General features: G+C 43.1%; 131 protein-coding genes, 1 tRNA gene, 2 pseudogenes and 1 riboswitch (2 of these 135 cut by a window edge). Of the genes and pseudogenes, 26 read left to right on the forward strand and 108 right to left on the reverse strand.

Going from position 1 to position 113,209, the window contains the following annotated elements; genetic code table 11:
* The 7 genes from spoIIIAB to AAHT65_RS19650 all read right to left on the reverse strand — a co-directional run.
* Positions 1–360, reverse strand: the 5' portion of a protein-coding gene (gene spoIIIAB / locus AAHT65_RS19620) for a stage III sporulation protein SpoIIIAB (protein WP_063638534.1). The gene continues 156 nt to the left of window position 1, outside the view; the window shows 360 of its 516 coding nt (coding positions 1–360); the start codon lies at positions 358–360; its stop codon lies beyond the left edge, outside the window.
* Complete coding sequence (gene spoIIIAA / locus AAHT65_RS19625) at positions 354–1,277, reverse strand: stage III sporulation protein AA (RefSeq protein ID WP_003325460.1); 924 nt, start codon at positions 1,275–1,277, stop codon at positions 354–356. The genes spoIIIAB and spoIIIAA overlap by 7 nt, the downstream gene beginning before the upstream one ends.
* Positions 1,278–1,355: 78 nt before the next feature.
* Positions 1,356–1,637 (reverse strand): YqhV family protein, encoded by a 282-nt coding sequence (locus tag AAHT65_RS19630; RefSeq protein WP_003325459.1) that lies wholly within the window; start codon positions 1,635–1,637, stop codon positions 1,356–1,358.
* Positions 1,638–1,832: 195 nt separating this feature from the next.
* On the reverse strand, positions 1,833–2,390 hold the full coding sequence (gene efp / locus AAHT65_RS19635) for an elongation factor P (protein ID WP_003325458.1): 558 nt from the start codon (positions 2,388–2,390) through the stop codon (positions 1,833–1,835).
* Between the two features lie 24 nt (positions 2,391–2,414).
* Positions 2,415–3,476: a M24 family metallopeptidase gene (locus AAHT65_RS19640; RefSeq protein ID WP_094232406.1), complete on the reverse strand. Its 1,062-nt coding sequence runs from the start codon at positions 3,474–3,476 to the stop codon at positions 2,415–2,417.
* Between the two features lie 3 nt (positions 3,477–3,479).
* On the reverse strand, positions 3,480–3,920 hold the full coding sequence (gene aroQ / locus AAHT65_RS19645) for a type II 3-dehydroquinate dehydratase (protein ID WP_003325456.1): 441 nt from the start codon (positions 3,918–3,920) through the stop codon (positions 3,480–3,482).
* Positions 3,921–4,007: 87 nt separating this feature from the next.
* Positions 4,008–4,535, reverse strand: a complete 528-nt coding sequence (locus AAHT65_RS19650) for a YqhR family membrane protein (protein ID WP_088117561.1) — start codon at positions 4,533–4,535, stop codon at positions 4,008–4,010.
* Between the two features lie 230 nt (positions 4,536–4,765).
* Here AAHT65_RS19650 and AAHT65_RS19655 point away from each other — a divergent pair, with 230 nt between their 5' ends.
* Together AAHT65_RS19655 and AAHT65_RS19660 are read left to right on the forward strand one after the other, a co-directional pair.
* The gene (locus AAHT65_RS19655) at positions 4,766–5,722 is read left to right on the forward strand and encodes a DUF1385 domain-containing protein (RefSeq protein WP_010789189.1); all 957 of its coding nucleotides are present in this window, start codon (positions 4,766–4,768) and stop codon (positions 5,720–5,722) included.
* 38 nt (positions 5,723–5,760) lie between these two features.
* On the forward strand, positions 5,761–6,156 hold the full coding sequence (locus AAHT65_RS19660; RefSeq protein ID WP_010789190.1) for an SA1362 family protein: 396 nt from the start codon (positions 5,761–5,763) through the stop codon (positions 6,154–6,156).
* Here the strand turns inward: AAHT65_RS19660 and AAHT65_RS19665 are convergent.
* From AAHT65_RS19665 to AAHT65_RS19675, 3 genes are all read right to left on the reverse strand, one after another.
* Entirely contained in the window at positions 6,153–7,028 is an 876-nt protein-coding gene (locus AAHT65_RS19665; RefSeq protein ID WP_106271006.1) for a patatin-like phospholipase family protein, read from the reverse strand. The two genes, AAHT65_RS19660 and AAHT65_RS19665, sit on opposite strands and share 4 nt — an antisense overlap.
* Before the next feature lie 122 nt (positions 7,029–7,150).
* Entirely contained in the window at positions 7,151–7,579 is a 429-nt protein-coding gene (gene mntR / locus AAHT65_RS19670; RefSeq protein WP_003325451.1) for a transcriptional regulator MntR, read from the reverse strand.
* A 100-nt stretch (positions 7,580–7,679) separates the two neighbouring features.
* Positions 7,680–8,516: a lipoate--protein ligase family protein gene (locus AAHT65_RS19675; protein WP_003325449.1), complete on the reverse strand. Its 837-nt coding sequence runs from the start codon at positions 8,514–8,516 to the stop codon at positions 7,680–7,682.
* A 190-nt stretch (positions 8,517–8,706) separates the two neighbouring features.
* Between AAHT65_RS19675 and AAHT65_RS19680 the strand changes: the two genes are divergently transcribed.
* Positions 8,707–9,087: a rhodanese-like domain-containing protein gene (locus AAHT65_RS19680; protein WP_003325448.1), complete on the forward strand. Its 381-nt coding sequence runs from the start codon at positions 8,707–8,709 to the stop codon at positions 9,085–9,087.
* Between the two features lie 54 nt (positions 9,088–9,141).
* Here the strand turns inward: AAHT65_RS19680 and gcvPB are convergent, their stop codons facing one another.
* From gcvPB to gcvT, 3 genes are read right to left on the reverse strand one after another with little or no spacing between them, the layout of a single operon-like run.
* Positions 9,142–10,617 carry an aminomethyl-transferring glycine dehydrogenase subunit GcvPB gene (gene gcvPB / locus AAHT65_RS19685; RefSeq protein WP_343310694.1) on the reverse strand — a complete coding sequence of 492 codons (1,476 nt, stop codon included), beginning with the start codon at positions 10,615–10,617 and terminating at the stop codon, positions 9,142–9,144.
* Positions 10,610–11,956, reverse strand: coding sequence for an aminomethyl-transferring glycine dehydrogenase subunit GcvPA (gene gcvPA, locus AAHT65_RS19690; RefSeq protein ID WP_343310695.1), 1,347 nt, complete (start codon positions 11,954–11,956; stop codon positions 10,610–10,612). Before gcvPA ends, gcvPB begins: the two co-directional genes overlap by 8 nt.
* Before the next feature lie 22 nt (positions 11,957–11,978).
* Positions 11,979–13,073, reverse strand: coding sequence for a glycine cleavage system aminomethyltransferase GcvT (gcvT, locus tag AAHT65_RS19695; protein WP_343310696.1), 1,095 nt, complete (start codon positions 13,071–13,073; stop codon positions 11,979–11,981).
* Between the two features lie 185 nt (positions 13,074–13,258).
* Positions 13,259–13,359: riboswitch (glycine riboswitch) on the reverse strand.
* Positions 13,360–13,533: 174 nt separating this feature from the next.
* Here gcvT and AAHT65_RS19700 point away from each other — a divergent pair.
* From AAHT65_RS19700 to sinR, 4 genes are all read left to right on the forward strand, one after another.
* Positions 13,534–15,204: a DEAD/DEAH box helicase gene (locus AAHT65_RS19700; protein ID WP_343310697.1), complete on the forward strand. Its 1,671-nt coding sequence runs from the start codon at positions 13,534–13,536 to the stop codon at positions 15,202–15,204.
* 20 nt (positions 15,205–15,224) lie between these two features.
* Positions 15,225–16,019 (forward strand): YqhG family protein, encoded by a 795-nt coding sequence (locus AAHT65_RS19705; RefSeq protein WP_094232411.1) that lies wholly within the window; start codon positions 15,225–15,227, stop codon positions 16,017–16,019.
* A 189-nt stretch (positions 16,020–16,208) separates the two neighbouring features.
* Positions 16,209–16,382, forward strand: coding sequence for an anti-repressor SinI (gene sinI / locus AAHT65_RS19710; RefSeq protein WP_094232412.1), 174 nt, complete (start codon positions 16,209–16,211; stop codon positions 16,380–16,382).
* A gap of 33 nt (positions 16,383–16,415) precedes the next feature.
* Positions 16,416–16,751: a transcriptional regulator SinR gene (sinR, locus tag AAHT65_RS19715; protein ID WP_003153104.1), complete on the forward strand. Its 336-nt coding sequence runs from the start codon at positions 16,416–16,418 to the stop codon at positions 16,749–16,751.
* A gap of 193 nt (positions 16,752–16,944) precedes the next feature.
* On the opposite strand, the gene tasA is transcribed toward sinR, so the two are convergent.
* The 3 genes from tasA to tapA form a co-directional block, all read right to left on the reverse strand.
* Entirely contained in the window at positions 16,945–17,727 is a 783-nt protein-coding gene (gene tasA, locus AAHT65_RS19720; RefSeq protein WP_063638541.1) for a biofilm matrix protein TasA, read from the reverse strand.
* Between the two features lie 63 nt (positions 17,728–17,790).
* The gene (sipW, locus tag AAHT65_RS19725) at positions 17,791–18,363 is read right to left on the reverse strand and encodes a signal peptidase I SipW (protein ID WP_010789195.1); all 573 of its coding nucleotides are present in this window, start codon (positions 18,361–18,363) and stop codon (positions 17,791–17,793) included.
* Positions 18,347–19,048: an amyloid fiber anchoring/assembly protein TapA gene (tapA, locus tag AAHT65_RS19730; RefSeq protein WP_343310698.1), complete on the reverse strand. Its 702-nt coding sequence runs from the start codon at positions 19,046–19,048 to the stop codon at positions 18,347–18,349. The genes sipW and tapA overlap by 17 nt, the downstream gene beginning before the upstream one ends.
* 261 nt (positions 19,049–19,309) lie before the next feature.
* On the opposite strand from tapA, the gene AAHT65_RS19735 reads away from it, so the two are divergent.
* Positions 19,310–19,633: a DUF3889 domain-containing protein gene (locus AAHT65_RS19735; protein WP_106271001.1), complete on the forward strand. Its 324-nt coding sequence runs from the start codon at positions 19,310–19,312 to the stop codon at positions 19,631–19,633.
* A 46-nt stretch (positions 19,634–19,679) separates the two neighbouring features.
* On the opposite strand, the gene AAHT65_RS19740 is transcribed toward AAHT65_RS19735, so the two are convergent.
* The 9 genes from AAHT65_RS19740 to AAHT65_RS19780 form a co-directional block, all read right to left on the reverse strand.
* Positions 19,680–19,859 carry a YqzE family protein gene (locus tag AAHT65_RS19740; RefSeq protein ID WP_003325435.1) on the reverse strand — a complete coding sequence of 60 codons (180 nt, stop codon included), beginning with the start codon at positions 19,857–19,859 and terminating at the stop codon, positions 19,680–19,682.
* A 69-nt stretch (positions 19,860–19,928) separates the two neighbouring features.
* The gene (gene comGG / locus AAHT65_RS19745) at positions 19,929–20,303 is read right to left on the reverse strand and encodes a competence type IV pilus minor pilin ComGG (RefSeq protein WP_106270999.1); all 375 of its coding nucleotides are present in this window, start codon (positions 20,301–20,303) and stop codon (positions 19,929–19,931) included.
* The gene (gene comGF, locus AAHT65_RS19750; RefSeq protein WP_274379311.1) at positions 20,304–20,810 is read right to left on the reverse strand and encodes a competence type IV pilus minor pilin ComGF; all 507 of its coding nucleotides are present in this window, start codon (positions 20,808–20,810) and stop codon (positions 20,304–20,306) included.
* On the reverse strand, positions 20,713–21,060 hold the full coding sequence (gene comGE / locus AAHT65_RS19755) for a competence type IV pilus minor pilin ComGE (RefSeq protein ID WP_003325432.1): 348 nt from the start codon (positions 21,058–21,060) through the stop codon (positions 20,713–20,715). The genes comGF and comGE overlap by 98 nt, the downstream gene beginning before the upstream one ends.
* The gene (gene comGD, locus AAHT65_RS19760) at positions 21,044–21,484 is read right to left on the reverse strand and encodes a competence type IV pilus minor pilin ComGD (RefSeq protein WP_343310699.1); all 441 of its coding nucleotides are present in this window, start codon (positions 21,482–21,484) and stop codon (positions 21,044–21,046) included. Before comGD ends, comGE begins: the two co-directional genes overlap by 17 nt.
* The gene (comGC, locus tag AAHT65_RS19765; protein ID WP_003325429.1) at positions 21,474–21,773 is read right to left on the reverse strand and encodes a competence type IV pilus major pilin ComGC; all 300 of its coding nucleotides are present in this window, start codon (positions 21,771–21,773) and stop codon (positions 21,474–21,476) included. Before comGC ends, comGD begins: the two co-directional genes overlap by 11 nt.
* 14 nt (positions 21,774–21,787) lie before the next feature.
* Entirely contained in the window at positions 21,788–22,825 is a 1,038-nt protein-coding gene (comGB, locus tag AAHT65_RS19770) for a competence type IV pilus assembly protein ComGB (protein WP_106270998.1), read from the reverse strand.
* Positions 22,812–23,882 (reverse strand): competence type IV pilus ATPase ComGA, encoded by a 1,071-nt coding sequence (comGA, locus tag AAHT65_RS19775; protein WP_088117573.1) that lies wholly within the window; start codon positions 23,880–23,882, stop codon positions 22,812–22,814. The genes comGB and comGA overlap by 14 nt, the downstream gene beginning before the upstream one ends.
* A gap of 379 nt (positions 23,883–24,261) precedes the next feature.
* Positions 24,262–25,215: a magnesium transporter CorA family protein gene (locus AAHT65_RS19780; RefSeq protein WP_088117575.1), complete on the reverse strand. Its 954-nt coding sequence runs from the start codon at positions 25,213–25,215 to the stop codon at positions 24,262–24,264.
* A 121-nt stretch (positions 25,216–25,336) separates the two neighbouring features.
* Between AAHT65_RS19780 and AAHT65_RS19785 the strand changes: the two are divergent.
* Positions 25,337–26,685 (forward strand): annotated as a pseudogene (locus AAHT65_RS19785) (hemolysin family protein).
* 66 nt (positions 26,686–26,751) lie between these two features.
* On the opposite strand, the gene AAHT65_RS19790 reads toward AAHT65_RS19785, so the two are convergent.
* The gene (locus AAHT65_RS19790; protein WP_088117577.1) at positions 26,752–27,603 is read right to left on the reverse strand and encodes an STAS domain-containing protein; all 852 of its coding nucleotides are present in this window, start codon (positions 27,601–27,603) and stop codon (positions 26,752–26,754) included.
* Between the two features lie 132 nt (positions 27,604–27,735).
* On the opposite strand from AAHT65_RS19790, the gene AAHT65_RS19795 reads away from it, so the two are divergent.
* Positions 27,736–27,806: transfer RNA gene (locus AAHT65_RS19795), tRNA-Gln, on the forward strand.
* Positions 27,807–27,869: 63 nt separating this feature from the next.
* On the opposite strand, the gene AAHT65_RS19800 is transcribed toward AAHT65_RS19795, so the two are convergent.
* Positions 27,870–28,250, reverse strand: coding sequence for a Spx/MgsR family RNA polymerase-binding regulatory protein (locus AAHT65_RS19800; RefSeq protein WP_003325422.1), 381 nt, complete (start codon positions 28,248–28,250; stop codon positions 27,870–27,872).
* Between the two features lie 236 nt (positions 28,251–28,486).
* On the opposite strand from AAHT65_RS19800, the gene AAHT65_RS19805 reads away from it, so the two are divergent.
* Positions 28,487–28,732, forward strand: coding sequence for a DUF2626 domain-containing protein (locus AAHT65_RS19805; protein ID WP_003325421.1), 246 nt, complete (start codon positions 28,487–28,489; stop codon positions 28,730–28,732).
* Between the two features lie 39 nt (positions 28,733–28,771).
* Here AAHT65_RS19805 and AAHT65_RS19810 read toward each other — a convergent pair whose 3' ends face one another.
* Entirely contained in the window at positions 28,772–29,410 is a 639-nt protein-coding gene (locus AAHT65_RS19810) for an MBL fold metallo-hydrolase (protein ID WP_343310701.1), read from the reverse strand.
* 152 nt (positions 29,411–29,562) lie between these two features.
* Here AAHT65_RS19810 and AAHT65_RS19815 point away from each other — a divergent pair, with 152 nt between their 5' ends.
* On the forward strand, positions 29,563–29,736 hold the full coding sequence (locus AAHT65_RS19815; protein WP_003325419.1) for a DUF2759 domain-containing protein: 174 nt from the start codon (positions 29,563–29,565) through the stop codon (positions 29,734–29,736).
* A gap of 30 nt (positions 29,737–29,766) precedes the next feature.
* Here the strand turns inward: AAHT65_RS19815 and AAHT65_RS19820 are convergent, their stop codons facing one another.
* The 12 genes from AAHT65_RS19820 to AAHT65_RS19875 all read right to left on the reverse strand — a co-directional run bounded on the left by AAHT65_RS19820 (position 29,767) and on the right by AAHT65_RS19875 (position 40,031).
* Positions 29,767–30,081 carry an MTH1187 family thiamine-binding protein gene (locus AAHT65_RS19820; protein WP_003325417.1) on the reverse strand — a complete coding sequence of 105 codons (315 nt, stop codon included), beginning with the start codon at positions 30,079–30,081 and terminating at the stop codon, positions 29,767–29,769.
* Between the two features lie 6 nt (positions 30,082–30,087).
* Positions 30,088–31,143 carry a hypothetical protein gene (locus tag AAHT65_RS19825; RefSeq protein WP_343310702.1) on the reverse strand — a complete coding sequence of 352 codons (1,056 nt, stop codon included), beginning with the start codon at positions 31,141–31,143 and terminating at the stop codon, positions 30,088–30,090.
* A gap of 67 nt (positions 31,144–31,210) precedes the next feature.
* On the reverse strand, positions 31,211–32,341 hold the full coding sequence (locus tag AAHT65_RS19830; RefSeq protein WP_343310703.1) for a M14 family metallocarboxypeptidase: 1,131 nt from the start codon (positions 32,339–32,341) through the stop codon (positions 31,211–31,213).
* Positions 32,342–32,425: 84 nt separating this feature from the next.
* On the reverse strand, positions 32,426–34,342 hold the full coding sequence (locus AAHT65_RS19835; protein WP_268371640.1) for an LTA synthase family protein: 1,917 nt from the start codon (positions 34,340–34,342) through the stop codon (positions 32,426–32,428).
* 111 nt (positions 34,343–34,453) lie between these two features.
* Positions 34,454–35,419 carry a glucose kinase GlcK gene (glcK, locus tag AAHT65_RS19840; RefSeq protein WP_010789210.1) on the reverse strand — a complete coding sequence of 322 codons (966 nt, stop codon included), beginning with the start codon at positions 35,417–35,419 and terminating at the stop codon, positions 34,454–34,456.
* 26 nt (positions 35,420–35,445) lie between these two features.
* Entirely contained in the window at positions 35,446–35,649 is a 204-nt protein-coding gene (locus AAHT65_RS19845) for a YqgQ family protein (protein WP_343310704.1), read from the reverse strand.
* 143 nt (positions 35,650–35,792) lie between these two features.
* Positions 35,793–37,328, reverse strand: a complete 1,536-nt coding sequence (locus AAHT65_RS19850; RefSeq protein WP_343310705.1) for a rhomboid family intramembrane serine protease — start codon at positions 37,326–37,328, stop codon at positions 35,793–35,795.
* Positions 37,329–37,418: 90 nt separating this feature from the next.
* Positions 37,419–37,592, reverse strand: a complete 174-nt coding sequence (locus AAHT65_RS19855; protein ID WP_003325409.1) for a hypothetical protein — start codon at positions 37,590–37,592, stop codon at positions 37,419–37,421.
* A 65-nt stretch (positions 37,593–37,657) separates the two neighbouring features.
* Positions 37,658–38,221, reverse strand: coding sequence for a 5-formyltetrahydrofolate cyclo-ligase (locus AAHT65_RS19860; RefSeq protein WP_343310706.1), 564 nt, complete (start codon positions 38,219–38,221; stop codon positions 37,658–37,660).
* Positions 38,222–38,271: 50 nt separating this feature from the next.
* Positions 38,272–38,421 (reverse strand): 50S ribosomal protein L33, encoded by a 150-nt coding sequence (gene rpmG / locus AAHT65_RS19865; protein ID WP_003153056.1) that lies wholly within the window; start codon positions 38,419–38,421, stop codon positions 38,272–38,274.
* Positions 38,422–38,505: 84 nt separating this feature from the next.
* Positions 38,506–39,633 carry a glycosyltransferase family 4 protein gene (locus tag AAHT65_RS19870; RefSeq protein WP_343310707.1) on the reverse strand — a complete coding sequence of 376 codons (1,128 nt, stop codon included), beginning with the start codon at positions 39,631–39,633 and terminating at the stop codon, positions 38,506–38,508.
* A complete protein-coding gene (locus tag AAHT65_RS19875) occupies positions 39,630–40,031 on the reverse strand; it encodes a hypothetical protein (RefSeq protein WP_233529567.1) in 402 nt (133 codons plus the stop codon). The genes AAHT65_RS19870 and AAHT65_RS19875 overlap by 4 nt, the downstream gene beginning before the upstream one ends.
* Positions 40,032–40,280: 249 nt before the next feature.
* Here AAHT65_RS19875 and AAHT65_RS19880 point away from each other — a divergent pair, with 249 nt between their 5' ends.
* Entirely contained in the window at positions 40,281–40,634 is a 354-nt protein-coding gene (locus tag AAHT65_RS19880) for a hypothetical protein (protein ID WP_003325404.1), read from the forward strand.
* A complete protein-coding gene (locus AAHT65_RS19885; RefSeq protein WP_010789216.1) occupies positions 40,631–41,095 on the forward strand; it encodes an endolytic transglycosylase MltG in 465 nt (154 codons plus the stop codon). The genes AAHT65_RS19880 and AAHT65_RS19885 overlap by 4 nt, the downstream gene beginning before the upstream one ends.
* A gap of 174 nt (positions 41,096–41,269) precedes the next feature.
* On the opposite strand, the gene pstB (AAHT65_RS19890) is transcribed toward AAHT65_RS19885, so the two are convergent.
* The 9 genes from pstB (AAHT65_RS19890) to AAHT65_RS19930 all read right to left on the reverse strand — a co-directional run bounded on the left by pstB (AAHT65_RS19890) (position 41,270) and on the right by AAHT65_RS19930 (position 50,766).
* Positions 41,270–42,052, reverse strand: coding sequence for a phosphate ABC transporter ATP-binding protein PstB (gene pstB / locus AAHT65_RS19890; RefSeq protein WP_343310708.1), 783 nt, complete (start codon positions 42,050–42,052; stop codon positions 41,270–41,272).
* Positions 42,053–42,062: 10 nt separating this feature from the next.
* Positions 42,063–42,869, reverse strand: a complete 807-nt coding sequence (pstB, locus tag AAHT65_RS19895) for a phosphate ABC transporter ATP-binding protein PstB (RefSeq protein WP_343310709.1) — start codon at positions 42,867–42,869, stop codon at positions 42,063–42,065.
* A gap of 18 nt (positions 42,870–42,887) precedes the next feature.
* Positions 42,888–43,772, reverse strand: a complete 885-nt coding sequence (pstA, locus tag AAHT65_RS19900; RefSeq protein ID WP_010789219.1) for a phosphate ABC transporter permease PstA — start codon at positions 43,770–43,772, stop codon at positions 42,888–42,890.
* On the reverse strand, positions 43,772–44,701 hold the full coding sequence (gene pstC, locus AAHT65_RS19905; protein ID WP_004429534.1) for a phosphate ABC transporter permease subunit PstC: 930 nt from the start codon (positions 44,699–44,701) through the stop codon (positions 43,772–43,774). The genes pstA and pstC overlap by 1 nt, the downstream gene beginning before the upstream one ends.
* A gap of 68 nt (positions 44,702–44,769) precedes the next feature.
* Entirely contained in the window at positions 44,770–45,672 is a 903-nt protein-coding gene (locus AAHT65_RS19910; protein ID WP_088117587.1) for a phosphate ABC transporter substrate-binding protein, read from the reverse strand.
* 154 nt (positions 45,673–45,826) lie between these two features.
* Positions 45,827–47,971 carry a penicillin-binding protein 2A gene (pbpA, locus tag AAHT65_RS19915; protein ID WP_343310710.1) on the reverse strand — a complete coding sequence of 715 codons (2,145 nt, stop codon included), beginning with the start codon at positions 47,969–47,971 and terminating at the stop codon, positions 45,827–45,829.
* Between the two features lie 113 nt (positions 47,972–48,084).
* Entirely contained in the window at positions 48,085–49,377 is a 1,293-nt protein-coding gene (locus AAHT65_RS19920) for an MFS transporter (RefSeq protein ID WP_004429531.1), read from the reverse strand.
* Positions 49,378–49,495: 118 nt separating this feature from the next.
* Complete coding sequence (gene sodA, locus AAHT65_RS19925) at positions 49,496–50,104, reverse strand: superoxide dismutase SodA (RefSeq protein ID WP_061669984.1); 609 nt, start codon at positions 50,102–50,104, stop codon at positions 49,496–49,498.
* A 179-nt stretch (positions 50,105–50,283) separates the two neighbouring features.
* Positions 50,284–50,766: a DUF456 domain-containing protein gene (locus tag AAHT65_RS19930; RefSeq protein ID WP_004429529.1), complete on the reverse strand. Its 483-nt coding sequence runs from the start codon at positions 50,764–50,766 to the stop codon at positions 50,284–50,286.
* 180 nt (positions 50,767–50,946) lie between these two features.
* On the opposite strand from AAHT65_RS19930, the gene AAHT65_RS19935 reads away from it, so the two are divergent.
* From AAHT65_RS19935 to ispG, 3 genes are all read left to right on the forward strand, one after another.
* Positions 50,947–51,708, forward strand: a complete 762-nt coding sequence (locus AAHT65_RS19935; RefSeq protein ID WP_004429528.1) for a DUF1189 domain-containing protein — start codon at positions 50,947–50,949, stop codon at positions 51,706–51,708.
* Positions 51,709–51,803: 95 nt separating this feature from the next.
* Positions 51,804–52,106, forward strand: coding sequence for a LysM peptidoglycan-binding domain-containing protein (locus tag AAHT65_RS19940; RefSeq protein WP_088117589.1), 303 nt, complete (start codon positions 51,804–51,806; stop codon positions 52,104–52,106).
* A 133-nt stretch (positions 52,107–52,239) separates the two neighbouring features.
* The gene (gene ispG, locus AAHT65_RS19945; RefSeq protein ID WP_170316254.1) at positions 52,240–53,343 is read left to right on the forward strand and encodes a flavodoxin-dependent (E)-4-hydroxy-3-methylbut-2-enyl-diphosphate synthase; all 1,104 of its coding nucleotides are present in this window, start codon (positions 52,240–52,242) and stop codon (positions 53,341–53,343) included.
* A 38-nt stretch (positions 53,344–53,381) separates the two neighbouring features.
* Here the strand turns inward: ispG and AAHT65_RS19950 are convergent, their stop codons facing one another.
* Positions 53,382–53,762 carry a DUF308 domain-containing protein gene (locus AAHT65_RS19950; protein ID WP_087941812.1) on the reverse strand — a complete coding sequence of 127 codons (381 nt, stop codon included), beginning with the start codon at positions 53,760–53,762 and terminating at the stop codon, positions 53,382–53,384.
* Positions 53,763–53,894: 132 nt separating this feature from the next.
* Here AAHT65_RS19950 and AAHT65_RS19955 point away from each other — a divergent pair, with 132 nt between their 5' ends.
* A complete protein-coding gene (locus tag AAHT65_RS19955; protein ID WP_088117590.1) occupies positions 53,895–54,476 on the forward strand; it encodes a hypothetical protein in 582 nt (193 codons plus the stop codon).
* A 54-nt stretch (positions 54,477–54,530) separates the two neighbouring features.
* On the opposite strand, the gene AAHT65_RS19960 is transcribed toward AAHT65_RS19955, so the two are convergent.
* Both AAHT65_RS19960 and AAHT65_RS19965 read right to left on the reverse strand, forming a co-directional pair.
* The gene (locus AAHT65_RS19960; protein ID WP_004429523.1) at positions 54,531–54,968 is read right to left on the reverse strand and encodes a Fur family transcriptional regulator; all 438 of its coding nucleotides are present in this window, start codon (positions 54,966–54,968) and stop codon (positions 54,531–54,533) included.
* Between the two features lie 153 nt (positions 54,969–55,121).
* On the reverse strand, positions 55,122–56,003 hold the full coding sequence (locus tag AAHT65_RS19965; protein WP_088117591.1) for a YitT family protein: 882 nt from the start codon (positions 56,001–56,003) through the stop codon (positions 55,122–55,124).
* Positions 56,004–56,119: 116 nt separating this feature from the next.
* Here AAHT65_RS19965 and AAHT65_RS19970 point away from each other — a divergent pair, with 116 nt between their 5' ends.
* A complete protein-coding gene (locus AAHT65_RS19970) occupies positions 56,120–56,374 on the forward strand; it encodes a DUF2624 domain-containing protein (protein ID WP_004429521.1) in 255 nt (84 codons plus the stop codon).
* A 27-nt stretch (positions 56,375–56,401) separates the two neighbouring features.
* On the opposite strand, the gene AAHT65_RS19975 is transcribed toward AAHT65_RS19970, so the two are convergent.
* On the reverse strand, positions 56,402–57,295 hold the full coding sequence (locus AAHT65_RS19975) for a deoxyribonuclease IV (protein WP_004429520.1): 894 nt from the start codon (positions 57,293–57,295) through the stop codon (positions 56,402–56,404).
* 9 nt (positions 57,296–57,304) lie between these two features.
* Positions 57,305–58,621, reverse strand: coding sequence for a DEAD/DEAH box helicase (locus AAHT65_RS19980; RefSeq protein WP_035175206.1), 1,317 nt, complete (start codon positions 58,619–58,621; stop codon positions 57,305–57,307).
* A 172-nt stretch (positions 58,622–58,793) separates the two neighbouring features.
* Here AAHT65_RS19980 and vrrA point away from each other — a divergent pair, with 172 nt between their 5' ends.
* Both vrrA and AAHT65_RS19990 read left to right on the forward strand, forming a co-directional pair.
* Positions 58,794–59,471: a VrrA/YqfQ family protein gene (vrrA, locus tag AAHT65_RS19985; RefSeq protein ID WP_088117592.1), complete on the forward strand. Its 678-nt coding sequence runs from the start codon at positions 58,794–58,796 to the stop codon at positions 59,469–59,471.
* Positions 59,472–59,595: 124 nt separating this feature from the next.
* Positions 59,596–60,540, forward strand: a complete 945-nt coding sequence (locus AAHT65_RS19990; RefSeq protein WP_004429516.1) for a 4-hydroxy-3-methylbut-2-enyl diphosphate reductase — start codon at positions 59,596–59,598, stop codon at positions 60,538–60,540.
* 21 nt (positions 60,541–60,561) lie between these two features.
* Here the strand turns inward: AAHT65_RS19990 and AAHT65_RS19995 are convergent, their stop codons facing one another.
* The 25 genes and pseudogenes from AAHT65_RS19995 to rpsU form a co-directional block, all read right to left on the reverse strand.
* Positions 60,562–61,683, reverse strand: coding sequence for a Nif3-like dinuclear metal center hexameric protein (locus AAHT65_RS19995; protein WP_088117593.1), 1,122 nt, complete (start codon positions 61,681–61,683; stop codon positions 60,562–60,564).
* A complete protein-coding gene (gene trmK / locus AAHT65_RS20000) occupies positions 61,676–62,326 on the reverse strand; it encodes a tRNA (adenine(22)-N(1))-methyltransferase TrmK (protein WP_231104906.1) in 651 nt (216 codons plus the stop codon). The genes AAHT65_RS19995 and trmK overlap by 8 nt, the downstream gene beginning before the upstream one ends.
* Before the next feature lie 538 nt (positions 62,327–62,864).
* On the reverse strand, positions 62,865–63,227 hold the full coding sequence (gene cccA, locus AAHT65_RS20005) for a cytochrome c550 (RefSeq protein ID WP_004429509.1): 363 nt from the start codon (positions 63,225–63,227) through the stop codon (positions 62,865–62,867).
* 324 nt (positions 63,228–63,551) lie between these two features.
* Positions 63,552–64,673, reverse strand: a complete 1,122-nt coding sequence (gene rpoD, locus AAHT65_RS20010) for an RNA polymerase sigma factor RpoD (RefSeq protein ID WP_004429506.1) — start codon at positions 64,671–64,673, stop codon at positions 63,552–63,554.
* A gap of 200 nt (positions 64,674–64,873) precedes the next feature.
* Positions 64,874–66,685: a DNA primase gene (gene dnaG / locus AAHT65_RS20015; protein ID WP_088117594.1), complete on the reverse strand. Its 1,812-nt coding sequence runs from the start codon at positions 66,683–66,685 to the stop codon at positions 64,874–64,876.
* Between the two features lie 34 nt (positions 66,686–66,719).
* A complete protein-coding gene (locus AAHT65_RS20020) occupies positions 66,720–67,214 on the reverse strand; it encodes a YaiI/YqxD family protein (RefSeq protein ID WP_004429502.1) in 495 nt (164 codons plus the stop codon).
* Between the two features lie 255 nt (positions 67,215–67,469).
* Positions 67,470–68,282 carry a pyruvate, water dikinase regulatory protein gene (locus tag AAHT65_RS20025; RefSeq protein WP_004429498.1) on the reverse strand — a complete coding sequence of 271 codons (813 nt, stop codon included), beginning with the start codon at positions 68,280–68,282 and terminating at the stop codon, positions 67,470–67,472.
* A gap of 25 nt (positions 68,283–68,307) precedes the next feature.
* Complete coding sequence (gene ccpN, locus AAHT65_RS20030) at positions 68,308–68,946, reverse strand: transcriptional regulator CcpN (protein ID WP_034718267.1); 639 nt, start codon at positions 68,944–68,946, stop codon at positions 68,308–68,310.
* A gap of 147 nt (positions 68,947–69,093) precedes the next feature.
* Positions 69,094–71,133, reverse strand: a complete 2,040-nt coding sequence (gene glyS, locus AAHT65_RS20035; protein ID WP_343310714.1) for a glycine--tRNA ligase subunit beta — start codon at positions 71,131–71,133, stop codon at positions 69,094–69,096.
* The gene (gene glyQ, locus AAHT65_RS20040; RefSeq protein WP_010789234.1) at positions 71,126–72,013 is read right to left on the reverse strand and encodes a glycine--tRNA ligase subunit alpha; all 888 of its coding nucleotides are present in this window, start codon (positions 72,011–72,013) and stop codon (positions 71,126–71,128) included. The genes glyS and glyQ overlap by 8 nt, the downstream gene beginning before the upstream one ends.
* A gap of 298 nt (positions 72,014–72,311) precedes the next feature.
* Entirely contained in the window at positions 72,312–73,079 is a 768-nt protein-coding gene (recO, locus tag AAHT65_RS20045; RefSeq protein ID WP_216413438.1) for a DNA repair protein RecO, read from the reverse strand.
* 36 nt (positions 73,080–73,115) lie between these two features.
* Positions 73,116–73,259 carry a YqzL family protein gene (locus tag AAHT65_RS20050; RefSeq protein WP_004429487.1) on the reverse strand — a complete coding sequence of 48 codons (144 nt, stop codon included), beginning with the start codon at positions 73,257–73,259 and terminating at the stop codon, positions 73,116–73,118.
* Between the two features lie 156 nt (positions 73,260–73,415).
* On the reverse strand, positions 73,416–74,321 hold the full coding sequence (gene era / locus AAHT65_RS20055) for a GTPase Era (protein ID WP_004429485.1): 906 nt from the start codon (positions 74,319–74,321) through the stop codon (positions 73,416–73,418).
* Positions 74,302–74,712: a cytidine deaminase gene (locus tag AAHT65_RS20060; protein ID WP_010789236.1), complete on the reverse strand. Its 411-nt coding sequence runs from the start codon at positions 74,710–74,712 to the stop codon at positions 74,302–74,304. The genes era and AAHT65_RS20060 overlap by 20 nt, the downstream gene beginning before the upstream one ends.
* Before the next feature lie 113 nt (positions 74,713–74,825).
* The gene (locus tag AAHT65_RS20065) at positions 74,826–75,203 is read right to left on the reverse strand and encodes a diacylglycerol kinase family protein (RefSeq protein WP_004429481.1); all 378 of its coding nucleotides are present in this window, start codon (positions 75,201–75,203) and stop codon (positions 74,826–74,828) included.
* Entirely contained in the window at positions 75,184–75,657 is a 474-nt protein-coding gene (ybeY, locus tag AAHT65_RS20070; protein WP_010789237.1) for an rRNA maturation RNase YbeY, read from the reverse strand. The genes AAHT65_RS20065 and ybeY overlap by 20 nt, the downstream gene beginning before the upstream one ends.
* Positions 75,658–77,793, reverse strand: coding sequence for an HD family phosphohydrolase (locus AAHT65_RS20075; RefSeq protein WP_343310716.1), 2,136 nt, complete (start codon positions 77,791–77,793; stop codon positions 75,658–75,660).
* Positions 77,794–77,875: 82 nt separating this feature from the next.
* A complete protein-coding gene (locus AAHT65_RS20080) occupies positions 77,876–78,835 on the reverse strand; it encodes a PhoH family protein (protein WP_004429475.1) in 960 nt (319 codons plus the stop codon).
* Positions 78,799–80,029, reverse strand: a pseudogene (gene yqfD, locus AAHT65_RS20085) (sporulation protein YqfD). Before yqfD ends, AAHT65_RS20080 begins: the two are co-directional and overlap by 37 nt.
* Positions 80,030–80,047: 18 nt before the next feature.
* Positions 80,048–80,329, reverse strand: a complete 282-nt coding sequence (gene yqfC, locus AAHT65_RS20090; RefSeq protein WP_004429468.1) for a sporulation protein YqfC — start codon at positions 80,327–80,329, stop codon at positions 80,048–80,050.
* Positions 80,330–80,385: 56 nt separating this feature from the next.
* A complete protein-coding gene (locus tag AAHT65_RS20095; protein WP_343310717.1) occupies positions 80,386–80,820 on the reverse strand; it encodes a hypothetical protein in 435 nt (144 codons plus the stop codon).
* Between the two features lie 27 nt (positions 80,821–80,847).
* Entirely contained in the window at positions 80,848–81,843 is a 996-nt protein-coding gene (gene floA / locus AAHT65_RS20100; RefSeq protein WP_004429464.1) for a flotillin-like protein FloA, read from the reverse strand.
* 24 nt (positions 81,844–81,867) lie between these two features.
* Entirely contained in the window at positions 81,868–83,160 is a 1,293-nt protein-coding gene (locus AAHT65_RS20105; RefSeq protein ID WP_343311564.1) for a nodulation protein NfeD, read from the reverse strand.
* A gap of 156 nt (positions 83,161–83,316) precedes the next feature.
* Entirely contained in the window at positions 83,317–83,763 is a 447-nt protein-coding gene (locus AAHT65_RS20110) for a GatB/YqeY domain-containing protein (protein ID WP_004429460.1), read from the reverse strand.
* A gap of 14 nt (positions 83,764–83,777) precedes the next feature.
* The gene (gene rpsU, locus AAHT65_RS20115; RefSeq protein WP_003152957.1) at positions 83,778–83,951 is read right to left on the reverse strand and encodes a 30S ribosomal protein S21; all 174 of its coding nucleotides are present in this window, start codon (positions 83,949–83,951) and stop codon (positions 83,778–83,780) included.
* 176 nt (positions 83,952–84,127) lie between these two features.
* Between rpsU and AAHT65_RS20120 the strand changes: the two genes are divergently transcribed.
* Entirely contained in the window at positions 84,128–85,054 is a 927-nt protein-coding gene (locus AAHT65_RS20120) for a Na/Pi symporter (RefSeq protein WP_343310718.1), read from the forward strand.
* A gap of 53 nt (positions 85,055–85,107) precedes the next feature.
* On the opposite strand, the gene mtaB is transcribed toward AAHT65_RS20120, so the two are convergent.
* From mtaB to gpr, 12 genes are all read right to left on the reverse strand, one after another.
* Complete coding sequence (gene mtaB / locus AAHT65_RS20125) at positions 85,108–86,463, reverse strand: tRNA (N(6)-L-threonylcarbamoyladenosine(37)-C(2))-methylthiotransferase MtaB (RefSeq protein WP_343310719.1); 1,356 nt, start codon at positions 86,461–86,463, stop codon at positions 85,108–85,110.
* Positions 86,463–87,233 (reverse strand): 16S rRNA (uracil(1498)-N(3))-methyltransferase, encoded by a 771-nt coding sequence (locus AAHT65_RS20130; protein ID WP_326083442.1) that lies wholly within the window; start codon positions 87,231–87,233, stop codon positions 86,463–86,465. Before AAHT65_RS20130 ends, mtaB begins: the two co-directional genes overlap by 1 nt.
* A gap of 22 nt (positions 87,234–87,255) precedes the next feature.
* Positions 87,256–88,191, reverse strand: a complete 936-nt coding sequence (gene prmA / locus AAHT65_RS20135; RefSeq protein WP_004429453.1) for a 50S ribosomal protein L11 methyltransferase — start codon at positions 88,189–88,191, stop codon at positions 87,256–87,258.
* Positions 88,192–88,215: 24 nt separating this feature from the next.
* Positions 88,216–89,346, reverse strand: coding sequence for a molecular chaperone DnaJ (dnaJ, locus tag AAHT65_RS20140; RefSeq protein WP_010789247.1), 1,131 nt, complete (start codon positions 89,344–89,346; stop codon positions 88,216–88,218).
* A 196-nt stretch (positions 89,347–89,542) separates the two neighbouring features.
* A complete protein-coding gene (gene dnaK / locus AAHT65_RS20145; protein WP_010789248.1) occupies positions 89,543–91,384 on the reverse strand; it encodes a molecular chaperone DnaK in 1,842 nt (613 codons plus the stop codon).
* Positions 91,385–91,407: 23 nt separating this feature from the next.
* A complete protein-coding gene (grpE, locus tag AAHT65_RS20150; RefSeq protein ID WP_343310720.1) occupies positions 91,408–91,971 on the reverse strand; it encodes a nucleotide exchange factor GrpE in 564 nt (187 codons plus the stop codon).
* Between the two features lie 72 nt (positions 91,972–92,043).
* A complete protein-coding gene (gene hrcA, locus AAHT65_RS20155) occupies positions 92,044–93,075 on the reverse strand; it encodes a heat-inducible transcriptional repressor HrcA (protein WP_004429439.1) in 1,032 nt (343 codons plus the stop codon).
* 80 nt (positions 93,076–93,155) lie between these two features.
* The gene (gene hemW / locus AAHT65_RS20160) at positions 93,156–94,295 is read right to left on the reverse strand and encodes a radical SAM family heme chaperone HemW (protein WP_106046765.1); all 1,140 of its coding nucleotides are present in this window, start codon (positions 94,293–94,295) and stop codon (positions 93,156–93,158) included.
* A gap of 56 nt (positions 94,296–94,351) precedes the next feature.
* The gene (gene lepA / locus AAHT65_RS20165; protein WP_106270959.1) at positions 94,352–96,187 is read right to left on the reverse strand and encodes a translation elongation factor 4; all 1,836 of its coding nucleotides are present in this window, start codon (positions 96,185–96,187) and stop codon (positions 94,352–94,354) included.
* Between the two features lie 133 nt (positions 96,188–96,320).
* On the reverse strand, positions 96,321–96,659 hold the full coding sequence (locus AAHT65_RS20170) for a YqxA family protein (RefSeq protein ID WP_004429433.1): 339 nt from the start codon (positions 96,657–96,659) through the stop codon (positions 96,321–96,323).
* Positions 96,660–96,677: 18 nt separating this feature from the next.
* On the reverse strand, positions 96,678–97,886 hold the full coding sequence (gene spoIIP / locus AAHT65_RS20175) for a stage II sporulation protein P (RefSeq protein WP_010789251.1): 1,209 nt from the start codon (positions 97,884–97,886) through the stop codon (positions 96,678–96,680).
* Positions 97,887–97,952: 66 nt separating this feature from the next.
* Positions 97,953–99,056 (reverse strand): GPR endopeptidase, encoded by a 1,104-nt coding sequence (gene gpr / locus AAHT65_RS20180; protein WP_327853718.1) that lies wholly within the window; start codon positions 99,054–99,056, stop codon positions 97,953–97,955.
* A gap of 204 nt (positions 99,057–99,260) precedes the next feature.
* Between gpr and rpsT the strand changes: the two genes are divergently transcribed.
* Positions 99,261–99,527: a 30S ribosomal protein S20 gene (gene rpsT, locus AAHT65_RS20185; protein ID WP_003325396.1), complete on the forward strand. Its 267-nt coding sequence runs from the start codon at positions 99,261–99,263 to the stop codon at positions 99,525–99,527.
* A gap of 14 nt (positions 99,528–99,541) precedes the next feature.
* On the opposite strand, the gene holA is transcribed toward rpsT, so the two are convergent.
* Complete coding sequence (gene holA, locus AAHT65_RS20190) at positions 99,542–100,585, reverse strand: DNA polymerase III subunit delta (RefSeq protein WP_010789253.1); 1,044 nt, start codon at positions 100,583–100,585, stop codon at positions 99,542–99,544.
* Positions 100,586–100,624: 39 nt separating this feature from the next.
* Positions 100,625–100,774 (reverse strand): hypothetical protein, encoded by a 150-nt coding sequence (locus AAHT65_RS20195; RefSeq protein WP_181279838.1) that lies wholly within the window; start codon positions 100,772–100,774, stop codon positions 100,625–100,627.
* Between the two features lie 40 nt (positions 100,775–100,814).
* Between AAHT65_RS20195 and AAHT65_RS20200 the strand changes: the two genes are divergently transcribed.
* The gene (locus AAHT65_RS20200) at positions 100,815–100,949 is read left to right on the forward strand and encodes a YqzM family protein (RefSeq protein ID WP_064505211.1); all 135 of its coding nucleotides are present in this window, start codon (positions 100,815–100,817) and stop codon (positions 100,947–100,949) included.
* Between the two features lie 40 nt (positions 100,950–100,989).
* Here the strand turns inward: AAHT65_RS20200 and AAHT65_RS20205 are convergent, their stop codons facing one another.
* The 3 genes from AAHT65_RS20205 to AAHT65_RS20215 all read right to left on the reverse strand — a co-directional run bounded on the left by AAHT65_RS20205 (position 100,990) and on the right by AAHT65_RS20215 (position 104,590).
* Positions 100,990–103,323: a DNA internalization-related competence protein ComEC/Rec2 gene (locus tag AAHT65_RS20205; RefSeq protein WP_343310721.1), complete on the reverse strand. Its 2,334-nt coding sequence runs from the start codon at positions 103,321–103,323 to the stop codon at positions 100,990–100,992.
* Between the two features lie 6 nt (positions 103,324–103,329).
* Positions 103,330–103,899 (reverse strand): ComE operon protein 2, encoded by a 570-nt coding sequence (locus tag AAHT65_RS20210; RefSeq protein WP_003325392.1) that lies wholly within the window; start codon positions 103,897–103,899, stop codon positions 103,330–103,332.
* A 67-nt stretch (positions 103,900–103,966) separates the two neighbouring features.
* Positions 103,967–104,590 (reverse strand): helix-hairpin-helix domain-containing protein, encoded by a 624-nt coding sequence (locus AAHT65_RS20215; protein ID WP_343310722.1) that lies wholly within the window; start codon positions 104,588–104,590, stop codon positions 103,967–103,969.
* Positions 104,591–104,673: 83 nt separating this feature from the next.
* On the opposite strand from AAHT65_RS20215, the gene comER reads away from it, so the two are divergent.
* Positions 104,674–105,492: a late competence protein ComER gene (gene comER / locus AAHT65_RS20220; RefSeq protein WP_343310723.1), complete on the forward strand. Its 819-nt coding sequence runs from the start codon at positions 104,674–104,676 to the stop codon at positions 105,490–105,492.
* Between the two features lie 69 nt (positions 105,493–105,561).
* Here comER and AAHT65_RS20225 read toward each other — a convergent pair whose 3' ends face one another.
* The 8 genes from AAHT65_RS20225 to AAHT65_RS20260 are packed head-to-tail and all read right to left on the reverse strand — an operon-like array spanning position 105,562 to position 110,572.
* Entirely contained in the window at positions 105,562–106,302 is a 741-nt protein-coding gene (locus AAHT65_RS20225) for a class I SAM-dependent methyltransferase (RefSeq protein ID WP_003325388.1), read from the reverse strand.
* Complete coding sequence (gene rsfS, locus AAHT65_RS20230; protein WP_003325387.1) at positions 106,299–106,655, reverse strand: ribosome silencing factor; 357 nt, start codon at positions 106,653–106,655, stop codon at positions 106,299–106,301. The genes AAHT65_RS20225 and rsfS overlap by 4 nt, the downstream gene beginning before the upstream one ends.
* Positions 106,656–106,671: 16 nt before the next feature.
* Complete coding sequence (gene yqeK, locus AAHT65_RS20235) at positions 106,672–107,232, reverse strand: bis(5'-nucleosyl)-tetraphosphatase (symmetrical) YqeK (RefSeq protein ID WP_088117608.1); 561 nt, start codon at positions 107,230–107,232, stop codon at positions 106,672–106,674.
* The gene (locus AAHT65_RS20240; protein WP_003325385.1) at positions 107,222–107,791 is read right to left on the reverse strand and encodes a nicotinate-nucleotide adenylyltransferase; all 570 of its coding nucleotides are present in this window, start codon (positions 107,789–107,791) and stop codon (positions 107,222–107,224) included. Before AAHT65_RS20240 ends, yqeK begins: the two co-directional genes overlap by 11 nt.
* A gap of 11 nt (positions 107,792–107,802) precedes the next feature.
* Positions 107,803–108,093 carry a ribosome assembly RNA-binding protein YhbY gene (gene yhbY / locus AAHT65_RS20245; RefSeq protein WP_003325384.1) on the reverse strand — a complete coding sequence of 97 codons (291 nt, stop codon included), beginning with the start codon at positions 108,091–108,093 and terminating at the stop codon, positions 107,803–107,805.
* Positions 108,087–108,929, reverse strand: coding sequence for a shikimate dehydrogenase (gene aroE, locus AAHT65_RS20250; RefSeq protein WP_061572764.1), 843 nt, complete (start codon positions 108,927–108,929; stop codon positions 108,087–108,089). Before aroE ends, yhbY begins: the two co-directional genes overlap by 7 nt.
* A gap of 20 nt (positions 108,930–108,949) precedes the next feature.
* Complete coding sequence (yqeH, locus tag AAHT65_RS20255; RefSeq protein ID WP_010789261.1) at positions 108,950–110,050, reverse strand: ribosome biogenesis GTPase YqeH; 1,101 nt, start codon at positions 110,048–110,050, stop codon at positions 108,950–108,952.
* Positions 110,051–110,053: 3 nt separating this feature from the next.
* Positions 110,054–110,572, reverse strand: a complete 519-nt coding sequence (locus AAHT65_RS20260; protein ID WP_003325381.1) for a YqeG family HAD IIIA-type phosphatase — start codon at positions 110,570–110,572, stop codon at positions 110,054–110,056.
* A gap of 363 nt (positions 110,573–110,935) precedes the next feature.
* Here AAHT65_RS20260 and AAHT65_RS20265 point away from each other — a divergent pair, with 363 nt between their 5' ends.
* Positions 110,936–111,076, forward strand: coding sequence for a sporulation histidine kinase inhibitor Sda (locus AAHT65_RS20265; RefSeq protein WP_003325380.1), 141 nt, complete (start codon positions 110,936–110,938; stop codon positions 111,074–111,076).
* A 139-nt stretch (positions 111,077–111,215) separates the two neighbouring features.
* Here the strand turns inward: AAHT65_RS20265 and AAHT65_RS20270 are convergent, their stop codons facing one another.
* From AAHT65_RS20270 to AAHT65_RS20285, 4 genes are all read right to left on the reverse strand, one after another.
* On the reverse strand, positions 111,216–111,347 hold the full coding sequence (locus AAHT65_RS20270; protein WP_343310724.1) for a hypothetical protein: 132 nt from the start codon (positions 111,345–111,347) through the stop codon (positions 111,216–111,218).
* Positions 111,348–111,421: 74 nt separating this feature from the next.
* Positions 111,422–112,156 (reverse strand): SGNH/GDSL hydrolase family protein, encoded by a 735-nt coding sequence (locus tag AAHT65_RS20275; protein WP_343310725.1) that lies wholly within the window; start codon positions 112,154–112,156, stop codon positions 111,422–111,424.
* Between the two features lie 77 nt (positions 112,157–112,233).
* Positions 112,234–112,971, reverse strand: a complete 738-nt coding sequence (locus AAHT65_RS20280; RefSeq protein ID WP_343310726.1) for a polysaccharide deacetylase family protein — start codon at positions 112,969–112,971, stop codon at positions 112,234–112,236.
* Between the two features lie 126 nt (positions 112,972–113,097).
* On the reverse strand, positions 113,098–113,209 hold the end of the coding sequence (locus AAHT65_RS20285; protein WP_343310727.1) for an SAM-dependent methyltransferase. 347 nt of this gene lie beyond the right edge of the window; the window shows 112 of its 459 coding nt (coding positions 348–459); its start codon lies off the right edge, out of view; its stop codon occupies positions 113,098–113,100.

The raw sequence follows: 113,209 nt of genomic DNA on the forward strand, positions 1-113,209 counted from the left end.
CAGCCCGAGCGTCTCCCCAAATTGCTTCAGGACATCATATTCGCTTTTTTTCATAGACATGGTGTTCCAGACTTTCTTTAAACTTTGCTCCCAAGCGGTTTTTGCTGAATCACTTCCTCTATCCAGCTGTTTGCTGAAGGAGTCGAATAAACATGAAACGGGCTTGGCAAGCTGCTTTGCGATTTGCTGTGAGGCTGTATGAAGCGGTGTGTGCCCGTACATGATTTCAGCCTCGAGTGATTGCAGGGCTGCCCGGAGCTGGCGGATTTGCCGCGGTCTTTCCGTATAAATCTTCGCTGCTTCAAAACCTGTCCATGTCGTCGCCGCCAGTATCAAAACAGCGCCTAACAGCTTCAGCATGACTTTACACCCCGGCTCGGCGAAAGCGCCTTTCCGTCTCTGTCGTACATCTGGTTTACCGTGCCTGGCCCCTTGCGCCTTGATAGTTCAACATAACGGTCGAACGCCTTTTCCTCCCATAACAGCTTCAGCGACGGCCTTTTCATTAAGTCTGATATCGTCCAGCCATGAGCGGACACAATAACGGAAACACCGGCATGTAGCGCTTCCAAGATGGCCTCTGAATCTTCCATTCTGCCGATTTCATCAACAATGATAACCTCGGGACTCATCGAACGAATCATCATCATAAGTCCTTCCGCTTTCGGACACGCGTCCAATACGTCGATTCGCTGACCGAATTGATGCTGGGGTATGCCGCGCAGACAGCCGGCAATTTCTGAACGTTCATCAACAATGCCGGTCTTTTTTGCCGGAATTTTATTTATGCCGCTGCTTGAAAGTCTGGCAAGATCCCGCAGAAGCGTCGTTTTTCCTGTTTGCGGGGGACCGATGATCAGCGTGTTCAGCCAATTCTCTTTAAAAAGAAACGGCACTAATTCATTCGCGATATGAAGCTTTTGCCGGGCAATCCGTATGTTAAAGGACGCGATGTCACGAAGCCCCTTTACACTGCCGTTTTCTACGATAACTCTTCCTGCCAGTCCGACTCTGTGGCCGCCTCTGATGGTTACATATCCTTTCTTAAGCTCTTCTTCCAGCGTATACATGCTGTAATTGCTCAGCCGGCTTAAGATAAGATGCGCGTCTTCTGCGGTGCATATATAGGACAGAAAGAGAGGTTGTCCGCTTCTGATCAGTTCTACTGGACGTTCTGTCCGGATTCTGATTTCCTCTATTTGCAGCCGTTCATGTTCCGGAATGCCGGAAAGGGCATTTCTCATGGATTCAGGGAGAACCTCTGCAATTTCATTCAAAAGAGCCTCCTCCTTTTTCACCGATTGGCTTCTTTAAAAATGTATGACAAGAGGCAGACTTTATGACAAGTCCTCATGCTATTTATGGACACCAGCCAAAATGAACACAACGCCGATAAAGATAAAAATCAGCTTGGCATACGAAAGCTGCCCCGCAATTTGGTAGATCCCGACGGTCATTGTAATGATAAAGATTAATGGCCCGACAATCGCAAGGATACTGTTGACCACAACCGCCTTTCTGACATCGTTTGTCACCAGCATCACAATGGCCGCCGTCAGTTCAATTAATGAAGATAAAACTCTTAAACCAGCCATTGTTAAAACAGTAGAATTGATTTGACCAAGAAAGAATCTCATAGCAATCTCTTAACCTCCCGCTTTTTTTATACTATATGCTCTATCTCAAGGAAGTAGTCTTGGTATCTTCGTATAAAAGAAAGATTCGGTTTTGCGCATAAAAAAAGCCGGTTCCTTAAAGGGAGCCGGTCTTAAAGAGTTCTTTATGACAAAAAAGCCTGCCCCTTAATCAGGAGCAGGCTTTCTGCTTTCGTCCTACGCTCTTGACACGTAAGATCCGTCTGTTGTGTTGACAACAAGCGTATCGCCTTCGTTCACAAAGAACGGTACGTTTACAACAAGTCCTGTCTCTGTTTTGGCAGGCTTTGTTCCGCCTGAAGCTGTATCGCCCTTAATTCCGGGTTCTGTTTCCACAACTTTCAGCTCAACCGTGTTCGGAAGCTCAATTCCGAGTGTTTCAGTTTCATACATCATGATATGTACAGACATGTTTTCGAGTAAATATTTTAATTCATATTCAATTTGAGAAGCGCTCAGCTCAAGCTGTTCGTATGAACTTGTGTCCATAAATACGTGCTGGTCTCCATTTGCGTATAAGTATTGCATTGTTTTCGTTTCAATTTGCGCCTTGGCTACTTTTTCACCTGCGCGGAATGTTTTTTCCTGAATAGCGCCGGTACGCAGGTTGCGCAGTTTAGAACGGACAAATGCCGCGCCTTTTCCCGGTTTCACGTGCTGGAAATCAACGACGCGCCAAATGCCGCCGTCCACTTCGATTGTTAATCCTGTACGAAAATCGTTAACTGAAATCATGTTCAAGTCCTCCTATATATCCAATCACAAAATAATTAATTCTTTAGGGGAATGGGTGATCGTCCGGCATCCGTTCTCTGTAATGACAATGTCATCTTCGATTCTGACGCCGCCCGTTTCCGGTATGTAAATGCCAGGCTCAACCGTGACAATCATGCCAGGCTCAAGAACAGCCGAAGACCTTGCAGATAAACCCGGTGACTCGTGAACTTCCATGCCGAGCCCATGCCCTGTCGAATGGCCAAAATACTGGCCGTAGCCTTTTGCAGTAATATGATCCCTTGTCAATGCATCTGCCTCTTTGCCCGTCATGCCCGGCTTGATGTGCTGAACGCCAAGCGCCTGGGCGTCGAATACAACCTGGTAGATGTCTTTCAGTTTATCGCTCGGCTCGCCTACCGCAATGGTGCGTGTAATATCAGAACAGTATCCTTTATAATAAGCGCCGAAATCAAGCGTGACAAAATCTCCGCTTTCGATCAATTTTTCACTCGCCACTCCGTGAGGAAGGCTTGACCGAAGGCCCGACGCGACAATCATATCAAAAGAAGAGCTGTCAGCCCCCTGGCTTCTCATAAAGAATTCAAGCTCATTGGCAACAGATATTTCGGATATGCCGGGTTTGATAAACGTTAAGATATGATGAAAAGCATCATCTGCAATCTTCGCAGCTTCCTCTAATATCTTAATCTCTTCATCAGACTTAATCAAGCGCAACTTTTCCACCGATTCCGCAACCGGCACTAATTCCGCGCCGTTCACAACCGCATGGTATGACGCATATGTCCCGTACGTCATGCTGTTTTGTTCAAAACCAAGCTTTGCAATGCCAAAATCATTAATCGTATCAGCAGCAGTCTGAATCAAACTTCCGCCGTGTTCAATGATTTCAAATCCCTTTACTTGGGCTTTAGCCTGTTCCGTATACCGAAAATCGGTAATAAACGCCGCGCGTTCTTCCGATATGACGGCAAGCCCGGCTGATCCCGTAAAGCCCGTCATATACTGTAAATTCGTTCCGCTGGTTATAAGCAGTCCGTCAATCCCCAGCTGTTTGAAAAGATTGCGTAATTTCTCCAGTTTCATATCTCATTCTCCCCCTTGCTGATTCAATAGATAACGAACGGCAAGCTTATAGCCTTCAAATCCAAGGCCGATAATCCGGCCTTTCACTGCAGGAGCGATAACTGATTGATGCCTGAATTCCTCTCTGGCGTATAAATTAGATAAGTGCACTTCAATAACAGGAAGGCTGATGCTCGAAACAGCATCTCTGATCGCGTAGCTGTAATGGCTGAGAGCACCCGGATTCAGCACTATACCGTCATATTGGCCTTCTGCTTCGTGAATGGCATCAATCAAATCACCTTCATGATTCGATTGAAAAAAAGTAAGCTGAATCTGTACGGCTTCAGCAAATTGAAACAGACCCGTCTCCAAATCCGTTAATGTGTCATTTCCGAATACAGCCGGCTCGCGTTTTCCCAGCCGATTCACATTCGGCCCGTTCAATATTAAATAATGAGCCACATGTACCTCTCCTTCCGTTATGTTCTAAAAGCGATGAAAATGTTCACTTCTCGTGAACATTTTACCATACCGGAAAGGGATTATACACTATTCTCTCGGTGAGCCGAGCGCACGCGCGAGCTTATCGGAATTCAGTTCATTGTACTCAAACGAAATAGAATATCCGACAAACATGCCGTAAAGCAAATACAGACAAAACGTAGTCACCACCGTATCCGACTTCAGCTCGGTTACGCCGCGGACATCGGGAAAAATCGGATTAAAAACGAAAAAGACAAGCAGCCACAAAAGTGCCCCATAAATTAAACCAGGCCACATCGTTTTAAAACGTTTAAAGCAAACAAAATAAAGAAATGCCGCGCCGATTGATATCACGCCAATCAAAATAATGCTGACCCATGTGCCTAAAGCCTGCTTCTTCCATTCTCCAAGCACAAACGGCTGCAGCAGCATATTGGGACTGATTTCCGAAAAATGAAACAGATAAAAAAGATAACCGACTAAACTCCATAAAATTCCGCCTGTAAAACCTGTTCCGACAATCCGCCCGGTGATGGAAACAGGAAGGTCCTGCTGATTTTGCTCTGCTTCTTCATGATGTTCTGTTTTCGTCATAACGGCACCTCCACTTACAGTGTGCCCCAAAAATAAAATGTCAATTAAAAAAGCTTACACATTTTAAAATGAAAGAGTAAATCGTCTGATTTTGGGTATACTGTCTGTAGAATTAGCTTTTCGCTATGACAAATTTTAAGCTTGTCAATCTAGAGGTTTACAGCTGTTTCCTGTACAATAGAGTGAAAGGAAATGGTTAGTAATCCTAAAGAAATAGGCAGGTTGATGATATGTCAAAACAAAAGAATCCCCCCGCATATGGAGGGCAGGCAGTTGTAGAAGGCGTGATGTTTGGCGGAAAACGAAATTACGTAACAGCCATCAGAAGAAATGACGGAAGCATTGATTTTTTTAAGCTTCCCAGAAAAGCCGATACAAAGCTCGCTGCGTTTAAAAAGATTCCTTTTTTAAGAGGCATCTTGGCTATTATCGAAGCCAGCGCAAACGGAACGAAACATTTGAATTTTTCAAGTGAACGCTATGAGCTTGACCCTGCTGATGATGAAACACTCGAGAAAGAAGAAAAAAAGGGATCAGGATTGTCTATGTTTTTCAGCATTGCGGCAATCGGCGTCTTATCGTTCTTGTTTAGCAAATTTGTATTTACATTGGTTCCTGTATTCTTGGCTGAACTGACAAGGCCGGTATTTTCATCGGACACAGCGCAGATTGCAGTTGAAAGCCTGTTTAAACTCATTCTGCTGCTGAGCTACATTTACTTTTTGTCCATGACGCCGCTGATTAAAAGAGTTTTTCAATATCATGGAGCAGAACATAAGGTCATAAACTGTTATGAACAGAATTTGCCAATTACAGTTGAAAATGTCCAGAAACAGTCCCGGCTCCATTATCGCTGCGGCTCAAGCTTTATCTTATTTACAATTATTGTCGGCATGTTTGTATACTTACTTGTTCCGACAGATCCGCTTTGGGTGCGTATTTTAGACCGAGTAGCGTTAATCCCCGTCGTACTGGGCATATCCTTTGAAGTACTGCAGCTGACGAACAAAGTACGGCATATTCCCGGACTGAAGGTTCTCGGTTATCCCGGTCTTTGGCTTCAGCTTTTAACGACGAAAGAACCTAAGGATGACCAGGTCGAAGTTGCGATAGAAAGCTTCAATGAGCTTCTTAGAATGGAAGAGATCTCTGCTGAAAACCGGCAGCCTTCTCACGTTGTCATTTAAATCCGTTACCCTGCTATTATTTTCGGAGGTGGACAGTTATGAATCATCGTGTACAACCTATTATTGCTGTAATCATTGCGCTGGGCGCATTTGGTTTCCTCTATGCTTTGGTAACCAATCCCGGAGAAATGGTAAAAATGGCGATCACCGTCATCCTTGCGGGTATCATTATTTATTTTATTGTCCGATATGTAATGAATCGAAGTGCGGGACGAGAAGGAGCTTCCTTCAAAAAAGCGGCCAAACAATCGCGGCGCCGATTTAAGGACCAAAAAGCGAAACATCGCGCAGGCCATAAGAACCGAGTGAGCCATTTACGAAGTGTTCCAAGCGACAGCAAACCAAAGCCGATGATTCTCAAGAAAAAAAGCCAGACTCAGCTCACCGTCATAGAAGGGAAAAAAAATAAAAAGAAAAACAGAGCCCTTTTTTAATAGGTCCACTGCTTTAAAAACAGCTCTGTCCGGCTTTTTCCTAGCTCAATCAGGGCTAGTTTTTTTTGTGGGGTCAAATGGAAATCCGTCGCCATTACATGATCAACCGGGAGAAAAATGATATTTTGTTCATACCGGGTGGCAATATGCCTTGCATCATGTGCGTCTTTCATTGTTTCAAACAAAGCGCCGAACAGCTCAAAAGCGTTCCGGATTGATTTTTTCGGCCGTTCCTTTTCATGGGGCGCGAGCGTGACTCCAATGACAGGACGCTTTCGCTCTTTGGAAAAAAGCCAGATGGGAAAATTGCTTAAAACGCCTCCGTCAACGACAGTGCTTGTGCCGCCGTCGCATTTTAATTTAATCGGTTCAAAAAAATATGGGATGCTACAGCTCATTCGCACTGCCCTTGCGACCGGAAACAGCTCCGGATTTAGGCCGTAGCGGCCAAGATCATCTGGAAGCACAATCATTGTTCCGTTTGTCAGATCAGATGCGATTAAACGCAGCGAGCCTTTCTTCAGATCCCCGAACACTCTGACGCCTTTCGCTCTCAGCTGATCCGCAATCCATTTTTCTAACGTATCTCCTTTATATAAACCAAGCCGCCAATAGATTGACACCCATTGCAGCATTTTTAAAGGCAAAAATGAATACCTTTGATCTAATAATTGCTCTCCGTCTACCTCATTAATCAGAGCATTAATTTCCTTACTTGTATAACCGGAAGCGATGAAAGCAGCAATAATGGCGCCCGCGCTTGTACCGGCAAGCCTTTCAAATCGAAAGCCTTTTTCCTCAAGCGCTTCATAAGCACCGGCCAGCGCTATACCTTTTATTCCCCCGCCTGAAAATACGCCGTCAATGTACATCTCTGCCCTCTCCCTCCATCCCAAGGTCTATTACTATTTTAAGAAGAAGCTTGAAAAAATAGACCAAAGAATGGATTGAGGCGCTCACATAAAAAAGGCAGCCCCTTAGCGGGACCGCCCTTTTACTGATTATGATTCTCTGTTTTCTTTTGTACGGATTTCAGTTCTTTTTTACGGACATCATCTTCTTCAAAATATTGAACAAGGTCGCCGATACGATCAATGCTGTTCCAGCTTAAATGATGTTCAATGCCTTCAACATCGTTATATATTTTCTCTTCATCAACACCAATGATTCTTAAAAATTGCTCAAGCAATTCATGTCTGTATACTAGCCGTTTGCCTATTTTTTTCCCTTTAGGCGTTAACACGAGACCTCGATATTTTTCATAAATTAAATACTCGTCTTTATCTAGTTTTTGAACCATTTTCGTTACAGAGGAGGGGTGGACTGCCAATGCTTCCGCGATATCAGAAACTCTTGCATATCCTTTTTCTTCAATCAGCATATAGATCTGTTCAATATAATCTTCCATACTTGGTGTTGTCATCAAAACCCTCCCAAAAAGCACCTTAGCTTAATACATCATTACAAGTTTACACTAATGAACTTGAAAAAACAAGGATGCCCGGGCTTATTCAAAAGTCTTTTTACCGCTTGTAGTTCCACTGATCTGATGCATATTTCGTTTCCGCCAGTTCGTTGACAAACTCAAGCTCTTTTTCAGACAGCTCATACGGCTCCAGATGAATATCAAGGCCCGTTTCAAATCCGGCCTTAAAGGCTTTACGTGCGTCATCCATTGTCACCGGATTTGACGCTAATTCATTAATCGCCACTGCTTTATTTTTAAAATTACGCTGCATCCGCTCTCTGACCCTGTCATTCGGATACAAAAACAGATCAAACAGCTTATCTTCATCCAGATCAAGCAAAATGGAGCCGTGCTGAAGGATGACTCCTTTTTGCCTTGTTTGCGCGCTGCCGGCCACCTTACGTCCCTCGACGACAAGCTCATACCAAGACGGCGCATCAAAGCAGACGGATGAGCGCGGATTTTTTAAGCTTTCTTTTTCTTTTTCCGTTCTCGGAATGGCAAAGTACGCATCAAGCCCGAGATTTCTGAAACCTTGCAGAATTCCTTCTGAAATCACCCGATAGGCCTCAGTTACTGTTGCCGGCATTTCAGGATGATCTTCTGACACAATGACGCTGTATGTCAATTCCTTATCATGCAGCACCCCTCTGCCGCCGGTCGGTCGTCTGACAAACCCAAGGTTATATTTATGTACCGCTTCAAAATTAATTTCCTTTTTAATATTTTGAAAATAACCGACAGAAAGCGTCGCCGGATTCCAGCCGTAAAAACGAATCACCGGAGGTATTTTTTTTTCGCTGTGCCAATATAAAAGCGCTTCATCAAGCGCCATATTAAAGGCCGGACTTGCATTCCCTGAATCAATAAAACGCCAAGTTTCTTTTTCCATCTCTAAACCCTTCTTTACCGTTTTGATAGAATCAGTTTATCAAACCGCTGTGAAAATGAAAAATATTTCGTTTCATTAAGGATGACAATCCCCCCGTGCTTTACTATAATAGTATTTGTCGAAAACGTTCTGTTACGCCCTCTTTACATAAGATGGTTTTGATTTTATAAGCTAAAGGAGTAGAATCGCATTGTCTAACATGATTGTTCTGATTATTTTTGCTGCGTTTATCGTCTATATGGTGATTTCTTATATTTATCAGCAGCGTATTATGAAAACACTTACCGAGGAAGAGTTCCGCGCCGGTTATCGAAAAGCGCAGCTGATTGATGTGCGTGAGCCGAATGAATTTGAAGGCGGCCATATTTTAGGCGCCAGAAATATTCCGCTTTCCCAGCTGAAGCAAAGAAAAAGCGAAATCCGTCCGGACAAGCCCGTCTATCTTTACTGCCAAAACAATGTCCGCAGCGGGCGTGCTGCTCAAACACTCCGCAAAAACGGCTGCAAGGAAATTTACAATTTAAAAGGCGGCTTTAAAAAATGGGGCGGAAAAATTAAATCAAAGAACTAATAAAGAAAAAGCTGTCCGCTAAACGGACAGCTTTTTTTGTTGGGCAGCAAGTTTTTAAACGCCTATACCCGTTTTATGTTCGTACCGAAGAACCGGCTTTCTGGCAGCCTTCGTTTCGTCCATTCTTTTCACAACCGTTGTGTGCGGCGCCTCTTGAACAACTTCCGGGTGTTCTTCCGCTTCTTGGGCAATTTGGATCATCGCCTCGATAAAAGCGTCAAGCGTTTCTTTGGACTCCGTCTCGGTCGGTTCGATCATGATGCATTCCTCGACATTAAGCGGAAAATAGATTGTCGGCGGATGATAGCCGAAATCCAGTAAACGTTTCGCAATGTCAAGCGTCCGGACGCCCAGCTTTTTCTGGCGTTTGCCCGACAACACAAATTCATGCTTACAATGGCGGTCAAACGGCAGGTCGTAATAAGGCGCGAGCTTTCTCATCATATAATTAGCATTTAGCACAGCGTTCTCCGTCACGGCCTCTAAACCGTCAGGACCCATGGAGCGGATATATGTATACGCTCTGACATTGATGCCGAAATTTCCATAGTAAGGCTTAACCCTTCCGATGCTAAACGGACGGTCAGCATCAAAGGTGAAGCGCCCGTCTTTTTTAATCAAAACCGGCTTTGGCAAATAAGGAATCAGCTCTTTTTTGACACCGACCGGCCCTGATCCGGGACCTCCTCCGCCATGCGGGCCTGTAAAGGTTTTGTGCAAATTGAGATGGACAACATCAAATCCCATGTCTCCAGGTCTGGCCTTGCTCAAAACGGCATTTAAATTCGCACCGTCATAATAAAGCTTTCCTCCGGCTTGATGGACAATTTCCGCCATTTCCACGATTTGCTCCTCAAACAACCCGAGAGTGTTGGGATTGGTCAGCATCAGTGCAGCCGTTTCTTCATTCACCGCTCTTTTCAGATCTTCTAAGTCTACCAGCCCGTTTTCATTAGATTTTACAGTTATGGTTTCAAACCCAGCCACTGTCGCGGAAGCAGGATTTGTTCCGTGGGCGGAATCAGGAATGATAACCTTTGTCCGCTGCTTATCACCGCGCGCTTCATGATACGCGCGGATCATCATCAATCCGGTCCATTCTCCGTGAGCCCCTGCAGCAGGCTGAAGAGTGACGGCATCCATTCCGGTAATTTCTTCCAGATGCTCACTTAAATCATATAAAAGCTCAAGTGCACCCTGCACGGTGTCTTCATCCTGAAGAGGATGAATGGCAGCGAAACCGGGAATGCGGGCGATTTTTTCATTTATTTTCGGATTGTACTTCATCGTACAGGAACCGAGCGGATAAAAACCGGAGTCCACTCCGTGATTACGTCTGGAAAGCGCTGTATAATGGCGCATGATATCGAGCTCGGAAACCTCGGGAAGGTTGGGTTCCTCTTTCCTGATATAGCCGTCTGACAGCAGAGTATCCATATCTGCTTCCGGCACATCGAGTTCCGCAAGACTGTAGCCGATCCGGCCATCTCTTGAAAGCTCAAAAATAAGCGCCTGGTCTTTGTTATTCATGGCGATCCCCCAATTCCGCAATAAGTGCATCAATTTCTTCTTTCGTTCTCAGCTCAGTCACGGCGATCAGCATATGATGTGTAAGCTCCGGATATGAAAGGCCTAAATCATAGCCGCCAATGATCCCCTTATCAAGCAAGCGTTTATTCACAGCTTTAACGGAGTCTTCAAGCTTGACGACAAATTCGTTGAATATCGGCCCGTCAAACACGACGGAAAGGCCGGCTCGTTTGGCCTGCTGCTTTGCATAATTCGCTTTTTGGATGTTCTGCCGGGCGATTTCTTTTACGCCGGCTTTTCCCAATGCGGTCATCGCCACAGAAGCTGCAAGCGCGTTTAATGCTTGATTCGAACAAATATTTGATGTCGCTTTATCGCGGCGGATGTGCTGTTCCCTCGCTTGAAGGGTGAGGACGAATCCTCTTTTTCCGTTTTCATCCTCCGTTTGGCCGACAAGACGGCCCGGCATCTTTCTCATTAATTTTTTAGTGACCGCAAAGAAACCGCAGTGCGGTCCTCCATAAGCCGCCGGTATGCCAAACGGCTGCGCATCCCCGACCACAATATCAGCAAAAAACGCGCCTGGAGGAGTCAGAAGTCCGAGAGCAAGCGGATTGGATGACACAATAAACATGCTGTTGCCTTTATGGGCAATCGGTTCTATCTCTTTTAAAGGCTCTATTCTTCCGAAAAAATTCGGATACTGGACGATAACGGCAGCCGTTTCATCACAAACGGCTTCATTTAAGGCGTCAAGATCTGTCACGCCATTTACCGCAGGGACTTCCACCACTTCAATATACTGGCCTTTCGCGTATGTTTTCAGCACTTCCCTCGACTCCGGATGAACCGAGGCGGAAACGACGATTTTTTTCTTTTTCGTATGCCCGGAAGCGAGCATGGCTGCTTCAGCTAAAGCGGTCCCGCCGTCATACATGGAGGAATTGCTGATATCCATGCCAGTCAATTCGCAAATCATCGTCTGGAATTCAAAGATCGCTTGAAGCTCCCCTTGAGAAATCTCCGGCTGATAAGGGGTATATGCCGTATAGAATTCAGATCTTGAAATAACATGATCCACAATCACAGGCTGATAATGATCATAAACGCCTGCTCCCAAAAAAGATGCATAGGTTCCGGCATCACGGTTTTTAGCGGCGAGCTTCGTGAGCTCTTTCGTTAGCTCTGTTTCCGATTTAGATTGTTTAATCTGATAGTCCTGTTTATATCTCACGCTGTCCGGAATGTCAGCAAACAGCTCATCTGTACTGCTCACGCCAATGGCGGCCAGCATTTCTTTTTTATCCTGTTCTGTCGCGGGCAAATAACGATGCTTCATATCATTGCTCCTTTCCGAGTGCTTATTTTTTTCGTTTATAAAATGGGGTTTTGACCACTTGTGCTTTTACGAGTTTATTCCGAATCTCCACTTCCACAATACTCCCAATCTCACTGGCTTCCCGTTTCATCAGCGCAAGGCCGATATTTTTTTTCAGTGTCGGCGACTGTGTGCCGGTTGTAACTGTTCCGACTGGTGTTCCGTTTTGCATGACAGCGTAACCGTGTCTCGGGATGCCCTTTTCGATCATCTCCAAACCGACGAGCTTTCGATCCGCGCCATTTTCTTTTTGTTCGCTCAATACTGATTTCCCGTAAAAATCAGAATCCTTTGTATGTTTTACAGCAAAACCGATTCCCGCTTCGATCGGTGTAATATCCTTAGTAAGCTCCTGCCCGTACAATGGCAGCTTCGCCTCAAACCTGAGTGTATCTCGCGCCCCAAGTCCGCACGGAATCAGTCCCTGACCCTCTCCCGCCTCTATGATTTGTTTCCACAAGCTCACCGCATCTTCATTCCGGCAATACAGCTCAAAGCCGTCTTCTCCGGTATATCCGGTTCTCGAAATAAGCGCTTTGCACCCGCCGATTTCAGCGTCGTTTAGAAATGTAAAAGGCTTAAGAGCTGATACATCACATGCAGTCAGCTTTTTCATAACAGTTTCTGCTTCAGGCCCTTGCACAGCCAAAAGAGACAGCTGATCTGAAAGGTTTTCGATATGTACATCACCTTCTGCGTGTTCCTTCAGCCAATTGATATCTTTTTCTATATTAGAAGCATTGATGACAAGGAGGTAATGGCTGTCTGCTTTTTGATAGATGAGCAGATCATCAACCGTCCCGCCATCGGGATAGCACATTGCCGTATATTGCGCGCAGCCCGGCTCAAGCTTTGACACGTCATTTGTCATCAGCTTTTGCAAAAAGGACAGACTGTCTTTTCCGGTCAATTTCACTTCTCCCATATGGGATACATCAAACAGTCCCGCTTTTGTCCGGACAGCCTCATGCTCTTTTTTGATAGAAGAAAATTGAACAGGCAGCTCCCATCCCCCGAAATCAATCGTCTTCCCGCCGTATTCTTTATACACATCATATAAAGGTGTTCTTTTCAACATACACTTCCCCCTCTTCTCATTTGACCAAAATGGGTGCGGCTAAAAACCATATAAAAAAGGACAGAGAAACACCTCATTCGAAAATGAAGGTTCTCTGTCCTGGCACCTGAAAGTTTACTTTGCGATTTAGGCAAAGACGTCCCCTTTGGTGGTTTGCATGTGTACACAAACACTCTCCAGAGTTGCGTCGAGCAAGAGTTCTTTTGCCTGAGAGATTCACTCCGCAGTTTGCTCCTTCGGCGCCTGAATCCCAAGTTTACGGTCAGGTCTCTCCCCTTGCTGTCATTCGCTCATATTTACCAATTTTTATGGACATACTAAAACAATATCTTAAGGTAAAACTCTTACCCATATCCTAACACTCACCATACATATTGGGCAATAAAAAATAATGGGTAGCAATGGTATGTATTTTTATAAAAGAGAATCATGAGCCAGCAGAAAGGCGGTTGACATACAGATGGATGCAGAAATACATTATGATGCACGATGGCCTGAAGAATTCTCAGAACGTCTCAAAGCAGACGGGCCTTGGTCAAACTGGGAGCTTTACAAACTGTCAGCAGAAATCCAGGAAAAACTTGCAATTCCTGAGTTCGAAGGCTTGCGGGCCCCTTTATACCTACCTTCCTTTACTCCGCTTCCCCACCAGCTGGAAGTGGCGCAAAAGGTCGTCGAAAAAATGAACGGCAAAGCCATTTTAGCGGATGAAGTCGGTTTGGGAAAAACAGTGGAAGCGGGTCTGATTTTAAAAGAGTATATGATTCGCGGTCTGGCCAAAAAAATTCTTATTTTGGTGCCGGCTTCACTTGTATCACAGTGGGTGAAAGAGCTGCAAGAAAAATTTTTAATCCCTGCAGTTGAACAGAAAAAGAGCTACGTCTGGGAGCAATGCGACATCGTCGTTTCCTCCATCGATACGGCTAAGCGCTCGCCCCATCGTGAAATTGTGCTTTCTATTCCATATGATCTCGTTATTATTGACGAAGCACACAAACTGAAAAACAGCAAAACGAAAAACTATGAATTCGTTCGGTATCTCGTTAAAAAATATTGTCTGCTTTTGACGGCGACACCCATCCAGAACCGCATTGAAGAAATTTTCAATTTGGTGTCTTTATTAAAACCGGGCCATTTAGGTAACGAAAACCATTTTCATGACGTTTTTTCGAAAAAGAATTCAGGCATCGATGCTCATGACCATTTAAAGAGCCTGGTCAATAAAGTCATGATCCGCAACAGACGGCAAGACACCGGACTGACCTGGACAAAGCGCTATGTGGAAACGGTGCCGATTACGTTCTCTCCGACAGAGCAGGCGCTATATGATGAGATCACACGGCTGAAGGAAGACAGGCAGCAGGCCGCCAGCATGTTCTCTATAATGACCCTGCAGCGGGAGTGCTGTTCAAGCAGGGAAGCCGTCTACATGACGCTCAAAAAAATGCTTGATCAAAGAGAAAAACAAGCGCCCGCCATCAGTGAAGATACAATTTCAGTTTTAATGGACCGCATTAATGAAGTGACGCAAAACTCAAAAGCGATTCAGGTTGTTGACCTCATTAAAAAAATAGATGATAAGGTCATCATTTTTACGGAATACCGGGCGACACAAATTTACCTGCAATGGTTTCTCCAGCAAAACGGAATCAGTTCTGTGCCGTTTCGGGGCGGATTTAAACGCGGGAAAAAAGATTGGATGAAGGATCTTTTCCGCGGCAAAGTACAAGTGCTGATTGCTACAGAAGCCGGCGGTGAAGGGATCAACCTGCAATTTTGCAACAATATCATTAACTATGACCTGCCTTGGAATCCGATGCGGCTTGAGCAGAGAATCGGCAGAATACACCGGCTTGGGCAGGAGCGTGACGTGCATATTTACAATATGGCGACAAAGCATACGGTTGAAGAGCATATTTTAAAGCTGCTTTATGAAAAAATTCATTTGTTTGAAAAGGTAGTCGGTGAACTTGATGATATTTTAACTAAAATTCAAGTTGCCAATTTCGAAGAACATCTGCATGATATTTTGTTTCATTCGGCAACAGATGAAGAAATCAAGATCAAAATGGAAAATTTGACGTCCTTCCTCTCGTACGAACAGCAGCCGGCTGAAAAAAGAGGATCATAGCCTGTAAGGAGGTTTTACAAGTGAAACAGCAAGAGGTTCACCAATTTTTACTTCGTTTCTTTCAAGCAAACAGCTGCCCTATCATCGATCAGGGACTGGGCCATATGACCGTGCAGCTGACAGTTGAGATGGACAAACAGATTATGAATAGGCCTTTTTACTGGCACTGGCGTGAAAAAACAGGCGGCGAACCAAACCCGATGAAAATCACCTTTATAACCGATAAGGATGCCGCTCCCGAAGACCTTGACGGAGAGTTTATTTATTTCGGGGCACCGCGTCTCTTTGAAATCTTTAAGGCAGTTAAACAAAATGGGAGATTTATCAGGATGTATGAGAAAATTGAATCAGCCGGAGCCAAAATCCCGCTCCAGCCTTGGCTTGGCTTAAACGTGATGATTTCATACCAGTCCGACATGAAAAAGGATAAGCTATTGTCACTCGGTCTTCATCTCGTCTCTGGAAAAATGGTTGAAGATTTTCAGCGCAAGCTTACAACACATTCGCTTGCCTCACAAATATCTGATTATTGTTTTACAATGTCGCCTATGATTAAACCGGAAAGCGGGCTTAAACGCATGGAGCACTATATTACACAAGCAGCTTTACAAGAACCTTCCGATTGGGCAGAAGCATCCGTCAAAAGGTGGAAAAATGATTTACAATTGCTTGATCAATTTTACGAAGATACTGAAGAAAAGCCTGAAGAATATCATTTGGAAAAACAGGCATTGCAAACCTTGTATAAGCCTAAAATACTAGTGCACATCGAAAACGGAGGATTATTTTTTCTGCAAAATAATATTCCAAGCTAACTTTTTGACATTCGACATCGTTCTCGTTTTTTTTGGAAAAGTTATATTATAATAAAAGTATACTGGAAAATAATTCTGGCGCTTCACATGACGAAAAAAAACTTCCAGAGAGATGTAATAGCATATCAGTTATGGTCATGGCCGGACTGGCTGAAATACATAAACAAGTATTTTAGGAGGAGAAAATGCATGAAAAATGCAAAAAAAGAGTTTTTAGAATTAGATCAAGAATGGGTTGAATTAATGAAAAGAGCCAGAGAAGCAAATATCAACCCGGAGGAGATACGCAAATATTTAAATTTGCATAAAAAGTCTGCTCGTCCTGTCCCAGCCACCAGAAGTCATACCATAAATCCTTTCTGAATGTGCTATAATATCACAAGGAAGGTGATGACATTGATTGGCCAGCGTATTAAACAATACCGAAAAGAAAAAGGCTACTCACTATCAGAACTAGCTGAAAAAGCTGGGGTAGCGAAGTCTTATTTAAGCTCAATAGAACGAAATTTACAAACAAACCCCTCCATTCAATTTCTCGAAAAAGTCTCCGCTGTTCTGGACGTCTCGGTTCATACACTACTTGATGAAAAACATGAAACCGAATACGATGGTCAATTAGATAGTGAATGGGAGAAATTAGTTCGCGATGCTATGACATCCGGGGTTTCAAAAAAACAATTTCGTGAATTTTTAGATTATCAAAAATGGAGAAAAGCGCAAAAAGAGGAGTAGTGCCGCCATTGGGGTGCGCATACTCCTCTTTTACCTTACTATAAAAGTGCGTGGCAGCATCATCTGCAATCAAAAAAAAAACGATACAGCAGTCTTCTAAGACTGCTGTATCATCGCCGGACGATTAGGACCGCCCATGCTTCGACACTTCTGCAACGCACCTGAGCTTGGCTCAGGCCGCGCTTCATTTTTCTTATTTGTCCTCACTATGTGCTTTTTCATTTTCTTTAATGTATCCGTCTTTATCTGTGTGGTCTTTTTTAATCGTCAGCCCGTTCCACTGAGTGGCTTCAAAAGAGAAATTAAGCTGAATCGAGTTGCCTTGATATTTGTTTTGGACCATTTGTCCGTTTGCGTCTTTCGCATTGTCATTTTTAAATTCAATCACCATTTGCACTTGGTCGTAGTCGACCGGTGTTTTTGGCACCCCGTCATATTCCGGAGCTGTTTTTCCGTTAATTGTCGCAACGTTAATTTTACCGCTTTCACTTAAGAACTTTGAGTCAATCAGCTGGCCAATTTTTTCAGCAGCTGTTTTGTCCTGCTTAGCAGACATTAAGTATAAATCTTTTAAGTTGGCTGCTTTGAGAATAATATTTTTCGGATAGCCATTGCCGCCCTCTTTCCCGACTGTCAGCAAGGTGATTTGGAATTGGCTGAGAAAATCTTCCGGAGAATCATTGTCTCCTTTTGCTGTATTAAAACCGCTGTAATTTAGCGCCATCAGCACTTCTTTAATCGCCAAGGTGCCGTTATTTCTGAATTCGAAATCTTTCGTTAATTTATCACCCGGTTTTAGATTGGACAAGCTGACATTTGCGGAATTTTCTTTTGCTGACAGATCAAGTGTTCCAGACGCAAAAGTGGCTTCCGTTGTTTTAATATCGTTGAACGCCGCCCATGTTCCGCCTCCGACTAATGCAAGCCCAAGCGCAGCTGAGGCAACTCCTAAACTCAATTTCTTTTTCATACCCATGTGTAAACTCCCCTTATCAATTAATTTTGTTTATCGAAACCTGTCGCCAGGTTGCAACTGATATTAAGTAGACATTGTGCGGTCCTTCGCATCTGTCTCCAAAGCTTTTGTCTTTCTCTCAATGTCGCGGATCGCGCTGCTGATCGTCATAAATGAGTAAATTAATAGCATAATCCCGGGAACGATTAACAAGACCGCCGTGCCAATCGGCTGGCTGGCAAAATGAATGACATACCCCGCATAAGGCAGGTTAAAGCCGGTATACTTCGCCAATACATTTTGTTCCGATACAAGCGATGAATCAGAAGCCGCGTTATTGTCACCTTTTGTTTCAAATAATAAGTGCCCGCCTTGTTTTGTAATGTTGACGATTCTGTGAGTGACAGCTGTCTCTTCATCCTGCATAAAAGTAATGACATCATTTTTTTGGAGAGCTTTCACATCTGTCATTTCTTTTACCAAAATTAAAGATCCCGTCTTAAATTCCGGTTCCATTGAACCCGAGAGCACTGATTTCAACGTGTAGCCAAACACCGCCGGCTCTCCGCCCGATGATCGTGTTGAAATCACAATCAGTGTTAACACAATAATTAACGTGAAAATTATGACGTAAAGAATATTACTGATCAGTTTCATCGGCTTTTTCATCATCTTCCCCGCTTTCTTTCTCAACTGGTTCACCCGTTTTGCTTTCGTTTTGTTTTTCATCGGACTTCTGAATCTCTGTTTTCGCCGGTGCTGCAGTCGGTTTTTCTGTGCATTTGGCTACGGTCATAGGCTCCGACCACTCGAACTTTTCATCCTGCGCGGGATAACCATCGGGTTTGTATACCTTAAACGCATAAACACCAGGTTTCATCGCACGTTTGGATTCAATCTTATAAAGAGAATCACTTGCCTTATCTGTGATACTGCCTCTTTCAATGATGTTGCCGTCTCGCAAAGGCTTATTTGCATCTGCTATTTTATGAAGCTCCCATTTCCATCGGGATGTCGTAAGTTCATTTCCTCTGTTTTCAAATTCTGCGAAAAGAATAAGCGGTGAACAAACGCTCCCTTTTGTCTCGGTTTGGTTTTTCAAATGCAAATCACTCTTATCCCAACGTTCATCATAGTTGCAGTTTTCATCTGTATATTGAAAATCCTCACACGTTTGAACAGAAAAACTGACATTTTTCACATCATGAAAAGCGGAGCTGGTATCACCGGTAAACTGTAAGCATATCGCTGCTGACAGGCTGAAAATCAACGAAAACTGAAAAAGCAGCAGGACTTTCCGTCTCGGTTTCGCCCATTTTTGAGTTCGAGACAATCGAAGCATAGATAACCTCCTGTGAAACACTGTAACTTGATGATCGTTCTCTTTAAAGAACCGCACAAATAGAGTATAATCAAGGATTATAATAATTAAAAATGCCAAAATTGGTCATTTCGTTCGTTTAAAAGAATGTTTTCCTTCAATTACAGTGTTTTCCTTCAAATTACTCACCTTTTTGAAATTTTTTCTAAATAACACATGAGAAAATGAGGAGCATAACTGAAAATCAATTGGGAATAATAAGAATTAAAGGGGTGGATTTCCATGATAAAGCAATGCCTAATATGTCTTTCTTTTTTTAGTTTTACAACCGTTGCAGCTCAAGCGGAAGAGACCGCATTTTCTTCTGCCCATCAAACACCGAAGTGGGAGGAGTTTGCTGTGAAGGAAGCAAAAAAAAGATATCCTCTCGCACAAGTGTTGTTTAAACAAAAGGTATGGGACCGAAAAAGAAAAGATGAAGCCGTCAAACAATACCATCTGACACTGAGAGAAGGGGCGAAAGAATTCGGAGTATTTGTTACTATTTCATTCGAACCGCAGAGCAAAAAGGTCAATAAAATTGTAATAGTCGAAGAATATCAATAAGGCCCTCCGTTATACGGCAGGACCTTTTTTCGTTGAAAATGCTCAATTATTTTTTGCGTTTCAGCCAAAGTTTTACGCCATAAGGCACTATTCCAAACCAATGCTGGGTTGCCGGTACTTTTCTTTCTTTTCGAACCTCTTTTAATTCTTTTCGTTCAACCTTTGGTGTATCCATATATTTTACGAATTGTTCGGTCATGTATTTCACATAATCATTTGTTTTCAAGTGACCACCTCATACGCCTTTATTATGAAGTGTTGTCTCAGCTGCTGCTTTTTATACGTTTCTTCCCATTTATTCTTCCCAATGAATAACTTTTTTTTGTTTCAAATCAAATATGAACCGGGCGGTCATTTCCGAGCCTGAATTCGTGACAGATTTTACATTGATCTCTTTTTGCTCTTTTTTTGATGTGCTTTGAATTTGATAAGACACCAGCCCATATTCAAATTGCCGTGAGCCTTTTAGTCCTTGACGGCCCTCAAGTATATGACGAATGGATAGAAGTGCGCCATTTTGCAGTAAATTTTCCCTGATGTAAAATTCTTTGGTCTCCTTTTCAAATGTTTTACGGGTGATATATTCCGACGATGTATAACCGACAACGAGCAAAATAACAGCTGCTGCAAAAAGCACAGCAGGATAAATAAAGCCTTTCGACCGTGACATTTATCCTCCTTTCAATGATGTATAAATAGGAAAAGAGGTTTTGTACTCTTTATGGTCTTCGCTTGTTACGCTCAAGATCAGCATGCCGTTTTTTATATCAGCTTTCAATGTGTTAATATGCTGAAGAATCGGGACATGCCCTTTACCGTCCACTCTTTTCCTGATCATTTTATGATATTTTTCAAAAAGAATCTCTCGGCCTGAACCATTCCTGCACAGCACACCGCCGCCCTTATCAGTCAGCTGCACACTCTCAGCCTGCTTACATTCATTCATCATTTGCTCAACGGAAATGATCCATTCCTCCTGCTTGACTCCCTCCCCCTCCAGTTGACGGGATAAAAACTGATAAAAGATCATGGCTAAAGAGCCTGATATGAGCAGATAAACTGACAGTGAAAATAAAACGTTAAGAAGGGTATAACCAGTCTGTCCGAAGAATGCTGAGACAAAAGGGCTCGTCCTTCGGGCTGACCGCTTCCATACATACTTTTTGATTGTCGCCATCCTCCTCCCACCTGACCTTATAGGTTTGGTTCAGCCTTTTTATTGTCTCTGATTTTCCGTACTCTCCAGAAAGCATGTATGTACTGATGCTTTCGTGAAGAAGCTGATAACCGGTTTCCTGAATGGCTGTCTCTTTTTCATCTGATATCAGTCTGGCCCACATAGGAAGAATCATCACTGTAATCAATACCCAAGTGCTTAAAGCCGAGACTGTTTCAATTGTTGAGAAGCCTTTATTTTCTTTCCACATTGACTTTTCCGCTCCCTAAGTAGACAGTCATTTCATATGTGAGGCGATCTGTTTTCAGCCTGATTTTCCCGCCCAAATTCGGATTTCCTTTTTCATTAAAATCAAGACGGTCGGCCAATGTTGCACATTCAATGAAAATCCAATCCTCATAGGTTCGTTCAACGATACTAGCCCCCATAATGATCTGGTACTTATGTTCCTTGGACAAAAACACGATACGCACCCGCTCATGCTTAGAAATTGCAGTCTGCTGAGCGAGGAGAATGTCACTTTCAAGCCTGGCAACAGTTTGGCGGGCAGATGTATTTTTATATACGGGAGGTATGACTGTAAAAACACAAATCAGCATAACGGATGCCAGACATAAAACGAGCAAGCTTTCTAAAAGAGTAAACCCTTTCTCATCGCCTATATTAATTTTCAACCTTCACTTCTCCGCCAGTGACAATAATTTGTTTGCCGTTCGGGCATGTTACATTCTTTTTCACATACCCCTCAGACTGAAGATCACCAAGACTCGGCGTTTTCCCGTCATGATCGAGTTCGAATGCTGTTATCTGTGCCTTCACCATATTTTGCAGACCTTCACAGCCCTTTTTCTGAATGCTTTGATTGTGCTTTGTTACGTTCGGAATGGTAATCAAGAGCAAAATGGAAATGATGAATAGGACAATCAGCATCTCGATCAGCGTAAACCCCTTTTCATTATTCAAACAAAACACCCCTTCTACAATTGATTCATCATCTGATACATAGGCATAAGCATCGACAAATACACAATTAAAATCATTCCGGCAACAATACCGTAGATGACGGGCTGAAGGATTCCCGTCCATTTTTCAACCTTTCGCTCCAGCCGCTCCATTAAAAACTGGCTGTAGGTGAATAGTTCACGATGCAGCTGCCCGCTTAATTGGCCGTGCAGCACCACTTCACAAAAGTCATTTTCATAGCATGGGTGTTTATACAGAGCTCTATCTATGGACTCTCCAGCCCTTAATTGGTTAATGATTTGTTCTGCCTCCTGACGGTAAAAAGGGAGGAACGATTGCTCTTTAAAGGCCTTAAGGCTGTCGTAAATAGACAGTCCAGACTTTAATAGGCTGCTGAGCTGCAAAGAAAAAAAGTAGCTGTTAAATAAAATGACAAGTCTTCCGAGTATGGGTATCCGTACAAAAAAGAGCATTTTGTCTGCCGGGGACTTCTTCTTAAATCCAAACCAGTAATAGAGCGCCGCTCCGAGAGCAAGCAAGACAAAACCAATCACTGCATAATGAACGTGCTGAAAAAAAGCGAATATAACAGCGGTTGTGCGTGAGGTTTCCATATTCATGGACTGATAAACTCCTGAAAATTGCGGGATGATGACAGCTTGCAGGATATAAAACATCACAAAGACAGTGAAGATCAGGAAAATCGGATAACGGATGACTTTTTTCAGCTGATTGGCCTGTGTTAATTTCCTTTCCAACAGCCCACCGCTTTGCCTCATAGCAACGGACAATTCTCCATGCATTTCTGCTAAATAACAAATGCTGACGGCTTCCTTGTGGAAAGCCAAAGCCTGCAAAACCTGATAGAATGGTTCCCCCTCTCGTAAACGATTTACAGCAGCAGACATTTCCGTACGCTGACGCTTATTCATTTGCAGTTCCATTAACCGCAATCCATCCAGAAGATTGTATCCGTTTTCTGTCATGTCACCGAGTCTGTTTAGCAAATTAGCTTGATCGTTTATCGGCCAGCTTTTTTTAATCCTCTTCATGATAAACCCACCGGTCGTAATTATTCGTCGTTAGATAACCAAGCGCGATTCCTTTTCTGATAATCTGCCGTAAGGTTCGGTACTGATAATTGGCCCGTTCTCCTCTAGCTTCTTGTATACATTGCTGAAGATTTTTCCCGTAAAGAAGCTCATAAATGGTCGCTCGCCTTACATCACGTGTAATCCGGCAATAAACAGAGGAACAGCCGTTTTCACAAAATGGACAGGTTAAGTCGACTAATCGCTGGGCTGCTATCGCAATCGCTGTTTGCTCTATTTCATTCATATTTACTCCGAATTCAAGCAGTCTGTAAATGGCGCCCTTGGCATCTCTTGTGTGCAGGCTTGTTAATACCAAATGGCCTGTCATAGCAGCCCGCACGGCGATTTTTGCTGTTTCAGCATCCCTGATTTCCCCCAGAACAATCATGTCTGGATCATGGCGCAAAATCGCCTTCAGGCCCGCTGAGTACGTAATGCCGGCTTTTTCATTCACCTGTACCTGCAAGACATCCTGATCTCTAGTTTCCACAGGATCTTCGAGAGTGATAATATTTCGGTTGAAATGCTTTTTTGCATATTGAACCAGTGAATATAGGGTGGTAGATTTCCCTGAGCCAGTCGGACCGGTAAAAATAATGAGGCCATGGGAGTGCTTTAAAAAGGATAGCAGCGTGGCGCCTGTCTTTGGGAACAGGGACAGTCTTTCGATCGCAGGAATATTATGCTGAGGCAAAACTCTGATCACGAGGCTTTCATCATTAATCGTAGGAAGTGTCGACATTCTGAGATAAACTGTCCCTTTTTTAAGCTTTAAAGAAAGTGAACCACTTTGCGGCTTCCGCCTTTCTCCTATATCCATGGCTGACAGAAATTTAAAATGGGAAATGAGCCGAACGCACTCTTCCTTTTTCATTGTCCGCTTCTTCAGCAACGCATGGTCAATCCGAAAATGGATCAAAGCATCTTGCTCCCTTGGTACAATGTGAATATCCGAGGCCTTCACGGAATATGCCTCTTCAATTAATGTCCTGCTAGTTTTTTCTATCGGATCCAATGAAATTTCCCTCCTTTCACATTGAATTGTATGTAAACGAATAGATATCTTCAAAAGTGCAAAATTGATTTTTCTCAATACAAACAGGCTTAAATAAGGATTTTGGGCAGGTAAAACAGGATAATCTTCCTTTCAAGAAGCTGGATTGCCATTCATAACCCTATTTTAAATATCAGTGAACAAAAAAAGGGCAGGCCTTCATAGAAGACCTGCCCGTAAATCCCAATAATATTTTTGCAAGGGAGTTTGGCGTCCAAACTTTTGGCTCCCGCACCCCGGATAAGCTTTTTTCTTTTGTACGTTATTTCCACCATGGCGAAGTTTCGTCCCATTTCACTCGGATAGAAAGTCAATGCTAGAGGTGTTCCGTCCTTCAACTTCACTTACGGGATTGCTTCTTCCGAAAGTATTTCTTCTCCCGATCTTTCAGCATATCTCCTGTCCAGCCTTTCTTCCTTAAGTAAACATAGATCAATAACGTAGAAATCAGAATTAAGATGATAGAAAAAACATAGCCATACTTCAAATTCAGTTCTGGCATTACCTCAAAGTTCATCCCCCAAAGCGCGCCGAGAGCGGTCATTGGCGTAAAGAGAGTCGTAAAAATAGTCAGTGCCTTAACGATCTCATTTCCTCTTTGAGAGGTGATGACTTCTTCTGAATGCATGAGATTGCTAAGTTCCCCCTCGAATTCGCTGACATATGTAAAACCTCTGTCTATTTTATGATGCGTTCTTTGATAATCTTTTTTCTGGTCATTTTTCGGCATAAATGCTTCTTTTAAAGCCATTTCAATTTTCTTCACACTCAGTATCTGGCCTTTCCAAATCATCAGTTCGTGCCGAAGCCTGTGAACGCGATTTACAATGCTTTTGCTGTTGTCCGCATATATTTGCCACTTCAATTTTCTCAGTTTTACCTCAAACTCATCTAAGCCGATTAAATACGCATTCATCAATTCTCCAAGCAAAATGAAAAATCCTTCAAACGCATTGTCTGCTCTTTTCATTTGCTGAATCACATGTTCTTTTTTGATCCCTTCAAGAACTGAGAAATCAAAGTTTATCGTGAAAAAATATTGTCTGGTGATATAAAAATGAAAAACTGTATGGTCTTTTTCTTGTTCAAGCCCTTGGTCGTAAATGAAAGAACCGTACACCGCTTCATTATCGAGCTCATTTGTATCTATTCGCAAGAAATTGATGTGATGTTCATTTTCGAACCACTTTTCACATTGCGGCCAATGAGAGAAATGAATCAGTTCCTTCCCTTGCTTTTTTTCCTGAGGGCCTAATTGGTACCAAAACCAATCCTCTCCCGAATGAATCTTCATCACTTTGTCCTCCAAATTCTTATTTAACTCTTTATTTGCCAAAAGTCATACATCTTAAACTTCATGAGAGGTTTCGCTATATGTTTTATGAACATAACGCGGTGGTATTGAATGTTAGAAGATGATCGGAAAAGGGAGGTGTACGCCTTCCTTAGTGAAGGCAGTCCATTGGAATATACTAAATTGATAGCAGTAGCCGTTTTAATCATGGTAACCGCATTTTTTGTTGCCATAGAATTTTCTATTGTAAAAGTAAGACGCTCCAGAATTGACCAATATGTTGCAAAAGAAATAAAAGGCGCAAAAGCAGCAAAACATGTCATCACGCATCTTGATGAATATTTGTCTGCCTGCCAATTAGGAATTACAGTAACAGCTTTGGGGCTTGGGTGGCTCGGAGAACCAACAGTTCAAACTCTGCTTCATCCCCTCTTCTTGAAATTGGGGCTCCATGAGTCTTTGACACATTTCCTATCACTTGTGATTGCATTTTTATTAGTCACTTATCTGAATGTCGTCATTGGAGAATTGGCACCGAAAAGCTTCGCTATTCAGAAAGCAGAGAGCATTACCCTGATGTTTGCAAAACCAATGATTTGGTTTTATAAAATCATGTTTCCGTTTATCTGGGTGCTCAATCAATCAGCCCGATTGATTACCGGCATGTTCGGTTTAAAGCCGGCCTCGGAAACTGAATTGGCTTATACAGAAGAAGAGCTAAGAGTTCTGTTGGCTGAAAGCTATAAAAGCGGAGAGATTAAAAAAAGCGAGTTAAAGTACATGAACAATATTTTCACATTTGATAAGCGTATGGCCAAAGAAATAATGGTGCCAAGAAATGAAATGGTCAGCTTGCCAATAGATGACGAGTCTGTAGAAAGCCTTCAGGAAATCATCAAGCAAACCAAATACACACGCTACCCTGTAGTAAAAGAAGACAAGGACCATGTCATCGGTGTGATGAATATAAAAGAAGTGCTGTTCTCTCTATTGTCAGAGCGGTTTTCATTTACAAAAGAACAGTTGGACCCGTTTATCCAGCCAGTCATACATGTGATCGAAACCATTCCCATTTATCAATTATTAATCAAAATGCAAAAAGAACGCACTCATATGGCAATACTGATAGATGAATATGGAGGTACATCGGGATTGGTGACCGTTGAAGATATTGTTGAGGAAATCGTCGGAGAAATCCGTGACGAATTTGACGCAGATGAAATCCCTCATATTCGCGAATTGGACAAAAATCATTATATGCTGAACGCAAAAGTATTAGTCAGCCAAGTAAATGATCTGCTGGGAACCGATTTATCAGATGAAGAAGTTGATACAATCGGCGGCTGGTTTCTCACCCAGGATATTGACGCTTCACCTGAAAGTGTGATCGAATATGACGGTTATGCCTTTAAAGTGAAAGACATTGACAGCCACCATATTTTATTTATAGAAGTTAAAAAGGCTGAATAGCATACTGCTGTTCAGTCTTTCTCTCCCCTCTCTTCGCTCATAAAAAAACACCCCCAATGAGAGTGCTCAAGATTCATGAATTTTAAAGCCTCTTTTGGATAAAGCTTTCACGAGACTTCTTTCTGTTTTCACATTTGAAAAGTCAATCCCAAGTTTAACAACTGTTTGGGCTATTTCAGGCCTGATGCCAGATATGATGGTCTCAATACCGAGAAGCTTAGTGCTGTCGATGACTTTAAAAATTTGATACGCCACCATTGTATCAACGATGGGCACACCTGAAATATCCAAAAATAAATAAGACAGACGCAATGCTGAACATTGCTCTAGAACGGATTCTAAAATCGTTCTCGCCCGATAAGTATCAATTTCACCGACAAGCGGGAGTATTCCGATTCCATCTGAAATCGGCATAATCGGAGCGCTTAATTCATTAATCATCTCTTTTTGCGCGTTTAGCTGAATGATCGTAACCTGATGATATTCTTCTGTAAACACTTCTATGATCTCATCAATTGTGTGATTCAGTCTTTCACTCCAATCAAACACATCCTGCTTTGCAATCTCTTGGGAACAAGTCTCGCTAAACGCCTGCACCCTGCTCCACACGATTCCCCTGAAAATCTTAAACTGGCCGACACTTTCAAACACAGGCACTTCATGAACCGCGCGATCTCTGGCAAACTGGAGCGCCCATTTGTTAAGCTCCTCTCCCGCTTCCTCTTTTCCTGTAAGAGCTTTTGCAACAATAGAAATTAATGCCTCATGCTGCTCCCTTTCTTTCAATTCAGTTTCCGACTCTCTGTCAGCAGCATAATGTAAGGTGTCTTTTGGCGCCCTCTTCTGCAGCCATTGATATGTTATTTCGTTTGCATGCTCTGTTAAATATTGATATAGAGCCACATTGGTCTTTTCCATTGGGTACCTCCTGTAATTGGTCCATCTATTTCCTTCCTTGAAAACTGATTCTGCAAAAATCAGGAACACAACTTTTTTAGTCCATTATGTATACGGTGCGTTTCTTTGCACATACTATTCATACCAACTCGATGGGCTATAGCCAAGTGGTAAGGCAATGGACTTTGACTCCGTGATCGTTGGTTCGAACCCAGCTAGCCCAGTTTCACAACCTGAAAAAACGAAGATAAGCTGAACAATTCACTCAGCGGATCTTCGTTTTTTCATCATGATACGGATTGATGAACCGTTTTCTTTTTAGTCAGTTTCAAAAGTTCTCCCGGATTATAGCCGATAACGAGTTTTCTGTTGTCAACAAGGATAGGGCGGCGCAAAAGCTTTGGTTTTTCGATTAACAGGTCCAGCACTTCATTGACTGTCATCTCTTCAATATTTAAGTTCAGCTCTTTAAAAGTTTGGCTTCTCGTTGCCAGAATCTCGTCAATGCCTTCTGTCGTAAGGGACAAAATGTACTTTAACTCTTCCATTGTCGGTGTTTCTCTGAATAGGTGACGTTCGTTGAAATCAATCTGATGAGCTTTTAACCAATGTTTTGTTTTTCTGCAAGACGTGCAGCTTGGGTACGAATAAAATGTTAGTTCTTCCATGTGTAGTTCCTCCTCCGATTATAACCATCTCTTTGTAGAATATGTACCCCGATCTTTTTTGTATTAAACACATTTTCTACATATTTTTTCAGGATTCTTTTGAAAAGATGAACATATAATGAAAACGCAATCAAAGGAATTTATTCCATCTTAATTATAATAATGAAAATGTTTACATTTGAGCTTATAATCCATTATAATAACAATCAGATAGACTCTCGGGAGGGGATAAAAAAATGAATCGCATGTTCCGGGTGTTAGGATTTTGGACGGGAATTTTCGCAGTGATGTTTTATTTGGGGGACATGAAAGACGCATCTCTTTTATTTTTTGGGCAAACTGTACTTTTCGTGTTTTTATCGTATTTGAATTTAACAGAACGCATGTATATTTATATTTTTGGCGCTTACTTAACAATTTTCTTTGCCGGATTTACATACTACTCGATCTTTATCATGGTTCCCGGCGGCGGAGGGCATTAACATGCAAAAAGAGACAAACCAAAACGGTTTGTCTCTTTTTTATAATGAAAAGCCATTTAAAAACGGATTTTGGTCCTGCTCCGTCTGCACATCTGTTTCCGGTCCGTGGCCGCTTAATACCAATGTGTGTTCTGGGAGCGTAAGTAACTTTTCATGAATGGACGTAAGAAGGGTTTCTTGGTCACCGCCACGCAAATCGGTTCGTCCGATGCCTCCTTGGAATAAAACATCTCCTGAGATGACCAGATCTGCATCTCTCACGTAGTAAGAAACGCTTCCCGGCGAATGCCCCGGTGTAAAAAGCGTTTCCAAATGAAAAGGTCCGATATTCAGCTCACCGTCATCTTCTATTAAATGATCAGCAGGCTTTGCAGTGACTTCGATTCCTCTCAAAAGTCCAGATCCGTTTAATGAAGAATCCGTCAGCCATTCCTTTTCCTTTTGATGAAGGTAGACAGGAATGTTCCATTTATCTCTTACATCATCAAGCGCTCCGATATGGTCAAAATGGGCATGGGTAAGTAAAATCGCCAATGGCTTAAGGCCTTTTTCTTTTATGTATTGGTTGATTTTATCCCCTTCGCCTCCCGGATCAAAAATCAGACATGACTGATCCTCACTGATTAAAAAATAAGCATTGGCCTGAATAGGCCCTACAGGCATACGTCTCCACTTCACATGATCCACCTCTTTCCTTTCTGCTCTATTATGAAGGTTTTTCAAAAAAGATTCAAACAAACAATAAGGAAACTCTATCGACAAACACAATGAAAACGGTTAAAATAAAACTGGAAAGAATTGCAGGTTTCAATGACAAAGGGGGCTGCATAATGTTACTGATGGTGATTTTTGGCCTTGTCACACTTTTTGCTGTTTGGGGAGTTCTGCGTTCTGTAAGAAATAAAAATATACTCGGTTTTCTGTTTGCCGGAGCAACCCTGTTTGTTTTTGGCTGGTTTACAGTCATGACGGTCATCAACAGCGGTTATCCGACAGTACACTAATGCCCGTATCCATCGGATACAGGCATTTTTTTATTGATTCAGATGTTTATTGACACTTATGATTTTGCTTTCAAGCGTCGTCTCTTTGTCGCGTCTGTCGTCTATACGGATGTTCGTCGCCACTCTGTGAAGCCCTTTTTGGAATGGCGCTTCGTGTATGGCCTGAATGACCGTAAATAGGTCGCTGAGTTCGCCTTCGATTAGGGTATTCATCGGGGTTAGCTGATATTTGATTTTCCCCTCCGCTTTGTAGCCCTCCAAAATCTTTTGCACATCCGCCACATACCCGCTGACGCTTGGGGTTTCTGTTCCGATCGGAATAATGGTTACATCTGCAATTGCCATAGTTACTTAATCTCCTTTCACATTCTCTGTTATGATAGGTTCAACTTTGTGAGTCTTTAACGATATTATACGGTCAAATTGATAGCCGTATAAAGCGAATTGTCCGTTTGGAGAAATTTGAATCGGCTCCATTTCAGCCGAATCGAGAATGTCCTTTTTCTTTTTTGACTCCAGGTCAACTTCGATGAGCTTATACGCACTGCCGCTTTGTATGAACGTATAAAACAGCCTGCCTGATTCGTCATAATCGTATTCCATCGGACTGAGGCTTGAATACTTCGTCTGAAGCGGAAGCTCATATGTGACAGATGAATCGGCTCCCGGCCACTGGAAAATAAATGTTCCATTTTCGTCTGAAGCCGATTTGACAGCAAAGCGCATATTTTGAAATGAATCAATGGCCAGAACATCATCAAGCTGTTTTTTTTCGCGCTTCGTATTCAAGTCGTACGTATATAAAGGACCGGAATCATTGTTTTTTCCATTCTTTATATACTCAAACGTATCAGCAGAAGTCCAATGAATAAAAGGGACCTGTATCGGACTTTCTTTTGAGTGTCCTTTTTTTGCGTCCACTACATATGTATCAAAGTCCCAATCCTGCGTGAATACCGTAACCATTATTTGATATGGGTTATATTGATTCCAGGCGGCTTCCAGCTCATATGTTTCATAATTTTTATCATACAGCTTCTTCCCGTTCTGATCCAGCAGAACAATTGCCGTCCGTTGACTGTGTGTGATTTGCAAGAGAATCATATGCCTATTCTCATTTATTTGCACATCCACCATTTGGCCTTCTGTCTCATACAGCTTTTGAGCCTTGCCTTTAAATAGATCATATGCAAAAAGCTCGCTTTTCGTCGGATCGGATGCTGTGTAAAGGATAGTATGGTCATTCAGCCATCCTTCCACCTCATCAGCTTTGCCGTTTTTCAGCGGAATGATGTCTTTTTCTGTTTTGTCCGATGCCGATGCTTGCTTTTGCTGCTGATGAGATGGTTCACATGCCGATAAACTAAACATTAAAGCTGACAGCAGAATAAAATAAACAAATCTCATCAGCCTTCCCCTCCGATCATATTTATTGTCCCATATTTGGTACGGGAGAAAAAAGAAAAAGTTTCAATTATTCATGAAAAAATAACGACCGCCATAAGATCCCGTTTGTCACTTCATAAATGTCCGGAAACTGGTAAAACGGCAAAGGATTTTTTCCCTTTCCCAGCTCTACCGTATAGCCCTCTTTAAAATAATGATGGATAAACCAGTCTCTGTATCCGGCATAGCTGTCGATATCCCGTATCCCTTTATAACAGTTTCCGCTCAGAACTTCGAAATCCTTTACCACACGCGCTGATTCTTCTGGCTCAAGTCCTTTGTATCCCCAGTATATTTCTTCGCCCTGAGTATGGAGCGCAATCAGTCTGTCTGGCGGATGATCTGTTATAAGACGCTGCATCGCCATTGCTTCAGGCTCTGTTAACGGAGCGGTGCCAGGGAAATCACGGAAGCTTGGCTCTTTCGGTTTTCGATGTTTTTCAATTTCCCATAGCGAAGGAAATTGTTTATTTAAATCAACACCGTTAATGTTCGCCTTCCACTCATTAAAATGAGTCCGATGTTCGTTTAATGTATTTAAAAAATCCTGCCTTTCCCCTGCAAATCCGGAACCATGCAAAACCAAATCAACACCGTCAGGATTGACAAGAGGCACGACAGAGAGAGACGTTTGACTGAAAAGTTTGAGAGGAGAAAATTCAAAAAAAGGCTGGTTTTCACACAAAGCCATACAGTACTCTTTAAACCACTTTAATAAAACTGATGTGGTAATCCACTCATTCGCATGAAAAGATGCGTTCATATGCACCTTTTTGGGGGCATTTTCCGCTCCGACACTAAGTTCATACAGCGGCCTTCCCAATACTGAGCGGCCTATTGAACGATATGTGACAAACGGAAACACATCAATGATTTTTTCGATTTCTTCTTCTGCTGCCTGAAAATCATAGGCCTTTTCTTCCCGAAGCCATTCGTTCGCAGGCTGTATAGATTGACACGTATCTAAAAATCGCTTCAGCTCCTGAATGGTTTCAATTGGTGCGTCACTGCCTTCTCCAATCCAAATCCCCGGACAAAACAGCTCCGTTTTTCCGGCTCTTTGATTTGCACTGATCAGCAGTGCTTCGTCTATTGTTAATTCTTTCGCTAATATAGCCAAATTTTGTTTGATTTCAGGTTTTACGCGGATAGATGCCATTTTCATCCCCCTTTTTTGTTACTATATGACTGCGGATTTCAAAAAAGAAAGCCTTCCGTTCAAAAGGAACGAAAGGCTTTCTTTTTATGATGCCTGATCAAGTGTTTCTTTTTCTTTCTTTTCTGACGAATCGTCCAACCTGTCTTGATCATAAAATCTTAACAAATCGCCGTATATAATTTGATCTGAGAACGAAAGCTCCTGCTTAGCTTTATCCGCAAACGGCTCACAGGTTTGGTCTTCTTTCACAGGTTTGCCGGTTGATTTGTCATAGCAGACTCCATCTGTGTACACAACCCGATCTGTAATAAAGCTCCCGTCCCGAAGCACGGTAAAGTCAAGCTTCTTATCAGAAAGCAGGTCATTTCCGAATTGGATCTGTTCTTTTGTATCAACGCCTAAAAGGTTCATAAGCGTAGGCCGGATATCAATTTGCCCGCCGACTTTTTCTATGGTTTTCGGCTGTTGATCTGTAATACCCGGAATGTGAACAACAAACGGCACTTTTTGAAGCTGTACCTCTTCAAACGGCGTGACTTCTTTTCCTAGAAATTGCTCCATCGCTTCATTATGGTTTTCGGAAATGCCATAATGGTCACCGTATAAAACAATCATCGAGTTTTCATACAGCCCATCTTCTTTCAGCTTTTCAATAAACCGTTTTAATGCCTCATCCTGATAACGCACTGTCGGAAAATATTTATTAAGCGTTTGGCTGTTTGAATCAAATTCCTCGATCATTTTATCTTCTTCATCAAGCTCAAAAGGAAAGTGGTTCGTCAGGGTAATGAGCTTCGAATAAAACGGCTGGGGCAGGGTTCTTAATAATTCCGAAGACTGTTCAAAGAATTCTTTATCCTTTAAACCCCAGCCGACTGAATTTTTATCTGTTACGTCATATGAATCAACATCTAAAAATTTGTCATATCCAAACGATTGATACATTAAATCCCGATTCCAAAAGCTTTTGTTATTCGCATGCAAAACAGCCGAATAGTAGCCCCGTTTCTTTAAAATTTCCGGGGCAGCCGTATATTCATTTCCCGCGTTTGTAAAGAACACCGCTCCCCTTCCAAGGGGATAAAGCGAATTATCAACGATAAATTCAGAATCCGATGTTTTTCCTTGTCCGGTCTGATGATAAAAATTGTTAAAATTGAAACTTTCTTTTATAAAATCATTGAGAAAAGGCGTTATTTCCTGCCCGTTCACTTTTTCATTGATTACAAAACTTTGGGTCGATTCCAAAGATACGAGTATGACGTTCCTGCCTTTAGCGGCACCAAACAGACTTTTGTTCGTATCTTTAGCGTTAGCGTTTACATAGTTTTCAATTTCAGTCAGATTGTTGCTGTCAGCCAAGGCTCTCTGCGCCGATTGCTTTGATTGAAGCACACCGTCATAAATATGGAAATTAAAAAGACTGATATTTTTGACCAGCATTTCTCTGTCAAATGAACGTGTCAATAGCTGAGGTCTTTCTGCTTCTGACAAACCTAAATTAAAAAAATAAACAGAAGCTACAAACAAAAAATAAGCCGCACGTTCTTTTTTTGTGGTGACGTTGTTTGTTTGAAAAGTTTTCTGACGTGTATAAAGCCAAATTAAAACCGCAATGTCGACCGCCAAAAGGATATCTGTCGGTTCCAGCAAGGTGCTGATGCTGCTTCCCAAATCACCCATATTGCTCGTTTGGAAAAGAACAGGAATTGTTAGAAAATCATTGTAGAATCGGTAAAAAACCATATTGGCCAGCAAAACAAATGTCACCACACAGCTCATTGCAATTATGTAGCGGTTTCTGTTTTTGCCTTTTAGAAATAAGCCAAACCCAAAAATCAGCAGCAAAAAGCTCAATGGGTTGATAAATAAAATAAATTCCTGTGCAAAATTTTCGATTTTGATGTTAAAACTGGTTTTATAAACGGCATACGTTTTCAGCCACATCAACAAAATGGCAATCAGCATAAATGAAATTTTCGAAAAAAAACTTTTCCGCATTTCAACCTCCTATGCAGCACCCTAATAAAATTAATCAGAACATTGTGATTTCAATACACTAAACCATATCTTAACGTGCATATCACAAAAAATCAATACAGCGTTTACCTTTTAACCATTTTGATGGGTCAGCCACTCATTTTTGGCAATCCATGCTCCGCCAATGACTCCGGCATCATTGCCAAGAGCCGCGATTGAAATGTCAGCCGCTTTGCCCGCACGCGGAAATGCATATTGGCGGAACGCTGTTTCGACTTTTGATCTTAATATTTCTCCCGCCTTGGAAACGCCTCCGCCAAGAACGATTTTTGACGGATTGAGTGAGCTTGCCAAATTTCCAAGCACAAGGCCGAGATAATTAGCGACCTCATCAACGACTTCAAGTGCAGCTGCATCATTGTCATTTGCTGCTTCAAACACATCGCGCGCTGATAAATCTTTCTGTTCTGCAAGGCGCGTCGCCTGCTTAGCCTCTGCAATTTTCCCCTTTGCAATTCTTACGATTCCGGTCGCCGACGCAATCGTTTCGATACAGCCCGTTTTACCGCAATTGCAAGGCGCTCCGCCTTCAGGAATACAGCATATATGGCCGATTTCTCCGCCGGCTCCGTTTTTCCCGTGAACGATCTCCCCGTTAGCGATAATGCCTCCGCCTACGCCGGTGCCAAGCGTCACAAGAATCACATCCTTCGCTCCGTCGCCGGCGCCCTTCCACATTTCACCCAGCGCGGCAATATTGGCATCGTTTTCAATAACGGCGGGAATACCCGTTTCCGCCTCTAAATGATTCTTCAGCGGGTAATTTTTCCACCCTAGGTTCACGGTTTCATAAACCGTGCCCGTCATCATGTCTACAGGGCCGGGCGCCCCCATTCCAATGTACTTTACAATATGCTTCGGTTTGCTTACTTCCTCTAATTTGCTGTCAATCGCTTTTGCAATCGTAACTGTGATTGTATCTCCCGTTTTGTCGGTCGGGACCTCCCATTTATGCTGAATTTCTCCATACATATTAATAAACGCAAGCTTAATTGTAGTTCCTCCTAAATCAATGCCCGCAAACCATACCTCGTCCATTTCTCATCACCTTTACCTTTACATATCTATTTCTTTTGCTGTTTTGTCTGTTCCAATTCCCTTTGAAGGACACCGGCCGCTTGTATCCATTGCTTCCTCTCAATGACATGGGACAGATACATTTCCTTCAGTTCGTCCATCATAAATTCAATTTCCAGCTCTCTGTTCCCAAAATAAACAACATGGCCAAACTTCTTTAAGAGCTGCTGTACATCATATAATGTATTCATATTCCTCACCATTCTCTATCTTGACTATAATTAGCGTATTCATAAACAACCTGTCCGTCAAGCAAAAAACGCCCGGCACAATGCCCGGCGTTTTTTCTATGAAAATTCAGCTTATAACATCAGGGAGTCCTTTCGCCCCTGTTTTATTCTTTTCTTTCAATTTGTTCCTGAAGCTCTTTGTAGCTTTGCTCATTCGGCTTCAGCTTCACCGCAGTTTTAATGGCCGTTTCTGCCTTTGCCCATTCATTTTTCTCCGCATACAGAAGCGCCAGATTATAATAAGACGTATCGTCTTCAGGTTCTTTATCAATGGCCCTCTCAAGCAATGCAGCAGCTGTGTCATATTCGCCAATTTGCATATCTGAAACAGCCAGAATCCTTAGGAGGTCGGCTGAGGCACCCTCCTGCTGAGCCTCTCCGCTCAGCAATTCGGACACTTCTTCATATTGGCCTTCTTGATACAGCCTGCCTGCCTGCTGCACCAATGCCGTTTGCTGATGAGCTGGTGAATGGACGCCGTAATAAAGAAAACCTCCGCCCAGCGCAACAAGCAGCACCGCTGAGACGATTCTTTTGGCCCGCGCTGAAATGTTTGGTAATCCTAAAGCTCCCGCCGCCAGAAAACCGCCGATTAATCCGCCAATATGACCGGAGTTATCAATATTTGAAACAGCAAATCCAAAGCCCAGATTTATAATAATAATCACAATGATATTGGTGCCAATTGTTTTTAAAAACAATTTCCGGTTGGAAACAGCTAAATAAAGCAGTGCTCCCAAACAGCCGAAAATCGCTCCCGAAGCACCGGCGGAAGGATATGGACTGAACACAAAGCTGGCAATGGATCCAGTTACACCAGCCAGTAAATAAATCAAAAGAAATCTGCCTGATCCGTATATTTTTTCGACGGCAGTTCCTATCGACCATAAAGCAAAGGTATTAAAGGCTAAATGCGCCAGTCCGATATGAAGGACGATCGGCGTAACAAGCCTCCACCATTCTCCTGCTGCAATCAGACTGTTTTCCTTTGCGCCAAAAGCAACTAGCGTTTCAGTATTGGTGCTGCCTCCATTGATTTCAAGCAAGAAAAACATAATCAACTGCAGTGCGATAAAAATATAGGTGAAAAACGGTTTTCCGTTTTGAAAAAATGCCGCTTCCTTTTTTCTTCGTTCTTCTTTTTTCTTCAATAAAGAAATAAAGCTCTCCTTTACGCCTTGCACGTCATCATACGAAATATCATCTTCTCTCAAACGCCTGAGGGCCGCAAGATCTATTTGCAGGGAGGCTTCGGTTCTCTGAATACCTTGGTCAAGCTCCGCCGTATGGATAAGCGCTGATTCGACTGATGCCTTACCTTTTTTATAAGGCTCGCCGATAGCTTCTTCCCAGTCATCCACAGGCGCTTCAGCAGAAAACAGAAGGTTCAGCACCTTGATGCTTCGCTTGTTAAGAGAAATTCTCACCTGTTCGATCCGTTCGGCTTGCATATTCGCGTCCCTTACGATTTCCTGATGAAAATCGACGTTCTTTCTATGCAGGCGAACCATGTCATAAGGAGACTTGCCCGGCGCTTCCAGCCAGATTTCATCTGAATAATCCGAGGACGGAATGAATTCATAGCCGCTTCTCAGCAGGGTGTCCGCTGTTTTCCAATATGTATAATCTAACAAATACATCTTTTACCGCTCCAATTGTTTTTCTTTATTATAACAGGTAGCGAATCGATCTCATACTGAAAGGAAAAATCCCGCAGGAAACGGGATTTTTTAAAAGGCTTGCTGGATAAATTTGTTGCGGATAAACGGAATTTTTAAAAAGAAGTGTATAAAGGACTGCCTGATTCTTGGCTGTCCGAGAACCGTATTCATCACTCTGTAGCGGTTTTGGTAAAACAGCACGGCAGAAACGGTGCATATCGAAAAGATAATCAATTTTTTCATATGATCCCTCCTACCAGTATCGTTTGTTATTTCTTCGTAATTATTCTTTTAGGAGGGATGATTTTTCATGAAAAACAATCCACAATTTTGTTATCCGTTATTAGTTTTTTCACGGGGATATCATGAGGCATGCGAGGAATGCTAGCAACAAGCTGGCACGATAGGAGGAGTGAAACCGTGCTTCCATTATAACCTTCCAAATAACGGTCGTAATAGCCTCCGCCATAGCCGATCCTGTAGCCGTCATGGTCAAAGCAAACGCCGGGGACAATCATTACATCTATGTCAGAGCTCTTAACTTCGGCGGTTTTTTCTGTAATAGGCTCCTGCAGGCCAACGTAAACCGTCTCAAGCTGATCACCGTCTTTATATGTACGAAACTGCATTTCGCGGGTGTCAGGAAAGCACTTAGGAATACAGACTTGTTTTCCTTCCTCCCAAGCCTGCTGAATTAACGGCCCGGTCGGAATTTCCTGGCCTCTGGAGATGGTAACCGCAATCGTCTGAGCTTCTTGCCATTCTTGTAAAGAAAATAATCGTTGATGAATAATCGCTGATTTTTGAAGCCATTCTATGTCTGATACGGCCGACAGTTGTTCTTTCACAGCTTTTCTTAATTTTGTTTTCAAATGAAATCCCTCCCTGTGGGCAAAGAAAAAACAGCAGGAAAATCCTGCTGTTATTTTGTTTCACGGTGTAACGTAGATTTTTTATCACGTGGGCAATATTTTTTAAATTCAACGCGATCTGGATTGTTGCGTTTGTTCTTTTTAGAAATATAGTTACGCTCACCACATTCTGTGCAAGCCAAAGTAATATTAACGCGCATTATTTTCCCTCCAAACTCAATATCATTTACTTATTCAGACTTATACATAATACCACTATAATGGACGGAAAGCTAGGATGTTTTTTAATGAAATGCTGATTTATTGAGCATTTGTTCATAAAGTGTAAGATATGCACGCTTGATATAAGCCGGATGATGCAGCCTAACAATATGATCCCTGCCTTTTTCTTTCACTCGGCTGAGCCTTTTGCGGTCAATCAGCAAGCCGTTTATCGTCTCAGCAGCTTCTGTCTCTTGGGTAAAGTCTGCAACAAAAGCAGTTTTGTTATGGTGCGCGTAATCAAGCCATCCTCCCTTGTTGGAAACAACCGTCGGCACGCCGCGCTCCATACTTTCTTGCGCGGCCAAACCAAAAGGTTCATACAAGCTCGGAAAAACAGCAAGTTCGCACCGGGACAGCCATCCCTGCTTTTCTGCTTGGCTTAAAAAAGGCAAAAATACAACGGATTGTTTCAGCCCTAAGGTCTCAGCCTGCTTAGTATAAGAAGCAAGAGACGGTCCTTCGCCTGCCAGCACCAGCTTGAGTCCGGGATGGCGCTTTTTCAGCAGGCTGAACACTTGTATCAAATGGTGAAACCCCTTTTCCGGTACAAATCTCCCGAAGGAAAACAAGTACGGTTTGTTGATCGTTTTCACTCTGGAGGAGCTGATGTGTTCCTGTGTAATAGGGCTTGGAATGACAATTGCTTTTTTGCCTGCTCCGTACGCTCTTTCTAAGAATGATTTCATAAAAGTGCTCAGAAGGATGATCCGGTCAGAGGCTTCAATCAGAATACACTCTGTCAATTGTCTGTATGGATGAGGCGTTTGTTGGACAACTTGTTTTCGGCTGCTTTCAAGCCCATGTATTGTGGTCAGCAGCGGGATATTAAGCTTGTTTTTTAAATAGCGGGCTGCAGGAGCCGTGATGTCATCGTGTGCATGGATAAGATCATATCGCCATTTGCCGTCCATCACATGTTTAATCATTTGTGCATTTACATCCGCCATCGCGCTTTCAAAGTCAGCATAAGAGAGGAAATTCGTTGAAACGGGCAAATGTATATGTATCGGAGAAGTATGACATCCGTCAGGTGCGCAAACATATAGTTCTGCGTGCGGCTCAATAAGCGGTATCAAACGGCTGAGGTGGACACCTAGTCCGCTTTTGGGATGGCTTGGATTTTCGGATGAAAGGATCAGGATCTTCACAGTCTCTTGTCCTCAGTCGGATAAGAGGTATATGCAGAAAATTGTTCTGACCAATTCCCGCAAGGCTCAAATCGGCTGAAACCCTTCACCTGTTTTACTTCGTTTTCTTTCATAAATACAGGTGGTGTCTCCGCCCATTTGAGGCAGACATTCAGCGAATTATACACTCTGAATTCGGCCCTGTACTCTGCATCCCCGGCTGCCGGATGAAACTTCAGTTCTCCTTTATAAAGATTGGTATGCGCCTTATAGACAAACTTCTCGTTGCCTTTGGTCATCAAGAGGCTGATTTCTTTCACCATATCTTGTGCATCCTCAAAAAGCACCGCTTCTGTGCGCTGCAATATGCCGGCGGGAAAATTCCATTTTACAATTAAGGTTTGAGAATGTTGTATCATAATGTCGAAGCTGTCCCTATAAAAAAGGTCAGTGTTTCGAATAGTATGGGAAACTGGGTGTTTATCCATTTGCTTTTAACAGTCTCCTTCCCCTGGTATTTCTCACTGATCCTATTAAACCATTACATCTGGTGTAAACAAAGAAAGATTTCTCGACAAAATATCCGTTTTTTTCACGAATTCCTTTAGTATATAGCTATTTTATGGTATAAAAAAGAAGGGTAAAATAAGAATAGAAGGTGATGAAACGTGGAAATCGCTATTATTGCGTTGTTTATCGTCAGTATAGCGCTAATTGCATTCTCATATTCTCAGAGAGATCCAATGAAGGATGTAGAACAAGAGGTTGAGACTCTTCAGCTTTCCGCTATGCAGGAAATTTATAAATTGAAAAAGAAAATGACTGTGCTTGAAGAAGAATTGCTGGAAACAAATCTTGTCATCCGCAAATCTAAGCACAGCGGCATCAATCAAAAAATCGCTAAGCAAATTCTATCTAAATATAATAACGGCATGTCCGTGGAAGCTATTGCAAAAGCGGAGCATGTTTCAGTAGAAGATGTGAATCATATTATTAAGGATAACGAGAGGGTGCTCGTATGACAAAACGGGGCATTCAAGCATTTGCCGGCGGCATTATTTTGGCGACTGCCGTTCTTGCCGGTGTTTTCTATTTGACCGATGAAGACCAAGCCGCCGCTGTTAAAAATGAAAAATCAGTGAGCGAACAGGATGTCAGCGCTTATCTTGACTCTAAAAAAATGGTCTCAGTCGACCGTGATGAATATCAAAAGCTGTTGGATTCCAAAGAGAAATCATTAAGTGATGACAGCAATGCAGATACAGAAAAAAATAAAAATAAAACGTATAAACTTACCATCAAAGACGGCATGAGCACTGCGGATGTTTCGGACATTCTTGAAAAAGAGGGCCTCATTTCCTCAGCGCAGGATTTTAATGATTATGTCATTGACGCAGGCTACCATAAAGAAATCCGAGCCGGTGATTTTAAGTTAAAGCAGGGCATGAGCTTCAAAAAAATTGTTAAAACTTTGACACGCTGATAAACAGCCTGTTTCAGCTTGCCGGCAGCGTCCATTTCTGGATACTGCCGGCAAGCTTTTTTTGATTTTAGGACATTTTAAAGCCGCTGAGGTTTACCTGCATTTTCTGCATACAAAAGAGGCTCTGAGTGATCTCTCCGAGCCTCCGCAGGCTAAAACAGCCCTTTTTGAGGGTTATCCAAACTTCCCTGTAATATAATCCTTCGTTCTTTTATCATTTGGATGTGAAAACATCTTTACCGTATCATCGCACTCAACAAGCTCTCCCATGTAAAAGAATGCGGTTTGATCAGAAACTCTGGCTGCCTGCTGCATGTTATGCGTGACAATAACGATAGTGTATTTTCCCTTCAACTGCAGGATAAGCTCCTCAATTTTTCTTGTTGAAATCGGATCAAGCGCTGACGTCGGTTCATCCATCAGTAAGATATCGGGATTTGTGGCAAGCGCTCTGGCGATGCAGAGACGCTGCTGCTGGCCTCCGGATAATGCAAGCGCCTGATGATGCAGACGGTCTTTCACTTCATCCCATAACGCAACATCTTTTAACGATTTTTCTACCGTTTCTTGAAGCTTCTTTTTGTTTTTCATACCATGAATTCTCGGTCCGTAAGCCACATTATCAAAGATGGATTGCGGAAACGGATTGCCTTTTTGAAAGACCATGCCGATATTTTTTCTTAACTCTACGACATCCACTTTCTGCTGCAAAAGATTACTGCCATTATAGATCATGACGCCGGTCATTCTTACGTTCGGCGTCATACGGATCATTAAATTCAATGTCTTGATAAACGTAGATTTTCCGCAGCCGGATGGGCCGATGATCGCCGTGACCTCATGTTTATTCATTTTCATATGAATATCTTTTAAGGCCTGATGTTCTCCGTACCATAAGTTCATCCCGTTGATTTCAAAAACTTCCGATTTCTTCACAGCCTCTGTAGCAATACTCATCGGTGCCCTCCTAACCGAATTTCCCGTTAATATAATCCTCTGTCTTTTGGTGCTTCGGACTTGTAAAAATTTGTTCTGTCTGTCCATATTCTACGAGGTCTCCGTTTAAAAAGAATGCCGTTCGATCGGAAACCCTCAGTGCTTGCTGCATATTGTGTGTCACGATGACAATTGAATATTCTTTTTTCAATTCAGTGATCAGCTCTTCAATTTTCCCATTTGAAATAGGATCAAGGGCTGAAGCCGGTTCATCTAACAGCAGGACGGCAGGTTTCATTGCGAGCGTTCTCGCGATGCACAGCCGCTGCTGCTGGCCCCCTGATAAAGACAGGGCCGAGGAGTGAAGACGGTCCTTTACTTCATCCCAAAGCGCCGCTTTCGTTAAGCTTTCTTCGACAATCTCATCAAGCACTGCTTTTCTCCGTTCTCCGGCATATTTTAAGGCATGTGTCATATTGTGATAGATAGATTTCGGAAAAGGGTTCGGCTTTTGAAAGACCATTCCGATCTCTCTTCTAAGATTGACGACATTAATCTTGCTGTCTAAAATATTTAATCCTTCATACAAAATTTCTCCTTCATTTCTTGCTGAGGGGATTAAATCGTTCATACGATTAATGTTTCTGAGAAAGGTTGACTTGCCGCATCCGGACGGACCGATCAGAGCTGTCACAGCGTTCTTTTCAATATCCATGTTAACATGATAAACCGCCTGCTTTTCTCCGTAAAAAATAGATAGATCCCTCATCTCGAGTACATGCTGCCGCCGAACAGAAATGGGCTGCTCCATTTTTTCCTTTTCCATTAGGTTGATCATCTCAAATCGCCCTCTCCTCTAGTTTGCCGTAAGCTTTTTATAAATAAATGATCCGAGCCATCTTGCCGCCAGGTTGAAAAACAGGACAGAAATAACCAGCACTGCTGACCCTCCGTTAGCGATCGCTTCAGCATCTGGGATGATCCCTTGGGTGTTCACATTCCAAATATGCACTGCAAGCGTTTCAGCCGGTCTGAAAATATTGAAAGGCGATGTTTCTGAAAATGGATTCCATTCCGTAAAATTGAGGCGAGGCGTCGTAAGGCCGGCTGTGAATAATAATGCCGCCGCTTCGCCAAACACCCTGCCGGACGCTAAAATCGCACCTGTAATGATAGATGGAATGGCACTTGGCAGTAAAACCGTTTTAACTGTATGCCATCTTGATACGCCTAAAGCGAGCGACGCTTCTTTCAAATCCTTAGGAACTGAACGAACCGCGTCTTCTGTGACACGAACCATCACTGGCAAATTAAAGACGGTTAAAGCAAGTGCGCCGCCGATAATTGTATACCCCCAGCCCGTCAGATTGACAAACATCAATAATCCGAACATACCGATCACAATAGAAGGAAGCGATGACAGCACTTCAATACACGTTCTGATAAAATCCGTCAATTTGTTTTGAGGCGCATATTCCGCCATGTACACACCGCCGCCGACACCGAGCGGAATCGTAATCAGCATGGTAATAAACAAAATATAGAAAGAGTTAAACAGCTGGTCGCGTATACCGCCTCCCGCCGCAATGGCGCTTGATTTTGTCGAGATGAAATCAAAGCTGAGCTGAGAAACGCCGTTTATAAGAATATAAGAAAACAGCCCCACAAGGATGGCCGCAATGATCGCGGCGCATAAACCGAATACACCTGTCGCAATTCTGTCCGTCAATTTGCTGTTCATTACAATTTCCTCCTAGATGACAAGTAACGTATGAGCAGAATAAATAGAAACGACATCACAAGAAGAACTAGTCCCATTGACCACAGCGTATTGTTTTCCACGCTTCCATAAGTGGTATGACCCATATTCAGGGTAATAATCGTTGTCAAAGTTCCTGCTGTATCAAGCAGGCTCTCAGGCAAAATTCTCGTATTACCAATAACCATCTGCACAGCGAGTGCTTCTCCGAACGCCCGCGCCATGCCCAGCACCACCGCAGTCATCAAAGTGGGAAAGGCTGCAGGTACAAGCACTTTTCTGATCGTCTGCCATCTTGTTGCACCGAGCGCATATGAGCCTTCTCTGAGACTTTTCGGAAGCGAGGCCATCGCATCAGCCGAAATTGATGTGATCGTCGGCAGAATCATCACTGACAGCACAATTGTACCGGCCAACAAGCTATGCCCTGTTCCGCTTGTTTTAAATGCAGCGATAAACGGCACCAATACTGTAAGACCTATGAATCCATAAACAACAGAAGGAATGCCGACTAGAAGTTCAATCACCGGCTGCAGCACTTTCTTTCCCCAATTCGGCGCGATTTCCGTCATGAAAATAGCACCGGCTATGCCGAGCGGAGCAGCAATAAGGGCGGAAAGAACTGTCACCGCAAATGAACCGAAAATAAACGGCAGCACCCCAAACTGAGGCTCGGTATTCGTTGGGTTCCAATTCAGGCTCGTTAAGAATTCAATTGGGCTTACACCATTTACAAGAAAAGATTGCAGCCCCTTTACGCCAAGGAAAATGGTAATCGCTATCGACGCCGCAATCATGATAAGCGCACAGGCGGTCACGATCATTCTTCCCCGGACTTCATCCAGTTGCCGGTTTTGCCTTGAGCTGATTAATCTTTCGCTCACAGACCATTTTTCTCTATTGTTTATCATCTATGACACTCCTATGAATGTGTTAAGAGGGGAAGCGGGTGATCCGCACTCCCCTTTTTTGTGTTTAATCAGCTTTGCTTTCCGCTTGCATCACGGGTCACTTTCATATCTGTGACCGGAATATAACCTTGATCTGTTACAATGCTTTTTTGAATCTCTTCACTTTTTAGGTAATCAAGAAACTTTTTCGCCAGCCCTTCTGCTTCACCCTTTGTGTAAGAGTGCTGATAAGCCCAGATCGTGTACTCGCCTGTCATGACATTTTTCGCTTCTGGTTTGACGCCGTCGATCGCAAGAGGTGTTACTTTGTCATCTGTTAAATATGAGAATGCCAGATATCCGATAGCTCCCGGAGTATCAGCAATGATTTTTTTGACCGTGTTGGAAGAATCCTCTGTAATTCCTTCAGCAGGCTCAGCCTCGTCAAGCGCATATTTCACAAATGTAGCGCGTGTTCCTGAAGAATCAGGACGGTTCACAAGAGTAATCTTTTGGTCCTTGCCGCCAAGCTCTTTCCAGTTTTTGATTTTTCCTGTAAAAATGTCTTTTAACTCTTTTTTAGAAATATCTTTCACGCCTGTGTCAGGGTTTACAGCCGCTGCCATACCGACGACTGCCACTTGATGGTCTTTAAGCGCTTTTGCGTCGATGCCTTCTTTTTCTTCAGCGAACACATCAGAATTTCCGATTTGAACAGCCCCTTCAGACACTTGAGAAAGTCCTGTACCAGACCCTCCGGCCTGCACCTGGACATCTGCTTCCGGATTTTCTTCCATAAATTTCTCTGCCGCTGCAAGTATTAACGGCTGCATGGCCGATGAACCAGAAATGGTTAAAGAACCAGATGCCTTTCCTTCTCCGCTTGCAGACCCGGTATTTGACTTTTCACTCTCTCCCGCATTTCCGCATGCTGCTGCAATCATCATAAAAGCAGCCATAAGAAGCATGAGCACCAACTTGTTTTTTTTCATTTCTTGAATTCCCCCTGCGTATAATGTGTAATTTGTCCTACATGTATAGCGTAAAGGTTGAGTGTGAAAAGCGTTTTAAACGAATGTAAAGGTTTTGTAAATACGTGTGTTTTTTTGTATACAAAAAAACGCCCACACATGTGGGCGTTCTGTTTTAATGATTTGAAGATGTTGAGCTTTGCGCCTCTTCTTCAATTTTATTTTTGTTTTTTTGCTGAGTGTTGTCGTCTTCTTGTTTTGATTTCAGTTCGAAATATTTATCTAATACTTCTCGTCCGATTTCATTCGTAATGGAATATCTGTCACTATAGTTAACATAGGCCCAAGGAACGACTACCGAAATGGCTATCTCCGGGTTGTCTGCAGGTGCATAGGCAACGAGTGTTGTATTATAAGTACTTTCGCCTGTTTTTGATTTATTTGGACCATCATAGAAAGATTGCGCTGTACCAGTTTTGCCTGCCGGACTATATTTTGCCGACGCAAATTGGCTTGCTGCTGTTCCCTTTGTCATGACCCGTTTAAAGCCGGCTTGAACTTCTCCGATCTCATCACTGCTCATATTTACTTTATTTAAAACTTGAGGCTGAACAGATTCCACTACAGCTCCGATGCCTTTTTGAGCATCCGGCTCTCTTACTTCTTTCACGAGCTGAGGCTTCAAACGATATCCTCCATTTGCAATGGTGGACACGTATTGCGCCATTTGGAGCGGTGTATACGTATCATACTGTCCGATAGCAAAGTCAAGCAAAAGCCCTGATTGTCTCTTAGTACCTTGATAACCGGTTGCTTCATTCGGCAGATCAATTCCGGTTTTTACTCCTAAGCCAAACTGACTAAAATTATAACGGAATGTATCGAAGGCTTTTGTGTCCAACGGCAATGATTGACCGCTTTTATATTCACCCTTACCGATCGCAATTGCTGTTTTAAACATAAATACGTTTGACGATTGTTCAAGTGCTCTTTGAATGCTGACAGGGCCTAAATTCGTCCAAGATTTTTTAGGGTTGGAACCCTTAATTAGAATCGGTTCATCTTGGAATACAGTGTTTAAATTGATCGCACCTGTTTGCAGCCCTGTTAACACAGTCGCACCTTTAACAGAAGACCCCATTGCATAGGAAGAAGTCATAGCGCCTAAAGCATAATCGTCGATTTTATATTTACCATTTTGATTGGTAATTTGTTTACCTGCCATTGTCAAGACTTCACCGTTTCTCGGATCCATCATGACCACAAATGCGCGATCCAATAATTCAGTGCTTGCTCTTGCTTTGGCCGATTTCAAATTTTTCTCAATAATTTTTTCGACTGATTTTTGCAAATCAATATCAATTGTAAGCACCAAGTCCTTGCCGGCTTTGCCTTCTGAAATGGTTTTTTTGCCGGTGACGTTGCCGGAAGAGTCTGTCATATTTTGCACTTTCTCTTTTTGTCCTTGAAGAACATCTTCATATTGATATTCTAAATAACTTTTGCCGACCCTGTCATTTCGGCTGTAGCCGAGTGACAAATAATGTTCAAGAAGGCTTGAAGGAAGCCCTTCATTTGAACTGGATACACTGCCAAGCAATGTACGCAGCAAACTTTTATACGGATAATCCCGTTCCCAGTCTGAGGTAACATCTACCCCTGGCAATTCTTCCAAATGTTCACTTACGACAGACATCTCCTTGGCAGTCACATCTTTGTTTTTGATATATTGAGGCGTCAATGAATAGCCTGAATCCATCTGCCTTTTTATGGCAAGTATCTGCATATCTTCATCTGTCAGTTCGTTCAGTTGTTTATCGGTAATACGCTTCAGGTGAATCTGGTATAAATCATCGTCAGAAAGCAATTTATCTTCAACTTTTTTTCTTTCTTTAGCTGTAATGAGTTTTTTCGCTTCTTTCGGTCTCGTCAGAATCCAATAATCCTTTTTGTCCCGTTCTGTGACCTTTTCAGTATCCACTTTAATCATACCTGCAAGTTTTTTCGCAATTTTTAAACGCTGCGCTTGTGTCGTTGAGGTAGATCTTGTGTATGTAATCGCATTTAACGCTTTGTTGGTCACAATTGAATTCAGGTTTCGATCGTAAATTTTCCCTCTTGGCACAGCTGAACTGACATCCACTTCTTCCTGCTTGCTTGCTTCATTTTTATAATCTTCACCCATAACGATTTGCTTGATGCCAAGCTCTACAATAATCCAAGTGAAAATGATGAATGCAAGCAAAAATAAAATGTTCAGCCGAATCGGCAGAGACTTCTTTTTCTCATTATGTTGTTTTTTCGGTTTACTTCTTCTCATGACATCACCTTTTCTTTATTACAGAAAGAAATGACACTCAAGTAAGAGTGCCATAGATTATTCTAAAGGTTTTTTCGACTTTTTTCTACAGATAACCCTTTTTTCACGAATTATTATCTTTCTCCTTTTAAAAGGTTCGGTTCTGCCACTCGTTTTTGACCGTCTTCTGCCATCGTTTCTTCAGCCGGGTCCGGTTCTGTGAATCTGATGTCTTTGACGAAGTAATAAATCAGTGTATGCCCCGCTCCGAGCAATGCAAGGGACACCGGGATTCCCACATCGTCTTTTAATAATGAGACGATAATGAGAAAAAATAGAATCGACACAATTCTGCCTGCATTTAAAAACAATTCTCTCAGCACAATATATTCAATTCTCGCCTTTCGTGCATGCCTCGCCCGTCCGATGACATCATAGGTAAGGGATAAATAGGGAACGAGAAGCAAGGGATATCCAATTGCGATAAAAACGCCGTAGGTGAGCAAGGTCGTGAAGCTCATATGGAAAAGGATGAGAAACAGCGCTCCATACAGCACCAGTCCTCCTACAAGTATTGCCTTTTTTCTTGCCTTCTTTTTGATCAGCCTTGACACAAAATAGTAGGCAAAAAAGGAAACAGCTGAATTAACAAGCCCAAAGGTACCAAGCGCCAATTCACTGTTTGTTGCAATAAAAACAAACACACTGATTAAAAAAACAAAAATTCCCTCTCTCAAGCCTTGAAAAAAATGCGCATTTGTAATTTTGCGCCAATTCATATTCGTATGGCGTTCAGCAAATACTTTTTTCAGCATAAAACGGCCTTTTGACTCTCTCCGTTTCAGAAAGAAGCTCATGACTACAGCGAGTGCAAATAAACTGAGGGAAAGGCTGAAAATGACCGTATATCCTGTATTATTTTCAAATCTTGAGATCACAAAACCTGCAACAATCGGCCCAATCATCCCCGCCGTCGATGATAAAATTCCCAGAAAACCATTGAAAAAATCTCTCGTATCAGGCTCTGTGATTTCAAAAGTCAGCACATTAAATGCAAGCCAATAAAAACCGTAGCCTACACCAAGGACTGCCCCGATCAGCACCAGCCGGGAAGCGGCCGTTTCACCCGCCAACAGCACCGTTAAATAAAATCCGGCTAAAAAGATCACGCCAAATCTAAGGATAAACACCCTGTCTATTTTCTTAGCCAACCGTCCGGCTAATAAAAAGGTGAATGGCTGCATCGTCACAATTGACAGATTATAGATGGCCAAATCAACGAATTTTCCTGATTGCTTCCAAAGGTACACATTCACAAATGTATTAGAAAGCGCAATACCTAATGAGTAAAGTCCTCCAATGGTAAGCAGCAGCAGTAAGCCTTTGTTTACTTCTACGTTGCCAATTACTTTTTTTAGTTTGCTCATCACTGACTCCCCTTTACTCTCCATAGTTTGTCTAAACTAAAACTCAGATATGTAAAAAGGAGAGAAAGTTCCACACAAAAAAACAAGACCCGTAAAGGGCCTTGTTTCATTTAATCCTTTATTTTGCTTCGCTGTAAAGACGGGCAACCTCATCCCAATTGACAACATTCCAGAAAGCGGAGATGTAATCAGGACGGCGGTTTTGGTAGTTAAGGTAGTAAGCGTGCTCCCATACATCAAGACCTAAAACCGGAGTTTTCCCTTCAGAAAGCGGAGAATCTTGGTTTGGCGTGCTAGTGATTTCAAGCTTGCCATTGTTTACTACAAGCCATGCCCAGCCAGAACCGAAACGGCCTGTTGCCGCAGCTCCGAACTGCTCTTTGAATTTGTCAAAGCTTCCAAATTCACTTTTGATTGCCTCTGCAAGATCTCCTGTCGGCTCGCCGCCGCCATTTGGAGATAAAAGTGTCCAGAACAATTTGTGGTTGGCATGTCCGCCGCCATTGTTGCGTACAGCAGTGCGGATGTTTTCCGGCACAGCGTTAAGGTCAGCTACAAGCTCTTCAACAGATTTGTTTGCAAGAGCAGTATTTCCTTCAACCGCTTTGTTCAAGTTTGTAACATAAGTGTTATGGTGCTTCGTATGGTGAATATTCATTGTTTCCTTGTCGATATGCGGTTCTAACGCATCGTAAGCATAAGGTAATTCTGGAAGTTCGTAAGCCATGATAAATTCCTCCTTAATATTATATGTACTGAAATGCCGCTATCAAGCGAGCCTTTCTTCATTCAGATTATCAAAAGAAAGGCGCGTTATCAATGAAAAAGCTCATAAAAGGTCATTTCAGCAGGCATACTTCACTTTAACCGTTAAGACTTGTTACTAAACCTGTTGTTTTTGCTTTTCTATAGAACAGTCCATAAAAAATACCCGATCATGATTAGCTGAATGACGCCCTTTGCCAGGACACTCGTTAAAAACCCGATCAGTGATCCCAAGCCGATTTTGAATGCGGCCTTTATATCTTTCTGATGAACGATAAGCTCAGCTGCGACCGCGCCGATAAACGGTCCCAAAATGATACCTGCTACAGGAATGACAAATGGTCCGATTAATAAGCCAATCGTGCTTCCCCAAATCGCCGCCCTGCTGCCCCCGAATCTTTTAACCCCCAGCAAATTGGATACATAGTCTGCTGCGAATAAAACAGCGGCAAATACGGCTTCCACAAGCCAAAACATATAGGAATAAGGACTGAACGTAAACAAAAATCCATATAGAACAAATCCTGCAACAATAAACACGACACTCGGGATGATAGGGTACACAAGCCCGATAAATGCGATAACAAATACAACAGCTATGATCAGCCAATATAAAATATCCATAAAATCTCCTCTTTCCGCGGATTTATCTATCCGCTCTAAGCTTATTATGTATTATTCCTTATCTTGGTGCTGGTAACCTTCACTTTAAAATCGGCTTACAATAATAGATCTTCCTTGTGTTCATGCGGTGTGAACGATACAATAAGCAACATATATCAGTATAGCTAGGAAGTGAAGGTTTTGAATTTATTTAAGCTTTTTGTCAAAAGTACATACTCTCCCAAGGATATCGCAAAGACAAGATTCCAAGGGATAGGGAAGGCGATTCTTTATGTTTTCCTTCTTTCGCTCCTTTTTACACTCCCGAGCGCTTATTATTTAAGCTCCGGAACTGTGAAATCAATGAACGGGTTTAAATCCGTTTTACAAGATGATTTCCCCGATTTTACGATTTCAAACGGCAAACTGCAAACCGATGAAAAAAAATCCACGGAATCACAGGCGAATGGATTTGTCATTGTATTTGATCCCACTGACGCATACGGCACAGAACAAATCGAGGCAAAGCAAAATGCTATCGGCATTTTGAAAGACAAATTTGTCTTGGCAATCGACGGCCAGGCGACAGAAATGAATTATTCATTGCTCCCTTCTGAATTGACGAAAAAGGATGTCATGTCCGCATTACATCAAAATAAAACAATGATTGTGACCGTGCTTTCTGTCTTATTGTTTCTCATGACTGCCGTGGGTAAATTTATAGAAGTTTCTTTCCTTGGCTTGATCGGGCTCATCATGAAAAACGCCCAAAGAAAACAGCTGTCCTATCCGCAGCTATGGAAACTTTCTGCTTATTCGATTACCCTTTCAACCATTTTCTTTACCATTATGAGAGCATTGGAAGCTTCTGTGCCAAGTGAATTTTTTGTTAATTGGTTTGTAAACTTTGTGATCCTCTTCCTCGTCTTAAAAGAGATACCGTCAAAGAAAACAGCCGTTTAGTCTGAGACTGTCCCGTACAGTCTCTTTTCTTTTGTCATGAAGGAAAAGGGACAAGCATACAATGAAGTAAAATTCGTATGCGGGAGGCAAAAAACATGAAGCGTCTCATCTTTCTATTCAGCAGTATATTTGTCATCTTTATTATATTTTACGATGTAAAAATAGGAACCATTCCCTTTCAGGACCTCCCTGTTTATGCAGTGTCAGCAAAAACTTCTGAACAAGAAGCGGCGTATAAAACGGTTACAGTGAAAAAGGGTGACACGGTCATGTCAATTGTCGGAAATGCGGGCTCGCCGGAAGAGATTGTGAGGGATTTCGAAGCGCTGAATCCAAACGTAAAAGCAAGCAGCATTCAAGCCGGAACAGCGTATAAATTCCCCGTATATCGCAACTAAAACGTTAATTTCTTGTCAGTTCGGCGAATACACTGTTACAATATAATTTGTAAATCAAAATCACACAGACCATATCAGGACTGGATTCAATAAGCGGTAACTACAATTAAGGAGCGATTGACAAGTGAGTGAAATCACCCATCGTACAAAAACGCGTCCCGTCAAAGTGGGACCTTTAACAATAGGCGGAAATAATGAAGTTGTCATACAAAGCATGACAACAACAAAAACACATGATGTAGAAGCAACAGTAGCGGAGATTAACCGATTGGCAGAAGCGGGATGCCAAATCGTGCGGGTCGCATGCCCTGACGAGCGTGCGGCTAATGCGATTGCCGATATCAAAAAACAGATATCCATTCCGCTTGTTGTCGATATCCATTTTGACTACAAGCTTGCCTTAAAAGCGATAGAAGGCGGAGCAGATAAGATCCGGATCAACCCTGGGAACATCGGCCGCCGTGAAAAAGTCGAAGCTGTTGTGAAAGCAGCAAAAGAAAAAGGAATTCCTATTCGAATCGGCGTTAACGCAGGTTCTCTGGAAAAACGCATTTTAGAAAAATACGGCTATCCGACAGCAGACGGAATGGTCGAAAGCGCGCTTCACCATATTAAAATCCTTGAAGATCTGGATTTTCACGATATTATCGTCAGCATGAAAGCGTCCGATGTGAACCTTGCGATTGAAGCATATGAAAAGGCATCAAGAGCTTTCGATTATCCGCTTCACCTCGGTATTACAGAGTCAGGAACATTGTTTGCCGGCACAGTTAAAAGCGCGGCAGGCCTCGGAGCTATCTTAAGTTTGGGTATCGGTAACACTGTGCGTATCTCATTAAGCGCCGATCCGGTGGAAGAGGTAAAAGTAGCACGAGAATTGTTAAAATCTTTCGGGCTTGCTTCAAATGCGGCCACCCTTATTTCGTGTCCGACTTGCGGACGGATTGAGATTGATTTAATCAGCATTGCAAACGAAGTGGAAGACTACATTTCAAAGGTAAAAGCACCGATTAAAGTAGCTGTTCTCGGCTGCGCCGTAAACGGTCCGGGAGAAGCAAGAGAAGCTGACATCGGTATTGCCGGTGCCCGCGGGGAAGGACTTCTGTTCCGCAAAGGCGAAATTGTACGCAAGGTTCCCGAAGAAACAATGGTTGAGGAACTGAAAAAAGAAATTGACAAACTTGCCGAGGAACATTATGCAAAACTCGAAGCTGAAAAATCGAAATTAAATGCTTAGACACAAAAAGCTTGACGGAAACCCGTCAAGCTTTTGCTTTAGAAAAACGGAATAATAAATATTCCCAGCACAAGTGATATTACGCCAATTCCCATTGCCCAGCCGCCTAAGCTGGTTGCGCCTCTTCTTCGTGCGATATAGCCGACGATGATTCCAGCCGCCCCTAACAGCACAGGAAGGACAAACAAGGAAATAATGGATAGAGCTAAGGCAATAAATCCAATGCCTCGCCCTTCATTGGCTCCTGCATTATTCTCATCACGGTCACCGACGCGGTCTGATGCGCGGTAAGGCTCCGCAATTTCAGCAGAAGTTTCTTCTAAATAACCGTCATCATGGGTAATGTTCGTGCCCTCTGAGCCATGATCGACATAATAATTATTACCTTCACGTTTTTCGTAGTCGTATGCCACCTTCAATTCCCCCTTGTCTTTTATTAAAGGAGCTTTTATAGTTTAAGCAATTTCTTCTGTTTCATGTTTGCTAAACTTTTCTGGTAATGTTAATTGTTTATGTTACACTTGAAAGTATGAAAATAAAGGAGTGTGGGCATGTTACGCTTAGGAATAGATATTGACGGCACCATCACGGCTCAAGATACATTTGTCCCTTATTTAAACCACTCGTTTAACCTTTCTATTTCATTAGACGATATGACGGACTATGATCTGACAAAGCTGCTGAATATTACAACCGAAGAATTTTGGGACTGGATGAATCGCAATGAAGCGATGATATATAAAGAAGCCATGCTCGCGCAGTACGCAAAACAATCGCTTGATAAACTGAAAGAAGAGCACTCTTTGATCTATATTACAGCACGGCGGAACCATTTGACTGATGTCACCTATGAGTGGTTCGGTAGCCGGGATATTCACTATGACCATATTGAGCTTGTCGGCGGGCACAACAAGGTAGAAGCTGTGAAAAAGCATGACATTGACTTATTTTTTGAAGATCATCACGGTAATGCGACGATGATAGCAAAAGAAGCCAATATTCCGGTTATTTTGTTCAATTCCCCCTATAATCAGCTCCCCATCGATTCGAATATCATCAGGGTGAATAACTGGCTTGACGCCGTTCACTGGATAAATGAAAACAAACACAGTTTATTACGTGTGAAAAGCTGACAAAGCAGGAGCCGAAAAAATAAGGCTCCTGCTTTTTTTAAAAAATAAAAACCCTTACGCTGAAGGGTTTTCCGCATTTTTTTGTTCGCATCCCGGGCACTTGCCGTATATCTCAAATTTGTGGCCGCTGATTTCATAGCCTTCCAAATCGTCGTTAAGTTTGTCCATCGGGCATGATTCAATCTCTTTCGTCTTTCCGCATTCTAAACAAATAAAATGATGATGATGATGCGTGTATGAACACTTAAATCTAAAAAGCTTTTCACCGGAAAGCTCAGTCGTTTCCAAAATGCCCAGCTCTTCATATAATGAAAGGTTTCTGTATATTGTATCAAAGCTCAGACCGGGATAATCGTCATTTAATGCAGCCAAAACGTTTTTAGCAGTAAGATATCTGTCCGAATCAGCGAAAAGCTGAAGCATATCTTCCCGTTTGCTTGTATATTTATATCCTTTTTCTTTCAGCAAGTTAAGTGCTTCTTGTACGTTCATGGAGGGTCCCCCTTGTCACTTTGAAAGAACGTATGTTTATGCTCAATCAATCCGATTTTCCAAAAAAGAAAATGGCAGCTGTCAAATCAGCAAGCCATCTCTTTATGTCGTATATAAATTATACCTATAAAATTAATAAAAGTAAATGAAAGCCTAATGGATAGCGGTTTTGAATTTGCCGCCTCTTGTTTCATGAGTATTCATAATAGTTATAAATGCATTTTTGTCAATTTCAAAGACGATGGATTTCAGCTTGGTTACTTCAAGCCTTGTGACAACAGCATATATGACTTCCTTCGTTTCATCGGTATAACCGCCCTTGCCCTGCAGTTTGGTTGTCCCCCGTCCAAGCCGGTGCAAAATGGCGTCTGATATTTCAGCATATTGTTCTGCCACAATAATGACCGCTTTTGTTTCATCAAGTCCTTGAATAACGGCATCTATTGTTTTCATAGCAATATAATAGGTCATGAAGGAATACATCGCCTGTTCCGGGCCAAACACAAAACCGGCCCAAATAAAGATGAACACGTTAATGAGCATAACGAATTCGCCGACTGAAAATGGCAATTTTTTCGTCAGGAGGATGCCGAGTATCTCTGTGCCATCCATTGATCCCCCGAATCGAATCACCAGACCGACACCGAAGCCAAGCAAAAGCCCTCCAAAAACTGTAGCCAAAATTGGCTGTGTTGTAACGGCATCTACATGGTGAAGCGAAGATTCGATAACCGCTAACCCTACAATTCCAATAACGGTGGAAACCAAGAATGTCTTTCCGATATATTTATAACCAAAAATCATAAACGGAATGTTTAGCACTACGACAAAAATAGCGAAATTAAGGATGGGGGTGGCCATAAAGAGGTGGTCTAAAATAAGCGATATTCCGATGATGCCTCCGTCAATGAAGTTATTAGGGACCAAAAACAGTTCAATACTTACCGCCGCTGAAGCAGCTCCGATCAAAATCATAATGACTCTGAAAAGGAAATGAATGAATGATTCTTTCTTATGTTGTTTTGTTGAGGTCATAAAATCTCCTTCCTGAAAATAACTATTAAAAATAGATTATGAATCTATTTTACCATTAAAAGCTGGAACGTTTTACTGATTTGCCCATACATTATTCCTGAGAGGTGGAATGTTCGATGATTTTATTTCAAAAAATTATTCTGCAGCGGCTGAACCAAGTGACTGCGGAGGATTTACTCAAGTATTCAAAGCAATACGGAATCAGTCTCACCAGAACACAAGCGGCTGAAGTCGCAAACCTTATGAACGGTAAAAACATAAACATTTTTGATGATCAGGAACGCTTGCAGCTGCTGAAACAGGTTGAAAACATTACATCAAAAGAAACTGCAAATACAGTTAATGAACTTTTCAAACAATTCACAAGCTAAAGAGGGGGAGATTCACTCCCCCTTTATTTATTGCTCTGCTATTTTTTCCAGCAATCCCTCATCAAATTGCTTTTCCTTCAGCATTTGAATCTCGAATCGGTATGGAGGTTTTTTATTCTTCTTATCTTCCCCTACATACGGCGTTTCCAGGATTTTCGGTATATCTGAAAGCTGATCATGATGCACCACATATTGCAAAGCGTCGAATCCGACTTCACCGAAGCCGATGTTTTCATGACGGTCTTTTTTCGCACCTCTGACATTTTTGCTGTCATTAATGTGAAGCACTTTTATTCTGTCGATTCCGACAATCTTATCAAATTCATTAAGAACGCCGTCAAAATCATGAACAACATCATAGCCTGCATCATGCGTATGGCATGTATCAAAGCAGACGGACAGATGCTCATTATGAGTGACACCGTTTATAATTTGGGCAAGCTCTTCAAAACTCCGGCCGCACTCAGAACCTTTGCCGGCCATCGTTTCCAAAGCGATCTGCACCTTTTGATTCGGATCAATCACTTCGTTTAAGCCTTCAATGATCTTTTGAATACCTACATCAGCCCCCGCTCCCACATGAGCGCCTGGGTGAAGCACAATTTGTTTTGCTCCGATCGCAGCTGTCCTTTCGATTTCCGAACGCAGAAAGTCAACGCCAAGCTCAAATGTTGCCGGGTTGGTCGTATTCGCAATATTGATGATGTAAGGCGCATGAACGACAATATCGTCAATGCCGTTTTCTTTCATGTGCGCCTGGCCTGCCTCTATATTGAGGTCTTCAATTTTTTTACGGCGCGTATTTTGCGGTGCGCCTGTATAGATCATAAATGTGTTTGCCCCATAAGAGACAGCTTCTTGGCTTGCGGCAAGAAGCATGTGTTTTCCGCTCATTGAGACATGTGAACCTATTTTCAACAACCGGTTTCCCTACTTTCCTCTTTTAGATTGCTGTCTTCTTTGTTTTTTTCTTATTTTCTCCATCTCATAACTCATTTTCTTTTTATAGCCCGGTTTTACTTTTTTCGGCTTTTTCACAAGGCGCTGTGCCATTTCGTCAGCTTCGTTCGGCGTCTTTTTACGGTTTTTACGGCGCTGGCGGTCGTCGCCTTTTTTCCATTCGCCTTTTTCAAGCTCAACATACTCAAATACGATGCCCATTTTCTCCAGTTTGACAAGCGCATCCTCATCAGACAGCTCATAAATCGTCATCGCTTGGCCTGAAGATCCGGCGCGCGCCGTTCTTCCTACACGGTGAACATAAAAATCAAGATCATCCGGCAGCTCATAGTTGATAACGTGGCTCACACCCTTAATATCAATCCCTCTAGCCGCAAGGTCTGTCGCGATGACATATGTGAACTCCAGATCGTTAATCTGCTTCATTACTTTTTTACGCTCACGAGGCGTCAGCCCGCCGTGAAGAAGACCTATTTTCATCCCTTTGCCTGTTAAGTATGAAGCAATATGGTCCGCCGTATTTTTTGTATTGGCAAATACAATGCCAAGATACGGATTTTGATGGGACATGATGTCAAAGAGCAACTTGTCCTTATCGCGGTGTTTTGAAGGGATGAGAACATGCTCAATCTTTTCTGCAGTGATTTGCTTCGGCTCCACATGTGCGTATTTCGGATTTTCCATATACTTTTTCAAGAAAGGCTTCAGTTTTTCAGGAATCGTCGCGGAGAAAACAAGCATTTGCAAATCTTCCGGCATACGTGATCCGATATAATCAACATCAGCTATAAAACCCATATCAAGCATTAAATCTGCCTCATCAATAACAAGTGATTTAGCCTTATAAACGTTTAACGCCTGCTCTTTTATTAAATCAGCAATCCGTCCCGGGGTTCCGACAACCAGATGTGGCTGTGTCTTCAGCTTATCAATTGATTTTTGTTTATCCGTGCCTCCGATAAAGCATTTCGAACGGATAGAATCGTCTGTCATGCTTTCTGTAATTTTCAGCGCTTCCTGATGAATCTGGTTGGCAAGCTCTCTTGTCGGAGCCGTAATAACGACCTGAACAACGTCCTTATTCGGATCAATTTCATTTAACAAAGGCAATAAATAAGCGTGAGTCTTTCCTGTACCGGTCTGAGATTGCCCAATCACGCTTTCTCTTTTTAACACAGCAGGTATCAGCCTTTTTTGAATATCAGTCGGCTCATAAAAACCAAGGCGATGTACGGCATCTATAATAAACGGTTTCAGATCATACAATTCAAATTTTGTTTCTTTCATTTTTCCCAGCTCCTTAAAGCGGCACATTATGTGTCCATCATCACATTATACCCGATTTGGCTTAAAAACACCATGTTTGTCAGGAGCTTGTTTTACGCTCTCTCGAAAAAAAGCAAATACAGTCTCACATGCATATTGTAGTAGCAGGGAGAGTTTGAAAGGAGGTACAAGTATGTTTTCACAGCAACAGCCAATGAGAAATATGCGTCAGCCGGGACCGCCAAACCGGTCCGCTCCTAACCAGCGCATGATGGGCGGAAGACCGCCCGCAATGCGACAGCCTTCATTTTCCGGCCAGCAGCAAGGTTTCCAGCCCCCTCGCCAGCCATTTCCCCAGCAGCCGGGAATCGAATCCAGAAATGGCTTAGGGGGAGGATTAAAGGGCATGTTGTCCAGGTTTTTGCCGGGTGCAGGAGGTACAGGGGCGCCCGGGGCAGCGGCAGGCGGAGGCGCCGGTTTTCAAGGCATTCAGAATCTGGCCAATCCGGCGTCGCTATCCAGCATGCTCGGCAATGTCCAAAAAGTGCTCGGCATGGCTCAGCAAGTCACTCCCATGATTCAGCAGTATGGCCCATTAGTGCGAAACCTGCCGGCCATGATGAAGCTGTACAGCCAATTGAGCAGCAATGATGACGAAACAGAAGAAGCAGACGGAAAAGAAGCCGAGACGAATGAAACAGATATACCTGACGAAACAGAGACGGTGAAAAAAACGAGCCCAGTTCCCGCAAAACCAAAAGCAAAATCTGCTCCGGCGCCGGCCTCTAAGAAAAAAGAAGTGTCTCCCTCTCCGGTCTCCGCTCCTGTCAAAAGAACGTCAGGCAGTTCAAAGCCAAGATTATATATTTAACATTCTTTGATATCTGAACTAAGATTGGCTATAATAGAGATCAGAAGAATGCAAGAATAAAGCCGTTTAATTACGGCTTTTTATATTGCCTCTCACTCACTTCTGAATAGGAGGACAACCAAAAATGGACGTAGTTAAAATTTCGCCGCGCGGCTATTGCTATGGCGTTGTAGATGCCATGGTCATCGCTAAAAACGCAGCGCTTGATAAAAACTTACCCAGACCAATCTATATACTCGGAATGATTGTTCATAATAAACACGTTACAGATGCGTTTGAAGAGGACGGGATTTACACGCTGGACGGAGCTAACAGATTAGAAATATTAAAGCAGGTAGACAAAGGCACCGTCATTTTCACGGCGCACGGCGTTTCTCCGGAAGTCCGGAGAATAGCAGAAGAAAAAGGCTTAGTCGCAATTGACGCAACATGCCCGGACGTCACGAAAACCCATGATTTAATTTTAAAAATGAAAGCGGAAGGCTACCATGTCATCTATATCGGCAAAAAAGGCCATCCGGAGCCTGAAGGAGCGGTAGGCGTCGCGCCAGATATTGTTCACCTCGTTGAAACCGAAGAGGATGTCCAAAATCTTGATATTCAAGCAGAAAAATTAATCGTAACAAACCAAACGACAATGTCTCAATGGGATGTTCATGACATCATGGAGCTTGTAAAGGATAAATACCCCCATGTTGAATATCACCAGGAAATTTGTCTGGCTACACAGGTCCGCCAAGAAGCCGTATCAGAACAAGCAAAAAAAGCAGACTTAACAATCGTTGTTGGAGATCCAAAGAGCAACAACTCAAACAGGCTCGCACAAGTGTCCGAAGAAATTGCCGGAACGAAAGCCTACCGCATCGGCGACTTAAGCGAATTAAAGCTGGAGTGGCTTCAAGGTGTAAATACTGTAGCAGTAACCGCTGGCGCTTCTACGCCAACACCTATTACGAAAGAAGTCATTCGCTTCTTAGAACAATTTGATCATCAGGATGAATCGACATGGACAGTTCAGCATAACGTCCCGCTGCAAAAAATCTTACCAAAAGTAAAAGCAAAAAACTGAGGCCCTTACGCCTCAGTTTTTTTATAAAAATGTAAACGGATTTGTATCTGTCTCAGACACAAAAATATGAACATTATAATTTTTCTCTGCGCACATCGCAGTCAGCGTTTTCACAACGCCCTCTTTCATGATTTTTTCAGCATAGTGACCGGGATCAATAACATTAAGCCCCATCATCATCGCATCATGCGCAACATGAAAATACAGATCTCCTGTTACGTAAACATCCGCGCCTTTTCGTTTTGCCTCGTAAATGTATTTATTGCCGTCTCCTCCGAGAACAGCCACCTTTTTCACTACACTCTCAGAATCCCCTACCATGCGGACTCCGTTTACTTGCAGCTTCTCTTTTACAAACAAGGCAAATTCCTGAAGCGTCATATTATCTTTCAGTTTTCCGATCCGGCCAAGCCCTTTTTCTATCGCGGCCTGTTCCACATGATAAATATCATAAGCAACCTCTTCATATGGATGGCTTTTGATCATGGCTTTTATTACAGATTTTTCTAAACTTGCAGGAAAAACGGTCTCAAGCCGGACCTCATGAACCAGTTCAAGCTCTCCAACCTCACCGATAAACGGCTCTGCACCGTCCAGCGGCTTGAAGCTTCCGATTCCCTCCGATGAAAACGCACAATGGCTGTATTCGCCGATGTGTCCTGCCCCGGCGTTTCCAAGGGCGGTTCTGACCTTCTCTTCGTACTCCTTCGGCACATATACGACCAGCTTTTTAAGCGGATCTGAATATGTCGGCACCAGCACTTCGGAATTCTCCAGCTCCAAAGCCTCAGCGAGCAAATCGTTCACTCCGCCGTCCGCTACATCCAGATTCGTATGGGCCGCATATACAGCAATATCATGTTTGATACATTTCTCAATCAGCCTACCGCCAGGCTGATCTGTCGAGATATGCTTAAGCGGTCTGAAAATAGGCGGATGATGGGCAATAATCACATCAACATTTTTTTCAATCGCTTCGTCTACCACACTTTCCAGCACATCAAGCGTGACCATCACGTTTTTCACCGGTTTATTCAAAGTGCCGATCTGCAATCCAATTTTGTCTCCCTCAACCGCAAACGCCTTCGGAGAAAATTGTTCAAACAACTGGATGATTTGCTGACCGTTTACTGTTTTATCCATGTCCGATGACCTCCTTTAACAATTCAATCCGTTTTGTGAGTTCTGCTAATTTTTGTTTGTTGTGCCCGGACTGCGCAGCACGGCTGATCTGCTCATGAATTTTTTCAGTATGTTCAAGCTCTTGAGTCCATTTTTTCATAAATACTGCATTCTTTTCTTTTGCTAAAAAAGGACCGACAAGCATTCCGGCTTCAAAAGAAAATCCTTCGTAAGCTGCATCTTTGTCTCCCGCTTCGGCGGCAAGCACTTCATAGCACTTCCCATCCTCCTCAAGAATCATCTCACTCACGAGAGCATAGCCTTCCTTATAGAGCCACTCTCTAATATGGATGGCATGAATATTCGGCTGCAAAATAAGCCGCTCTTTTCCTGTCAGCTTATCTTTGCCAGACTCTAAAATATGAGCGATCAAAGAGCCTCCCATTCCGGCAATCGTAATTGCATCAACCTCACCTTTTTGAATCACTTCCAGCCCGTCCCCCTGCCTCACTGAGATATGGGAGCTTAAGTTTAATTTCTCAACCTGCTGTTTTGCAGAAAGAAAAGGGCCGTCGGTAATTTCCCCGGCAATTGCGCGGCTTGCTATATGATTCAGCACAGCATAACAAGGAAGGTAAGCGTGGTCAGAACCGATATCCGCAATCACTGCTCCGTCCGGTATGTTTTCCGCTACTGTCTGCAATCTTTTTGATAATTTCATTTCATTCATTGTTATCACAACTTTTCTCAATCATTTTTTCCTTTACTATCATATAAAAAAACAGCCGGGAATCCAAGCTGAGCGAATGATTTTCGTTTATTTCTTTACTCTAATGTGTTTTCTCATTGTAAAAGGGGCTTTTTATGGGTTGTGTTTCTATAGTCTATGCCTTTCAAAAGAACACCCTTAACAAAGGAAGTTCCAAATTTAAACTAAAGAATATGTTTTTCTTTCTTTACTATTTCTGCTTTATCTAGAAGCGTTTTTTTGGTAAGTACCCCTCAAACCTCGCACGTGAATTGGTAAGAGCGTCACATCCCACTTCCCTTTCTCACCTTTATAGCGAAATTTCGAATGATCATAATTTCGATCATAGTTTACAACAAACCAAAAGGGAAGTACTGATTTTCTATTAGAAGGCAAAAATAAAAGGCTGTCGAGAGAATCTCGGCGGCCTGACAGATATAGCTTTAAATTTTAGTTATTTAATATTAGACACCCAATCTGCCATTTCATCCAGCTTCTCGGCAGGTACGAGTCCTGACGGCATTCCGTTGCCGCCTTTTTCAATTTTTGTTTTTATTTCAGCAACATCTTTTTTATCTCCCACGCCTTTCAAACTCGGCCCTGAGACACCTTCATAGTTTTCACCGTGGCATGAGATACAGTTGGCCTTGTATATCTCTTCCGGTGAAGCGTTTGCAGTTTCCTTCTCGGCAGACTTGTTTTCCCCTCCGCCTGCAATCTCCTTGGCGTCGCCGAGCCCCTTTACGGATAAAAAGAAAGTGAGCCCTATCCCTAAGACAGCAATCAGCAAAAATGGAATAAGCGGATTCCGTTTCATTTTCCATCCCCCTTTATCATCTTCCCCTATGTAAACAATTCTAATTCTAACTTAATTTTACAAAAAGTAAATGGATCAAGGCGCAAAAATTTCGTTATTCACACTTTATACAAAAAAGACAACAATCTTTTTGTTTTGTCCGATTTCCCTTTTATTCTATTGTATAATTTATTGTATACGCTTACAATAAGAAATGTGGGCATCTTTTTGAATTTTTAGTAAAATGTTCATTTGCAAACGGAGTCATTATTCAGTAAAATAAAGGTATATTATCCATATATCTTTTTGGCAAAAAAAGAACGGATCATTCAGACCCGTTCCACTCTATTCTAGAAAATCCTTCAGACGTTTACTTCTGCTAGGATGTCTTAATTTACGAAGCGCTTTTGCTTCAATCTGACGAATACGCTCTCTCGTTACTCCAAATACCTTGCCTACTTCTTCCAACGTTCTTGTGCGTCCGTCATCAAGCCCGAAACGAAGGCGCAATACATTTTCTTCACGATCCGTTAACGTATCCAGCACATCTTCCAGCTGTTCTTTTAAAAGCTCATACGCCGCATGATCTGAAGGTGAAGTCGCCTCCTGATCTTCGATGAAATCGCCAAGATGAGAGTCATCTTCTTCACCGATCGGTGTCTCTAAAGATACCGGCTCTTGAGCTATTTTTAAGATTTCACGCACTTTTTCAGGTGTAAGATCCATGTCTTCTGCGATTTCTTCCGGTGTCGGCTCTCTTCCTAAGTCTTGCAGGAGCTGGCGCTGCACACGGATTAATTTATTGATGGTTTCAACCATATGAACAGGGATACGAATCGTTCTTGCCTGATCGGCGATAGCGCGTGTAATTGCCTGCCTGATCCACCACGTAGCATACGTACTGAATTTATATCCTTTACGATAGTCGAACTTTTCAACGGCTTTCATCAGACCCATATTGCCTTCTTGGATCAGATCAAGGAAAAGCATTCCGCGTCCTACATATCGTTTGGCGATGCTGACAACCAATCGTAAGTTAGCCTCTGCCAATCTGCGCTTGGATTCTTCATCACCCTCTTCAATTTTTTGAGCGTAGGTGATTTCTTCTTTAGCAGAAAGAAGATTTACCCGACCAATTTCCTTCAGGTACATACGGACTGGATCATTAATTTTTACACCAGGCGGTACACTGAGGTCATTGAGGTCAAATTCTTCTTCGGCTTTGGCAAGCTGCTGAATATTAGGATCTTCTGTTTCTTCATTTTCACTAATTAATTCAACACCTTGTTCTCCTAAAAATTCATAATACTCATCCATTTGGTCTGATTCAATTTCAAAGCTGGACATACGCTCGGCGATTTCTTCATATGTCAAAACGCCACGTTTTTTACCGGCTTCAGTCAGCTGGTCTTTTACTTGGTCAATTGTTAATTCTGTTTCTGTTTCGTGGGTTTGTTTATCAGCCATTATGGATCCCTCCTTCCAAAGCTTGCAACGAATTCTAAAAGCGGTATTTTTCTTATTCAGTCATTCAGGCGTTTTCTATATGATCAGCCATAAGAAATGTTCGAATAATGAAATGACAATTCATGATGAGGTAAAGCGATCTATTTTGCTCCTCCGCAAGGAATCATTGCCAAATGAGCGCCTTCCCGCAAATTCATGTGTTATTTTAAAGATCGGTTCAATGTAATAATTTCTTGAGCCAAAGATGCCGCTGTGAGAAAATCCTTTTGTCTTTCTGCCTCTGCTCTCTCTTGCTCTTTTTCCTTTATCATTGACCATTTTCGATGATTCAACACTTTTTTTACATAATCCGATAACTCGGCTTCGCTCAATTCTTGATTGATTTGCAGCATCAATATATCGGAAAGCAGCTGGCTGATCGTGTCATCCTGAAGTTTTGACATCGCATTTTGAGGTGTCAGCTCAGCTCCTTCTTCATATAAAGCATACAGATATGCAGCCAGCGCCCGGTGCTCGTCGAGATTGAATTCAAATCCAATCCGATCCAGCACTTTTTTTATGACGCCCCGGTCACGTAGCATATGGGCGAGAAGAAGCCTTTCAGCATTTTCATGGGCCGGCCGCAGACGCTTTTGCCTCGCCTTTGTAGTGATATGCGCCCGCCTTGTCTGAGTCTCCCTGTTATTCTGGCTCGGTCCGTTTTGCTTTGAGAATACGGCGAGCTGCTCCGCTAACGATTCTTGTGAAAGAGAAAATTCGGCAGCAAGCTGTTTCAGGTAAACTTCTTGTTCGAGCGACCCTGACAGCGCGCTGATTTCTTTCAAAACGGATTTGATGTAGGCTAACCGGTCGCCTTCATCAGATAAGTTCTTTCCTTTACGGAAGAATTGCATTTTGAACGCCATTACGGTAACACTCGCGTTTATGATGTCATTTTTGAATTTTTCCCCGCCGTATCTCTTCACATAATCGTCAGGGTCCAATCCGTCAGGGATGATGGCCACTCTTACCTTACAATCTTTTTTCATCAGCAGATCTGCGGCTTTTAAGGTGGCTTCATAACCGGCTGAATCGGAATCATAGCAGAGGATGATCTCTTCCACGTTTCTTCTCAGGATCTTCGCATGCTCTTCTGTGAGAGAGGTTCCCATAGTAGCTATGCTTTCTTTCACTCCTGAGCTGACAGCTGATATGACATCTGCAAATCCTTCAAACAAGACCGCTCTTTCCTGCTTCCTGATTTGGAGGCGTGCTTTATGAAAATTGTATAACAGCTTACTTTTATGAAACAGCGGTGTTTCAGGGCTGTTCATATATTTAGGCTGCTGGTCTCCGAGCGCTCTGCCTGAGAAAGCGGCTACAGCACCATGATGATCATGGATCGGAAAAATGATCCGATTTCTGAAACGGTCAAAATAACCGCTGCCGTCTTCCCGTCTGATTAAAAGCCCGGCTTTTTCCATCAGCTCTTCTTTAAATCCCCGTTTTGCCAAAAACTTCGTCATGAAGTCCCAAGAATCAAGAGCGTAACCAATTTCAAACTCATCTATCAGCTCTTTCGTAAAGCCTCTTGACAGAAGGTAATCTAACGCATCTTGACCTTCTTTTGTATTCATTAGCAAATGATGGTAAAATTTCTTCAGAAGCTCATGAGCCTCCGCCATCTTCTGTTCGCCGGATGAATCTGGGCGGGACGCTGTATTAATCGTTATATCATCGGGAAAATCAATTTGATATTTATCAGCAAGGTGGGATACTGATTCGGTAAACGAATAGCCCTCCATCTGCCTCAAAAAGGAGAAAACATTGCCGCCCGCTCCGCATCCGAAGCAATGAAAAATCTGTTTATCCGGCGATACGGAAAATGAAGGCGTGTTTTCTCCATGAAATGGACAGAGTCCAAAGTAATTTCGGCCTTGCTTTTTTAATTGAACGTAATCACCTATGACTTCTACGATATCTGCTGACTTTTGCACCTGATCCACAATTTCATCTGGTATACGATTTCCCATCTTATTAACACTCCGTCGTACATTATTCGATGCCTTAGTCTAAAATCCCTTCATGATTCGACAGGATTTTTTGCAGCAGGGTAACAAATCGTTCTCGATCTTCATTATTTAATTTTTTAGGGCCCTTGGAATATATGCCTTTTCTCCTTTGTTTGCCGGAAATATGGCGGCCTTGAAGCGCGAAATCAATCGTATCTTCCTTATAAAGCCGGCCTCTTTCTGACATGACGCTGACTTTCCTGTTCAGCAATAAGGAGGCAAGCCCTATGTCCTGCGTCACAACAATATCTCCCGGCTTTACATGATTTGCGATATATAAGTCAGCTGCTTCTTTATGAGGATCAACGTACTTCCACTTCTCTTCCTTCCCTCTGGAAAGCTGATAGTGCTCAAATGAAGCTACAAAAAGGACTTGAACATTGAAATCTGATGCTACGAGCAAAATTTCATCTTTTACAGGACACGCATCAGCATCGACAAAAATCGTCTTTTCTTTTTCATCAAGAAGAGTAATTCTCCATCCCTCCATTAATCTCCTGCATAAAAGCAAGCAAAATCGCTCATGCTTCAAAATTGCGGACTATGCGAATTTGTCGAAAAATTTCCGGGAGAAATTCTTGACATCTTACCCATAATAGTTTATTCGTATCAGACTAAGCTTAAACCTAAAATTAATCATTTTATCACAATTTTTTATTATAATACAAACTTCGTAAAGATGCTATTCTTTTTCACTATTCCCTTTTTCCTTACAATCAAAAACCCAGGAGAGAGCGTCCCTGAGTTATTTGTTCTTCGTTTTTAAATGGTGGATGATATTCGCCGTTTCTTCAACCGCTTTGTTGGAAACATCTACAACCTGGCATCCGATCCGATCCACTATCTTTTCGAAATATTCAAGCTCTTCTTTAATTCTGTTAATATTCGCATAGATGGCTTTGTCATTCAAGCCAAGGGATTTTAACCGTTCTTTTCGAATATGGTTCAGCTTATCCGGACTTATTTTCAAGCCGATGCATTTTTTCGGATCAACAGCAAACAGTTCCTCCGGCGGGTCAACCTCAGGAACAATCGGAACATTGGCAACCTTGAGCCGCTTGTGGGCGAGATATTGAGATAAAGGAGTCTTAGATGTGCGGGACACGCCGATTAGGATGATATCGGCTTTTAAAATGCCTCTGGGGTCCCGTCCGTCATCATATTTTACCGCAAATTCAATCGCTTCCACCTTCTTGAAATAATCTTCATCAAGCTGGCGGACACGGCCAGGTTCATATTTAGCCGTCAGACCGTAAACTGTTTCCATTTTATCTATTAACGGGCCGATAATATCATAATATAAGACATTGGCTTTTTTAGCTTCAGCAATTAAGTATTCGCGTATTTCAGGAACAACGAGTGTAAAACAGATAATGCCGCCGTCTGCCTGTGCGAGAGAAATGACTTCATTAATGGTGCCGATATCTTCAACATAAGGAATTCTTCTTATATTTGTATCGTCCGCAGAGCCATTGAATTGGCTGAGTGAAGCTTTTACGACCAATTCAGCCGTTTCTCCGACTGAATCCGATACAACATATATGATGCGATTGTTCATATTATCCCCCCGTTAGTTTTCATCCTTAGATAATTTCATTTTCTGATAAACTGACGAGTATTTTCGTCATATTCGTTTTTGTAATTCTGCCGATCACTTCGAAACCTTTATCCGTTTCTTTAATGACAGGAAGCGCATCAATTTGTTTTTCGATCAGGTGCCTCCCTATATCCATTACATAATCTTCACGCCTGCAAACCGTAATGTTCGGCATCCTCGTCATAATAATGTGCACAGGTATAGAAGCAAGCTCCTGCTGGCCGATGCTGGCTCTGAGCAAGTCCTTACGTGACAGCACTCCGACTAACACAGCGTCACGGTCTACGACAAACAGAGTACCTACATCCTCTAAAAACATGGTGCATATCGCATCATAGACAGATACGTTTTCATGGATAACAACAGGAATAGATTGAAAGTCTTTCACTTGAAGTTTTTTTAATTTATCCGCTAAAAGCTGTGTGCCCGTTTTACCTGTATAAAAATAACCGACTCTCGGGCGTGCCTCAAGGAAGCCTGACATGGTGAGTATGGCTAAATCGGGTCGCAGCGTCGCTCTGGTCAAATTCAGCTGGTCTGCTATATGTTCCCCGGTAATCGGCCCGTTTTCTTTTACAATCTGCAAAATTTGTTCTTGCCGTTTATTGAGTTCGATCGTACTCACCACCTTTTAAGATAAAGCATTCTTCATATCTATGTATCGAATAATAATTCATATTATAACGCAAATTGGGCATTATCAAACAAAAACTCTTACAAACGGGTAAAAAGACGATTGCCGATCATCTCACAGCAACCGTCTTTCCTTTCTTTATTTTACAATAAGCGCGTTCATATTAGCAAAAGACTTGATTTCGTCTGCCAAATTTATCATTTGGGCTAAGCGGTTCGCCTTTAATGTTTCATTATCCGAATGAACCATTGTGTGGTTAAAGTATTCTTCGATCGGCTCTTTTAATGCGGCCAGCGCAGTCAGTGCAGCTTCATAATCCTTTTTATTAAAGCTGGCATGCAAATCGCGCTTTGCTTCTTTATAGGCATCATACAGCTTTGCTTCTTGTTCATTTTCAAACAGGTCAGGCTGAATATTTCCGTGCTCGCCTTTTTTGCTGATGGAAATCACTCGTCCTAACGCTTCAGCTGTTTCTTTAAAACCTGGCGCTCCCAGCTTTTTCTCTAATACATGGGCTTTGTGAAGCGCTGAGTAAGGCTCCAGTTCCGAGCTGTCAAGCACCGCGTCAATCACATCATGGCGGATCTGTTCCGCGTTCATAACATACTTAAGGCGCTGAGTGAAGAAATCCAAAAGTTCGCTGTTTTTGTCTGTTTTCACAAATGTCAGCAGCTGTTCAAACGAAATGCCCCAGTTTTGGTCAAGCAGGATGGAAACGATTCCGCTTGCTTGGCGCCGTAATCCGTAAGGGTCTTGAGAACCTGTCGGAATCACGCCGATCGAAAAGAATGAAGTAATCGTATCAAGTTTATCAGCCAAAGCAACAACAGCACCTGTGAAAGTAGATGGTGTTTCTCCGCCTGCAGCTCTCGGCATATAGTGTTCATTCACAGCGATGGCCACGGCTTCTTCTTCACCGAGCATTCTCGCATACTTCTCACCCATAATGCCTTGAAGCTCAGGAAATTCATATATCATATGTGTGACAAGGTCAAATTTAGAGATTTCAGCCGCACGTGTAATCAGCTTTTTCGTCTCTTCATCAGCTTTTAGCTGATCAGCCAGTTTTTCAGCAATAGTTGTCACTCTTCTCACTTTATCAGCGAGAGATCCAAGTTCTTCGTGGAAAACAATATTTTCCAGTTTTTTCACATTTTCATTTATATTAAGCTTCTGGTCTTCCTTATAGAAGAAAGAAGCGTCGGATAATCTGGCTCTGAGTACCTTTTCATTTCCTCTGGCCACATTTTCAATGGCATGGCTGTTTCCGTTTCGGACCGTGACAAAGTATGGGAGTAAATCGCCATTTTGGTCTTTTACAGGGAAATAACGCTGATGCTCCTTCATTGTGGTAACCAGCACTTCCTCCGGAATAGAAAGAAACTCAGGTTCAAAAGAGCCATAAAGCGCAGTCGGGTATTCCACTAAATGATTGACCTCATTCAGCAGATCCTCATCGACCGGAATGTTCCAGTTCTTTTCAGCAGCAATGGATTTAAGCTGATGTTGTATCATGCTTTTGCGAATATCCGGATCTGCAATGACATGCTGCTCTTTCAGTTTTTCCTCATATGCAGAAGGCGCTTCAATTGACACTTCATGACCGAGGAACCGATGTCCCTTTGTCATATGGCCTGACTGCACATTTGTGATTGAAAACGGTATAACGTCTTGGCCAAATAACGCTACAATCCATTTTATCGGACGGATATAACGCAGGTCTTCATTTCCCCAGCGCATGTTTTTCGGAAAATGAAGGCTTGTAATCAGACCTTCTATTTCTGGAAGAAGTGTCTTCGTGTCTTGTCCGGCTTGGAATTTTTGCACAAAAACATATTCAGTGCCTTTTACATCTTTGATATATAAATCCTCTACGCCGGCACCTTGGCCTTTGGAAAAACCGATGGCTGCTTTTGTCCAATTGCCGTCTAAATCGAGGGCGATTTTTTTCGCGGGACCTTTTGCTTCCTCTTTTATATCAGCCTGTTTTTCTGCCACATCTTTCACTAAAACCGCAAGACGTCTCGGCGTATTGAAAAGCTTCACTTCACCATGAGCGATATTTCTTTCAGTCAGCCAGTTTCCCAGTTTTTCTCCAAGCTGCACCATGCTCTCATGCATAAAGCGCGCCGGCATTTCTTCTAATCCGATCTCTAAAAGTAAATCTTGTTTACTCATGAGAAGAACCCTCCCCTTTAAGCATTGGGAACCCTAGTTTTTCTCGTTCCTCATAATATGTTCTCGCTACTTTTCTTGCTAAATTTCGGACTCTTCCGATATAGCCCGTCCGCTCTGTAACAGAGATGGCGCCTTTTGCGTCCAGCAGGTTAAAAGTATGCGAGCATTTCAATACATAATCATACGCCGGATGAACAAGGCCGTTATCCATTTGTTTATTTGCTTCTTTTTCATACGTGCTGAACAATTGGAACAGCATCTCAACATCAGAGGTTTCAAAGGTATAGACAGAATGCTCGTACTCAGCCATCATAAACAAATCTTTGACGGTAAAGCCTGATGTCCATTCAAGGTCAAATACATTCTCTTTGTCTTGAATATAGGATGCGAGACGTTCTATTCCATAAGTGATTTCAACTGAAACAGGTTTACATTCTAAACCGCCGACCTGCTGGAAATACGTGAATTGCGTAATTTCCATCCCGTCAAGCCACACTTCCCAGCCAAGGCCCGCACAGCCTAATGACGGGTTCTCCCAGTTATCCTCTACGAAACGGATGTCATGCTTGAGCGGATCAATTCCCAGCGCGCGCAATGAATCAAGATAAAGCTCTTGAATATTATCTGGCGACGGTTTAATAATCACCTGGAATTGATGATGCTGATAAAGTCTGTTCGGATTTTCTCCGTAACGGCCGTCTGCCGGCCGTCTTGACGGCTCTACATAAGCCACCTTCCACGGCTCGGGTCCGATGCTCCGCAAAAACGTATACGGGCTCATCGTTCCGGCTCCTTTTTCTACATCATAGGCCTGCATCAGTACACAGCCCTCACTGGACCAATGCTTTTGCAGGGTAAGAATCATGTCTTGAATATTCATTTCAAGCACCTCCATTTAGTACATTCAACGTTCACTGCGGCTGCAACCAAAAAACTCCCGTCTCTATGCTTGCCAGCCGCAAACATAGGGACGAGAGTTCTCCCGCGGTTCCACCCTAGTTGCCGGGATTTAACCCCCAGCCTCTTTTTAAAAATTGCTCAAGAATGCCTTTCCTTACGTGCTCATCCTTAGCTTTCACCGGCCTAAGGTCGCTTGATATGAGATAGACGCAAGTACTTCTTTCTGTCACCGCAACATATTTTATAATAAATGATCATATAAAAAGATGGGCTGAATGTCAACTTTTGTTTTCACCCATTAGATTTTTCATACTCTCCATTTGGTCTAAAAAACGTTTTGATTTAAGATAAATTCCGGAATATTCTTCGTAATACAAGTCAATGACCCGTTTTAGCTCATCTTTTGTTTCCTGCTTTATGGATACATTGCCGAGTCTAGAAAGATCAAAGTAATAAAACAGTCTCAAAAGCCTGGCCGTTTGCGGCGTAATCGGCACTTTGTAAGGGTCCTTGCCAAAGCAGCGATGACAGATAAATCCGTTATCCCTGACAGAAAAATGAAACGTTCCATCCTGACTTTGACAATGCACACAGTGGTTGAGTTCAGGATACAATCCTATTACACCCAGCATTTTCATTTGAATGATGAAGGTAATGACATCGGGGTCGGTTCCTTCATTAAGCCTCTTCAAAGACTCAAGAATCAATTCAAACAAATACGGGTTCGGCTTCTTTTCCTCCGTCCCCTTATCAACAAGTTCTGCAATAAAAGCAGCATAAGCTGTCAAAAACAAATCTTCTCTAATGCCTCTCATACTGAGAATCATTTCACCCTGCTGAAGCGTCCCGAGACCTGACGTTTTTTGAATTAAAAACGATCCATACAGAAAAGGCTGGCTGACGGCTGATAAACGGCTGTTGGTTTTTTTGGCGCCTCTTGCCATTACGCCGATTTTGCCGTGCTCCCTTGTCAGCAGGGTCACAATCTTATTTGTTTCGCCGTAGTCATTGGTACGAAGGACAATTCCTTCACATTTTGTCAGCATACCCGCACCTTCCAAAAACAGGAGCGGCCAAGAGGTTTATAAAATTGGAAAATCAAATCGGGCTAGCTCGTCTTCTAGTTCATCGGGTCTTTCCAGGTTCTCCTTTTCCAGTTCTTTAAAAAGAAGATACGTATCAACGCTTCCTGTTTGTGAAAATACGTTCCAGGTAAAATTCAACACAAGAAACCCACCTTTCTGTAGTTAAACTAGCTTATCTAAAACTCCAAATTCTTACCCTTATCTTGACCAGCTGTCCTCCTTTTCATGTTAAACAATTTTTGCTAATACAGCCTTGTTTCTGTGAGGTAATCATACACACTGCTCGCCAGGCAATTATTAATATTCATCCTCTTTAAAACCGAAATCTCGAAGCTGGGACATCTTGTTCCGCCAGTCTTTTTGCACCTTCACCCATAATTCAAGGTAAACACGGGAGCCAAGAAGCGCCTCAATGTCCGTTCTTGCCCTTTTACCGACTTCCTTCAGCAGACTGCCTTGTTTGCCGATAACAATCCCTTTTTGTGAGTCACGCTCCACCACAATCGTTGCGGCTACATGCACAGAACCGTTCTCACGCGCTTTTATGGATTCAATACTGACCGCAATGCTGTGCGGAATCTCTTCCCGTGTCAGATGCAAAACCTTTTCTCTGATTAATTCAGATATAATAAATCGTTCAGGATGGTCTGTTACCTGATCACTCGGATAGAACTGGGGCCCTTCCGGAAGATAGGCTTCAACTTGCGTCAGCAATGTCTCAATATTGTTGCCTTCAAGTGCAGAGATCGGAACAATCTCCTTAAAAGGATAACGCACCCGATATTCGTCTATTAAAAGAAGAAGCTTATCGGGATGGATCTGATCAATTTTGTTCACGATTAAAAATACGGGTGTAGACGTATGCTGCAGCTTCTCAATAATGAACTCGTCACCCTTGCCATATCCTTCTTCAGCATTGATCATAAACAAAATTAGGTCGACTTCTTTTAATGTATTTTGCGCCACTTTCATCATAAAGTCGCCAAGCTTATGCTTAGGCTTATGAATGCCCGGTGTATCAATAAAAATGGTTTGTGACGTGCCTGTCGTTAAAACACCTTGCACTTTGTTTCTGGTCGTTTGCGGCTTATCGCTCATAATGGCGATTTTTTGGCCGATGACCCGGTTCAAAAATGTAGATTTTCCTACGTTTGGTCTTCCAATAATGGAAACAAATCCTGATTTAAAACTTTCGTTCGTCATGTAAATCCTCCGATGAAAATGCTCCTGGCAATAATTCTTCTGCAGTCATTTCTTTTATTTGTCCTTGTAAATTCGTCAATATCACCAGCATATCCTTTTTGCAGAGCTCTGAAATCACTTGTCTGCAGGCTCCGCACGGAGATACCGGTCCCGGTGTATCAGCGGCAACTGCGAGCATTTGAAATTCCGTATCTCCCTCAGAAACGGCTTTAAACAGCGCCGTACGCTCCGCGCAGTTGCACAAGCTGTATGCAGCATTCTCAATATTGCAGCCTCTGTACACTTTCCCATCCGTGGTAAGAAGAGCGGCTCCGACTTTAAACTTTGAATACGGCACATACGCGAGATCGCGTGCTCTTAGTGCTTCTGAAATGAGTTCCTGTCTGTTCATGTGTACATGTTCCTCTCTTACCTAAAATGATACCGCTAACACTTTTATTTTACATAATTACGATTGATTTTTCACGCCCATTTCTAGAAATGTAAAACAATTGTAAGAAATTTCTACCAAAAAAACTTTGGCAAAAAGATAAGTAAACCAATGATACACGAAATGACGGCAAATACGCAAACAGCTCCGGCAGCCGCGTCCTTTGCGGCTTTTGCAAGGGGGTGCTGTTTATCTGTCACCAAATCTACGGTATGCTCTATCGCCGTATTCAGCAATTCCAACGAGAGCATGCCTCCGATCAGAATCAAAACGACGGCCCATTCTGTTATGTTGATCTTTACAAGAAAGCCGCAGAGGATAACGGCGCAGGCAGCCGCTGCGTGAATTTGAAAATTCCGCTCCGACCGCGCCGTCTTCAAGATTCCCCGGCTTGCATGAACAAAGCTTTTCAACAGCCGATGCCACTCATTTTTATGATCTCGTGAGTCCATAGTTATCCAGCAAATCCTTTTGCTTAGTAAACATCTCCTCTTCTTGCTCTTTCGTCATATGATCATATCCTAACAGGTGCAAAAAGCCGTGTACGGCAAGGAAGCCGAGCTCCCGAAGGAAGGAGTGGCCATACTCTTCCGCTTGTTCTTTCGTCCGGTCCGCGCTGATGATAATATCACCTAAAACGGGCGGCATTTCGGCACCTACGATCTCTACTTCGTCTTCCCCCTCTTCTTCAAGAGCAAAGGAAATGACGTCTGTAGGCGTATCTTTCCCACGGTATTCTTTATTAATCTGTTGAATTTCATCATTGGTCACAATGGTGACTGAAACTTCCGCCTGATCTTGGACGCCTTCGCGTTCAGCGGCAAATTGAAGGAGCTTTTCAACTTCCTTCAGCATTTCTTCAGCAACACTTTCTGTCTCATCAATAATGTCTATAAGTAAACTCATTTACTTCACCTTCTGTTTATTAGCCTCCGGATATTCAATCCGGGAGTGGAAAATTCCTTTTAGCGTTGCGCATAATGTTTTTGCAATCGTATCCAGTTCCCTGAATGTCAAGTCGCATTCGCTGAATTGCCCGTCCTGAAGCTTATCTGAAATAATGCCGCGCACAAGCTTTTCAATCCGTTCAGGATTAGGGTTGTGCATGGACCTGACCGCTGCTTCGACGCTGTCCGCCACCGAAATAATAGCTGCTTCTTTCGACTGCGGCTTCGGACCGGGATAACGGAACTCTCCTTCTGTAATCTGGTCGCCTTTTTCTTTCGCTTTATAATAAAAGAATTTCAATAATGACGTTCCGTGATGCTGCTCAGCTATATCGACAAGCTCTTTCGGAAACTTATAGCTTCTCAGCATGTTCGCTCCGTCTGCAGCATGCGCAATAATGATATTTTTGCTAAGCTGCGGAGAAAGCTTATCATGCGGGTTATCAATATTCATTTGATTTTCAATAAAATATTGGGGCCGCTTTGTTTTTCCTAAATCATGATAGTACGCGCCGACTCTTGCAAGCAAGCCATGTGCCCCGACTGCTTCACAGGCGGCTTCCGACAAGTTGGCGACCATGACACTGTGGTGATATGTACCTGGTGTTTCCGTTAAAATTTTTCGCAGCAGCGGATGATTCGGGTTAGACAGCTCAATCAGTCTCATTGTGGACAAAATGCCAAAACCTGTCTCAAAGAACGGCATAAGACCGATAATCAAAACGGATGAAGCCAAACCCGATACAACGCCCATCAGCATTAAAGTCCCGATTTCAAGACTTGACAGAGCGGTATTCTGTATCAATAACAGGGAAAGCACGACGATCATATTGATGAACGAAACAAACAGTCCGGTCTGCAAAATCTTTGATCTCGCATTGTGTTTCCCTAAAAATAAAACACCGGATATACTGCTGATCAGATAAAAAATCCCGATGACATAATTAAATGTCCCTGTCACGCCCTGATTAAACATCATACTTCCGCAAATCGCAAGAATAATACTTCCCAAAATGGCGATTCGTTCGTTCATCAGAAGTTTGATCAATATGGCGCCCGCCGCTATAGGAACGAGATAGCCAATATTATTATATTCCATTTTTTGAAATAAACTGACAACCTCCATAATCACAAGCAACAGGGTTGTAATGATGGAAAATAACAGAATTGACTTGTTTTTAAACTTCAGATTCTGATTTTGTTTTTCAAAATAGTATACAAGTGTCGCGATGAAAAGGCCGATGATAATCAATAGTCCGCTGATCGGTTTTAGAAGATTTGAGTTATTTAATAGCCCTGTCAATTCAAGCTTTCTGTACACTTCACGATCAATGAGATCGTTCTCTTCTACAAGCACCTGGCCTTGTTTAATCTGAACCTGCTGGACATTATCTGACGCTTCCTGACGCTTTTCCTCGGTTGCGCTCGGATCAAACACGTAGTTCGGGATAATGGCATAACGCCCGATTTCGGTCGCGGCTCCCAGATACTTAGACGGGATGGAATTGCTTTTCAGCTCTTTTGCCACTTTATCCTTTGCAGCAGATAATTTATCAGACGGAATTTCATTGCTCATGACCGAATTGACTGTCGTAATTACAGTATCTCTGACAAATGAAAAATCTTCACTGTCGGCTTTCAGCAAAGTCTTAATGGTATCCTCTGAAATAGAGTCATTCACATCTGAAGTCAGCTTGTTTTTCACGGACTTAACCATCGATTTTTCTGATGGTGTGTCACTGTCTTCATCGGCAGATTTTTTCACTTCACTTATGCTGTCGAATATGGATGACACAAGGTCAAGACGATTGTCTGTATATTCTTTTTTTAATGTATATTGGTCTTCGACCGCATCCTCGGCAGCTTGCTTTTTCACTTTTGTCGCTTTTTGATCTTCAACTGTTGCCGGAGCGTATATGGTTTTGTCGCTTACTGAAAACAGGTCTAAATCAAGCGACTCCGGCTTAACATGTACAAAGAGCAATCCAAACATAATGGCGGCGAGCAGAAGATATAATAGTACATGCATTGATCGGGCGTTTTTTAGGCTGCGGAATTTTTTTGGGCTGCTCTTGCCCTTCCCCTTCTTTTTCAAAAAAAGAACCTCCTCTTGAAAAATCAAGCAAATGAAGCAATCATAAAAATGACCCGATAACGGCAGATCGGGTCATTTGGCATTAATTTTGCTTATCATATGCTTCAATAATTTTAGCAACAAGCGGATGTCTGACCACGTCTGTCTGATCCAATTCAATCACGGATATGCCGCTTATACGATTCAGCATGTCCCTTGCGACCGCAAGTCCCGATTTGACGCCTTTCGGCAGGTCGATTTGGCTTACGTCGCCTGTAATGACCATTTTAGAGCCAAAACCCAGTCTCGTCAAAAACATTTTCATTTGAGCAGGCGTGGTATTCTGTGCTTCATCAAGTATAACATAGGCATCGTCAAGGGTTCGCCCTCTCATATAAGCAAGCGGGGCGATTTCGATAACCCCTCTTTCAAGAAGGCGCTCCGTATGATCAGTCCCCAGCACATCGTGGAGAGCATCATACAGCGGGCGCAAATAAGGGTCCACCTTTTCCTTCAAATCACCGGGTAAAAATCCTAAGCTTTCGCCGGCTTCCACGGCAGGCCTTGTCAAAATAATCTTTTTAATATGTCCGTTCTTCAGCGCATGGACCGCTTTCACAACCGCCAAGTACGTTTTACCGGTTCCTGCAGGCCCGATTCCGAAAACAAGGTCATTGTGTTTCATGGCGGCGACATATTCCCGCTGGCCGATGGTTTTTACGCGAATCGGTTTTCCTTTTGCGTTTTTCGTAATCTCTTCTTCATAAATGCTTTCAAAGTAGTCAAGTTCATCTTTTTTTGCCATTTTGATGGCGTAAATCACATCACGTTCCGAGATCTCTATCCCCTTGCGGATTAATGCGAGGAGAGATCCCAGCAGCCTGTCGGCAATCTGAAAAGTTTCTTCATCGCCTGACACATAAACTGTTTCACCGCGCGTGACGATATTTACATTCAGATCTTTCTCCATCAGCTTTAAATAAGCATCTTGATTTCCGAACAAAGAAAGCGCTTCGTCCGTGCTTTTCAGTTTTTGATTAATCGCAAGTAAATGTTCTGCCATTCTTTAGTCTCCCTGAACAATAGGTGTGGTTTGAACGATATCTTCTATAACTTGGTAGAGAATAATCAACTTTACTTTACCATTCTCAACGGATTGGTGCAAAACTTTTTCACTTTTCACCTGCCCGTCTCCTCCTAATTTATCTTCTACATCCTGTTTACCCATTTCAATGCCTTCTTGAACCGCTTCTTTTCTCGTGTATTTTCGCAAGGCTTCTTCGCTTTCTCTCGTCTGCTCTTTAACATAAGACACAGGCAGCTTAAACCCCAGAAATTGCAGTAAGTGTGTTTCTTGTTCTGTTATTGGGTGTTTGATTTCTTCTTTTTGAAAAGAAAATCCCCAGAAAGGCACAGCCCACGATCCAAAGGAGAGCTTGTGCTTTGTCCTTACTTTACCCGTATATACTGTAAAAGATGTTTCAAGCGGCACCGTTACTTTAGATTTGTACCAGGTTTCCCCGTAGATTTCAGCTTTTGAGGCCACTTTTTGCTCATTGTCTTCATTTCCGATCAAACCCGAAACAAGCATTTGCCCTTTTTCCACATGGTCATGAATCATCACGAGCGGCTGCCCTTTTTGAACAAACATTCGCGTAATGATTGCTTTCTTTTTGGCTACAATGTGCTGCGGACTGACATACTTGTCTTTATTCGGCTCATTTTTTTCAACGACTTTCATGTGAAATGTCGTTCCTTTCAGTTCGACGCCGACCCATGTAATGTTCTCAATACCGTTTGTTAATGACTTTTGGATTTTTTCCGGAGATAAAATTAAAAATTGCAATCGTCCCTTTTCAACGCCGATTTCTTCCAGGTGCTTCATCATTTGGTGCTCTGTTTCAGGTTTGGCGCCTGTAATATCTATTCTCCAGACCATGTTAGAAAGAAGAAATAATATAATGAAAAACAGAATAAAACCTACTGTAAAGCCTAAGTTCAGCTTTGACTTCAGCAGCAGGAAGGGAAGGCCTTTCCGTTTTGTAAACCGGGCTTTACAGTCAAAATGCCGGATGACTCTGCGAAAGGCATGTACATCCTGGAGCTGGATAGATAACCATACGGTATCCTTCTTTTTTTTCACGTGAAATATCGGTATTCCTCTTCTGATACACTCATTTAAAAGGCGTTCAACGCCTGTTCCCTTCACTTCAAGCTGAACCTTACCTGAAAAAAAAGACAGCCATTTGTTTTTCACTTGTTTCCCCCCTCGGCTTTATGAATCAACATATCGAACGACATCAATTGTGCCTTCCAGCAGAATTTCTTCCGGAAGAATTGCTTTAATCACCATGTTTTTTCCTGAAATGATACACTGCCCCTGTTTCAGCATCAGCCTGACTTCATCCTCGCTGAAAAGCAGAAGGCCTCTATGGTTTTCTATGTAGATATGGAGCCTGCCAACCATCGTAATGCGCGGCAAATCCATCATGACATCCGGGGGAATTTCCAATGCTCTTGTCAGCCAAGCCTTTACACGATTCTTTCTTTGCCCCATAAAAAAAGAACCCCCTTTCATCTCATATGTATGATTTGAAAAGAGGTTCTAATACTTTATTTTTTATGGGTTGCCCGCATTGTATGATGCGGTTTTTTCGCGCGCGGCGGTCCGAAAACTTCCCCTAGAACGATTCCTTGCACGAAAGTATCTTTGTTCATTTGAAGCACTTTTTGCTTCGTATATGAGGTATTTCTTTTTTTGACTTGGAGTTCCTGTTCAAGTCCCTTAAGCGTCTGTTCGGTTTCCCGGCGCCTTTGCTCAGCCTGAGTCCTCATCGTTTGAAATTTGTTCTCCGCCGATTGATCCGGAATTTGAGCCTCGACTGGCTGCTTCTCTTCCGAAACAGTCTGCGCTTTAACCGGCTGGGGCGGTTGTGGTCTCTTTACAGGTGATTCTTCTTTCTGGTCTTTATTTTTTTTACCGAAAATTGCTGAAATAATTCCAATCACTGCCGCGATTACCAGCGGATTAGTCAGTATATCTTTCATAATTGTGCTCCCTCCTTTTTAGAGAGATTAAGAGGTGTGGTCGTCATCTGCCGGATCTTTCGTTAATTTCCCGAAAGAGTCGCGCATGCCTGTATCTGCGTCAATATTTTTTATGTTCATATAGTCCATTACGCCGATATTGCCTTCACGTAAGGCTTCAGCCATCGCAAGCGGCACTTCAGCTTCGGCCTCAACCACTTTTGCACGCATTTCTTCAACGCGGGCACGCATTTCCTGCTCTTGGGCAACGGCCATGGCACGACGCTCTTCCGCTTTCGCCTGAGCGATATTTTTATCAGCCTCTGCTTGGTCTGTCTGCAAAATAGCACCGATATTTTTACCGATATCGACGTCCGCAATATCAATCGAAAGGATTTCAAACGCTGTGCCTGAATCCAATCCTTTTCCTAAAACTGTCTGTGAAATCATATCCGGATTTTCAAGCACTTTTGTATGATGCTGGGAAGAACCGATTGTTGAGACAATTCCTTCTCCGACCCGGGCGATGATCGTTTCTTCTCCCGCGCCCCCTACTAAACGGTCAATATTCGCACGTACCGTAATTCTTGCTTTTGCTTTCACTTCAATTCCGTTCATGGCCACACCCGCAATAAATGGTGTTTCAATCACCTTAGGGTTTACACTCATTTGAACAGCTTCAAGCACGTCACGCCCGGCAAGGTCAATTGCCGCACAGCGGGCAAATGTCAACTCAATGTTGGCACGCTGGGCAGCGATTAAAGCATTGATTACCCTGTCAACATTTCCTCCTGCGAGGTAATGGCTTTCCAGCTGATTCGTTGACGCATCAATTCCCGCTTTATGCGCTTTTATTAATGGATTAACAACGCGGCTTGGGATAACCCGGCGAAGCCTCATCCCCACTAAGGTAAAGATACTGATTTTTACTCCCGCCGCCAATGCTGAGATCCAGAGCATAACCGGCACAAATGTGAAAAATACTGCTAATACGATGATCCCGACTGCGATGAGAGCTAAGACCATTAAACTTGACATTTCCATGTCATTCCTCCTCGGTTTCCTTTTTTATATTTCTCTCACAACAATGCGTGAGCCTTCCACTTTAACCACTTTTACTTTTTTGTCCTTTGCGGTGAATGAGCCTTCAGATACGACATCAAGCCGCTCATCCTCTATGATGACTGTTCCTGACGGTCTGAGAGCAGTGAAGGTTACCCCAGTTTTTCCGATGAGGTCAGTGCGGTTTTCATTTGATATATAACCGCTCTCAGTACTCGTCGAGTCATTCAATATAAACTTTTTAAAGAATTTCATACGTTTCCCCAACACCCTTGTCAGTAGAATGAAAGCTATGATAGATACCGTGATGGCGATTAAAAGAGAAATGGCCATCACCGTAAAACTCCCGGCAGCCATGAATAAGCTCGTTACCACCGCCGCCGCTCCCAATAATCCGATAATGCCTCCAGGCAGGAAGATCTCCATGATGATTAAAACCAATCCGGCTAAAAACAACAATATTGTTTCATAACCGGCAAGCCCCGCCACTAAATGTCCGTAAAAAAACAGCAGCAAGGCCGTCAGCCCTGCGGCACCAGGGATTCCAAAGCCGGGGGTGAATAGCTCCACGACCAGCCCAAGGCAAGCGATTGTTAACAAAACAGGAACGACAAACGGGTTGGTAAGCCATCCGGCTGCCTTTTCAGCTGCGCTTGCTTCAGCATAATGCACATCCGCATCTTTCAGATGAAGAGATTTGAGCAGCTCGTCAAGGCTGGCAGCGGTCCCTTCTGAATACCCTGCAAAAGACGCCTTTTCTGGGTTTAATGTCAGAAGGTCCCCCTTTGGTGCACCCACCTCTTTCGCATCTACGTCCGCGTCAGCCATCGCGCGTGCGTACTTCGGATCACGCCCGTTCTTGGCGGCTGCATCTTCCAGTTCGGCAAGCCAAAGCGACTCGGCTTTTTTATCAGCCTGGTTGCCATTCATATCTATGATTGCGGCTGCCCCCATTTTTCCGCCGGGTGCCATATACAAATCATCCGCTTGTAAAGCAATATAAGCGCCCGCTGACAATGCTCGCTTATTTACGTAAGCGGTAACAGGAATATCGGCACGATTAATGGTGTCAGCTATTTCAAGCGCGGACTCAACGGCTCCGCCCGGCGTATTGATGTTGAGGATAATATGCTTGGCGTTATTGTCTTCTGCCTCTTGAAAAGCACGTGCTAAAAATGTTGCAAGGCCTTTTTCCACCGTTTTCTCAACAGGGATCACCCAAACATTTTGCTTACTCGATTTTATGGTCGGCTGAACCCCTATTAAGAATAAAACAAATAGACTGATAAGAGCAACCATGATTCCAATCTTTTTTTGGAACAAAGGCGACGGCACCCTCCTTTCTATTTTGAAATTAGTATCTTGTTTACATACGTAAACAATGTATCAAAGGTTTCATTTTTTTATGTACATAAAAAGACATCTTTCTTGGAAAGATGTCTTTTTCTTCGTCAATTAAGACAGTTGACTGCTAACAAGCTTGTTAATTAAGCTTCCGTCAGCTTTACCTTTTACTTTAGGCATAATAGCACCCATTACCTTGCCCATGTCCGCTTTAGAGCTCGCACCGACCTCAGCAATGGTTTCATTTACGATTGTACGCAACTCGTCTTCAGTAAGCTGCTCAGGTAAATAAACTTCTAAAATGTCCAGCTCTTTTTGAACTTTATCTACTAAATCTAAACGATTAGCGTTTGAAAATTCATGGAGGGAGTCTTTACGTTGCTTAAGTTCACGAGATAGGACAGTAAGTTCCTCATCCTCGGTCAAACTGTCTTTCTTAAGCTTAATTGCTTCGTTTTGAAGTGAAGCCTTCACCATTCGAACGACAGCCAGTTTGTCTTTCTCACGGCTTTTCATATACAGCTTCATATCCTGGTTAAGTCGCTCAAGAAGACTCATAAATCCACCCTCTTTTAGAATTTGCGTTTTCTAGCAGCTTCAGACTTTTTCTTGCGCTTTACGCTAGGTTTTTCATAAAATTCGCGCTTTCTTGCTTCTTGCAAAGTACCTGTCTTTGATACACTGCGTTTGAAGCGACGAAGAGCATCTTCAAGCGATTCGTTTTTTCTAACGACCGTTTTTGACATTCTCTTTCCCTCCCTCCGAATACACCAATCGACTACCTTTAAAAAGATACACATATAAACATGTACTTTGACATTATAATATAAGCCTTCGGTCAGGTCAACTAAGTGAATTCACTTTTCCGTCATGAGCAGCCCAGCCTGTCTATATAATAGTGTAAAGGAGTTGGTGCATTCTCATGTTGGTGCTGATTAGCTTTACTGCACTCATATTATTCTTTCTCGCCGGGATGAACATGCTTCGCAAAGGGCTGATTTCGCTGACGTATTCGAAAATTGAAGAGCGACTGCTTATGTTTACTGACCACCCTTTAAAAGCATTTCTTATCAGTATTGTTTTTACGGGGTTTCTTCAAAGCAGCTCAGCCTTCATGGTCATTGTAATCGGTTTTGTGAGTGCCGGTGTGCTGCCATTTAAACGGACGATCCCGATGATTCTCGGAACAAACATCGGCTCCACATTTACAACTGAATTTCTCGCTGTGAAAATGGATGTTTTTATTTGGGTCCTTTTGATTTGCGGTTTACTGTTCACCCTCACTAGGAAATACCCTTTGAAGCAAATCGGGACCAGCTTTCTCGGACTTGGGATCATCTTTTTTTGCATCAGCGGATTCAGCCGGCTTGCCGTTCCGCTCACTCAGCTTAAAGCAGGAGCGGGCGTGCTTCAGCATCTTCACGATTCGAGCTGGTCTGCCCTCTTGATCGGCATGATATTAACGGCGATTATTCATTCCAGCTCTGTCTGTGTCGGGATTTTAATGAGCTTTATGAATGAAGGGGTGATCGGGCTCGAACAGGCCATGAGCGTTGTGCTGGGCTCAAATATCGGGACGTGCATTACGGCTGTTATGGCCGCAGTGTCTGCCGGGTATGCCGCGAAACAAACAGCCTATGCTCACGTTTTGTTTAATGTTCTTGGCGTTATGATTGTTTTTCCCATTCTTTCCGGAATCACCGGTTATGTTGCACAGCTTTCTCCTGAACCGGCTCAGCAGATTGCCCACTTCAGCCTCTTATTTAATGTTGTGACGGCTCTTTTATTTTTACCGTTTGCGAATGTATTTTATCGCTTTATCAACATGCTGATTCCCGCAAAGAATTGAACCCTTATGCAAAATTAAAAAAACCGGCACACTAAATGCGCCGGTTTTCCATATTAAGATGACAAACGAATGTGATCAGCCGTTTCTTCCTCAATGACGCGGACAAACTTCCCTTCGTTGTAAGGATATCCCGCTTTTTCAATTTTGACTTTGACAAGCTTTCCGATCAAGTCTTCCGTCCCCTTAAAGACAACCTTCATATAGTTATCTGTGTAGCCTACAAACAAATTGCTTTCGTTTGTTTCTTTGAATGCTTCCTCAGGAATAATTTCAAGAACTTCGCCTTCGTAATCAGAAGCATATTCCTTTGCAAGCTGGTCTGAAAGCGCGATAAGCTGATGAACACGTTCGTTTTTCACGTTTTCATCCACTTGGTCTTCCATTCTCGCAGCAGGAGTTCCGGTCCGTTTGCTGTATGGGAAAACGTGCAATTCTGAGAATCGGTTTTCTTTAATGAAATCATACGTTTCCATGAACTCTTCTTCTGTTTCACCCGGGAAACCGACGATGACATCGGAAGTGACAGCCAGGCCAGGAAGTGCTTTTTTCAATTTATTTAAACGGTCAGCGAAAAATTCCATCGTATATTTCCGTCTCATCCGTTTTAAAACAGTATTGGATCCTGATTGAATCGGAATGTGCAAATGACGGACAATCTTATCAGAGCGGTCCAGCACTTCAATGACTTCATCTGTAATTTGGCTTGCTTCAATGGAAGAAATTCTGATTCGTTTTAACCCGTCAACTCGGGCATCCAGTTCTCTTAGGAGCTTAGCGAAATTATAATCTTTCATATCCTCTCCGTATCCGCCAGTATGAATACCGGTAAGGACAATCTCTTTGTATCCCGCGTCTACAAGCTGCTGAGCCTGCTTGATGACTTCCTCCGGATCACGAGAGCGCAGAAGGCCGCGTGCCCAAGGAATGATACAGAATGTACAGAAATTATTGCACCCCTCCTGAATTTTCAATGAAGCTCTTGTCCGGTCAGTGAAAGCTGGTACATCCAGCTCTTCGAAGACTCTTGCTTTCATGATGTTGCCGACTCCATTGATCGGCTGGCGTTCTTGCCGGTACTGCTCAATATAGCCGAGCATTTTTTCACGGTCCTGCGTTCCAACCACGATATCGACTCCGGGAATGGCCATAATTTCTGCCGGTGAGGTCTGCGCATAGCATCCTGTAACACAGATCACGCCGTCCGGATTATGACGAATGGCGCGTCTGATCACCTGACGGCTTTTTTTGTCGCCTGTATTTGTTACCGTACATGTATTAATGACATATACGTCAGCAGCTTGTTCAAACTCTTTTCTTTCGTATCCGGCTTCTTTAAAGAGCTGCCAGATTGCTTCTGTTTCATAATGGTTGACTTTACAGCCAAGCGTATGGAACGCAACAGTTGCCATTATTGTTCACCTCTTAATAACTCTGTATGATAGGACACCGCGCCTAAAGCGTAAAGCGGGGCAGTCTCTGTTCTTAATATCCTCGGGCCGAGTCCGCACGGAACCGCGCCTTTATCTTTGAGCTGTTCCACCTCTGATTCAGTTAAACCGCCTTCAGGTCCGAATATGATCAATAACGATGATTGATCCGGCAGGCTGCTTAAGACTGAAACGAGGGCGCTTGTTTCTCCTTGCTTTGATGACTCCTCGTATGCAACGACACATTTATCGAAGTCCTGCACCTTACTTAGCAGCTGCTGAAAGGTATGAACGGGAGCGACATCCGGAATTTCATTGCGATAGGATTGCTCTGCCGCTTCCTTTGCGATTTTCGTCCATCTTTCCCGCTTCTTTTTTGCCTTTTTGTCATCAAGTTTCACAACGGAGCGGGCAGCTTGAAAAGGAAGAAACATACTTGAACCCAGCTCTGTTCCTTTTTGTATAATCCACTCGAGCTTATCCCCTTTCGGGAGGCCGCTGGCGATATGGACCTTTATTGGAAGCTCCCTGTTTGCCCCCGTCCACTCCGACACAAGACAGGCAACCTTTTCCTTTGAAACAGATTGCAGTTCACATTTCGCTTCATGGCCGTCCAAAGAGCAGCAAATGATCTCGTCCCCGGCACTCATTCTCATCACATTGGTGATATGATGAACGTCTTCACCGGTTATCATGAACGCCGAGCCTGCTTCCATTTGCTGTTTTGTGAGCTCGATAAAATATCGTTGCATACGCTGTGACACCTACTAACTCTTATTTTTTCGCAATAATGCTGACCCAATCTTCCATTGACAGAATTTCTACGATTGTAAAGCCCGCTTTTTCTAAAGCATCTTTTACTTCCTGTTTTTTTTGGCCGATAATACCCGATGTGATGAAATGTCCGCCGTTTTTCAGAAGGTCGTAAGCTTCAGAAGTAAAGCGGAGAATTACCTCCGCCAAAATATTGGCGACGATGACATCATGCTCCCCTGTAATTCCGTCCAACAAATTATTTTGCTTCACTTCAGCCGTCCCGCTGACTTTATTCAACTTAAGATTCAGCCTTGCGCTTTCAACAGCCACCGGATCGAGATCATAGGCATGCACTGATTCAGCGCCAAGCATCGCAGCGCCAATACTTAAAATCCCCGACCCTGTGCCGACATCAATAACACGGTCGCCTTTTTTCACAAATCGTTCGAGCGCCTGAATGCAAAGCACGGTCGTCGGATGTGTCCCCGTGCCAAAAGCCATTCCGGGGTCCATTTCAATAATCAGCTCATCTGTATGGACCGGTGTATATTCCTCCCACGTCGGTACAATTGTGAACTTTTCAGATATTTTCACAGGATGATAATACTTTTTCCAGGCTGTCGCCCATTCCTCTTCATTCACTTCGGATATGGTAATTGTGTTTCTGCCCAGATCAATATTATAAATCAGCAGGTTGTTAATCGTTTCTTTGATTCCATCTACGGTTTCACCAAGAAAGCTGTTAATCGGCAAATATGCTTTAACAATGACACCCTCGTCGGGATAATCATTGGGGTCGAGCTGGTAGATTTCCCCGTACACATTCTCACGTTCTTTGATTAAATCAAGCGGGTCCTCTATCACAACTCCACTTGCACCAGCTTCATGCAATATATTTGAGACAGGTTCGACCGCTTCATGTGTTGTGTGAATGCTGATTTCGGACCATTTCAAAACTACCAACTCCTCTATTCAATCTTACTCGCCTTTAAATGCGCGCTTTACTTTATCAAAAAAACTCATTTCTTGCTCATCAGGCAGATTTCCGCTGACTTCTGCAAAATCGCGGATAATCTCTTTTTGTTTATCTGTCAAATTGGTCGGTGTCACGACACGCACGACGATATGCTGGTCGCCTTGACCGTAGCCTCTGACATTTTGTACGCCTTTGCCTCTTAATCTGAATTTCGTTCCGGTTTGTGTTCCTGCCGGGATTTTCAACTTCACTTTCCCGTGAAGCGTCGGCACTTCCACTTCATCTCCAAGAGCGACTTGCGCGAAAGTTAATGGCATTTCGCAGTAAATATCGTCTCCGTCACGCTCGAAAAATTCATGCGCGCGCACATGGAATACGACAAATAAATCTCCCGCCGGTCCGCCGTTTACACCCGGTTCACCTTGACCCGGCACCCGAAGCTGCTGGCCGTCGTCAACACCCGCCGGAATTGTAATGTTAATTTTCTTGCGTTTTTTGACTTTTCCGGCGCCGCCGCAGTCCGCACATTTATGCTTAATGATTTTTCCCGTGCCTTCACAATGATGGCAGACTCGTCTGTTTACAACTTTTCCAAACGGCGTATTCTGCTCAACATTTAATTGGCCGGAGCCGCCGCACTGTGAACATGTGTCAGGCTGCGTGCCCGGCTTTGCGCCTGACCCTTTACACGTTTCACAAGTTTCCTCGCGCGGGATCTCAATGATTGTTTCTTTTCCAAAGACCGCATCTTCAAATGACAATGTCATTGTATACTGTAAATCCGCTCCCTGACGCGGTGCATTCGGGTCTCTCCGTCTTGTTCCGCCGCCGAAAATACTGGAGAAAATATCGTCGAAGCCAAAGCCTCCGAAATCTCCGCCGCCGCCAAAACCGCCGCCGCCAAAGCCTTGGTTAGGGTCAGTATGCCCAAATTGATCGTATTGCGCGCGTTTCTGGTCATCAGACAGCGCTTCATACGCTTCTTTAACCTCTTTGAACTTTTCATCTGATCCTGCTTCTTTATTAATATCAGGATGATACTTTTTAGAAAGCTTTCGATAGGCCTTTTTGATTTCATCCTTTGAAGCGCTCTTACTTACTCCCAGCACTTCATAGTAATCACGCTTACTCATCTCGTTCACTCTCCCGATTTTCTCACATAAATTAGATTGTATCACTTTGAATTGTGTTTTTTCAATTCCTTTTATCCCGGGCAAGAAAAAAAGTCAAAGCCAAGAGATGCCTGACTTTGACTTTCTAACCATTGAATCAGTTTGTGAAAAGCAGTTCTTTTGGATGCCCGCCGGATGGACGGGCTTCCGAAAAAACTTATTTTTTGTTTTGGTCGTCGTCGTTTACTTCTTCGTACTCAGCATCTACAACATTGTCATCCGCTTTTCCTTCTGCATTTCCTGCGCCTTCAGCTTGCTGCGCTTGTTTTGCAGCCTCTTCATAAAGCTTCATGGAAAGCTCTTGAACGATTGCTTGAAGCTCATCTTTTTTCGCTTTGATGTCTTCAAATTCGTTTTTCTCAATCGCAGCTTGCAATGCTTCTTTAGCATCGTTCGCTTTTTTCACTTGCTCTTCGTCCACTTTGCCTTCAAGATCTTTTAATGTTTTCTCTGTTTGGAAAACAAGCTGATCGGCTTCGTTGCGGACTTCGATTTCTTCTTTTTTCTTCGCATCAGCGTCAGCATTTTCTTCCGCTTCTTTTACCATGCGTTCGATCTCATCATCAGATAGACCTGAAGAAGATTTGATTGTGATGTTTTGCTCTTTTCCTGTTCCTAAATCTTTCGCTCTTACATTTACGATACCGTTTTTGTCAATATCGAAAGAAACTTCGATTTGCGGTACGCCGCGCGGTGCCGGCGGAATGTCAGAAAGCTGGAAGCGGCCTAGCGTTTTGTTGTCCGCAGACATTGGACGCTCACCTTGAAGAACGTGGATATCAACAGCCGTTTGGTTGTCAGCGGCAGTTGAGAACACTTGTGACTTACTTGTCGGAATTGTTGTGTTGCGGTCGATCAGTTTCGTGAACACGCCGCCCATTGTTTCAATACCGAGAGAAAGCGGTGTAACGTCAAGAAGCACAACGTCTTTTACATCGCCAGTGATAACTCCGCCTTGAATGGCAGCGCCAAGAGCAACCACTTCATCAGGGTTTACGCCTTTATGAGCTTCTTTGCCTGTTTCTTTCTTGATTGCTTCTTGTACAGCCGGGATACGAGTTGATCCGCCGACAAGAATAACTTTGTCAATTTCGCTTGCAGACAGGCCTGCATCTTGAAGCGACTGACGTACAGGTCCCATTGTGCGTTCCACTAAATGAGCAGAAAGCTCTTCGAATTTAGCACGGGAAAGCGTAAGCTCCAAGTGAAGCGGTCCTGCTTCTCCAGCTGTGATAAACGGTAAAGAAATTTGAGTAGACGAAACGCCTGAAAGATCTTTCTTCGCTTTTTCAGCAGCATCTTTTAAACGCTGAAGCGCCATTTTGTCTTTTGAAAGGTCGATTCCGTTTTCTTTTTTAAATTCAGCTACAAGGTGGTCGATGATGACTTGGTCAAAATCGTCTCCGCCAAGACGGTTGTCACCTGCAGTTGAGCGTACTTCGAAAACGCCGTCGCCCAATTCAAGGATTGACACGTCGAATGTACCGCCGCCAAGGTCGTATACAAGGATTGTCTGATCTTCATCTGTTTTGTCAAGGCCGTAAGCAAGTGCTGCAGCAGTCGGCTCGTTGATAATACGTTCTACTTCAAGTCCGGCAATTTTACCAGCATCTTTTGTTGCTTGGCGTTCTGCGTCATTGAAGTAAGCCGGTACTGTGATAACAGCTTTTGACACCGTTTCGCCAAGGTAGCTTTCAGCGTATGATTTAAGGTGCTGAAGGATTATAGCTGACACCTCTTGAGGTGTGTAGTCTTTTCCTTCTACATCTACTTTATAATCAGTCCCGATATGGCGTTTGATAGACATGATTGTGTTTGGGTTTGTGATAGATTGGCGTTTTGCCACTTCCCCTACTTGGCGTTCGCCGTTTTTAAACGCGACAACTGATGGAGTTGTGCGGTTTCCTTCAGCGTTTGCAATTACTTTTGGCTCGCCGCCTTCAAGCACTGCAACACATGAGTTTGTTGTACCTAAGTCGATTCCGATTACTTTACTCACTTGAATTACCTCCTGCTATGTAATTATTGATTTACTTTTACCATGGAAGGACGGATAACGCGATCCTTCAGCTTGTAGCCTTTTTGCATTTCTTCTACAACGATGTTTGAGCCGTAGTTTTCATCTTCAACCTGCATAACGGCCTGGTGAAGGTTCGGGTCAAACTCTTGTCCGACAGCTTCGATTGCTTCTACGCCTTCTTTATTCAAGGCTTCTACCAGCTGGCGGTGGACCATTTCCATTCCTTGGAGCAAACTTTTCGTCTGTTCATTGTCGGCTTCAACCTGAAGTGCTCTTTCAAAGCTGTCAAGAGCCGGCAGCAAATCAGTCACGATGTTTTGAGAACGGTACTTCTGGGACGCTTCCATTTCTAAACGGCTGCGTCGTTTATAATTTTCAAAGTCTGCTTGAACACGCAAAATTTTATTTTCCTTTTCATCCAGCAAACCTTGCAGTTCGTTAATTTGATTTTGAAGAAGTTCGCCTTCATTTGTTTCTTCTTGCTGCTCTTCTGCTGCGGCTTGTTCTTCCATCACTTCTTGTTCTTCTGCTTCATTTTGTTCTGTGGTTTGTTTTTCTTCTGACATTGTGTTCACCTCCCTCAAAGTGTAAAGGAGAAGGGTTATATACACCCTTCGATAAAATTTGCCAAAATTCCCTTATTCATCATACAAAGTTGTTAATGCTTTTGACAAGTCCGAAGTCACATGCTGCAGCAGGCTGACAACCCGGGAATAGTCCATGCGGGTCGGGCCGATGATTGCGATTGATCCTATTTGCTTTGTATCTACAGTATAGGTCGCAGTAATCAGGCTGCAATTTTCCATCTCTTCATAATCGTTTTCTTTCCCGATTTTAATGGAAATGCCCGTTTCAGCCGATTGAAACAGCCTCAAGACATCCTGCTCTTTTTCAATTAAAGAAAGCAGCGATCTGACTCTGGCAATGTCATGAAACTCCGGCTGGTTCAGCATGTTAATCTTGCCGCCGAAAAACAACTTTTCGACGTGGCTTGTGGAATGAAATGTAGAACGCAGCGCATCAAGTATATTGTCATAATTGGTGATATGCTGTCTGAGATACATGACAACTTCTTTAAAAATACGCTCGTTCAGCTCATCCATCGGAACGCCGGTTAATCGGTCGTTCAATATATTGACCAGCTTTTCAATATCAGACAGATCCATTTTAGCAGGGAAATTAATCGTTTTGTTTTCCACATGCCCGGTGTTTGTGACAAGGATCGCTACCGCCTTGTCAGGCTGGATCGGAACGATTTGAATCTGTTTAAGATAATTCTCGCTCAGCTTTGGCCCGAGTACGATGGATGTATAGTTCGTGAGCTCGGATAGAATTTGCGCCGATTTTTGAACGGTTTTCTCCAGCTCGAAAATTTTCTCTTTAAAAATCGAGTGGATTAAGCTTAGGTCTGTCTTTGTCAGTTTGACAGGTGACAGTAAATGATCAACATAGTACCGATACCCTTTTTCTGACGGAACACGCCCTGAGGAAGAATGAGTTTTTTCGATAAAACCCAGTTCCTCCAAGTCAGCCATCTCGTTTCTGATTGTTGCGGAGCTAAATGTGATTTCATCTTTTTTCGAAAGAGTTCTTGATCCTACAGGCTGTGCAGATTGGATAAAATCATTAATAATAACCTGCAGAATCAGCAGCTGACGATTGGTTAACATCATCATCACCTCTGTTAGCACTCTCAATGAACGAGTGCTAATTGTATATCAAAAGTAACAAACCATTAGAAAAATGTCAATTATAACTCACCCAAAAATGCGCCAAAAACTTCGTTCCCCAGCAATTTGCCATTATGGGTCAGGGATACGGAACTTTCTGTGTTATGAATCAGACCCTTATCTGAAAGGCCGCGCAGGACATGGGCGAACAGTTCGTCCAGTGAACACCCGTATTTCTCAAAGAATCTTTTTTTGCTGACACCGGCTGTTTTTCTGAGGCCGAGAAAAAGCTCTTCTTCGATTTGTTCCTCTTTCGTCACCTCATGTGTGTCTCTGTAAGGAAATCCTTTCTCGTTGATAAGGTCAATATAGTGTTTGACCGGGCCGGCGTTTACTGTCCGCACCCCGTTGATATACCCGTGTGCACCCGCTCCGAATCCGAAGTAATCTTCATTGCTCCAATACGTCAGATTATGCTTTGATTCCAGCCCCGGTTTTGCAAAGTTGCTAATCTCATATTGATGGATATTTGCATCGCTCATTTGCCGCATCACAAGTTCATACATTTCTGCTTCCTGATCTTGAGCCGGCAAATGCAGCCGCCCTTTTTGCATCAGGTTATAAAAAACGGTTTTGGGTTCTACAATAAGCGAATATACGGAATAATGCTCTGCATCCAAAGATAAAGCGGTTTGCAGGGACTGATCAAGATGCTCCAATGTTTGCCCCGGCAGGCCGAACATCAAATCAAGACTGATGTTCTCAAAACCGAGCGCCCTCGCCCGTTCAAACGATGTGAAAACATCCTTCTTTTTGTGCACCCTTCCGATTTTTTTCAGCAAGTCGTCTTCAAAGGTTTGGACGCCAAAGCTCAGCCGGTTGACTCCCGCGTCTTTCAACACCTTTAATTTCTCAGCTGAGAGATCATCCGGGTTTGCTTCAACTGCGAATTCCGGAAGAGGGCTTGAAGGCTTAAGCACGCGATGAACGATGTCCATCAATTTTTCGAGCTGCGCTTCAGACAGGGAGGTCGGCGTGCCGCCTCCTATAAAAATGGTATCCAGCTTCGGCTGTCCTGTTTTCGCAACTGTATTTATCATTTCCTTCTCGAGCGAGTTTAAGTACTCGTCGACAGGCTGACTTTGAATAAAATATTTATTGAAATCACAGTAGTGGCAAATATGCTCACAAAACGGGATATGAATATACGCTGATTTCAATGGTTCCACCTTCTTTTAAAGAAAGAAGCCGCAGTGCTGGACTGCGGCGGCTTCTATTATTTTTTCGGACTGTCGTCCATTTTGAGGACCGCCATAAATGCTTCTTGCGGCACTTCGACAGAGCCGACCTGCTTCATTCGGCGTTTTCCTTCTTTTTGCTTTTCAAGAAGTTTCCGTTTTCGAGAGATGTCTCCGCCGTAACATTTAGCCAATACGTTCTTACGCATGGCTTTAATGGTGGAGCGTGCCACGATTTTCTGGCCGATCGCCGCTTGAATCGGTACTTCAAAGTGCTGGCGCGGAATGAGCTCTTTCAGTTTTTCTACAATTACTTTTCCGCGTTCGTACGCGTAATCGCGATGCACGATAAATGAAAGGGCGTCGATTTTTTCGCCGTTCAGCATAATGTCCATTTTGACAAGTTGAGACGGTTTGTAGCCGATCAGTTCATAGTCAAAGGACGCGTAGCCTTTTGTGCTTGATTTAAGCTGGTCAAAAAACTCATAGACGATTTCCGCTAATGGCATGTCATAGACAATGCTGACGCGATTTGCGTCTAAGTATTGCATGTCGATAAAATTGCCGCGTTTTCCTTGGCAAAGCTCCATCACTGCACCGACATAATCGTTCGGCACCATCATTGTCGCTTTTACATACGGCTCTTCTATCCGTTCAATCTTTTGAGGATCAGGCATATTTGACGGATTATCAACCACCACTTTTTCGCCGTCTGTCATATACACATCATATATAACACTCGGTGCTGTTGTGATCAGGTCGATTTTAAACTCACGCTCAATCCGCTCCTGAATGATTTCCATGTGAAGCATACCTAAAAATCCGCAGCGGAAACCGAATCCAAGCGCTTGGGATGTCTCTGCTTCATATTGAAGCGATGAGTCATTCAGCTCAAGCTTTTCAAGAGCTTCCCTTAAATCGTTGTATTTGGCCGTATCGATCGGATACAAACCGCAATACACCATCGGGTTCAGCTTGCGATATCCAGGCAATGCTTCGGCAGCTTGATTGGCCGCGCTTGTTATCGTGTCACCGACGCGGGTGTCTCCGACGTTTTTAATAGCCGCAGTCAAAAAGCCTACGTCACCGACTGTCAGTTCATCGGTCGGAGTCGCTTTCGGGGTGAACACGCCGACTTCTGTTACTTCAAATTCTTTTCCCGTTGCCATCATTCTAATTTTTTGCCCTGGCTTTACCGTTCCTTCAACGACTCTGATATAAGCCACGACACCGCGGTAAGCGTCATAAAGAGAGTCGAAAATAAGAGCTTTAAGCGGCGCTTCCGGATCGCCTGTCGGAGCAGGCACTTTTTCAACGATCTGCTCTAAAATCTCCTCTATCCCGATTCCGGCTTTCGCAGAAGCGAGAACAGCTTCTGAGGCGTCAAGGCCGATAACTTCTTCCACTTCTTGCCGCACGCGTTCCGGCTCTGCGCTCGGAAGGTCGATTTTATTGATGACCGGAAGGATTTCAAGGTCGTTATCAAGCGCCAAGTAGACGTTAGCCAGCGTCTGGGCTTCGATTCCCTGAGCCGCGTCAACGACAAGTATCGCTCCCTCACAGGCTGCAAGGCTTCGCGACACTTCATATGTGAAATCGACGTGCCCCGGCGTATCAATCAGGTGAAAAATATATTCTTCACCGTCTTTTGCTTTGTATTTCAGCTGAACGGAGTTTAATTTAATGGTAATGCCCCGTTCACGTTCAAGATCCATGGAATCAAGCAATTGTTCTTTCATTTCTCGTTGAGTGATTGCCGACGTTTTTTCTAAAATCCGATCCGCTAAGGTGGATTTACCGTGGTCAATATGGGCGATAATGGAGAAATTCCGAATTCTCGACTGCCTCTCTAAACGCTTTTCTTTATCTGTCACAATCTATCACTCCTACTATTAAACGCAAAATACACTAGCTTAGATTATATCAATAGGATTGTAAAGATTCAATGTAAAACGAGAAAGAGAAAAGCTCCCTGCCTATCCGGGCCGCTTTTCTCTTTTTCTCACTCTACTCTCTTAACTCAAGCATCCAGTTATAAACGGCTTGCGCTGTGTTTGTCACTGTATCTGAAAGTGCTTTTCCCGTCTTTGAGAAAACATTAAACGATTCCACCTGCTCCAGTTCTTTTTGCTTCTCTTCCAAATCTTTCGTTGTCACTGTTTGGCCGAGAATGGATGCTTCTTTTTCATTGTTTTCTCCGTCTGTAAGCGTAAATGCGCCTTTTAAAGAGGGATCATGATAACCTTTCATATCAAGCATTCCGTTATTGGCCTGCTGCATGCCAAACAAAACGCCTAAAAACATAACGATGACAATCAGCAGACACTTGCCGGCATATCCAATCAATTTGAACCACCTGATTTCTTATTGTTTTTTCTTGTCGCCAGAATCAGCATTTACTTTCTCCGCATCCCAGTATAGTTCGCTGAAGACATCGGCTGTTGCATCCGCCGTATGCTGCAGCTCTTCTAAATTATTATCAACACCGCCAAATTCGAGCAGCAGGGCTCTGTCGTTCAAGTCTTGGTTGTATACGCCATTATCGCCAGGTGAGCCTTTTGAGAAAACACCCGTGCTAAGGCCGGGATATTTTTTCTCCATCAGTTTATGAAGTTCACTTGCAAGCTTATAGTTTTCTTCAAAATTTGCGGTTTTTTTGCCGACGACAAACGCCAACCGGGCATAGCTCTTCCCTTTGATCGTTGTCGTAGTATTTTTCTTGCGTTTGGAGTCTCTATGGATATCAATGATATACTGCAGGTTCTTATTTTTCGTCAGCGCTTCTTTGACGACCGGTCTTGATTCATCATAGGATCTCGCGTAATTTAAGCCCTTTTTATTCAGCTTGGCCTGAATATCGGTTTTATCAACAGTTGCGCCGACCCCTTGTGCTTCCAGCGCTTTGCCGAACATCCCTCCGACAAGCGTCACATTGGCTTTAGAATGACGCGCCATGTCGGGATTTGTTTCTCCTTTCAGCAGAGGGAGATAGGATTCCGTATTGTGAGTGTGGTAAATATAAACAACCTTTCGATCACCCGTTGTCTGTTTCGGCGGTTCTTGTTCTGTATTTTCTTTTTTCGTTTGCTGGTTTTCAATCTCTGCAAGATTAGCTTCCTTCTCTTCCTGCATGACTTCGGATGGCGGAGGAGATTCTGACGGCATGTTTGTATAGTCTGTCCCTTGTCCTGCAACGAGTATTTCTGTATCGAATTGAGAAAAACCGGGCAGCTCGCGGCCAAGAAAACTCCGCGGATCTTCGAGATTGATGCTTGTGGCCAACTTTAAAGAAAGCCGTGAAAGATGGAATGAGCTGCTCTCTGTATCAGAAAGATCAGATGCGAAGTAATGGTTCTCCATCCGAAGCAAGTGTGCAAATACGTCTCCCGGCAATTCATCCGCAAATCCGTAGAGGGAATTGGATGAGGGCCTGAGTTCCGGACGGAGAGACGTCAGCACACCAGATAAAATAAATATCACTAATAGACTTGCGATAAACAAAAAAATGCCTTTAACCGCATTCGCACCGTTCACCGCTACAACAATTTGACGGTTTCTGCGTTTTTTTCTCATTGTTCGAATCCCTCCAACGCTTGTCTAGTAATTACTCTATGAACAAGCTAGAGGAAGTAGAACAATTTAGTGATTGTAGGACCCCTTGTTATCTTGAGAAATTTTTTCATGGAGCGCGGTGTTTAAACCGTTTGCCAAAACATTCGCCATATCATCAATAAAGGTATCCACTTCTTTTGGCGTCACCATTAAGTTATGGCCGAGAGGCGAAAGAACTTCTTGAATCAGCTGGCGTTTCTCCTGTTCTTCAAGTGATCCGACAATGCCGAGGAACGATTTTCGCTGTTCCGGATCGGGCAGGTCCTCTTCAGTAAGGACTTTCTTTTTCCCAAAACTCATCCCTGCCGGCACAAGAGATCTTGACGGACTGTCATCTTTCATTTCTCTGCCAAAATGTTTCAATATGTAATCTACCGTATCACTCGCAATCGTTACCGCGTCTACCACTGTCGGAACGCCGATCGCGATAACCGGAATCCCGAGTGTGTCATTACTCAATTCCTTGCGTTTATTGCCGACTCCGGACCCCGGATGGATCCCTGTGTCCGATATTTGAATCGTCGTATTGACTCTTTCGACCGCCCGAGCCGCAAGCGCATCAATGGCAATGACAAAATCAGGCTTGGACTGCTCGATGACACCTTGAATAATATCGCTTGTTTCAATGCCCGTTAAACCCATTACGCCGGGTGCAAGCGCGCTGACAGGCCTGTACCCTTCCTGCACGTTTTCCGGCTGAAGCTTAAACAGATGCCTTGTCACTAACAGATTTTCAACGACATTCGGACCGAGAGCATCAGGGGTAACGTTCCAGTTTCCAAGGCCGACGATTAAACAGCTCGCATCCTTCGGGATCTTTAAATTTTTCAGGAATGAGGAGAATTCTTCCGCAAATACCTCTACCACCTTCTCCTGCATTTCCGAATCATGCTCTCTGATTCCTTGGGCTTCAATGGTTAAATACCGTCCCTGTTTTTTCCCAGAAAGCTTCGCGCCTTCCTCTGTAATATCAACGGTTCTGATTTTGATGCCGCCTTTATCGTGTTCCTTTTCGATGAAACCTTGAATCTCTTTTTTCGGAGCAGCCTGGCCGGCCATGGCTTCCTTTGTTTCCACTGCCAAATCCGTACGTATCAAAAACTGATTCACATCCAGCTCACTCTTTTTCACTGTCAGGACCTCCTCCAATTTTCATTACAAGTATTGTTGCCATTTGTAAAACAAAACATTCGGCCGGAGGGCCTTCAACGAAAAATACTTTACATTTATATTGCAATCTAAAGATGTGTTTGATAGAATACAATTTGTTCTATTGTGAAGAAGATTTAACCTTAAGACACTGTGCTACAGGTTGTATCTTAGGAGGTGAAACACATGCCAAACATTAAATCAGCGATTAAACGTACAAAAACTAATAACGAACGCCGCGCTCATAACGCGACAATCAAATCTGCTATGCGTACTGCAATCAAACAAGTGGAAGCTTCAGTTGCTAACAACGAAGCTGACAAAGCGAAAACTGCTCTTTCTGAAGCAGCTAAACGTATTGATAAAGCAGTGAAAACAGGTCTTGTACACAAAAATGCCGCAGCTCGATACAAATCAAGCTTAGCTAAAAAAGTGAACGGACTTTCTGCATAAAAAAGCAACGATCCTCAATATTGAGGATCGTTTTTTTCGTTTACCTTTAAAAGCTGCAAAAGAAATAATTCAAGCAGCAGCTGCTTGTCCTTTTTTCCCGTTTTCATTTCATAGTCCATTACGGCGAGGCTTTCAATGATATGCCTCAGCTCCGCTTCTGAAAAAAGCCTCGCTTGGTCCATTGCAAGTTTCACCCGGAAAGGATGGACTTTTAAATTAGCAGCAATCTGTTTTTGTCCGTAGCCTTGTTCGGCAAAATACTTTGTCTGTAAAATCAGCCGGAATTGATTTGAGATAAGAGCCATAATCTTAATGGGCTCTTCATTTTGCTTAAGCAAATCATAGAAAATCTGCAGGCTTTCCGTCCGTTTTCGATTTACGATTTTATTGATCAGCTCAAAAATATTCTGCTCTAAGCTCCTCGCCACAAGCGCCTTGACATCATCAAGCATAATTTCTTCACGCTCGCCGATATAAGTGCAGAGCTTTTGAATTTCTTGATAGATGGATGACAGATGCCCGTTAACAAGCAGCACCAAATGCTCCGCCGCTTCCTCACGAATTATTTTATGTTCTGTTTTCGCCAGATTCATTGTAAAATCCGTCGTTTCCTTCGCATTCAACTCTTTTGCTTCCACCATAAACGCCTTCTTTTTCAGCGCTTTCGTCAGCTTTTTCCGTTCATCGAGCTTCTCATAAGGCGCCAGCAGCACAAAAACTGTGTAAGGGGCCGGTTCTTGTATGTACGCCTCCAGCGCACTGACATTGTGCTCAACTTTTTCTTTCTTTTTTTCCCCTGTCAGAAAGTACGGATTTTTCACGATCACAAGACGGCGCTCTCCCATAAACGGAAATGTTTCAGCGTCCGCTACAGCAAGGTCCAGGGGATCCTCTTCAAGATCAAAAACAGACAGGTTAAAATCCTTTGTCTCCTGATCAATCACAGCCTGTCTGATCCGGCCGATGGTCTCTTGGAGCAAGTATGTCTCTTTTCCGTATAAACAATAAACAGGATGGACATCTCCTTTTTGCAGGCTTTTCCACACATCAAATACCATTGTTGTACGACTTCCTCTCTTTCTTCATCCCCTTCTATCCTAAATTGTGATCAGCAAATAGTAAAGAGGAAGCCAAAGAACAGCTTCCTCATTTATAGTAAACGCCTGATCGCAAGCTCCCGGGTCAACTTGTAAAAAGGCGATAATCACAAGAACAGAAAACGTTACCTTCACTTCTAGATTTTTCAAAATGATTCCCTTATACTTAAGTTAGTCAGGAGGGGTAAAATTGAATGATTTTGAAAAAAACGTTCAAAGCAAACGAAATGATGCTGTAGACTCAGGTGTTGGTTTTGTTGTGTCCTTTGGATTTTTCGCCTTCTTGTTTGTTATGGCAACAGTTATTCACCTTGTCGGTTCCTAACAGCGATTGCCCGGGCTGCTGATATTATCGGCAGTCTTTTTTAGTTCGTCTCCGTCATACCTGTTGTATCATATGGAGGATAGACAGAAAAGGTTCCAAACCCGCTTTTAAATCTGTATTGGATCGTCCCGCTTTGATCAGTGCGGAAAATGCGGACAGAATGAGCTTTCAATATATCAAGGACTTCCTGATGGGGATGGTGATACCGATTATTCTCACCGGCAGAAATAATTGCCGCCTTTGGTTTCAGGTGGCGGACAAACTCTTCTCCGGTAGATCCTTTACTGCCATGGTGCCCCGCCTTTAAAATATCCGCTTTTAGATCCGGAAAAGCTTTCATGATCTCCTGTTCCCCTTCCTTTTCGAGATCGCCTGTCAGCACCCAGCTGAGATGACCTGTTTTCATCCATAGCACGAGAGAAGAGTTATTTTTGCTGTTCGGGTCGGGAGTCTCAGGCGACAGTACGCGAAACTGTAAATCCTTTATCTGAAAGGTGTCGCCTCGTTTAACCTCTGTAATGCGAATTCCCTCTTGCTGTGCGGTCCGCAGCACTTTTTTATCATTCGGTTCAGAAACAAATCCTTTCGGCACAATGAGCTGTTTGACTTTATGCCGCTTGATCAGAACCTTTGCTTCCCCTATATGGTCTTGGTCCGCATGAGTCAAAATTAAGGCATCAAGCTGTTTAATGCCTTTTGCTGTTAAGAAAGGAATGAGCACCTTTTCGCTAAGCGAAAAAGGATGCCGTTTTTCCCTCCATGGCTCTGTTAAGTATGAAAGGATTCCTCCAGTGTCTATCATCACATGGCCGCGCTGATACGGAGCGCTGATAAACATGCTGTCTCCCTGACCGATATCAAGCATATCCACTTCTCCCTCGGGGTCCAGGCGAGGAAAAATAACCACCAGAAAAAGCATTGCGATAAAGAGCAGCACAGACAGAAGTCTTTGGTAAAGGGCGGATTTCTCCATGGCTGTCAGCAAAACAACGATAGATCCAATCAGCACAAACAAGACAAACGCATTAGGACGGGCTGCAATCACTGTGAATTGCTCAATGTCTGCAGCATACTTTATCAGCTTGTCACTCCAACGCATGATGTAATCAAACCAATAAAACAGGTACTCACCAACCGGCTCAGACAAACTTAACAAAAGAAAACCTATCATAGAAAACGGCATGACAAACATCGTATAAAAAGGCACCATAATGATATTCATCGGTATACTGATAAGAGAAAACTGCTGAAAATAATAGATAAGGATGGGAAGCGATCCAAGCTGAGCGATGAGTGACACCATGGCGATCTGCACGAGTCCCCCGCTTTGAAGTTTCTTAAAAATAGAGGAAGAAAGTATTAAAGAGAAACTTACGGCAAATGAGAGTTGAAACCCTATTTGAAAAAGATGATACGGATTAAACAAAAGGAGAATTAAATAAGAAAGACAGATCACTATTGAAGGGTTCATACGCTTTCCCCACAAACTGCCGATAAAATAAAGCCCTGACATAAGAGCTGCGCGCATCACAGACGGAGCCGCTCCGGTTAAAATTGTATAAACAGGCAAAAACAACAGCAGCAGAATGGCAGCCTTCTCTCTCGTTATCCCAATTCGAATGAGCACATAGAATATACCAGCTGTCACAATACCTACATGGAGCCCTGAAATCGCAAGCAGATGGACAACTCCGAGCTTTTGATACGCTTCCAGCACATCGTCCATAAGATAAAATCTGTCACCCAGGATGAGCGCCTGCACGATGCCTGCTGAGGATTCCGGAACATGGTCATTCACAAATGAAATAAGAGACTTTCTCACGCTTAAAAGCCTATACTGTATTCCATCTGCCGTGCTGCAATTTTGGATTGCTGTTATCGAGTAATTCCAGTGAATATGCTGGCTGTACAGATACTGTTTATAATCGAAAGTGCCGGGAACCGTTGCGTTTTTCGGCTTTTCTAAAGAACCGGTAAACGTACAAGCCGTCCCTGGCTCTATCTGTGAAAGTGTTTCCTTTTCAGCAAGCGACTCCATTTTATATGATGCAGCCCACTTTTCCCCATCCGGCGTTCGAACTACCATGGACATACGGTCTCCGTCAATCTTTGGAATTTCCTGAATCACCGCCCGAAGCTTATAGGTGCCGATGTCATAGGACGATACATTATGAGAATCGATAACAGAGGTTAAGAAAAAATAGATCGTAAAAGCCGATAAACTAACAAAAACGAGTGAGAGCTGTTTTGTTTTGATATAAACAAAGAAGAGTGATATAACGAATATGAGAAGTGCGGAGAAAAAGGAGGCAGCAGCTATGCCAGCCGTTGCTGATGCTGCCGCCAGAGGCAAAAGAAGGCGTGTGTTCTTCATTCATTATCACACGTAGCTTGTGAACAGCTGGTTGGCATGTTCATGTATTTTTTTCAGCTCGTCCTCTTCAAGGCCTGAATCAGCCAGCTGCTGGAGAAGCCCCGCTACAAATGAGAGCTTTTCGCGGTTTTTCAGATCAATGATCATCTCTTCTAACTCAACCTGCTCAACTTTTACGCCGGCCTGTTCAAATAACTCCTTCGCATAAGGATGTGTTTTATAATCCTCTGCAAAATAAACCGTTTTAATTCCGGCTTGTATGATGGATTTGCAGCACTGGATGCAAGGGTAATGAGTGACATAAATCTCGGCCCCTTCGGTAGGCACCCCAAACTTAGAGCATTGCAGTATGGCATTCATCTCTGCATGGATTGTTCTTGCACAATGATCATCTATAAGGAAACATCCTTCATCCGCGCAATGTACGCCGCCTGCTATTGATCCGTTGTATCCTCCCGCGATCATTCTTTTATCTCTCACGATCGTAGCCCCTACAGATAGCCTCGGACATGTGCTGCGAAGCGCGAGCAAGTGGCTTTGCGCCATAAAATATTGATTCCATGATATTCGTTCCACGTTGGTTCCCTCCAAAAGTTGTGTTGCCTGTCCTTTAGTTTACATATGATTGCTTCCAGCCGTCAATTCACTTAACTGTGATGGCTGATTTTATTTTCTCAAATGATTTTTCGCCGATTCCCGAGACATTTGTAATGTCTTCAACGGCTTGAAATTTTCCGTTTTCTTCACGATAAGCTATTATAGCTTCTGCTTTTGACGGACCGACCCCGGAAATAGCCTGCAGTTCCTCTAATGACGCTGTATTGATATTAATCAAAGCCTCTTTTCCTGCTCCGTTTTGCACAGAAGCAGTTGCGGCAGCGCTTTGTGTTGGCTCTTCCCCCTCACTCGGAATGTACACGACAGTGCCGTCCTGCAGGAGTTCAGCTAAATTTACTTGTTTTTCATCAGCCTCCGAATTAATGCCTCCCGCTTTTTCGATAGCCTGTGAAACTCTGTCTCCTGTTTTCAATTCGTAAACACCCGGATGTTTGACAGCGCCTTTAATATCAATGATAATTTTTTCTCCGTCAGCATCACCTTTTGATTCTTGCTGCTGAACTTGTGTGCCCGCCGTGTCAGGCGACGCTGTGATTTGCTGAACAGGCTCCTGCTTCTTTGCGCCGGGAAAATTAATCAGGATGACGATGAAGATGACAGCAGCACCTGCCGTTAAGATTATTTTTTTGTGCTGGTAAAACCAATTCATTTTTTCAAGGTCACCGCTTTCGTCATATTTTTATTTCTCACTGAATATCGTTTAGAGGATAAAGGCTGAAGGAGGGGAGAATATTGAAAATTGGCTTTATCGGCACCGGAAATATGGGCACAATCCTTATCGAGTCGTTCATCGAATCAAAAGCTGCCAATCCCTCAACTATTACAATTACAAACAGAACGATTGAAAAAGCGTTAAAGATAAAAAACCGCTACAGCAATATCCAGGTAACTGAAAGTCTTGAAAAGATTGTGACGGAAAATGAAATGATTTTCATTTGTGTAAAACCGCTGGATATATACCCTTTACTTGCCCGGCTTGCTCCTTATATAAGAAAAGACCAGATTCTGATTTCGATTACGAGTCCGGTTCAAACCGAACAGCTTGAGCAGGTGGTACCATGCCAAGTGGCGCGGGTTATTCCGAGTATTACAAACAGGGCTTTAGCGGGCGTTTCACTGGTCACTTTCGGAAAAAGCTGCCAGGAAGATGCGAAAACAAAAATCAACGGGCTTATGAGATGTATTTCCAAGCCGCTGGAAATTGAAAGTGACATTACAAGGGTGGCTTCTGATATCGTAAGCTGCGGGCCTGCATTTATGAGTTATCTTATACAGCAATTTATTGAAGCGGCAGTCTCAGAGACGTCCGTTTCTAAACAGGACGCTATTCTTATGTCAAAAGAAATGCTGGTGGGACTCGGAAAACTGCTGGAAAGCGAATTGTATACTCTTCCTGCATTACAGGAAAAAGTTTGCGTAAAAGGCGGCGTTACGGGAGAAGGAATCAAAGCGCTGGAAAGCGGTGTGCAGGATATGTTCAACCGAGTGTTTCAAAATACACATATTAAGTATGAAGAGGATATTTCTGCGGTGAAGGATCAATTCGTGTAATGGGAGTATGCCATAGCATGCAGAAGTCCGCAACTTCAGAAAATGGCATTTTAAAAACCATCGTTTTGATTAAACGATGGTTTTTAGTTTCTGCGCGGAGAAGAATAACCGTTCAGACTGCGATGAAGGCGGCAGGTTTGAAAAATCAGCCGTCACCTTTTCCAGTTTGAAACCTGTATCCTCTAACATTTGCTCATATTCATTGATGTGGAAGGTTCTTTGCTCATGAGTCTCATCAAACCGGTCATAAGCTTCTCCGTTCCACACAAAAAACGACATGTCATGCACGACAGACAGTTCTTCGCCGCCGGCAAAGCTTTGCCAGATACAGCTGATTTCTTCGTCTTGATCCGCATATGTGCTGTCCGGGAAGATTTCAGCCATTTTATAAGGCGAATGAACATCAAACAGCAAAATGCCGTCAGGCTTCAGTACTCGAAAAACGCTTTTAAACGTTTTTATGACATCATTTTTGTTTTTTAAATAATTCAGGGAATCACAGCAGATCACAACAGCATCAAACTGCCCGTCATATCCCTCAAGCTCTCTCATGTCCTGCTGAAGAAAAAGAATCGGCTGTTTGCCTGCCGCTTTTTGTTGGGCATATGACAGCATTTCTTCACTGATATCAATTCCAGTGACTTCCCAGCCTTTTTCAGCAAGCCGGATTGAGATTTCTCCGGTGCCGCACGCAAGATCAAGGACCCGCCCTTTTTGAGGGAGAGAAGCTTCAATCCAGTCTGTCCACTCATCGTACGGCGCGTGTGACATTAATTCGTCATACACGCTGGCGAAGCCTTGATAAATCATGAGTTCATTCCGAATTCAAGGTCTGCAAGAGGCGCGTCTCCCCAGAGCTTTTCTAAATTGTAATAGCCTCTTTCTTCTTTATGGAAGACATGGACAATAACATCTCCAAGGTCAACTAAAATCCATCTTGCCTCGTCGAACCCTTCCATTTTTTTCACGTCTATTCCGTTTTCTTCGGCCTGATCTTTGATTTCGCGCGCAATAGCCTGAACCTGTTTATCTGAATTACCGTGGCAGATCAGGAAATAATCCGCTACAAGCGAGATTCCCTCCATATCTAATGCTAAAATATCTTCTGCTCGTTTATCATCACAGGCAGTTGCTGCAATTTTTAAAATGGAAGCTTGATTCATCCACACATTCCTCCTATCAATTTGCAGACACCAGCGAGTTATACGTCGCAAACGTGTCTGGGAAAACCGGTTGATTTTTTTTCATAAGAAATATCATTGTATTTTTGAGAGACTGAATCAGCGCCTGATTCAAATCTGTTTCGGCAAGCTCCCGGACGTCATCGACGCCGGGAAATTTCCGTCCGGGTTCTATATAATCTGCTACATAGATGACTTTGTCCAGAAGCGTCATGTCTGGACGGCCTGAGGTATGAAACCTGATCGCATCAAGAACTTCCCCGTCTGTGATACCGGCTTCTTTCTCCGCCAAATAAGCCCCGACCGGAGCATGCCATAGCTCAGAATTATATGATAACAGGTGCTCAGGCATATTTTCTCTTATGATGATCTGCTTCATTTCTTCTTTTGGGCGAAATTTCGCATAATCATGAAAGATAGCCGCCGTCTCTGCCTTTTTGCTGTCCGCCCCGAAGCGCTCAGCAAGTTCAATCGCTGTATTCATGACGCCTATCGTGTGTATATATCTGTGTTCGGTCAACTGCTGCTTGACGCAGGCAAGCGCCTCCTCACGATTCATATAAACCATTCTCCTCTACATACTTCTTCACTTCATCAGGGATTAAGTAGTCAGTGGGCTTCTTGCTTTTAAACCGTTCCCTAATCATAGTTGATGATACCTCAAATTCCGGAACGTCTGCAAAGAGAAGCGGATATGGGGTTTCGATATGAAAACCGGGACGCTTCACTCCGATAAATTGAATGAGCTTCAGGAGCTCGTCCAGCTTATACCATTTTGGCAAAAACTCTATCATGTCGGCGCCAATAATGAAGTAGAGCTGCTCATTCGGATAACGGTCTTTTAATAAGCGAACGGTATCGAAGGTATAAGAAGGGCCTTCCCTTTCCATTTCAGCCAGCTGCAGTTTAAAGCAGGGATTTGACCTGATTGCGAGCTTCAGCATTTCAACCCGATGGATGCTGGCTGTATAGTCTGCATCCTGTTTGTGGGGCGGAATTTGATTCGGCATGAACCATATTTCGTCCAGTCCCGCCTGATGCAATACCTCGTTTGCCATCAATAGATGACCGTTATGCGGAGGGTCGAACGTTCCTCCGAAGATTCCTATTTTCTTCATCTCAACCACCTTTACGGAAGCTCGATTTGTTTATTTTCCTTTGATTCTTTATATAAGACAATGGTATTGCCGATCGTTTGAACCAAATGCGCTCGGCTTCCTTTAACAAGCGCCTTTGCTACCTCGTCTTTATCTTGCTCGCAATTTTGAAGCACACTGACTTTAATCAGCTCTCTCGCTTCAAGCGCTTCAGAAATTTGTTTAATCATGTTGTCATTAACTCCGCCTTTTCCTACTTGAAAGATTGGCGTCAAATGGTGCGCTTTAGAGCGCAATACTCGTTTTTGTTTTCCTGTTAACATTCTTTTCCTCCTAATTTTGCTTCTACTATTGCTCTCATTTTATCAATATCCGGTTCTTGTCCCGTCCATAACTGGAATGAGAGGGCAGCCTGTTCAACAAACATACCGACACCATCCAGCGTTCTCAGACCTTTTTGCTCTGCTTGTTTTAAGAGAGCAGTCCGGATCGGATTGTAGACGATATCACATACAATAGCGCTGTTTGCGGCATGCTGTAAAGAAATCGGCACTGCATCTATGTCCGGATACATGCCAATAGATGTAGTATGGATTATGACATCATATCGCTCAAGATTCTCTTCTGCTTCCTTTATTGTCAGCACTTGCTTATTTTGAAAAGAGGGACTGGATTGGATAAGCTGTTCCGCTTTCTCCAATGTCCGGTTGCAGATGTCGAACCGTTTCGGATTCTCACGGACAATGGTGGTAAAAATCGCTCTCGCCGCTCCGCCGGCACCGATCATCAATATAGAGAGATCTCGGACAGGCTTGTCTAATATTTTCCTCAAAGACTTAACAAAGCCTTCTCCGTCAGTATTATAACCGACAAGCATGTCACCTTCTGTTCTGACGGTGTTCACGGCTCCAAGCACCTTTGCGCTCTCATCAATATGATCCAGATGCTCCATGATTGCAACCTTATGAGGGACTGTCACGTTTATTCCGATCATGCCAAGCGCCTTCATTCCTTTGACCGCGTCTTTCAGATTGTCGTTTTCCACCTGGAATGCGTGATAATGTCCGTCTAAGCCCAGGTCCTTCAACGCTGCGTTATGAATATCAGGCGACATAGAATGTCCGATTGGATTTCCGATTACTCCGTATAGCTGCTTCATTCTCCCTCTCCCCTTTTTTATTAAATTAACGAGCGGCGAACAAATACGTGTACGCCTTTTGGCGCGTAAGCCGTAATTTTTTTCTCTGCTTCCTGCACCGTTACCCAGCCTAATCCCGAGAAAACGATATCGGTTTTCGGTTCCTTGATCGTAAATGTATGGGCTGTTAATTCCGGGAACTCGTCCATATCATCCTTTCCGGGCGGGGTAAGTAATTCCCCGGCGTGCTTTTCATAAAGAGCATCCGCATTCTCCAGCTTTGTTCTGTGAATCAGTAGATCATTCGGCATGTAGCAGACAAATGCAGACCTAGCGCCTGACACATAATCGAATCTGGCAAGTCCGCCGAAATACAGCGTTTGCTGATCATTTAGCTGGAAGGTCCGCGGCTTCAATTCTTTTTTGGGTGTAAGCACTTTTAAGTCCCGTTTATTCACGTAATGCGCCATTTGATGGCGGTTGATAATTCCCGGCGTATCATAAAGCGCTGAGCCGTCATCAAGCGGAATCTCAATGGCGTCAAGCGTTGTGCCAGGGAATTGAGATGTGGTGATAATATTCTCTTCTCCAGAAACTTCTTTAATGATGCGGTTGATAAACGTTGATTTCCCCACATTTGTACAGCCGACAACATAAACGTCTCTTCCTTGGCGATAATGCTCAATAGCATCAATGACTTCTTTGATGCCTTGACCGCGGCTTGCGCTGACCAAAAAAACATCCAGCGGTTTCAGGCCGTATTCCTTCGCTTCCCGTTTCATCCACTGAATCAGCCGTTCTCTTTTTAATGATTTAGGGAGAATATCAGCTTTGTTTCCTACTAATAAAATCGGGTTTCCTCCGACGAGCCGGCTCAATCCGTTAATCCAGCTGCCGTTAAAATCAAAGATATCGACAATCTTCACAATGAGAGAGTCGGTTTCTCCTATTCCGTGCAGAATGTTTAAAAAATCATCATCCGTTAATGAAACATCTTGAATTTCGTTATAATTTTTCAGTCTGAAGCAGCGCTGGCAGATCACATTTTCTTTAGTGAGCGATGCCGGCGGCGCGTAGCCCAGACCATTATTGTCCTCGGTTTGGATCGTTACTCCGCAGCCGATGCAAACAACCTTTTCCATTCCTTACTCCTCCCACTGAATGTGCCCTTTTCGTTTTAAGGCACTCAGTATTCTGCGTTCGACCTGGCGGTTAAAGCGCGTAACCATTCCGTCAGAAGAGGCGACAGGAACAACCAGAATCGTATGATAGCCGTTTCTGTTCCCGCCGAGCACATCCGTAAGCAGCTGATCGCCGATAACGACACAATCCTCTTTTTTAAGCTCCATGTTGCGGACGGCTCTGTTAAAAGCTTTTCCCATGGGTTTTCTCGCCTTATAGATAAATGGAATTCCAAGCGGTTCCGAGAAAAGTTTTACTCTTCTTTCATTATTATTGGAGACAATCGTCACTTTAATGCCGTGCTCCTTCATTTCCTCAAACCATTCTATCAAACGCGGCGTCGCATTGGGTCTGTCCCATTCAACGAGCGTATTATCAAGGTCCGTGATAATTCCTTTAACATTGCGTTCTTTTAATTTTTCAGGCGTAATATGAAAAATATTTTTCACAAATTCGTCAGGTAAAAAAAACTTTTTTAACAAAACCCGCACCCTTCCTTTTCTTTCTATCTCCATCATTGTTGTCAAAAATGATCGAAACTTGTATGTAAAGACAAGCTGAGCAAAAAAATTTCGACAAAAATTGGGTTTCTTCACCAGGTGTGGATAAAATTACACACACTATCCACTCTTGTAACATCACTCTTTAGACAGATTATAAACATGATACTCACAAGTTATCCACTTTTTGGTGTGGATAACAGAACGATTGTTCTTATTTATATTTCATGGTAGATTAAAGATAACCTCAACCTAAGATGAACGCAACCTGCTATTTTATGCTCCTCGCAAATAAATAATTCCAACTTTTAAGGAGGTGCCGATCCCATTAATTGGGTGCCAAGCATGAGAAAGCTGTCTGATGAATTATTAATAGAATCCTATTTCAAAGCAAATGAAATGAATTTAAACCGTGACTTTATCGAGTTAATTGAAAACGAAATAAAAAGAAGATCGCTCGGACATATTATTTCCGTATCTTCTTAATAGAAATTCTTCTATTTAATCCGGGCGTGTTTCCTTTTTTTACTCAGATGACTGATATTATATCACTACATTTACGCGCTTTACTACTACTTTCAGCAAAAAACACCCCTAATGAAGAGGTGTTTAAGCGGGCTCACAGTCATATTGTTATCCAATACCGGCTGCCCAGCACCAAAAGTACGACAAGCAAAACAACGAAAAAAGCGTAACCGTATCCCACACTTACGTTATGCGGCGGACCGTAAACAGGATACGGAAAACCGCAGCACATTTGAACCGCCTCCTTCAAGAGATTCAATAACAGCCTATGAAAGAGAATCAGATTGGTTTAGGCAGCTGTCCGTCTTACTGCTGCAATACCCGCCCATCTTTTATTCCTTCAAATATGATTCTTGCACCTTTAGGCGTCATATGATTCCCGGAAGGATCGATCAAGCCTGATTGAATAAGCGCCTCATCCGTCTCATTACCGCCCTCGGCCTTTATGAAGTTTTTCCAGTTGTCTACCAGCGGCACATTCAGATTTTTAGCGACTTCTCTTGTGATATCATTGTATGAGTTGTGCCATTTTCGCGCACCGCCTTTGGATTGAAACACAGAAGATTTATAACGGGAATAATAAAAGAGATGATGTTTTCCGTTGCCTTCAATAATCGGTATACACGTCATCAAAATAGGTTTTATTTTATGTTTTCTGCTTTCCTCTATAAAATAAGTCAGGTTTTCTTTAAAGCGTGTTTTTGATACTCTTGGCTTTCCCTGTGCCAAAATCGCAGCATCATTAGTGCCGAACATAATAAATACATATTCGGGCTTTTGATCTAACACGTCACTTTCAAATCGCAAACGCGCATCTTCGGTCGTTTGTCCGCCTATTCCCGCATTGAGAATGTCAAGGTTTCCCCGTTCAGCTGTTTTCAGTATGTCCACCCATTGCTGCGCTTTTGGATAATCACGATAATTCCAATTAGAGCCGCGTGTATTACTATCTCCAAATGCCACAACATCTTCGTACCCTCTTCCTTCACATCCCGCTGTTACTAGGACCAAAAGGAAAAGGATGCAAAAAATTTGCTTCATATCTTCACCCCCAAAAGCCACACTTCATATGGTACACCTCTCTCATTCTGCTTTCAACGCAAGAACTCTTTATACTGTTATTGGATATGTACCGGGTTAAAACTCTTCCCTAACAAGTCGGACACTTTCACAAATTCATATCCCTTATTTTTGAGCTGGGGTATGATTTCTTTAATGGCTTTAACCGTCTGGCCCCTGTTGCCGCCGCCATCATGGAGAAGGATGATATCGCCCCCCTTGGCGTTGCTGACGACATGGTTTACAATTTTCGTTTTTCCGGGTTTAGCCCAATCCTTGGGATCTTGGTTCCATGACCACATAACAATTTGATAGCCTTCTTCTAAAAGAGTCTGAAACGCGGTTTCATTAAGTGATCCTCCCGGCGGGCGAAACAGTTTATGCTGATTCGGCTGCAGCGCATCAATTTCTGCCGATGCACTGTCCAACTCATTATTTATTTCCTCTTTATCTAAATGGTCAAAAAATACATGATTCATTGTATGATTGCCGATTTCATGCCCTTGTTGTATGATCCGTTTAGCGATCGAGGGGTATTTGTCTAACCGGCTTCCGATACAAAAAAACGTCGCCTTTACTCCGTTCTCTTCTAATACATCTAAAATTGCCTCTGTATATACAGGGTGAGGCCCGTCGTCAAATGTTAATGAAAGCTTCTTTTTTTCTGATCTCATATCCCAAAAAGCATTTCCGCTCTTTTCAATGTCAAGTCTCTTCAGCATTTTTGCTTCACTTGAATCAGGTGTCAAAAGGAAAAACACGCAACATAATAGAGCGAACAGGTGTAATCGTTTCAAATTCCCACCTCCAAAAAACTCTATTGTTAACCTGTCCCCTTTTTCAAAAAACATTCGGTTATATCCAGAGTAAAAAGCCTCATTCACTTAAGAAACTGACTCCATCTGTCAGAGGGAGTATTGCGCTTACTCCCAATAATGTTTCATTAAAGAGACAGACCACTCCGGCTGCTTTACTTCACCTCTGGGGAGAAATTCCTTCATTACAGGCTTCACGTCAAGAACCGGCGTTCCTTTT

Origin of the sequence: Bacillus atrophaeus, from assembly GCF_039519175.1 — a bacterium.
Lineage (GTDB): Bacteria > Bacillota > Bacilli > Bacillales > Bacillaceae > Bacillus > Bacillus atrophaeus.

Bases quoted from the DNA above. Each gene is read 5' to 3' on its own strand.
- AAHT65_RS19700 (WP_343310697.1), top strand. From the start codon at position 13,534: ATGGATGCAGAAATACATTATGATGCACGATGGCCTGAAGAATTCTCA.
- AAHT65_RS20270 (WP_343310724.1), bottom strand. From the start codon at position 111,347: ATGTGCTGCGGTTTTCCGTATCCTGTTTACGGTCCGCCGCATAACGTA.
- gcvPA (WP_343310695.1), bottom strand. From the start codon at position 11,956: ATGAAGCATCGTTATTTGCCCGCGACAGAACAGGATAAAAAAGAAATG.
- AAHT65_RS19910 (WP_088117587.1), bottom strand. From the start codon at position 45,672: ATGAAAAAAAACAAGTTGGTGCTCATGCTTCTTATGGCTGCTTTTATG.
- hrcA (WP_004429439.1), bottom strand. From the start codon at position 93,075: ATGTTAACCAATCGTCAGCTGCTGATTCTGCAGGTTATTATTAATGAT.
- gcvT (WP_343310696.1), bottom strand. From the start codon at position 13,073: ATGTTGAAAAGAACACCTTTATATGATGTGTATAAAGAATACGGCGGG.
- glyQ (WP_010789234.1), bottom strand. From the start codon at position 72,013: ATGAATATTCAAGACATGATTCTTACCCTGCAAAAGCATTGGTCCAGT.
- recO (WP_216413438.1), bottom strand. From the start codon at position 73,079: ATGCTGACAAAATGTGAAGGAATTGTCCTTCGTACCAATGACTACGGC.
- AAHT65_RS19630 (WP_003325459.1), bottom strand. From the start codon at position 1,637: ATGAGATTCTTTCTTGGTCAAATCAATTCTACTGTTTTAACAATGGCT.
- AAHT65_RS20065 (WP_004429481.1), bottom strand. From the start codon at position 75,203: ATGGACTCACGAGATCATAAAAATGAGTGGCATCGGCTGTTGAAAAGC.
- AAHT65_RS19875 (WP_233529567.1), bottom strand. From the start codon at position 40,031: ATGATACAACATTCTCAAACCTTAATTGTAAAATGGAATTTTCCCGCC.
- AAHT65_RS19805 (WP_003325421.1), top strand. From the start codon at position 28,487: ATGAATCGCATGTTCCGGGTGTTAGGATTTTGGACGGGAATTTTCGCA.
- rpsU (WP_003152957.1), bottom strand. From the start codon at position 83,951: ATGTCAAAAACGGTCGTTAGAAAAAACGAATCGCTTGAAGATGCTCTT.
- glcK (WP_010789210.1), bottom strand. From the start codon at position 35,419: ATGGACGAGGTATGGTTTGCGGGCATTGATTTAGGAGGAACTACAATT.
- AAHT65_RS20205 (WP_343310721.1), bottom strand. From the start codon at position 103,323: ATGAAGAACACACGCCTTCTTTTGCCTCTGGCGGCAGCATCAGCAACG.
- comGE (WP_003325432.1), bottom strand. From the start codon at position 21,060: ATGTGGAAAGAAAATAAAGGCTTCTCAACAATTGAAACAGTCTCGGCT.
- tasA (WP_063638541.1), bottom strand. From the start codon at position 17,727: ATGGGTATGAAAAAGAAATTGAGTTTAGGAGTTGCCTCAGCTGCGCTT.
- AAHT65_RS19780 (WP_088117575.1), bottom strand. From the start codon at position 25,215: ATGAAGATTCATTCGGGAGAGGATTGGTTTTGGTACCAATTAGGCCCT.
- AAHT65_RS19675 (WP_003325449.1), bottom strand. From the start codon at position 8,516: ATGGAAAAAGAAACTTGGCGTTTTATTGATTCAGGGAATGCAAGTCCG.
- AAHT65_RS20025 (WP_004429498.1), bottom strand. From the start codon at position 68,282: ATGAACAATCGCATCATATATGTTGTATCGGATTCAGTCGGAGAAACG.
- AAHT65_RS19835 (WP_268371640.1), bottom strand. From the start codon at position 34,342: ATGCGGAAAAGTTTTTTTTCGAAAATTTCATTTATGCTGATTGCCATT.
- holA (WP_010789253.1), bottom strand. From the start codon at position 100,585: ATGGTATTTGATGTGTGGAAAAGCCTGCAAAAAGGAGATGTCCATCCT.
- grpE (WP_343310720.1), bottom strand. From the start codon at position 91,971: ATGTCAGAAGAAAAACAAACCACAGAACAAAATGAAGCAGAAGAACAA.
- AAHT65_RS20265 (WP_003325380.1), top strand. From the start codon at position 110,936: ATGAGAAAGCTGTCTGATGAATTATTAATAGAATCCTATTTCAAAGCA.
- comGF (WP_274379311.1), bottom strand. From the start codon at position 20,810: ATGGCGACAATCAAAAAGTATGTATGGAAGCGGTCAGCCCGAAGGACG.
- mntR (WP_003325451.1), bottom strand. From the start codon at position 7,579: ATGACAACACCAAGTATGGAAGATTATATTGAACAGATCTATATGCTG.
- AAHT65_RS19980 (WP_035175206.1), bottom strand. From the start codon at position 58,621: ATGAAAGAAACAAAATTTGAATTGTATGATCTGAAACCGTTTATTATA.
- AAHT65_RS19825 (WP_343310702.1), bottom strand. From the start codon at position 31,143: ATGAGATTTGTTTATTTTATTCTGCTGTCAGCTTTAATGTTTAGTTTA.
- AAHT65_RS19970 (WP_004429521.1), top strand. From the start codon at position 56,120: ATGATTTTATTTCAAAAAATTATTCTGCAGCGGCTGAACCAAGTGACT.
- AAHT65_RS20225 (WP_003325388.1), bottom strand. From the start codon at position 106,302: ATGATTTATCAAGGCTTCGCCAGCGTGTATGACGAATTAATGTCACAC.
- AAHT65_RS20105 (WP_343311564.1), bottom strand. From the start codon at position 83,160: ATGGTTGCTCTTATCAGTCTATTTGTTTTATTCTTAATAGGGGTTCAG.
- pstB (WP_343310709.1), bottom strand. From the start codon at position 42,869: ATGATCAACCTAATGGAAAAGGAAAAAATGGAGCAGCCCATTTCTGTT.
- AAHT65_RS19855 (WP_003325409.1), bottom strand. From the start codon at position 37,592: ATGAAAAAATTGATTATCTTTTCGATATGCACCGTTTCTGCCGTGCTG.
- AAHT65_RS19920 (WP_004429531.1), bottom strand. From the start codon at position 49,377: ATGAGCAAACTAAAAAAAGTAATTGGCAACGTAGAAGTAAACAAAGGC.
- AAHT65_RS20060 (WP_010789236.1), bottom strand. From the start codon at position 74,712: ATGAACAGACAGGAACTCATTTCAGAAGCACTAAGAGCACGCGATCTC.
- AAHT65_RS20120 (WP_343310718.1), top strand. From the start codon at position 84,128: ATGTTGGTGCTGATTAGCTTTACTGCACTCATATTATTCTTTCTCGCC.
- AAHT65_RS20130 (WP_326083442.1), bottom strand. From the start codon at position 87,233: ATGCAACGATATTTTATCGAGCTCACAAAACAGCAAATGGAAGCAGGC.
- dnaG (WP_088117594.1), bottom strand. From the start codon at position 66,685: ATGGGAAATCGTATACCAGATGAAATTGTGGATCAGGTGCAAAAGTCA.
- AAHT65_RS19790 (WP_088117577.1), bottom strand. From the start codon at position 27,603: ATGGAAAAGACCAATGTGGCTCTATATCAATATTTAACAGAGCATGCA.
- pstA (WP_010789219.1), bottom strand. From the start codon at position 43,772: ATGAACAGCAAATTGACGGACAGAATTGCGACAGGTGTATTCGGTTTA.
- glyS (WP_343310714.1), bottom strand. From the start codon at position 71,133: ATGAGTAAACAAGATTTACTTTTAGAGATCGGATTAGAAGAAATGCCG.
- dnaJ (WP_010789247.1), bottom strand. From the start codon at position 89,346: ATGAGTAAGCGTGATTACTATGAAGTGCTGGGAGTAAGTAAGAGCGCT.
- rpsT (WP_003325396.1), top strand. From the start codon at position 99,261: ATGCCAAACATTAAATCAGCGATTAAACGTACAAAAACTAATAACGAA.
- AAHT65_RS19820 (WP_003325417.1), bottom strand. From the start codon at position 30,081: ATGGCAATTGCAGATGTAACCATTATTCCGATCGGAACAGAAACCCCA.
- AAHT65_RS19960 (WP_004429523.1), bottom strand. From the start codon at position 54,968: ATGAACGTACAAGAAGCACTTAACTTGCTGAAAGAAAAAGGATATAAA.
- mtaB (WP_343310719.1), bottom strand. From the start codon at position 86,463: ATGGCAACTGTTGCGTTCCATACGCTTGGCTGTAAAGTCAACCATTAT.
- tapA (WP_343310698.1), bottom strand. From the start codon at position 19,048: ATGCTTCGATTGTCTCGAACTCAAAAATGGGCGAAACCGAGACGGAAA.
- AAHT65_RS20020 (WP_004429502.1), bottom strand. From the start codon at position 67,214: ATGGAGGGATGGAGAATTACTCTTCTTGATGAAAAAGAAAAGACGATT.
- AAHT65_RS20215 (WP_343310722.1), bottom strand. From the start codon at position 104,590: ATGAATTGGTTTTACCAGCACAAAAAAATAATCTTAACGGCAGGTGCT.
- AAHT65_RS19830 (WP_343310703.1), bottom strand. From the start codon at position 32,341: ATGGCATCTATCCGCGTAAAACCTGAAATCAAACAAAATTTGGCTATA.
- yqfC (WP_004429468.1), bottom strand. From the start codon at position 80,329: ATGGGGCAAAGAAAGAATCGTGTAAAGGCTTGGCTGACAAGAGCATTG.
- AAHT65_RS19655 (WP_010789189.1), top strand. From the start codon at position 4,766: ATGTCAAAACAAAAGAATCCCCCCGCATATGGAGGGCAGGCAGTTGTA.
- rpoD (WP_004429506.1), bottom strand. From the start codon at position 64,673: ATGGCTGATAAACAAACCCACGAAACAGAAACAGAATTAACAATTGAC.
- cccA (WP_004429509.1), bottom strand. From the start codon at position 63,227: ATGAAACGGAATCCGCTTATTCCATTTTTGCTGATTGCTGTCTTAGGG.
- AAHT65_RS19995 (WP_088117593.1), bottom strand. From the start codon at position 61,683: ATGGATAAAACAGTAAACGGTCAGCAAATCATCCAGTTGTTTGAACAA.
- rpmG (WP_003153056.1), bottom strand. From the start codon at position 38,421: ATGCGCGTTAATATTACTTTGGCTTGCACAGAATGTGGTGAGCGTAAC.
- pstC (WP_004429534.1), bottom strand. From the start codon at position 44,701: ATGATAAACAATAGAGAAAAATGGTCTGTGAGCGAAAGATTAATCAGC.
- AAHT65_RS19885 (WP_010789216.1), top strand. From the start codon at position 40,631: ATGACAAAACGGGGCATTCAAGCATTTGCCGGCGGCATTATTTTGGCG.
- yhbY (WP_003325384.1), bottom strand. From the start codon at position 108,093: ATGTTAACAGGAAAACAAAAACGAGTATTGCGCTCTAAAGCGCACCAT.
- vrrA (WP_088117592.1), top strand. From the start codon at position 58,794: ATGTTTTCACAGCAACAGCCAATGAGAAATATGCGTCAGCCGGGACCG.
- AAHT65_RS19845 (WP_343310704.1), bottom strand. From the start codon at position 35,649: ATGAATACATTATATGATGTACAGCAGCTCTTAAAGAAGTTTGGCCAT.
- AAHT65_RS19800 (WP_003325422.1), bottom strand. From the start codon at position 28,250: ATGGAAGAACTAACATTTTATTCGTACCCAAGCTGCACGTCTTGCAGA.
- comGB (WP_106270998.1), bottom strand. From the start codon at position 22,825: ATGAAGAGGATTAAAAAAAGCTGGCCGATAAACGATCAAGCTAATTTG.
- sipW (WP_010789195.1), bottom strand. From the start codon at position 18,363: ATGAAACTGATCAGTAATATTCTTTACGTCATAATTTTCACGTTAATT.
- gcvPB (WP_343310694.1), bottom strand. From the start codon at position 10,617: ATGAATAACAAAGACCAGGCGCTTATTTTTGAGCTTTCAAGAGATGGC.
- AAHT65_RS19850 (WP_343310705.1), bottom strand. From the start codon at position 37,328: ATGTATTTGTTAGATTATACATATTGGAAAACAGCGGACACCCTGCTG.
- AAHT65_RS19665 (WP_106271006.1), bottom strand. From the start codon at position 7,028: ATGTACATTGACGGCGTATTTTCAGGCGGGGGAATAAAAGGTATAGCG.
- sodA (WP_061669984.1), bottom strand. From the start codon at position 50,104: ATGGCTTACGAACTTCCAGAATTACCTTATGCTTACGATGCGTTAGAA.
- spoIIP (WP_010789251.1), bottom strand. From the start codon at position 97,886: ATGAGAAAAAAACGCAGAAACCGTCAAATTGTTGTAGCGGTGAACGGT.
- AAHT65_RS19735 (WP_106271001.1), top strand. From the start codon at position 19,310: ATGATAAAGCAATGCCTAATATGTCTTTCTTTTTTTAGTTTTACAACC.
- AAHT65_RS19640 (WP_094232406.1), bottom strand. From the start codon at position 3,476: ATGAAACTGGAGAAATTACGCAATCTTTTCAAACAGCTGGGGATTGAC.
- ybeY (WP_010789237.1), bottom strand. From the start codon at position 75,657: ATGAGTTTACTTATAGACATTATTGATGAGACAGAAAGTGTTGCTGAA.
- AAHT65_RS20095 (WP_343310717.1), bottom strand. From the start codon at position 80,820: ATGAAAGATATACTGACTAATCCGCTGGTAATCGCGGCAGTGATTGGA.
- floA (WP_004429464.1), bottom strand. From the start codon at position 81,843: ATGGAAATGTCAAGTTTAATGGTCTTAGCTCTCATCGCAGTCGGGATC.
- efp (WP_003325458.1), bottom strand. From the start codon at position 2,390: ATGATTTCAGTTAACGATTTTCGTACAGGATTAACAATCGAAGTGGAC.
- rsfS (WP_003325387.1), bottom strand. From the start codon at position 106,655: ATGAATCAAGCTTCCATTTTAAAAATTGCAGCAACTGCCTGTGATGAT.
- pbpA (WP_343310710.1), bottom strand. From the start codon at position 47,971: ATGAGAAGAAGTAAACCGAAAAAACAACATAATGAGAAAAAGAAGTCT.
- AAHT65_RS19955 (WP_088117590.1), top strand. From the start codon at position 53,895: ATGTTACGCTTAGGAATAGATATTGACGGCACCATCACGGCTCAAGAT.
- AAHT65_RS19965 (WP_088117591.1), bottom strand. From the start codon at position 56,003: ATGACCTCAACAAAACAACATAAGAAAGAATCATTCATTCATTTCCTT.
- AAHT65_RS20275 (WP_343310725.1), bottom strand. From the start codon at position 112,156: ATGAAGCAAATTTTTTGCATCCTTTTCCTTTTGGTCCTAGTAACAGCG.
- AAHT65_RS19660 (WP_010789190.1), top strand. From the start codon at position 5,761: ATGAATCATCGTGTACAACCTATTATTGCTGTAATCATTGCGCTGGGC.
- AAHT65_RS20110 (WP_004429460.1), bottom strand. From the start codon at position 83,763: ATGAGTCTTCTTGAGCGACTTAACCAGGATATGAAGCTGTATATGAAA.
- AAHT65_RS20240 (WP_003325385.1), bottom strand. From the start codon at position 107,791: ATGAAGAAAATAGGAATCTTCGGAGGAACGTTCGACCCTCCGCATAAC.
- pstB (WP_343310708.1), bottom strand. From the start codon at position 42,052: ATGAGTATTGCTACAGAGGCTGTGAAGAAATCGGAAGTTTTTGAAATC.
- AAHT65_RS20080 (WP_004429475.1), bottom strand. From the start codon at position 78,835: ATGGCAGAACATTTACTTGCGATTAATCAAAAACTGAAAAGCACGGAC.
- yqeK (WP_088117608.1), bottom strand. From the start codon at position 107,232: ATGAATCGTGAGGAGGCGCTTGCCTGCGTCAAGCAGCAGTTGACCGAA.
- era (WP_004429485.1), bottom strand. From the start codon at position 74,321: ATGACGAACGAAAGTTTTAAATCAGGATTTGTTTCCATTATTGGAAGA.
- AAHT65_RS19650 (WP_088117561.1), bottom strand. From the start codon at position 4,535: ATGACGAAAACAGAACATCATGAAGAAGCAGAGCAAAATCAGCAGGAC.
- yqeH (WP_010789261.1), bottom strand. From the start codon at position 110,050: ATGGAAAAGGTTGTTTGCATCGGCTGCGGAGTAACGATCCAAACCGAG.
- AAHT65_RS19930 (WP_004429529.1), bottom strand. From the start codon at position 50,766: ATGGATATTTTATATTGGCTGATCATAGCTGTTGTATTTGTTATCGCA.
- comGG (WP_106270999.1), bottom strand. From the start codon at position 20,303: ATGTCACGGTCGAAAGGCTTTATTTATCCTGCTGTGCTTTTTGCAGCA.
- AAHT65_RS19990 (WP_004429516.1), top strand. From the start codon at position 59,596: ATGGACGTAGTTAAAATTTCGCCGCGCGGCTATTGCTATGGCGTTGTA.
- aroE (WP_061572764.1), bottom strand. From the start codon at position 108,929: ATGAAGCAGCTATACGGAGTAATCGGAAATCCAATCGGACATTCTATG.
- sinI (WP_094232412.1), top strand. From the start codon at position 16,209: ATGAAAAATGCAAAAAAAGAGTTTTTAGAATTAGATCAAGAATGGGTT.
- AAHT65_RS19940 (WP_088117589.1), top strand. From the start codon at position 51,804: ATGAAGCGTCTCATCTTTCTATTCAGCAGTATATTTGTCATCTTTATT.
- AAHT65_RS19815 (WP_003325419.1), top strand. From the start codon at position 29,563: ATGTTACTGATGGTGATTTTTGGCCTTGTCACACTTTTTGCTGTTTGG.